This is a genomic window from Streptomyces sp. NBC_01428 (assembly GCF_036231965.1).
Taxonomy (GTDB): Bacteria; Actinomycetota; Actinomycetes; order Streptomycetales; family Streptomycetaceae; genus Streptomyces.
Genome location: NZ_CP109499.1, coordinates 5,491,724 through 5,607,066 on the forward strand (window position 1 = coordinate 5,491,724; position 115,343 = coordinate 5,607,066).

General features: G+C 71.3%; 86 protein-coding genes and 3 rRNA genes. 55 read left to right on the top strand and 34 right to left on the bottom strand.

Features of this window, described 5'->3' with window-relative positions; translation table 11 throughout:
* Window positions 1-432: 432 nt before the first annotated feature.
* A complete protein-coding gene (locus tag OG406_RS23855; RefSeq protein WP_266614315.1) occupies window positions 433-873 on the bottom strand; it encodes a hypothetical protein in 441 nt (146 codons plus the stop codon).
* Window positions 874-1,086: 213 nt separating this feature from the next.
* On the opposite strand from OG406_RS23855, the gene OG406_RS23860 reads away from it, so the two are divergent.
* The 3 genes from OG406_RS23860 (at window position 1,087) to OG406_RS23870 (ending at window position 4,320) form a co-directional block, all read left to right on the top strand.
* Entirely contained in the window at window positions 1,087-2,628 is a 1,542-nt protein-coding gene (locus tag OG406_RS23860; RefSeq protein ID WP_329187660.1) for an aromatic amino acid ammonia-lyase, read from the top strand.
* A complete protein-coding gene (locus OG406_RS23865) occupies window positions 2,625-3,587 on the top strand; it encodes a MurR/RpiR family transcriptional regulator (protein ID WP_266614311.1) in 963 nt (320 codons plus the stop codon). Before OG406_RS23860 ends, OG406_RS23865 begins: the two co-directional genes overlap by 4 nt.
* Before the next feature lie 163 nt (window positions 3,588-3,750).
* Entirely contained in the window at window positions 3,751-4,320 is a 570-nt protein-coding gene (locus OG406_RS23870; protein ID WP_267051020.1) for a hypothetical protein, read from the top strand.
* A 36-nt stretch (window positions 4,321-4,356) separates the two neighbouring features.
* On the opposite strand, the gene OG406_RS23875 is transcribed toward OG406_RS23870, so the two are convergent.
* From OG406_RS23875 to OG406_RS23895, 5 genes are all read right to left on the bottom strand, one after another.
* Window positions 4,357-4,731 (bottom strand): hypothetical protein, encoded by a 375-nt coding sequence (locus tag OG406_RS23875; protein WP_081217684.1) that lies wholly within the window; start codon window positions 4,729-4,731, stop codon window positions 4,357-4,359.
* 16 nt (window positions 4,732-4,747) lie between these two features.
* Window positions 4,748-5,263 (bottom strand): roadblock/LC7 domain-containing protein, encoded by a 516-nt coding sequence (locus OG406_RS23880; RefSeq protein ID WP_081217683.1) that lies wholly within the window; start codon window positions 5,261-5,263, stop codon window positions 4,748-4,750.
* A gap of 64 nt (window positions 5,264-5,327) precedes the next feature.
* Window positions 5,328-6,143, bottom strand: coding sequence for a transcriptional regulator (locus OG406_RS23885; RefSeq protein ID WP_164370901.1), 816 nt, complete (start codon window positions 6,141-6,143; stop codon window positions 5,328-5,330).
* Window positions 6,140-6,547, bottom strand: coding sequence for a hypothetical protein (locus tag OG406_RS23890; RefSeq protein WP_081217681.1), 408 nt, complete (start codon window positions 6,545-6,547; stop codon window positions 6,140-6,142). Before OG406_RS23890 ends, OG406_RS23885 begins: the two co-directional genes overlap by 4 nt.
* 440 nt (window positions 6,548-6,987) lie before the next feature.
* Window positions 6,988-8,640, bottom strand: a complete 1,653-nt coding sequence (locus tag OG406_RS23895; protein WP_329187664.1) for a diaminopimelate decarboxylase — start codon at window positions 8,638-8,640, stop codon at window positions 6,988-6,990.
* 175 nt (window positions 8,641-8,815) lie between these two features.
* On the opposite strand from OG406_RS23895, the gene hutU reads away from it, so the two are divergent.
* The 4 genes from hutU to hutI all read left to right on the top strand — a co-directional run bounded on the left by hutU (window position 8,816) and on the right by hutI (window position 14,350).
* Entirely contained in the window at window positions 8,816-10,489 is a 1,674-nt protein-coding gene (gene hutU, locus OG406_RS23900; protein ID WP_266614300.1) for a urocanate hydratase, read from the top strand.
* Window positions 10,486-11,709 (top strand): allantoate amidohydrolase, encoded by a 1,224-nt coding sequence (locus OG406_RS23905; protein ID WP_164373052.1) that lies wholly within the window; start codon window positions 10,486-10,488, stop codon window positions 11,707-11,709. Before hutU ends, OG406_RS23905 begins: the two co-directional genes overlap by 4 nt.
* A complete protein-coding gene (locus tag OG406_RS23910; RefSeq protein WP_329187667.1) occupies window positions 11,706-13,064 on the top strand; it encodes a formimidoylglutamate deiminase in 1,359 nt (452 codons plus the stop codon). The genes OG406_RS23905 and OG406_RS23910 overlap by 4 nt, the downstream gene beginning before the upstream one ends.
* A gap of 110 nt (window positions 13,065-13,174) precedes the next feature.
* Window positions 13,175-14,350 carry an imidazolonepropionase gene (hutI, locus tag OG406_RS23915; RefSeq protein WP_327409642.1) on the top strand — a complete coding sequence of 392 codons (1,176 nt, stop codon included), beginning with the start codon at window positions 13,175-13,177 and terminating at the stop codon, window positions 14,348-14,350.
* Between the two features lie 123 nt (window positions 14,351-14,473).
* On the opposite strand, the gene OG406_RS23920 is transcribed toward hutI, so the two are convergent.
* Window positions 14,474-15,391, bottom strand: a complete 918-nt coding sequence (locus OG406_RS23920) for an RNA polymerase sigma factor SigF (protein WP_329187671.1) — start codon at window positions 15,389-15,391, stop codon at window positions 14,474-14,476.
* A 250-nt stretch (window positions 15,392-15,641) separates the two neighbouring features.
* Between OG406_RS23920 and OG406_RS23925 the strand changes: the two genes are divergently transcribed.
* The 6 genes from OG406_RS23925 (at window position 15,642) to OG406_RS23950 (ending at window position 21,269) form a co-directional block, all read left to right on the top strand.
* Window positions 15,642-16,010, top strand: coding sequence for an STAS domain-containing protein (locus OG406_RS23925; RefSeq protein ID WP_164373056.1), 369 nt, complete (start codon window positions 15,642-15,644; stop codon window positions 16,008-16,010).
* A 276-nt stretch (window positions 16,011-16,286) separates the two neighbouring features.
* Window positions 16,287-16,850, top strand: a complete 564-nt coding sequence (locus OG406_RS23930) for an ATP-binding protein (protein WP_327409643.1) — start codon at window positions 16,287-16,289, stop codon at window positions 16,848-16,850.
* Window positions 16,851-17,047: 197 nt separating this feature from the next.
* On the top strand, window positions 17,048-17,779 hold the full coding sequence (locus tag OG406_RS23935; protein WP_267051015.1) for an LPXTG cell wall anchor domain-containing protein: 732 nt from the start codon (window positions 17,048-17,050) through the stop codon (window positions 17,777-17,779).
* 30 nt (window positions 17,780-17,809) lie between these two features.
* Window positions 17,810-18,787: a COG1470 family protein gene (locus OG406_RS23940; protein ID WP_329187674.1), complete on the top strand. Its 978-nt coding sequence runs from the start codon at window positions 17,810-17,812 to the stop codon at window positions 18,785-18,787.
* Between the two features lie 17 nt (window positions 18,788-18,804).
* Window positions 18,805-19,914, top strand: a complete 1,110-nt coding sequence (locus OG406_RS23945) for a hypothetical protein (protein ID WP_266849548.1) — start codon at window positions 18,805-18,807, stop codon at window positions 19,912-19,914.
* A gap of 62 nt (window positions 19,915-19,976) precedes the next feature.
* The gene (locus OG406_RS23950) at window positions 19,977-21,269 is read left to right on the top strand and encodes a hypothetical protein (RefSeq protein WP_329190952.1); all 1,293 of its coding nucleotides are present in this window, start codon (window positions 19,977-19,979) and stop codon (window positions 21,267-21,269) included.
* A 119-nt stretch (window positions 21,270-21,388) separates the two neighbouring features.
* Here the strand turns inward: OG406_RS23950 and OG406_RS23955 are convergent, their stop codons facing one another.
* Window positions 21,389-22,885 (bottom strand): oligopeptide:H+ symporter, encoded by a 1,497-nt coding sequence (locus OG406_RS23955; RefSeq protein WP_266848082.1) that lies wholly within the window; start codon window positions 22,883-22,885, stop codon window positions 21,389-21,391.
* A 524-nt stretch (window positions 22,886-23,409) separates the two neighbouring features.
* Here OG406_RS23955 and OG406_RS23960 point away from each other — a divergent pair.
* Together OG406_RS23960 and OG406_RS23965 are read left to right on the top strand one after the other, a co-directional pair.
* Window positions 23,410-24,087: a response regulator transcription factor gene (locus OG406_RS23960; RefSeq protein WP_018566970.1), complete on the top strand. Its 678-nt coding sequence runs from the start codon at window positions 23,410-23,412 to the stop codon at window positions 24,085-24,087.
* Window positions 24,088-24,284: 197 nt separating this feature from the next.
* A complete protein-coding gene (locus tag OG406_RS23965; protein WP_164373063.1) occupies window positions 24,285-25,571 on the top strand; it encodes an ATP-binding protein in 1,287 nt (428 codons plus the stop codon).
* Window positions 25,572-25,647: 76 nt separating this feature from the next.
* Here OG406_RS23965 and OG406_RS23970 read toward each other — a convergent pair whose 3' ends face one another.
* On the bottom strand, window positions 25,648-26,187 hold the full coding sequence (locus OG406_RS23970; protein WP_267051012.1) for a GtrA family protein: 540 nt from the start codon (window positions 26,185-26,187) through the stop codon (window positions 25,648-25,650).
* Window positions 26,188-26,383: 196 nt separating this feature from the next.
* On the opposite strand from OG406_RS23970, the gene OG406_RS23975 reads away from it, so the two are divergent.
* The 4 genes from OG406_RS23975 (at window position 26,384) to OG406_RS23990 (ending at window position 30,625) form a co-directional block, all read left to right on the top strand.
* Complete coding sequence (locus tag OG406_RS23975) at window positions 26,384-27,544, top strand: 5-(carboxyamino)imidazole ribonucleotide synthase (RefSeq protein ID WP_164373065.1); 1,161 nt, start codon at window positions 26,384-26,386, stop codon at window positions 27,542-27,544.
* Window positions 27,541-28,065: a 5-(carboxyamino)imidazole ribonucleotide mutase gene (gene purE / locus OG406_RS23980; RefSeq protein WP_267051011.1), complete on the top strand. Its 525-nt coding sequence runs from the start codon at window positions 27,541-27,543 to the stop codon at window positions 28,063-28,065. The genes OG406_RS23975 and purE overlap by 4 nt, the downstream gene beginning before the upstream one ends.
* A gap of 5 nt (window positions 28,066-28,070) precedes the next feature.
* Complete coding sequence (locus OG406_RS23985; protein ID WP_329187678.1) at window positions 28,071-29,285, top strand: dipeptidase; 1,215 nt, start codon at window positions 28,071-28,073, stop codon at window positions 29,283-29,285.
* A 185-nt stretch (window positions 29,286-29,470) separates the two neighbouring features.
* Entirely contained in the window at window positions 29,471-30,625 is a 1,155-nt protein-coding gene (locus OG406_RS23990; protein WP_329187679.1) for a dipeptidase, read from the top strand.
* 49 nt (window positions 30,626-30,674) lie between these two features.
* Here the strand turns inward: OG406_RS23990 and OG406_RS23995 are convergent, their stop codons facing one another.
* Both OG406_RS23995 and OG406_RS24000 read right to left on the bottom strand, forming a co-directional pair.
* Complete coding sequence (locus OG406_RS23995) at window positions 30,675-31,082, bottom strand: VOC family protein (protein WP_329187681.1); 408 nt, start codon at window positions 31,080-31,082, stop codon at window positions 30,675-30,677.
* A gap of 56 nt (window positions 31,083-31,138) precedes the next feature.
* Window positions 31,139-31,498: a VOC family protein gene (locus tag OG406_RS24000; protein WP_329187683.1), complete on the bottom strand. Its 360-nt coding sequence runs from the start codon at window positions 31,496-31,498 to the stop codon at window positions 31,139-31,141.
* Window positions 31,499-31,592: 94 nt separating this feature from the next.
* Between OG406_RS24000 and OG406_RS24005 the strand changes: the two genes are divergently transcribed.
* The gene (locus OG406_RS24005) at window positions 31,593-32,177 is read left to right on the top strand and encodes a CGNR zinc finger domain-containing protein (protein ID WP_329187684.1); all 585 of its coding nucleotides are present in this window, start codon (window positions 31,593-31,595) and stop codon (window positions 32,175-32,177) included.
* A 126-nt stretch (window positions 32,178-32,303) separates the two neighbouring features.
* Here the strand turns inward: OG406_RS24005 and OG406_RS24010 are convergent, their stop codons facing one another.
* A complete protein-coding gene (locus tag OG406_RS24010) occupies window positions 32,304-33,647 on the bottom strand; it encodes a UDP-glucose dehydrogenase family protein (RefSeq protein WP_329187685.1) in 1,344 nt (447 codons plus the stop codon).
* A 189-nt stretch (window positions 33,648-33,836) separates the two neighbouring features.
* On the opposite strand from OG406_RS24010, the gene OG406_RS24015 reads away from it, so the two are divergent.
* A complete protein-coding gene (locus tag OG406_RS24015) occupies window positions 33,837-35,009 on the top strand; it encodes an acyl-CoA dehydrogenase family protein (RefSeq protein WP_266848093.1) in 1,173 nt (390 codons plus the stop codon).
* A 102-nt stretch (window positions 35,010-35,111) separates the two neighbouring features.
* Here OG406_RS24015 and OG406_RS24020 read toward each other — a convergent pair whose 3' ends face one another.
* The gene (locus OG406_RS24020; protein WP_164373074.1) at window positions 35,112-36,407 is read right to left on the bottom strand and encodes an LCP family protein; all 1,296 of its coding nucleotides are present in this window, start codon (window positions 36,405-36,407) and stop codon (window positions 35,112-35,114) included.
* 119 nt (window positions 36,408-36,526) lie between these two features.
* On the opposite strand from OG406_RS24020, the gene OG406_RS24025 reads away from it, so the two are divergent.
* Window positions 36,527-37,078 carry an acyl-CoA thioesterase gene (locus OG406_RS24025; RefSeq protein WP_164373075.1) on the top strand — a complete coding sequence of 184 codons (552 nt, stop codon included), beginning with the start codon at window positions 36,527-36,529 and terminating at the stop codon, window positions 37,076-37,078.
* Between the two features lie 86 nt (window positions 37,079-37,164).
* Here the strand turns inward: OG406_RS24025 and OG406_RS24030 are convergent, their stop codons facing one another.
* Window positions 37,165-38,667 carry an LCP family protein gene (locus OG406_RS24030; RefSeq protein ID WP_438829419.1) on the bottom strand — a complete coding sequence of 501 codons (1,503 nt, stop codon included), beginning with the start codon at window positions 38,665-38,667 and terminating at the stop codon, window positions 37,165-37,167.
* Window positions 38,668-38,844: 177 nt separating this feature from the next.
* On the opposite strand from OG406_RS24030, the gene OG406_RS24035 reads away from it, so the two are divergent.
* Window positions 38,845-39,909: a glycosyltransferase family 2 protein gene (locus OG406_RS24035; RefSeq protein WP_329187688.1), complete on the top strand. Its 1,065-nt coding sequence runs from the start codon at window positions 38,845-38,847 to the stop codon at window positions 39,907-39,909.
* Window positions 39,910-39,997: 88 nt separating this feature from the next.
* On the opposite strand, the gene OG406_RS24040 is transcribed toward OG406_RS24035, so the two are convergent.
* From OG406_RS24040 to OG406_RS24055, 4 genes are all read right to left on the bottom strand, one after another.
* Window positions 39,998-41,731 (bottom strand): LCP family protein, encoded by a 1,734-nt coding sequence (locus OG406_RS24040; RefSeq protein WP_329187690.1) that lies wholly within the window; start codon window positions 41,729-41,731, stop codon window positions 39,998-40,000.
* Window positions 41,732-41,856: 125 nt separating this feature from the next.
* Window positions 41,857-43,608, bottom strand: a complete 1,752-nt coding sequence (locus tag OG406_RS24045; RefSeq protein ID WP_329187692.1) for an LCP family protein — start codon at window positions 43,606-43,608, stop codon at window positions 41,857-41,859.
* A 245-nt stretch (window positions 43,609-43,853) separates the two neighbouring features.
* Complete coding sequence (locus OG406_RS24050; protein ID WP_164373080.1) at window positions 43,854-45,128, bottom strand: LCP family protein; 1,275 nt, start codon at window positions 45,126-45,128, stop codon at window positions 43,854-43,856.
* A 134-nt stretch (window positions 45,129-45,262) separates the two neighbouring features.
* On the bottom strand, window positions 45,263-46,018 hold the full coding sequence (locus OG406_RS24055; protein ID WP_081217654.1) for a TIGR03089 family protein: 756 nt from the start codon (window positions 46,016-46,018) through the stop codon (window positions 45,263-45,265).
* A 128-nt stretch (window positions 46,019-46,146) separates the two neighbouring features.
* Between OG406_RS24055 and OG406_RS24060 the strand changes: the two genes are divergently transcribed.
* Together OG406_RS24060 and OG406_RS24065 are read left to right on the top strand one after the other, a co-directional pair.
* Entirely contained in the window at window positions 46,147-47,505 is a 1,359-nt protein-coding gene (locus OG406_RS24060) for a peptidoglycan recognition protein family protein (RefSeq protein ID WP_329187695.1), read from the top strand.
* A gap of 187 nt (window positions 47,506-47,692) precedes the next feature.
* On the top strand, window positions 47,693-48,775 hold the full coding sequence (locus tag OG406_RS24065; protein ID WP_164373081.1) for a nucleotidyltransferase family protein: 1,083 nt from the start codon (window positions 47,693-47,695) through the stop codon (window positions 48,773-48,775).
* A 361-nt stretch (window positions 48,776-49,136) separates the two neighbouring features.
* On the opposite strand, the gene OG406_RS24070 is transcribed toward OG406_RS24065, so the two are convergent.
* From OG406_RS24070 to OG406_RS24085, 4 genes are all read right to left on the bottom strand, one after another.
* Window positions 49,137-50,138 (bottom strand): DNA-3-methyladenine glycosylase family protein, encoded by a 1,002-nt coding sequence (locus tag OG406_RS24070; RefSeq protein WP_329187697.1) that lies wholly within the window; start codon window positions 50,136-50,138, stop codon window positions 49,137-49,139.
* 194 nt (window positions 50,139-50,332) lie between these two features.
* Window positions 50,333-51,595, bottom strand: coding sequence for a coenzyme F420-0:L-glutamate ligase (locus OG406_RS24075; RefSeq protein ID WP_443067148.1), 1,263 nt, complete (start codon window positions 51,593-51,595; stop codon window positions 50,333-50,335).
* Between the two features lie 98 nt (window positions 51,596-51,693).
* The gene (gene cofD / locus OG406_RS24080) at window positions 51,694-52,677 is read right to left on the bottom strand and encodes a 2-phospho-L-lactate transferase (protein WP_266848107.1); all 984 of its coding nucleotides are present in this window, start codon (window positions 52,675-52,677) and stop codon (window positions 51,694-51,696) included.
* Between the two features lie 42 nt (window positions 52,678-52,719).
* Complete coding sequence (locus OG406_RS24085) at window positions 52,720-53,244, bottom strand: cysteine dioxygenase (protein WP_266848109.1); 525 nt, start codon at window positions 53,242-53,244, stop codon at window positions 52,720-52,722.
* 733 nt (window positions 53,245-53,977) lie between these two features.
* Between OG406_RS24085 and OG406_RS24090 the strand changes: the two genes are divergently transcribed.
* The 3 genes from OG406_RS24090 (at window position 53,978) to OG406_RS24100 (ending at window position 59,708) form a co-directional block, all read left to right on the top strand.
* A complete protein-coding gene (locus OG406_RS24090) occupies window positions 53,978-54,241 on the top strand; it encodes a WhiB family transcriptional regulator (protein ID WP_003975777.1) in 264 nt (87 codons plus the stop codon).
* A 275-nt stretch (window positions 54,242-54,516) separates the two neighbouring features.
* Window positions 54,517-58,221 (top strand): glycosyltransferase family 2 protein, encoded by a 3,705-nt coding sequence (locus OG406_RS24095; protein WP_329187703.1) that lies wholly within the window; start codon window positions 54,517-54,519, stop codon window positions 58,219-58,221.
* A complete protein-coding gene (locus tag OG406_RS24100) occupies window positions 58,218-59,708 on the top strand; it encodes a DUF5719 family protein (RefSeq protein WP_329187705.1) in 1,491 nt (496 codons plus the stop codon). The genes OG406_RS24095 and OG406_RS24100 overlap by 4 nt, the downstream gene beginning before the upstream one ends.
* Before the next feature lie 69 nt (window positions 59,709-59,777).
* On the opposite strand, the gene OG406_RS24105 is transcribed toward OG406_RS24100, so the two are convergent.
* Window positions 59,778-60,227, bottom strand: a complete 450-nt coding sequence (locus OG406_RS24105) for a metallopeptidase family protein (RefSeq protein ID WP_164373093.1) — start codon at window positions 60,225-60,227, stop codon at window positions 59,778-59,780.
* 270 nt (window positions 60,228-60,497) lie between these two features.
* On the opposite strand from OG406_RS24105, the gene OG406_RS24110 reads away from it, so the two are divergent.
* The 7 genes from OG406_RS24110 to OG406_RS24140 all read left to right on the top strand — a co-directional run bounded on the left by OG406_RS24110 (window position 60,498) and on the right by OG406_RS24140 (window position 68,572).
* Window positions 60,498-60,968: a DUF3499 domain-containing protein gene (locus tag OG406_RS24110; protein WP_164373087.1), complete on the top strand. Its 471-nt coding sequence runs from the start codon at window positions 60,498-60,500 to the stop codon at window positions 60,966-60,968.
* A gap of 268 nt (window positions 60,969-61,236) precedes the next feature.
* Window positions 61,237-62,853 (top strand): L-lactate permease, encoded by a 1,617-nt coding sequence (locus OG406_RS24115; protein ID WP_329187707.1) that lies wholly within the window; start codon window positions 61,237-61,239, stop codon window positions 62,851-62,853.
* A gap of 160 nt (window positions 62,854-63,013) precedes the next feature.
* Window positions 63,014-64,381, top strand: coding sequence for a phosphomannomutase/phosphoglucomutase (locus OG406_RS24120; RefSeq protein WP_266848117.1), 1,368 nt, complete (start codon window positions 63,014-63,016; stop codon window positions 64,379-64,381).
* Window positions 64,382-64,573: 192 nt separating this feature from the next.
* Window positions 64,574-64,744, top strand: a complete 171-nt coding sequence (locus tag OG406_RS24125) for a Trm112 family protein (protein WP_078943765.1) — start codon at window positions 64,574-64,576, stop codon at window positions 64,742-64,744.
* Window positions 64,745-65,043: 299 nt separating this feature from the next.
* Entirely contained in the window at window positions 65,044-66,171 is a 1,128-nt protein-coding gene (locus OG406_RS24130; protein WP_326843044.1) for an SIS domain-containing protein, read from the top strand.
* Between the two features lie 127 nt (window positions 66,172-66,298).
* Window positions 66,299-67,450: a mannose-6-phosphate isomerase, class I gene (manA, locus tag OG406_RS24135; RefSeq protein WP_329187711.1), complete on the top strand. Its 1,152-nt coding sequence runs from the start codon at window positions 66,299-66,301 to the stop codon at window positions 67,448-67,450.
* A gap of 141 nt (window positions 67,451-67,591) precedes the next feature.
* A complete protein-coding gene (locus tag OG406_RS24140) occupies window positions 67,592-68,572 on the top strand; it encodes a cation diffusion facilitator family transporter (RefSeq protein ID WP_164373781.1) in 981 nt (326 codons plus the stop codon).
* An 88-nt stretch (window positions 68,573-68,660) separates the two neighbouring features.
* On the opposite strand, the gene OG406_RS24145 is transcribed toward OG406_RS24140, so the two are convergent.
* On the bottom strand, window positions 68,661-70,790 hold the full coding sequence (locus tag OG406_RS24145; protein WP_329187714.1) for a fructose-specific PTS transporter subunit EIIC: 2,130 nt from the start codon (window positions 70,788-70,790) through the stop codon (window positions 68,661-68,663).
* A gap of 529 nt (window positions 70,791-71,319) precedes the next feature.
* On the opposite strand from OG406_RS24145, the gene ahcY reads away from it, so the two are divergent.
* On the top strand, window positions 71,320-72,777 hold the full coding sequence (ahcY, locus tag OG406_RS24150; protein ID WP_164373777.1) for an adenosylhomocysteinase: 1,458 nt from the start codon (window positions 71,320-71,322) through the stop codon (window positions 72,775-72,777).
* Window positions 72,778-72,877: 100 nt separating this feature from the next.
* Window positions 72,878-73,528, top strand: a complete 651-nt coding sequence (locus tag OG406_RS24155) for a hypothetical protein (RefSeq protein WP_329187717.1) — start codon at window positions 72,878-72,880, stop codon at window positions 73,526-73,528.
* Between the two features lie 101 nt (window positions 73,529-73,629).
* On the opposite strand, the gene OG406_RS24160 is transcribed toward OG406_RS24155, so the two are convergent.
* Entirely contained in the window at window positions 73,630-74,823 is a 1,194-nt protein-coding gene (locus OG406_RS24160) for an RDD family protein (RefSeq protein WP_329187719.1), read from the bottom strand.
* A 130-nt stretch (window positions 74,824-74,953) separates the two neighbouring features.
* Between OG406_RS24160 and OG406_RS24165 the strand changes: the two genes are divergently transcribed.
* The 4 genes from OG406_RS24165 (at window position 74,954) to rrf (ending at window position 81,793) form a co-directional block, all read left to right on the top strand.
* Window positions 74,954-75,961: a stage II sporulation protein M gene (locus OG406_RS24165; RefSeq protein WP_164373772.1), complete on the top strand. Its 1,008-nt coding sequence runs from the start codon at window positions 74,954-74,956 to the stop codon at window positions 75,959-75,961.
* Between the two features lie 668 nt (window positions 75,962-76,629).
* Window positions 76,630-78,155, top strand: a 16S ribosomal RNA gene (locus tag OG406_RS24170).
* Between the two features lie 312 nt (window positions 78,156-78,467).
* Window positions 78,468-81,590: ribosomal RNA gene (locus OG406_RS24175) — 23S ribosomal RNA — on the top strand.
* 86 nt (window positions 81,591-81,676) lie between these two features.
* Window positions 81,677-81,793, top strand: a 5S ribosomal RNA gene (rrf, locus tag OG406_RS24180).
* The 16S, 23S and 5S rRNA genes sit together here, the layout of an rRNA operon.
* Before the next feature lie 128 nt (window positions 81,794-81,921).
* Here rrf and OG406_RS24185 read toward each other — a convergent pair.
* From OG406_RS24185 to OG406_RS24205, 5 genes are all read right to left on the bottom strand, one after another.
* Complete coding sequence (locus tag OG406_RS24185) at window positions 81,922-83,232, bottom strand: DUF58 domain-containing protein (RefSeq protein WP_329187721.1); 1,311 nt, start codon at window positions 83,230-83,232, stop codon at window positions 81,922-81,924.
* The gene (locus OG406_RS24190; RefSeq protein ID WP_382755238.1) at window positions 83,232-84,233 is read right to left on the bottom strand and encodes an AAA family ATPase; all 1,002 of its coding nucleotides are present in this window, start codon (window positions 84,231-84,233) and stop codon (window positions 83,232-83,234) included. The genes OG406_RS24185 and OG406_RS24190 overlap by 1 nt, the downstream gene beginning before the upstream one ends.
* The gene (locus OG406_RS24195) at window positions 84,230-85,426 is read right to left on the bottom strand and encodes a DUF4350 domain-containing protein (protein ID WP_329187724.1); all 1,197 of its coding nucleotides are present in this window, start codon (window positions 85,424-85,426) and stop codon (window positions 84,230-84,232) included. Before OG406_RS24195 ends, OG406_RS24190 begins: the two co-directional genes overlap by 4 nt.
* On the bottom strand, window positions 85,423-86,115 hold the full coding sequence (locus OG406_RS24200) for a DUF4129 domain-containing protein (protein ID WP_267050994.1): 693 nt from the start codon (window positions 86,113-86,115) through the stop codon (window positions 85,423-85,425). Before OG406_RS24200 ends, OG406_RS24195 begins: the two co-directional genes overlap by 4 nt.
* Window positions 86,116-86,182: 67 nt before the next feature.
* Window positions 86,183-87,535, bottom strand: a complete 1,353-nt coding sequence (locus OG406_RS24205) for a DUF7544 domain-containing protein (RefSeq protein ID WP_329187726.1) — start codon at window positions 87,533-87,535, stop codon at window positions 86,183-86,185.
* A gap of 141 nt (window positions 87,536-87,676) precedes the next feature.
* On the opposite strand from OG406_RS24205, the gene mtnA reads away from it, so the two are divergent.
* From mtnA to OG406_RS24240, 7 genes are all read left to right on the top strand, one after another.
* Complete coding sequence (gene mtnA, locus OG406_RS24210) at window positions 87,677-88,822, top strand: S-methyl-5-thioribose-1-phosphate isomerase (RefSeq protein WP_267050992.1); 1,146 nt, start codon at window positions 87,677-87,679, stop codon at window positions 88,820-88,822.
* Window positions 88,823-88,830: 8 nt separating this feature from the next.
* Window positions 88,831-89,520 (top strand): two-component system response regulator MtrA, encoded by a 690-nt coding sequence (gene mtrA / locus OG406_RS24215; RefSeq protein WP_193791570.1) that lies wholly within the window; start codon window positions 88,831-88,833, stop codon window positions 89,518-89,520.
* Window position 89,521: 1 nt separating this feature from the next.
* On the top strand, window positions 89,522-91,627 hold the full coding sequence (gene mtrB / locus OG406_RS24220) for an MtrAB system histidine kinase MtrB (protein ID WP_267050991.1): 2,106 nt from the start codon (window positions 89,522-89,524) through the stop codon (window positions 91,625-91,627).
* A complete protein-coding gene (locus OG406_RS24225) occupies window positions 91,602-93,458 on the top strand; it encodes an LpqB family beta-propeller domain-containing protein (protein ID WP_329187731.1) in 1,857 nt (618 codons plus the stop codon). Before mtrB ends, OG406_RS24225 begins: the two co-directional genes overlap by 26 nt.
* A 239-nt stretch (window positions 93,459-93,697) precedes the next feature.
* Window positions 93,698-94,645 carry a ComF family protein gene (locus OG406_RS24230; protein WP_329187733.1) on the top strand — a complete coding sequence of 316 codons (948 nt, stop codon included), beginning with the start codon at window positions 93,698-93,700 and terminating at the stop codon, window positions 94,643-94,645.
* A gap of 315 nt (window positions 94,646-94,960) precedes the next feature.
* The gene (hpf, locus tag OG406_RS24235; protein WP_382755232.1) at window positions 94,961-95,653 is read left to right on the top strand and encodes a ribosome hibernation-promoting factor, HPF/YfiA family; all 693 of its coding nucleotides are present in this window, start codon (window positions 94,961-94,963) and stop codon (window positions 95,651-95,653) included.
* Window positions 95,654-95,867: 214 nt separating this feature from the next.
* A complete protein-coding gene (locus tag OG406_RS24240) occupies window positions 95,868-96,614 on the top strand; it encodes a response regulator (RefSeq protein WP_164375658.1) in 747 nt (248 codons plus the stop codon).
* Window positions 96,615-96,685: 71 nt separating this feature from the next.
* Here OG406_RS24240 and OG406_RS24245 read toward each other — a convergent pair whose 3' ends face one another.
* Window positions 96,686-97,939 carry a winged helix-turn-helix domain-containing protein gene (locus OG406_RS24245; RefSeq protein ID WP_329187736.1) on the bottom strand — a complete coding sequence of 418 codons (1,254 nt, stop codon included), beginning with the start codon at window positions 97,937-97,939 and terminating at the stop codon, window positions 96,686-96,688.
* A gap of 158 nt (window positions 97,940-98,097) precedes the next feature.
* Entirely contained in the window at window positions 98,098-98,664 is a 567-nt protein-coding gene (locus tag OG406_RS24250) for a GNAT family N-acetyltransferase (RefSeq protein ID WP_164375656.1), read from the bottom strand.
* A 244-nt stretch (window positions 98,665-98,908) separates the two neighbouring features.
* Here OG406_RS24250 and secA point away from each other — a divergent pair, with 244 nt between their 5' ends.
* A complete protein-coding gene (gene secA, locus OG406_RS24255; protein ID WP_267050988.1) occupies window positions 98,909-101,752 on the top strand; it encodes a preprotein translocase subunit SecA in 2,844 nt (947 codons plus the stop codon).
* A gap of 91 nt (window positions 101,753-101,843) precedes the next feature.
* Here secA and OG406_RS24260 read toward each other — a convergent pair whose 3' ends face one another.
* On the bottom strand, window positions 101,844-102,401 hold the full coding sequence (locus OG406_RS24260; RefSeq protein WP_329187737.1) for an Rv3235 family protein: 558 nt from the start codon (window positions 102,399-102,401) through the stop codon (window positions 101,844-101,846).
* Between the two features lie 340 nt (window positions 102,402-102,741).
* Here OG406_RS24260 and OG406_RS24265 point away from each other — a divergent pair, with 340 nt between their 5' ends.
* Both OG406_RS24265 and OG406_RS24270 read left to right on the top strand, forming a co-directional pair.
* A complete protein-coding gene (locus tag OG406_RS24265) occupies window positions 102,742-103,257 on the top strand; it encodes a DUF6912 family protein (protein ID WP_164374080.1) in 516 nt (171 codons plus the stop codon).
* A gap of 48 nt (window positions 103,258-103,305) precedes the next feature.
* Complete coding sequence (locus OG406_RS24270; protein WP_081217620.1) at window positions 103,306-103,971, top strand: HAD family hydrolase; 666 nt, start codon at window positions 103,306-103,308, stop codon at window positions 103,969-103,971.
* 138 nt (window positions 103,972-104,109) lie between these two features.
* Here OG406_RS24270 and OG406_RS24275 read toward each other — a convergent pair whose 3' ends face one another.
* Window positions 104,110-104,676 carry a DJ-1/PfpI family protein gene (locus tag OG406_RS24275; protein ID WP_081217619.1) on the bottom strand — a complete coding sequence of 189 codons (567 nt, stop codon included), beginning with the start codon at window positions 104,674-104,676 and terminating at the stop codon, window positions 104,110-104,112.
* 668 nt (window positions 104,677-105,344) lie between these two features.
* Between OG406_RS24275 and OG406_RS24280 the strand changes: the two genes are divergently transcribed.
* The 4 genes from OG406_RS24280 (at window position 105,345) to OG406_RS24295 (ending at window position 115,224) form a co-directional block, all read left to right on the top strand.
* A complete protein-coding gene (locus OG406_RS24280; RefSeq protein WP_164374082.1) occupies window positions 105,345-110,285 on the top strand; it encodes an NAD-glutamate dehydrogenase in 4,941 nt (1,646 codons plus the stop codon).
* 283 nt (window positions 110,286-110,568) lie between these two features.
* Window positions 110,569-111,072 carry a GtrA family protein gene (locus OG406_RS24285; protein WP_266848147.1) on the top strand — a complete coding sequence of 168 codons (504 nt, stop codon included), beginning with the start codon at window positions 110,569-110,571 and terminating at the stop codon, window positions 111,070-111,072.
* Between the two features lie 37 nt (window positions 111,073-111,109).
* Window positions 111,110-114,076, top strand: a complete 2,967-nt coding sequence (locus OG406_RS24290) for a bifunctional glycosyltransferase/CDP-glycerol:glycerophosphate glycerophosphotransferase (RefSeq protein WP_329187740.1) — start codon at window positions 111,110-111,112, stop codon at window positions 114,074-114,076.
* Complete coding sequence (locus OG406_RS24295; RefSeq protein WP_329187741.1) at window positions 114,073-115,224, top strand: glycosyltransferase; 1,152 nt, start codon at window positions 114,073-114,075, stop codon at window positions 115,222-115,224. The genes OG406_RS24290 and OG406_RS24295 overlap by 4 nt, the downstream gene beginning before the upstream one ends.
* Window positions 115,225-115,343 lie beyond the last annotated feature (119 nt).

Consider the following 115,343-nt stretch of genomic DNA (forward strand, 5'->3'; position numbering starts at 1 on the left):
GTGTCGTGCGTCCGTGCGTTCGGGGGGCCCGTACCGGATCAGCTGACGGATCTTCCCGGCCCGTCCGGGGCGAACTTCGCGGAAGTGGTACGAGCGCGTCACGTCCACGCAGCACCCGCTTAACACGCGTCCGGCACATTGGTGGATGTCGGCAGGGCGGGAGCGGCTCCCCGCCCCGGCCGACGCCAAAACGGCGCCAAGGACCTCCGGAGCGGCTCCCGGACCTCCATGGACGCCAAGGACGCGCACGCCCGGCCCTGACCCGGCACGCGTCCCTCGCGGGGACCGCCGTCGTCCCGCCCCCCGGTAACGGGGGTGCGGCGGTCCCCGCGCTATACGTCACGAGGGCCCGGTACTCGGATCGACCGAGTACCGGGCCCTCACGTGTGTCCGTCGTCCAGAGCCCCGGAGAGTCCCGTGCGGCGTGCGGTCCTAGTCCTCCCAGTCCGAGCCGCCCCGGCCGGACCTGCGGCGGCCGAAGAAGTCCGGGGACAGGCGCGCCGCCTGCACCACGTTCACCCCGACGATGCCGACCCAGGCGACGAGCAGTCCCTTCAGGCCCGCGACCCCGCCGCCGATCCCGGACAGCGGGACGGCGAGCACGAGGGAGACGATCCCGAAGCCGAACCGCTCGCCCCAGGAGTCGGACGACTGGGGCGAACGCGCGCCGCGCGCCGCCACCATCTGCTGCTCGGCGAGCTGACGCCGCACCCGGCGGTCGACCGCTCCGTCGAGGCGCTGCTCGACCTTCTCCAGGAACGAGTCGACGAGCGCGGACTCGTACTCGTCGCCGAGTTCCCTGCGCGCGTGCAGGGTGGCGTCGAGTTCCTTCTTCAGTTCGGCGTCGTCGTGGCGGGCATCCATACCGGTCATGCCTCTCACGTTAGGCAGCCGCGGGCCCCGTGGCACTGGGGTTAGCCCCCCTGTTACGGCGGGGCTGACCCCCCGGGTCCCTTGCCCGCCCTGCATACCGTCATGCAGAGTTCTCCCTGTCTGAATAGGTTGGCAACGGGCCGGCGCCGAGCGCCGGCCGCCGAAGGCCGCCGGGCAGGATCCGACGTCCGGACCGAGGAGGGTGTGCGCGTGATGTCGTCGCAGACTGTGGACACGTCGAGTGCGGTGGCCCGCCCGGCGCACGTCCCGCTCGTGGTCCTGGACGGCCGCGGCACCGGCGTGGACGACGTCGTACGCCTCGCCGACGGGCTCGCCCGGCCGGTTCCCGGCACCGACGGCATGAAGCGCGCCGAGGTCTCCTGGGACGCCGCCCGGCAGATCGCCGCCACCGGCCGCGTCTACGGCCGCTCCACCGGGGTCGGCGCCAACCGCAACGAGGATGTGCCCACCGAGGCGGCCGCCGACCACGGCCTGCGCCTGCTGCGCAGCCACGCCGGAGCCATCGGGGAGGAACTCCCCGCACGCCAGGTCCGCGCCATGCTCGCCGTCCGCGCCAACCAGCTCCTGGCCGGTGGCGCCGGACTGCGCCCCAGCGTCGTGACGGCACTCTGCGAGGCCCTGGAGACCGGCGTCTTCCCGGTCGTCAACGCGTTCGGCTCCGTCGGCACCGGCGACATCGCCGCCCTCGCCCAGCTCGGCCTCGCCCTCGCCGGCGAACACCCCTGGCGGGGTCCCGACGGGGCCACGCCGACCGCCCTGGCCCCGGTACCGCAGCCGCTCGACAACAACGACGCCCTCGCCCTCATCAGCAGCAACGCGCTCACCCTCGGACAGGCCGCGCTCGCACTGCACGAACTGCGCGGGCTGATCGGCGCCACCCAGGTCGTCGCCGCTCTGTCACTGCTGGCCGTCGACGGCTCCCACGAGGCGTACGCGGCCCCCGTGCACGCCGCCCGCCCGCACCGGGGATCGGTGGAAGTGGCCCGCAGGATGCGGGAGTTGATCGGCGCCGCGGACCGTCCCACCCCACCCCTCGGCCGGATCCAGGACCCGTACGGCTTCCGCTGCCTCCCGCAGATACACGGCCCCGCGCAGGACGCGGCGGACGCCCTGGAGGACGTGCTCGCCGTCGAGATCAACGCCGCGGCCGAGAACCCGCTCATCTCCGCCGAGGACATGGCCGCCTACCACCACGGCGGCTTCTACCAGGCCCAACTCGCCCTCGCCCTGGACCACTTCCGGCTCGCCGTCACCCAGGTCGCACGGCTGTCCACCTCGCGCCTGTCCACCCTCAACGAGCCCGCGTACACCCGCCTGCGTCCCTTCCTCGCGGACCAGGAGGCGGCGTCCTCCGGCGTGATGATCCTGGAGTACGCCGCCGGTGCCGCCCTCGGTGACCTGCGGGCGTTCTCCGCGCCCGCCTCGCTCGGCCACGCTGTACTCTCCCGAGGCGTCGAGGAACAGGCGAGTTTCGCCTCGCTCGCCGCACGTCAGACGCTGCGGGCCTGCGACGCGTACCGTCTCGTCGTCGGCTGTGAACTGGTCGCCGCCGTACGGGCGCTGCGCCAGCGCGGCCTGCGGCCCGGCCCGGAGCTGCCGGCCGGACGGGCGCTGGAACTGGCCGAGGCGGCACTCGACGCCGAGCAGGCCGACCGGCCGCTCACGGACGACGTGGCGGCGGCCGCCGCACTGCTCGACCGGTTCACGGACATCTGGAGGGGGAGCACGCCATGAGCGCGGACAAGGCCGCAGGCACGCACACCGGCGAGGACGCGGGCGGGGGCACGCACGGCACCGGGGCCGCGGACGGGGACGCGTCGGTGACCACAGGCTCCGCCGACGACGGCGGGACGCGGGTGAACGACAGCCCCGCCGGACGCCTCCAGGCCCTCTTCGAGGGACGCCGGCTCACCCCCACCCAGCGGCGCATCGCGCACAGCATGGTGCGCAGCGCCGCCGACGTGCCGTTCCTCTCCAGCGTCGAACTCGCCGAACTCGCCGGGGTCAGCCAGCCCTCCGTCACCCGCTTCGCCGTCGCCCTCGGCTTCGACGGCTACCCGGCGCTGCGCCGGCACCTGCGCGAGGTCGCGCCCGCCGAGCCGGCCACCGACACGACCGCCTACAACGAGTACCAGCAGGCCGTCGAGGCCGAGATCGAGAACCTGCGGCACCTCGCCGAGGCCCTCGCCGACCCGCGGCCCGTCGCCCGGGCCGGCCGGCTGCTCGCCGCGTCCCGCCCGCTGCCCGTCCTCGGACTGCGCGCCGCCGCCTCCCAGGCCTACGGCTTCGCCTACTTCGCCGCCAAGGTCCACCCCGACGTCCGGCTGCTGCACGAAGGCGGCACGATGCTCCAGGACCGGATCGACGCGGCCGTCCGGGCCGGGGCCACCGCCCTGCTCTGCTTCGCGCTGCCCCGGCACCCGCGCGAGGTCGTCGACGCCCTCGGCCACGCGAAGGAGGCCGGACTCACCGTCGTCACCGTCGCGGACTCGGCGTTCGCGCCGGTGGCCAAGGTGTCCGACCTGCTGATCCCCGCCGCCGTCGGCACCGGCCTCGCCTTCGACACGGCGTGCGCGCCGATGCTGCTCGGCCGCGTGCTGCTGGAGGCCATGTGCGACGACCTGCCGGACGCGCAGGCGCGACTGGAGCAGTTCGACGCCCGCGCCGCCGCACGGGGGCTGTTCGTGGAGTAGGCGGCGCGATCCCACCCGGGTGGCCGACGGCCGCCGTACGGCCCCCGGGTTCTCAGATTCGTCTCACGTTCCGCCGCTAGCCTGCGCGCCCGAAGAGACAACGGGCGCGGCGCCTGCCGGCGGCACGTCCGTTGCGCGGACGTGCGGGGACAGGAGGCGGAACATGGCGCGCGGAGGACAGGGACTGGCCCGGATGGCCGTCGTGGTGCGGGCCGGAGCCGCACCGCTTTGGTGGTGCGGGGTGTTCGCGGCCGGCATCGGGGTGCTCGTCCCCGGGCTGACCGGACGCAGGATCGGGGTCCTCGCGGGGGCCGCGCTGTTCCTCGTCGCGGTGGTCGTCGTGGCGGCCCGGCGCAGGAAGCGGTACGCCGCCCTGGTCCGGTCCGCCGCCCGCGCCGGCAAACAGGACGTGCTCCAGGACCGCGCCGTGACGGTCCGCAACTGGCGCCGGGGCCACCGCTGGTGGCTGCTGCTCGCCTTCGCCGCCGCGCTCGGCAGCTCCTTCGCGCTGCCCGCCGCGGGCGGCATGCTGCTCGCCGGCGCGGGCGTCGGACTGTGGCTGAAGGCCGGGCGCCTCGGCCGGCTCGAACAGGCCGGGCAGGAGCTGATCTGGGTGCGCGTCGACTGGCTCGGACCGCGCGCCGGCGCCCCCGCGGGCAAGCCGGTCAAGGCCGTACGGACCACCGGCCCGGCAGCGGGCGACGCCGCGCCCGGAGGGGCACGGCGTCGCTGACCCGTCGCGGGGTCCTCGCTCGCCCCGGAGCCGGTCCTAGACCTCCAGATCCGTCTCGATGCGCTTGAGCTGGTGGCGGGCCATCGCCAGGTTGGCCCGCTTCTGGTCGAGCACGAGGTACAGGAACAGTCCGTTCCCGCCGCGCCCCTTCATGAGCCGGATCAGGTGGTACTGGTCGGAGAGCGTGATCAGGATGTCCTCGATCTCGCCCTTCAGACCCAGGTGCTCCATGGTGCGCAGCTTGGCGCGGACCACGTCGGTGTTGCCGGCCGCCGCGACGGTGAGGTCGAAGCTCTTGCTGCCGCCGATCGTGCCCAGCGCCATACCGCTGGTGTAGTCGACGAGCGCCGCTCCGGTCGCGCCCTCGATGGACGCCAGGGCTTCTTTGAGGGCGGTCTCGGTGTTCGTCATGATGTGGTGCTCCTTCTCAACTCTCGGATGTGCTGGGGTGGTTGGTAACAGGTGTGGTCGTGGGCCGGGCGGGTGTCGTGCCGCGCGGAGGGCGGCGCGGCATGCCCGGTGAGGGTTTCGGGGCCTGCTTGGCCGGGGCGGCGGGCGGTTCGCCGCGTGCGGCGGCGGCGTCGACCAGCTCCCCGATCCGGGTGCCGGAGCGCCGCCCCTCCAGATGCAGCCGGCCGACGTTGACGCGGTCCTGGGCGAGAAGCGTCAGCACGGCGGAGCCGCCCGCCGCGTAGGTCGCCACATAGCCGTTCACACCGCGCACGAGCAGCTCGCGCAGGTCGCCCTGGCCGGTGGCGTCCGCCATCCGGATGGCGACCCCGAGGGCCGCCGCGGTGAGCGCGGCCAGACCGTCCGGCTCGACGCCGGGGGTGTCGTGGGCGAGGACGAGACCGTCGGCGCTGGCCGCGAGCGCTCCGGTCAGCTGGGGCACCCGGGCCCGTAACCGGTGCAGCTCGTCGAGGACTTCGGGCTCCGCCGCCATCAGCAGTCTCCTCTCGGCACGCTGTCGCAGCGCGCGGATCACAAGGCCTCCCGCGGGTCGGTACTCACAAGGCCTCCAGCGCGTCTCTGAGACGTCGCAGCAGGGCGACGTCGGGATCGTTGGAGGACTGGGTGAGCACACCGGGCACGGAGGGCGGCCGCGCCGCGGGCGCGGCCGTCACGAGGCCGGCGGCGGCGAGCCGGCGCAGGTCGACCAGCGTGTGGAAGGCGGGCCGGCCGAGCGCCGCGGACACGTCGGCCGCCGTGCGGACGCCGTCCACCCGGCCGAGGACGGCCTCCTGGCGCAGCGGGACCGCGGGCCCCGCGGCGAGGCCGGCGCGGCGCAGCGGGGCGGTGTCGGTCGCCGCGTCGGGCCATATGCGGTGCAGCAGTTCGCGCCGGCGCACCGTCTCGCGCTCCAGGGCGGCGACGGGTACGGGGCGGAGCGTGCCGAACCAGTGCGCGGCACCGTACCGGAAGCGGCTCGGGGTGCTGCTGGGGCCGAGCACGAAGTACGCGGCGTCGTAGAGCGAACCGAGGTGGCACAGCTGTAGCGCGCCCTCCGCTATGCGGCCGCTGTCGATCAGGAACCGGCCCACCCGGCGGCGGGCGCCGGCCAGGGCGACGGCCTCGCGCCAGACCTCGGGGTCCAGCACCCCGCGGGCGGAGAACAGCACGTCGATGCCGGGGGTGAACGGGCTCTCTGCGTGCACCACCTCGCCGTCGGCGAGGTAGAGGGTGCCGCGTTCGCGGATGAGGACGCCGGTGGCCCGCTCGGCGGCGAGCCGGCCGAGCATGGGCGAGACCCCGCCCGCTTCGGTGCTCGGAGCCCTGTCGCGCACCGGGAGCCGGGGCGGGGGAGGGGTTCTGACGGTCGTCATACGAGCACCAGCCGTCCGGCCATCTCGCCGAGCCGGATCCGGGCCAGTGCGAGGTTGCCGTCCGAGCGGCCCAGCCACAGGTGCAGGAACACGCTGCTGTCGAAGCTGGTCCGCACGAACCGGAGGACGTGGTAGCTGTCGCGGTTGCTGATGATCAGGTCCTCGATGGGGGTCTCCTGGTCCGACCACTCGGACCAGTCGGAGCCGTCCTTCGGAGCGAACGACCGGTTCTCGGCGGCGAGTCGGGCCAGCTCGGCCGCCTCCGCCGCGGTCGTCTCGTGGTCGTCGCCCGGCGCGTCGCCGACCGTGCCCAGGGCCAGCCCGCTGGTCCAGTCGACCACCGAGGCACCCCGCGCACCGGGCAGTGTCATGGCTTCCAGCAGGCACTCGTCGATTCCGGGCACCGTGTCTCCCCTCCCGCCAAGGGTTCGGCCGAGTGACGCAGAAGTTACGCACTGTGTGCGCGATGAGTGAGTGATCCGGCATTTTCCTGTGGAACATGCCCCGGATGACTAAGGTGGGTCAACTGACCATATTTTCCGGCGTTCTTGAAACCGCAGGTGGGCGGTTTGTGCGGCCTTGGGGCGCACGACGGGGGCGCTCACGGGCCGAAGAGGGCGCGCGGCCTGCCGTACACGCCGGGAAGGTGCCCGCGCGACGGCGGCGCGACAGGGCGTGCCGCCGGTTCCGGCGGGAGATCCACGCCGGCGGCACGCTCCTCGGACGCGCGGGCCCGCGTTCGGGTTCCCGACGGAGCGGGAGCGGGGGTTCCGGAGGCGCCCCGCCGCGAGAGGGAGCCCTTCGGTGGGGGCCCCGCGCCGCGGCGGGCCTGAGCGAGGGGCTGCTACAGGGCGGTGAGCGACGGGCCGTGCGCGCCGCCCGACTCCGCGACGATCTCCTCCACGGTCTGCGGCTCCCGCACGACGGCGAACCGCACACCGCCGCTGCCGCCTCCGCCGTCCGTCCGGCCGTCGCCTTCCCTGGTGTCGTGTCCCGTGCCGCCGCCGTCCGGCGCGAAGCCGTAGATGCCCGGGCGCGCGAGGGAGTTGTACGCGTAGTGGTGGGCGAAGTAGTACGCGCCGGTGTCCAACGCAGCCGCCAGGTCGCCCTGTTCGAACAGCGGCAGGGCCCGCCCCTCGGCGAGCAGGTCGCCCGCGAAACAGGCGGGACCCGCGATGTCCTGCACCACGTCCGGCCCGGTCTTGGGGCGGCCCTTGGCGTCGTACGCGGCGATCCGCAGCGGCCAGGCACCCGGCGCGTACACCGTGCGGGCCGCCACCTGGACGCCCGCGTGGGTGACGGCGATCGCGCGTCCCCCCGCGCTCTTGGCGTACTCGACCCGCGCCACGACGGTGCCGTGCTTGGCCAGCAGCGACCGGCCGAACTCGGTCACCAGCCCGTACCGCCCGTCGAACAGGCCCGGTACCACTTCGGCGAGCAGCCGGGCGTACTGCGCGTACGTCGGGGCCGTCGCGTCGGAGCCGAAGTTGACCGGCAGTCCGCCGCCGATGTCGATCGTGTCGACCTGCCGCCGCCCGACGTGCCGGTTGATCTCCTCCGCCAGCGCGTACGTCTCCGCCACGCCCTGCGCCATCAGCGAGAGCGGCATGCCCTGCGACCCCGAGTGGGCGTGCAGGCGGGTCAGCCAGGGCCGGTCGGCGTACGCCCGCACGATCCACGCGCGGGCGCCCTCGTCCCGGAGCGCGACGCCGAACTTCGAGGTCGCCGTGGCCGTGGACAGCGCTCCGATGGAACCGCCGCCGACCTGCGGATTGACCCGCAGTCCGATGGGCGAGCCGGTGGGCGCCGAGCGCACCATCGCGTCGATCCGCTCCAGCTCCTGCGGGTTGTCCGCGTTCACCGCGATGCCGAGCGCCAGTGCCTCGCGCAGTTCGGCGGAGGTCTTGGCGGGGGAGTCGAGGACGGTCCGGTCGGGGGACACCCCGGCCGCGCGGGCGAGCGCCAGTTCTCCCGGGCTCGCCACCTCGGCGCCGACGCCCTCGTCGGCCAGCAGCCGCAGGACGGGCACGAGGGGGGCCGCCTTCACGGCGAAGGCGTGCAGCACGGGGGTGCCGGGCGCGGTCACGGTGTCGAAGGCGGCGCGCAGGGCGGCCGCCGAGGCCCGGATGCCCGGCACGTCGAGCAGAGCGACGACGGGCTGTTCCAGGGTGAGGAGGCCCTGCTCCACGGCGGCCCGCACGGCGTCGTCCCGGCGGGCGACGCGCTCGGCGTCCGCGGCCGCCACGGCGGCGGCGCCGACACCGCTCCCGTCGGGGGCGCCGCTTCCGCCCCGGTCCGGCGCCGCGCCGCCCGCCCCGGGGCCGGCCGCCGCGCTCCCGGATCCGCCGAAGTCCGGCTCACCGCTCCCGCCGCGTCCCGGTGGCCGGTTCCCGCCCGGTGTCCCGGCCCGCTCCGGTGTCCCGTTCCCGCCCGGCGTCCCGTTCCCGCTCCCCGTCCTGTCGCCCGAAGACGGTCCGGACGTTCCTGCCGAAGACATCGCAGCCCCACTCACCCTGTCGAACGGCGGATCTCCCGCCCCGTCCATCTCTGCGCCCATGGATCCCAGCCAAACATCAGTGACCGCCAGGAGCCTTCCGTGGAGCTATTGACTAGGCCTATTCAAGGGGCGAGGATGTGAATATCCATAGCAACAGTCCGCTGGGAGGCAGACCATGTCAGGACCCCGCCCCGTCCGAGCACCGCGCGGTACGGAACTGAGCGCCCTGGGATGGCAGCAGGAGGCCGCCCTTCGGATGCTGCAGAACAACCTCGACCCCGAGGTCGCCGAGCACCCCGACAAGCTCGTGGTCTACGGCGGCACCGGCAAGGCCGCCCGCGACTGGCGCTCCTTCGACGCCATGGTCCGCACGCTGCGCACCCTCAAGCAGGACGAGACGATGCTCGTCCAGTCCGGCCGCCCCGTCGGCGTCATGCAGACCCACGAGTGGGCCCCGCGCGTCCTCATCGCCAACTCCAACCTGGTCGGCGACTGGGCGAACTGGGAGGAGTTCCGGCGCCTGGAGGCCCTCGGCCTCACCATGTACGGCCAGATGACCGCCGGTTCCTGGATCTACATCGGCACCCAGGGCATCCTCCAGGGCACCTACGAGACCTTCTCCGCCGTCGCCGCGAAGAAGTTCAACGGCACCCTCGCCGGGACCATCACCCTGACCGCCGGCCTCGGCGGCATGGGCGGCGCCCAGCCCCTCGCCGTGACGATGAACGACGGCGTCGCCATCTGCATCGACGTCGACCCGCGCGCCATCGAGCGCCGCATCGAGCACCGCTACCTGGACGTGAAGGCCGACTCCCTGGAGCACGCGCTCCAGCTCGCCGTCGAGGCCCGCGACCAGCGCAGGCCGCTCTCCATCGGCCTGCTGGGCAACGCCGCGGAGCTGCTGCCGCGCATGCTCGCCGAGGGCGCGCCCATCGACATCGTGACCGACCAGACCTCGGCCCACGACCCGCTCGCCTACCTCCCCGTCGGCATCGACTTCGACGACATGGCCGACGCGGCCGCCAAGGACCCGGCGGGCTTCACCACCCGCGCCCGCGAGTCCATGGCGCGGCACGTCGAGGCCATGGTCGGCTTCATGGACGCCGGCGCCGAGGTCTTCGACTACGGCAACTCGATCCGCGGCGAGGCCCAGCTCGCCGGGTACGACCGGGCGTTCGCCTTCCCCGGCTTCGTCCCCGCCTACATCCGCCCGCTGTTCTCCGAGGGCAAGGGCCCCTTCCGCTGGGCCGCCCTGTCCGGCGAGGCCTCCGACATCCACAAGACGGACAAGGCGATCCTCGACCTCTTCCCGGAGAACGAGTCGCTGCACCGCTGGATCAAGCTGGCCGGTGAGCGCGTCCACTTCCAGGGCCTGCCCGCCCGGATCTGCTGGCTCGGCTACGGCGAGCGCGACAAGGCCGGTGAGCGCTTCAACGACATGGTGGCCTCCGGCGAGCTCGCCGCCCCCCTCGCCATCGGCCGCGACCACCTCGACTGCGGCTCCGTCGCCTCCCCGTACCGCGAGACGGAGGCCATGCTCGACGGCTCCGACGCGATCGCCGACTGGCCGCTGCTGAACGCCATGGTGAACGTCGCCTCCGGCGCCTCCTGGGTCTCCATCCACCACGGCGGCGGCGTCGGCATGGGCCGCTCCATCCACGCGGGCCAGGTCTCCGTCGCCGACGGCACCAAGCTCGCCGGCGAGAAGATCCGCCGCGTCCTGACGAACGACCCCGGCATGGGCGTCATCCGCCACGTCGACGCCGGCTACGACATCGCCGAGACGGTCGCCGACGAGCGCGGTGTGCGCATCCCGATGCGCGAGGGCGACGAAGGCGGCACCGCGTGACCTTCCACAGCATGTGGGCGGAGCTGCTGCCGATCGGCCGCAGCTCCGCCTCCGGCGGCTACCGCCGGTTCGCCTGGACCGGCGCCGACACCGACTGCCGCGCCTGGTTCCGGCAGCAGGCCGAGTCCCGCGGGCTCACCTGCGAACTCGACCGCAACGGCAATCAGTGGGCCTGGCTCGGCGACCCCGCCGAAGGCGACGCCGTGGTCACGGGCTCGCACCTCGACTCCGTCCCCGACGGCGGCGCCTTCGACGGCCCCCTCGGCGTCGTCTCCTCCTTCGCCGCGCTCGACGAACTCCGTGCCCGTGGCGCGCGGTTCACCAAGCCGCTCGCCATCGTCAACTTCGGCGACGAGGAGGGTGCCCGCTTCGGGCTCGCCTGCGTCGGCTCCCGGCTCGCCGCCGGACAGCTCACCGTCGAGCAGGCGCACCGCCTCACCGACGCCGACGGCATCACCCTCCCCCAGGCCATGGAGCGCGCCGGGTACGACCCCGCCGCCATCGGCCCCGACCCCGAACGGCTCGGCCGGATCGGCGCCTTCGTCGAACTCCACGTCGAGCAGGGCCGCGCCCTCGACATCGGCGGCGACCAGGTCGGCATCGCCAGCGCCATCTGGCCGCACGGCCGCTGGCGCTTCGACTTCCGCGGCGAGGCCAACCACGCGGGCACCACCCGCCTCGTGGACCGCCGCGACCCGATGCTGTCGTACGCGGAGACCGTGCTCAGCGCCCGGCAGGAGGCCCGGCTCGCCGGTGCCGTCGCCACGTTCGGCAAGATCGCCGTCGAACCGAACGGCGTCAACGCCATCCCCTCCCTGGTCCGCGGCTGGCTCGACTCCCGCGCCGCCGACCAGGCCACCCTCGACACCGTGGTCACCGGCATCGAGAAGGCGGCCCGCGCCCACGCCGAGGAGCAGGGCGTCGAACTCGACGTCGTCCGCGAGTCGTTCACCCCCGTCGTCGAGTTCGAGCACGCCCTGCGCGACGAACTCGCCCGCATCCTCGGCAAGGAACGCGACGCCGCCCTCGCCGTGCCCGTGCTCGGCACCGGCGCCGGACACGACGCGGGAATCCTCTCCGGCACCGTCCCGACCGCCATGCTGTTCGTACGCAACCCCACCGGTGTCTCGCACTCCCCGGCCGAGTTCGCCGCCGAGGACGACTGCGTGGCCGGGGTGACCGCACTCGCCGACGTACTCGAAGGGCTGGCCTGCAGGTGACGCAGACGTACTGGCTGGAACACGCCTGGCTCGACACCCACGTCGAGCCGGGCGTCACCGTGACCGTGTCCACCGGCGGCTCCGGGGCCGGCCAGGACGGCCGCGTCACCGAGGTCCGCACCGGCGTCGACACCCCGCCGCCCGGCGCCGAGATCCTCCGCGGACTCACCCTCCCCGGCCTCGCCAACGCCCACTCGCACGCCTTCCACCGCGCCCTGCGCGGCACCGTCCAGGTCGGCTCCGGCACCTTCTGGACCTGGCGCGAGATCATGTACTCCTTCGCCGACCGGCTGACCCCGGAGACCTACCACGCCCTGGCCCGCGCGGTGTACGCGGAGATGGCGCTCGCCGGAGTCACCGCCGTCGGAGAGTTCCACTACGTCCACCACGCCCACGGCGGCACCCGCTACGCCGACCCGAACGCCATGGGCGAGGCGCTCGTCGCCGCCGCCGCGGACGCCGGTATCCGCATCACCCTGCTCGACACGGCGTACCTCTCCTCCGGCTTCGGACAGCCGCCCAACCAGCACCAACTCCGCTTCTCCGACGGCACCGCCGAAGCCTGGGCGGAACGCGCCTCACTCCTCAAGGACCAGGATCACGCCCGGATCGGCGCGGCGATCCACTCCGTACGGGCCGTGCCCGCCGGCGAACTGGCCACGGTCGCGCGCTGGGCCGAGGAACGGCGCGCCCCGCTCCACGTGCACCTGTCCGAGCAGACCGCCGAGAACGAGGCGTGCCGCGCCGCCCACGGCCGCACGCCCGCCCAGCTCCTCGCCGACCACGGCGTCCTCGGCCCGCGCACCACCGGGGTCCACAACACGCACCTCACCGACGAGGACGTCGCCCTCCTCGGCGGCTCCGGCACCGGCACCTGCATGTGCCCGACCACCGAACGCGACCTCGCGGACGGCATCGGTTCCGCCGTCGCCCTCCAGCGCGCCGGCTCGCCCCTGTCGCTCGGCTCCGACAGCCACGCCGTCATCGACCTCCTCGAAGAGGCCCGCGCGATGGAGCTGAACGAACGGCTGCGCACCCGCACCCGCGGTCACTGGACCGCCGCCGCCCTGCTGCGCGCCGCCTCCGCCGACGGCCACGCCGCCCTCGGCTGGGACGACGCGGGCAGCATCGAGACCGGCGCGCTCGCCGACTTCACGACGATCGCCCTCGACTCGGTCAGAACGGCGGGACCGCTGCCGCGCCTCGGCGCCGAGACCGCCGTCTTCGCGGCCACCGCGGCCGATGTCCGGCACACGGTCGTCGCGGGCCGCCACATCGTGCGCGACGGCGCGCACACCCTCGTACCGGACGTGCCGACGGCGCTCGCGGGCGCCGTCGAGGCCCTGCGCGCCTGACCCGGAGCGGACGGCGGGGCCCTTCGCCCGACAGGCCCGGTGGCCCCCGGGCGCTCCGGCCCCCCGTTCGCAGTCCCCCCACCCGCAGTCCCGCCACCCCTGAGGACGCCATGAGCAGCACGACCGTCATCACCAACATCGCCAGTCTGGTCACCAACGATCCTTCTCAAGGTGACGGATCCCCGCTCGGTCTCATCCAGGACGCGGCCGTCGTCATCGAGGGCGACCGTGTCGTGTGGACCGGGGAGGCCGGTGAAGCACCCGCCGCCGACCACCGGTTCGACGCCGAAGGCCGCGCGCTGATCCCCGGCTTCGTCGACTCCCACTCGCACCTGGTCTTCGCCGGCGACCGCACCCAGGAGTTCAACGCCCGGATGTCCGGCCGCGCCTACAGCGCCGGCGGCATCCGCACCACCGTCGCCGCCACCCGCGCCGCCTCCGACGAGGAGCTGGAGCGGAACCTCACGCGCTACCTCCACGAGGCGCTCCGCCAGGGCACCACGACCATGGAGACCAAGTCGGGCTACGGCCTGACCGTCCCCGACGAGGCCCGCGCCCTGCGCATCGCCGCCGCGCACACCGACGAGGTCACCTACCTCGGCGCGCACATCGTGTCGCCGGACCTCGCCGACGACCCGGCCGCCTATGTCGCCCTGGTGACCGGCGAGATGCTCGACGCCTGCGCCCCGTACGCCCGTTGGGTGGACGTCTTCTGCGAGAAGGGCGCTTTCGACGGCGACCAGGCGCGCGCGATCCTCACGGCGGGCCGGGCGAAGGGCCTGCACCCGCGCGTCCACGCCAACCAGCTCACCCACGGTCCCGGCGTCCAGCTCGCCGTCGAACTGGACGCGGCGAGCGCCGACCACTGCACCCATCTGACGGACGCGGACGTCGACGCCCTCGCGAGCGGCAACACCGTGGCGACGCTGCTGCCGGGCGCCGAGTTCTCGACCCGTGCCGAGTGGCCGGACGCCCGCAGGCTGATCGACGCGGGCGTCACGGTCGCCCTGTCCACGGACTGCAACCCGGGCTCGTCGTTCACCTCGTCCGTGCCGTTCTGCGTCGCCCTCGCGGTGCGCGACATGGGGATGACGCCGGACGAGGCCGTGTGGTCGGCGACGGCGGGCGGCGCGCGGGCCCTGCGCCGCGACGACGTCGGACGCCTCACGCCCGGCGCGTACGCGGACCTGACCCTGCTGGACGCCCCGAGCCACGTCCACCTCGCCTACCGTCCCGGCGTCCCGCTGGTCAGCGCCGTCTGGCGGCGGGGCGCCCGCGCGGTCTGAGGCGGCCGCCGGACGCGGCCGGGGCGGCGCGCGGGACGGCACAGGAGCGGAAAAGGGAGCGGTCCGGCGCCGATGGCGCCGGACCGCTCCCTTGCGCGCGGCCACACGGGCCGCGAAGCCCTGTCATTCCTCGACGGTCAGTCCCTTCCGGAGTCGCACGAGGGTGCGCGACAGGAGCCGGGAGACATGCATCTGCGAGATGCCGAGTTCGTCGCCGATCTCGGACTGGGTCATGTTCGCCACGAAGCGCAGCGAGAGGATCTGCCGGTCACGCTGGGGGAGTTCCGCGATCAGCGGCTTGAGGGACTCCACGAACTCGATGCCTTCGAGCCCGTTGTCCTCGTAGCCGATGCGGTCCGCGAGCGCGCCCTCGGAGTCGTCCTCCTCGGGCTGGGCGTCCAGCGAGCTGGCCGTGTACGCGTTGGACGCGGCCATGCCTTCGACGACCTCGTCGTTGCTGATGCCGAGGCGTTCCGCCAGCTCTCCCACTGTCGGAGCGCGGTCCAGCTTCTGCGCGAGTTCGTCGCCCGCCTTGGCCAGGTCGAGCCGGAGCTCCTGAAGCCGGCGGGGAACCCGCACCGACCAGGAGGTGTCGCGGAAGAACCGCTTGATCTCGCCGATGATGGTTGGCATGGCGAAGGTGGGGAACTCGACGCCCCGGCTCAGTTCGAACCGGTCGATCGCCTTGATCAGGCCGATGGTGCCGACCTGGATGATGTCCTCCATGGGCTCGCTGCGCGAGCGGAAGCGGGAGGCGGCGAACTTCACGAGCGCGAGGTTGAGTTCGACGAGCGTGTTGCGGACGTACGCGTAGGCGTGCGTGCCCTCTTCGAGGGACTCGAGACGCGCGAAGAGCGTCTTGGACAGGGCCCGTGCGTCCACCGGCCCCACCTCGTCGTACGGGGGGATCTCCGGGAGACCGTCGAGTCCCGCGAGTCCGTCGGCTCCGTCGGGGCCGGGGCCTTCGAGGTGCTCCGGGCCGACCGGAGAGGGTGTCGACGTCGCCGTCTGGGTATGCGATGCGTCGAGCCGGGCTGACATGGGTGTCCTCCATCGTTCTCGGCATATGGCCGCCGATGCCAATACGTGCACTGCGGTGTGCGGCGCCTCCAAAGCCGGCCGGGTCGGATAGGTGTCTCCACTAGCCCTACCCGCTTTTGTGAACTTGTCGCAAGTGCCTTCTGTGTCGAAATGTCCGTTTGCGGGGGGTTGTTCGGGTGTCAGGTGACGTAGAGAAGGCGTAGTGTTCGAGTGCATACATCAGCAGTCGGACGCTCGGGAGAGAGACGGCATGGACCGCGGGACGGTCGGCAGCGCACAGTCTGGCCGGCTTCTTGTCGAGGTGCGGGAAGAGGGCACTAGTGCCGTCGTGACCCCCGCGGGTGAGTTGGATCACCACACGGCCGATCTGTTGCGTGAGCCACTCGAAGGGTGCCTCGAAAAGGGGTACTCACGGCTCGTCGTCGACTGTTCGCGCCTGGAGTTCTGTGACTCCACCGGACTGAACGTGCTGCTCGGTGCCCGGCTGAAGGCCGAGGCCGCGGGCGGCGGCGTCCATCTGGCGGCGATGCAGCCGGTGGTCGCACGGGTCTTCGAGATCACCGGGGCGGAGGCCGTCTTCACCGTGCACGACACGCTCGAAGCGGCTCTCGCCGACTGACCGGGCGGCCCGTCGATCATGTCGCCGTTATGTCCCAGTCGCCCCCGCGTGACCGGCGCGTTACTCGCGTCACAGTTTCCGTGCCGAATAAGTGGGTGTTCGGACGGTTCCGTCGGGCAGGAGACATCCTGGATGCGTCGGCAGCGAGCGGGCCGGCCTCCGGTGCGGCGAAAGTCGTCCGATCCACACGCGGCGAAAGCCGTTGATCCATCCGTACTGAGTACTGCGTACCGAGTCTTGAATTGTGAACCGGTGAATCGGTGAGGTGAAGCGCTGATGAGCACCACCCGGCCTTACCCGCCGGGCGACCGCGGCCCTGAGTCGGGCGACGGCGGCGCTTCCGGGGCGTCCGTGGACGACACGGCGCCCGTGGACGGCGGACCGCCCGGCGACGGAGCCACTCCGGACGGCGCGGTCCTCGCTCCTCCGGGACGCCAGGCCCGCAGACTGAACTTCGAGGGCGAGAGCGGCGTCGTGCCGCTCGCCCGCGACTTCGCCCGCCAGGCGCTGTACGCCTGGGGCTGGCTGCCCGCCGAGGGCGCCGACCGGCGTGCCGCCGCGGAGGACGTCCTGCTGGTCGTCTCCGAGCTGGTCACGAACGCCTGCCTGCACGCCGAGGGCCCGGACGAACTCCGGATCTCCGTCGACAACAAGGTGCTGCGCATCGAGGTGTCGGACCGCGGCGCGGGCCAGCCCGCACCCCGCACCCCGCACCGTGCCGGCCGCCCCGGCGGCCACGGCATGTTCATCGTGCAGCGGCTCTGCCTGGACTGGGGGGTCGTCCGCAGCCCCGGAGTCTCCGGCAAGACCGTGTGGGCCGAGCTGGGCGCACCCGCCTGACGCGGGGAGTCCTCGGCACACACCTCCGCCTCCCACCCCGTACGTCACTCCGCGCGCCGGATCCCCACGGATCCGGCGCGCACTTTGTCTTCCCTCCACAAGTCCCCGGGCGTACCTTGACGGCCGATCTGATGTTCCGTCAGGAAATCTCGCCGCGTGTCCCGTCGGGGACGACGTCAGGAGTGAGGGGCAGGCCCGTGTCGTACCGGACGTACCAGAAACGAACCGCCGCGCTCGCGTGCGCCGCGGCCCTGGCCGGCTCGGCGGTGCTGATGGCCGCCCCGGCAGCCCAGGCCGCCGTCGTCGACGTCAACTACCAGTGCAAGACGCCGATCGGCGACAAGAGCGCCGTGTCGCCCATCGACATCAAGGGCGTCAGGAGCGGCAGCGGCTACAAGCTCACCATGTCCTGGCAGAAGGGCGTCTCCTCCAGCCCGGTCGAACTCGGCAAGGGCGCCATGACGCCCAGCGCCGTCATCAAGGTGGGCGGCGCCGACAGCGGCACCGTCGCGGTCACCGGACCGGCCAACGCGGCCGCCATCCCCGCCAACACGCCCATCAAGATCAGTGACCTGAGCGGCACGTACACACCGAAGAAGTCCGGCAAGGTCACCTTCACCGCGGGCGTCCTCACCATCAAGGCCCTCGGCACCACGACCACCTGCTCGCCCTCGAACAGCCCGAAGCCCTCCCTGACCCTCGACGTGAAGGCCGCGGGCGGGGGTTCGGGCTCCGGCTCGGGCTCGTCCGGCTCCTCGGGGTCCTCGGGTTCGGGGAGCCAGGGCGGCTCGGACTCCGGCGGGCAGCTTCCGCAGACCGGCCCCGCGGACTCCGCGATCGCCCTCGGCACACTCGGCGGCACCGTCCTGCTCGCGGGCGCGGCGGGCGTGCTGTGGCTGACCCGCAGGCATCAGGCGGTACGCCGCTGACCTGCCCGCACGACGACCTGGAGCCGCCGCATGCCCTACGCACTCCCCGCCGCCCGCGTGCTGGGCCTGACGACCCTGGTGCTGCTCGGCGCGGCCCCGGCGGCCCAGGCCGCTCCGGGCTGGTCCGTCGTCCCGGCCGCGGGCGGCGCGGCCGACGGACGGCCCTCCGTGTACGCGGAGGGCGCGCCCGGCACGGTCCTCCAGGACGCCGTGTCCGTGGTCAACCCGGGCGGCAGGCCCCTCACGGTCCGGGTGCGTGGCGCCGACCGCACCGCTGACGGCGCCACCGCGCGCGACCGCGTCATCGGCACGGGCGCGTGGATCGCCTTCGCCGAGCGCTCCGGCGGCCGGCGGACGGCGGTGCGCGCCCTGTCCGTGCGCGTGCCCGCGCACACCCGCGCGGACGTGCCGTTCACCGTCGCCGTCCCGGCGGGCGCGGCGCCCGGCGACCATCCCGGCGCGATCGTCGTGAGCGCGCAAGGCCGCACCGCGGCGGTCCGGGTCCGGCTGCGGGTGGCCGGACCCGCCCTGTCGGCCCTGACGGTCGAACACGTCCGGGTGCACGGCGGCCGGATCTCCTACCAACTGGTCAACCGCGGCACCACCGTCCTCACCCCGCGCCTGGCCGTGCACGCGGACGGCGTCCTCGGCCGTGTACTGGACCGCGCCCCGCGCACCCTGCCCGTCGGCCTCCTCCCCGGCCGCCGCGTCACGCTCCACGAATCCTGGACCGACCCGCCGGTCCTCGACGCGGTCGACGTGCGGCTGACGGTGACCGCGGAGGGCGGGGCGCGCGGCGAGGCGACCGCGTCCGCCCGGTTCGTGCCGTGGTGGGCGCCCGCCGGAGCGGGCGCCGTCCTGGCGGCGGTCGTCGCCCTGATCGCCGTACGACGTCTGGGGCGTCCCGCGCGACCGGGTCCGCGGCGGCACGGGCACCGGAGTCCGGAGGCCGGAGCGGCGATCGAACAGCCCGGCACAGAGGTCGAGTTGACGGGAGCGGTGGCGTGAGGGTCCTGGGCGGCACGATGCGGACGGCAGCGCTGGGCGCGGTCCTGGTCCTTCTCCTCGGCCCGTTGGCGGTGATCACCTCGGCGGGTCCGGCGTCCGCCGCCGCGGGTCCGAGCGTGAAACTGTCCAGATCCCAGGCGGGGGCCGGTGGTTCGGTCACCGTGAGCGGCAGCGGGTGGCGGCCCAAGGCCCTGCTCATGCTGCTCATCTGCGGACAGTCGGTGCCCTCGCGCGGCGTCATCGGCGGCACCAACTCCTGCGCCAACGCCGACGGCCGGGCCGTCACCACCGACGCCAAGGGCGCCTTCACCAGGAAACTGCCGGTCGCCGAACCGCCGAAGCCCTGCCCCTGCGTGGTGCACGTCGCCACCGTCACCGGGGCCGAGGCGCAGGCGGACGCCCTCTTCATGGTGGCCGGGCACTCGGTCGAACCGCTGCCCAAGGAGGCGAGCGGGGCCCGGCTCTCGGTGCTCACGGACACCCGCCTCGACGGGTCGAGCGGCCTGTTGACCTGGTTCGGCTCACCCCCGGCGCGCACCCTCGTCTTCACCGTCGGCAACGTCGGCACCGCCCCCGTGAAGAACCCGGTCTTCCAGGTCGGCACCTCCCACGGGGTGTTCGCCCCGCAGTGGGAGGAGCAGGAGTGGCGCGGCACCGTCGAGCCGGGCCGGAAAGCGCGGATCAAGCTCCCGTTCGAGCTGGCGGCGGGGGCGCACGGCGACTACACGGTCTCCCTCAAGTACGGCGGGAAGGTGCTCGCCGAGCAGCCGTGGGGCGTGGGCCGCCCCTGGGGTGTGACCGTCTTCTGGATCCTGCTCTGCGTGGTCGTCCCGGCCGCGGTGTTCCGTGTCGGCATGGCCCTGGTGGACCGGGTGCGCCCGCACCGGTCGAGCGGACGCGCGGGCCGGCACCGGGTGCTGCGCCTGACCGACCTCGCACAGCGCCTGCCCCGGCCGGCCCCCGCGCCCGCCCCTCCGACCCCGGCGGACGTCCCGGACGCCTCGCCGGCCCCGGCCGCCCTGCCGTGGTTCACCCCGGACAGCGATCCGGGCACCGCGACGAACGGTCAGCTCTCCGCACCGCACGAGAACGGTCCGACGACACAGACGAGAGAGGGACATACGTGAGGACGCTACGGAGAGTGGTACCGGACACCGGACGCAGAGCGGGCGCGGCCGGAGTCGCGCTGATGCTCGGCGGTGCGGGCATCCTGCTGGGCGTGGCCGCCGTACCGGCGCAGGCCGCCGAGGTGTCGTACAAGACGGAGTGCATCCCGCCCGCGATCTCGGGGCTGCCCGCCGTGCAGGGCACCACGAAGGTGGAGATCACCGCGCCCGCGGAGGCGAAGGTGGGTGACGAGGTCACCATCACCTGGAAGTTCGCCCAGGCCGCCTCGAAGAACCCGGACGTCCTCGACCTCGACAAGGACACGGTGAAGCCCTCCGGCACCCTCAAGGCGGGCGGCGCGCAGACCACGAGCATCGCCATGGAGGGGCCGCGCCAGAACCCCGCGATCCCCAAGAACAGCGACATGAAGCTGTCCGACATGACGGGCAAGCTCAAACTGACCGCGGCGGGTGACGTCACGCTGACCCCGGACGCCTACAACATCAACGTCAACAAGCCGATCTCCACCGACACCAAGTGCACGCCCAAGGAGGCGGTGGGCTCCTCCGCGACCATCAAGGTGACGGCCGCGGGCGGCGGTTCGGGCGGCTCCACGCCGACGCCGACGCCGACCCCGACGCCGACTCCGTCCGGTGAGCCGACCGACTCGGCCACCCCGTCGCCAACCGGCAGCGGGACCGGGGGAGCGACCGGTGGCGACGACAGCGGTGGCTCCACCGGCGGCGGTGGGCAGACCGACTTCACCGGCAAGCAGGTCTCCGTCGCCTACGCGTGCAAGACGCCCATCGGGGACAAGAACGCCACCTCGCCCGTGCAGATCAACGCCAAGAAGAGCGGCGGGAGTTACGCCCTGACCGTCAAGTTCGGCACGTCCGTGATGGACAGCCCGGCGGACATCCCGGCCGACTCCGTGAAGCCCTCGATGGAGGTCGCTCTCGGCGGCGCCGACAAGGGCACCGTCCATGTCGAGGGCCCGACCAACTCCGGGCCCATCAAGGCGGGCGACCCGATCGAGGTCCCGGACCTGAAGGGCACGTACAAGCCGGGCGCGACCGGCAAGTCGACGCTGTCCCCGGGTGTCCTGACGGTGATGGCCCTCGGTACGACGACGACCTGCACCCCGGCCACGTCCGAGGTCTCGCTCACCCTGGACACCTCCGAGCAGGCGGGCGGCGCGTCCGGCGGCGGTTCCTCCTCGTCCGGCTCGGGTTCCACGGGCTCGGCGTCCGGCGGCCTCGCGGAGACCGGCTCCGACAGCCACGGCGCCCTCGAGGCCCTGGGTCTGGTCGCCGGCACGGTCATCCTCCTGGGCGGAGCGGTCTTCACGTTCATGCCCCGCGGCAGGACGAGGTGACCGGCCGACCCTTCAAGATCGCCGGGCGGCCGCTGTGACGGCGACCGCCACGCGCCGAAACGGCGGAGGGCCGCCGCACCCGGTGGTGCGGCGGCCCTCCGCCGTTGGTGCGGCCCGCGTCAGCGGACGTCGCCCATCAGCTGCTTGACCTTCTTGCGGTACATCCACACCGCGACACCGGCGATCACGGCGAGCGTGGCCTCCAGGGCCACGATGCCCGTCTTGTTGAGGTCGACGTTGGCGATGGAGAGCAGGCCGGTCGTGGCGTCACCCGCGGTGACGGCCAGGAACCAGACACCCATCATCTGGGAGGCGTACTTCGCCGGGGCCATCTTGGTGGTGACCGAGAGGCCGACCGGGGAGAGCGTCAGCTCACCGACGGTCTGGACGAAGTAGATGGCCACCAGCCACATGGCGGCCGCCTTGTGACCGCCCTCGGCGATCGTCAGCGGGGCCAGGAAGAGGAAGAACGAGGCACCGACCAGGATCAGACCGGAGGCGAACTTGGTGGCCGTGCTCGGCTCCTTGCCGCGCCGGTTGAGCGCCAGCCACAGCCAGGCGAAGACCGGCGCGAGCGCCATGATCATGACCGGGTTGACCGACTGGTACCAGGAGACCGGGAACTCCCAGCCGAAGATGGTGTTCTCGGCGGACGAATCGGCGAAGATCGACATCGTCGAACCGCCCTGGTCGTAGATCATCCAGAAGACGGCCGCGGCGATGAAGAACCAGATGTACGCGGACATCTTCGACTGGTCGGCACGGTCCAGCGACTTGTCCCGCTTGATGCGGCCGATGACCATCACCGGAATGAGCAGGCCGGCGAGCGTGATCGGGACCAGCAGCCAGTTGAGCGTGTAGTGGCCCGAGAAGCCGACGATCGCGTAGAAGACCACGGCGACGGCGGCCCAGAGCGCGGACTTGCGCAGCGTCGAGGCCTTCTCCTCCGGCGACAGGGGCGTGGGGACCTCCTGCGAACGGGGGCTCAGGTGACGGCTGCCGAGCAGGTACTGGGCCAGACCCACGGCCATGCCGAGCGCGGCGATGGCGAAGCCCAGGTGCCAGTTCACGTTCTCGCCGACGGTGCCGATGATCAGCGGCGCTATGAAGGCGCCCAGGTTGATGCCGATGTAGAAGAGCGTGAAGCCACCGTCACGACGCGGGTCGTCCGGACCGTCGTAGAGGTGGCCGACCATCGTGGAGATGTTGGCCTTCAGCAGACCGGAACCTATGGCGACGAGGCCGAGTCCCGCGAAGAAGGTGCCGGAGGTCGGCAGGGCCAGCGTGAGGTGGCCCAGCATGATGATCAGACCCGCGACGGCGACCGTCTTGCGGGGGCCGAGGACACGGTCGGCGAACCAGCCGCCCGGCAGGGCGAGCAGGTACACCAGCGACAGGTACACCGAGTAGATCGCGGTCGCGGTGGCCGCATTCATGTGCAGGCCGCCCGGTGCCACCAGGTACAGCGGGAGCAGTGCCTTCATTCCGTAGTAGGAGAATCGCTCCCACATCTCGGTCATGAAGAGAGTGGCCAGTCCGCGGGGGTGGCCGAAGAAGGTCTTCCCGGACCCGGGGGTACCCGGGTTCACCGAGGCCTTCGTCAGGCTGGACGCCATGGTCGTTCCTTGCTGTCGGGACGCGCTGTGGGGGTCCCCCGGGCCGGACCGGAGTCGAAGGCCTTGAGGAGTCGCGCGCCCAGTGGGGGGCGGCCGGCACCGGCGGTAACGGCGTCCGCCCCCACGCCCACGGGGAGTCCGCTCCGGATGGCGAAGCGGTGGACGGCGACCACCGGGATCCACGCCCGGTGCGCGTCAGCGCGCCTCGGGCCCGGCCACAGGTCATTCCTTTCGAGGCTGGCGAACACCAGCCCGCACACAAAAGAGACCTTCAGCATCAAGCACGCGCCAAAGGTCCCCATGTAGTGCTACAGGCGTCCGGTCACCATACGACATGGCAATGCACCATATGGAAGGACTTGAGAGATGGATCACAGGCGATCATGGAACCGCCGGGAGCCATTCGAAGGTGTTCCTCAGGATGGCATCCCACACCCGCAGGTAAGAAACACCCGGACGGAGGGTGTGAATCACGGAGGCCGATCACTGCCCGAGCCTCGTCCGCGGCGGACTACCATCACCCCATGACCCGTGTACTGCTCGCCGAGGACGACGCGTCCATCTCGGAGCCGCTGGCCCGTGCCCTGCGCCGGGAGGGTTACGAGGTCGAAGTCCGCGAAGACGGACCCACCGCGCTCGACGCCGGAATGCAGGGCGGCGTCGACCTGGTCGTGCTGGACCTCGGGCTGCCCGGTATGGACGGCCTGGAAGTGGCCCGCCGGCTCCGCGCGGAGGGGCACACCGTGCCCATCCTCATCCTCACCGCACGCGCCGACGAGGTGGACACCGTCGTCGGCCTCGACGCCGGCGCCGACGACTACGTCACCAAGCCCTTCCGGCTCGCCGAACTGCTCGCCCGCGTCCGGGCGCTGCTGCGGCGCGGCGCGGCCGAGCCCCAGCAGCCGCCCGCCACCCACGGCGTGCGGATCGACGTCGAGTCGCACCGCGCCTGGATGGGCGACGAGGAACTCCAGCTCACCGCCAAGGAGTTCGACCTGCTGCGGGTGCTGGTGCGCGACGCCGGCCGGGTCGTCACCCGCGACCAGCTGATGCGCGAGGTCTGGGACACCACCTGGTGGTCCTCCACCAAGACCCTCGACATGCACATCTCCTGGCTGCGCAAGAAGCTCGGCGACGACGCGGCGAACCCCCGCTACATCGCGACGGTACGAGGAGTCGGCTTCCGCTTCGAGAAGAGCTGAGGCCCCGCCTCGGGGGCCGGACGGCCGTCCGGCCCCCGAGGCGTTCCGCGTACCGCACCGCAGACGGCCCGCCCGCCGCGGAGCCGTGCCGGAACCGGCGGGCACCGGAAACCCCGTACCCCGGCCCGGCGCCCCGCGGGGACGGCCCGGCGACCGTGCACACTGGTCCACGTACCGCCACCTGCCCGGAGGGCCCCGTGCGTCGCCGTCTCATCCAGTCCACCCTCGCCGTCGTCCTCGTCGTGATCGCCGTGTTCGGTGTCTCCCTCGTCATCGTCGAGACCCGCACGATCAGCAACAGCGCCCAGGAACGCGTGGACTCCGAGGCGCTGCGGCTGGCCAGCATCGTGGACAGCCGCATCCTCGGCGACGAGAACATCTCCAGCGAGACGTTCCGCAACCAGGTCACCGACCAGCGCTACGCCGAGATCAAAATCCCGGGACGGGATCCCATCGAGGTCGGCACCGAGCCCACCGGCGACGTCATCCACTACACCGCCAAGGGCGAGGAGGGCGAGACGGTCACCGTCCAGGAGCCACGCTCCTCGGTGACCCGGGAGGTCGGCCGCACGCTGCTGATCATCGGCGCCGTCGCCCTGCTGGCGATCGTCGCCGCCGTCCTGCTCGCCGTCCGCCAGGCGAACCGTCTCGCCTCCCCGCTCACCGACCTCGCCGAGACGGCGGAACGGCTTGGCTCCGGCGACCCGCGCCCGCGCCACAAGCGCTACGGCGTCCCCGAGCTGGACCGCGTGGCCGACGTCCTGGACGGCAGCGCGGAGCGCATCGCCCGCATGCTCACCGCCGAGCGCCGGCTCGCCGCCGACGCCTCCCACCAGCTGCGCACGCCCCTGACGGCGCTGTCGATGCGCCTGGAGGAGATCACCCTCACCGACGATCCGGACACGGTGAAGGAGGAGGCGACGATCGCGCTGACGCAGGTGGAGCGCCTCACGGACGTGGTCGAGCGGCTGCTCACCAACGCCCGCGACCCGCGGACCGGCTCCGCGGTCACCTTCGACCTCGACGAGGTCATCAAGCAGCAGCTGGAGGAGTGGCGCCCGGCCTACCGCAGCGCGGGCCGCGCGATCGTCAGCTCCGGCAAGCGCCATCTCCAGGCGGTGGGCACCCCGGGCGCGGTCGCCCAGGTCCTCGCGGCGCTGATCGAGAACAGCCTCATGCACGGCGGCGGCACGGTCGCCCTGCGGACGCGGGTCATCGGCAACCAGGCCGTCATCGAGGTCACCGACGAGGGACCCGGTGTGCCCACCGACCTCGGCGCCCGCATCTTCGAGCGCACCATCAGCGGCCGCAACTCCACCGGCATCGGCCTGGCCGTCGCCCGCGACCTCGCGGAGGCCGACGGCGGCCGTCTGGAGATGCTCCAGGCCCAGCCCCCGGTCTTCGGCCTGTTCCTGTCCCGGACCCCCCTGAAGCGAGGCCCGCTGATCGGCGAGGACGACGACGAGGAGCGGACGGTCAGGTAGCGGAGCGGGGAGCAGAGGGAGCGGGAAGCAGAGGGAACGGGGAGCCTACGGTCTCTCCCGGACGGTCCCGCCGGGGTCAGTTCGCGCGTGCCTGGGCCCGCCGGGGCTCCGGCTCCTCGTCCAGGAACGATTCGGCACTGGCCACCGCCTCACGGGCCGGAAGCGTCCGGAACACCCAGGTGCGGTAGGACCAGAAGCGGAAGAGCGTCGCGACGCCGATGCCGAGGAACTTGAAGATGTTGCTCTGGAGCGGGCTGTCCCAGCCGAAGCCGTACGTCGCGGCGTAGAGCACGCCGTTCTCGATGACCAGTCCCACCGCGCTGAACAGCAGGAACAGCGTCAGCTCCTTGGTACGGCCGCCCTTGTCGCGGTCCCGATACGTGAAGTAGCGGAAGCCCACGTAGTTGAAGACGATGGAGACGACCGTCGCGATGACACTGGCCCGCACGACCTGGAGGTCCGTGGTGTGGCGCACCAGGTTGAACACGATCAGGTTGACGAGCAGCCCCGCGCCACCCACCGCGCCGAACTTGGCGACCTCACGCAACAGCAGGTCGAAGCGGCGGCGAACCGCGCTGCGGGGCCCCGCCTGAGGCCCCGAGGAAGCACTGTCCATGGTGTCGCCAGCCCCCGTCGGTGGGTACGTCGTCGATCAAGCGATGGAATACGTCAACCCAGCCATGCTAACCAGCGCCCCCGCGCGGTGCCCGTGCATGTCTTCACAGGTAAGAAAAGACCCGGTCACCAGCACGGAAAATCGGGCGTATCGGTGCCGAAACCAGCCAGCGTGGCGTGGCCGATACTCTTGGAGCGTGACGTTCCCGGTAGTCGGCATGGTCGGCGGCGGCCAGCTCGCTCGTATGACACACGAGGCGGGCATCCCGCTCGGCATCAAATTCAAGCTCCTCAGTGACACTCCACAGGATTCCGCGGCGCAGGTCGTCGGCGACGTCGTCATCGGCGACTATCGCGACCTCGACACGCTGCGCGACTTCGCGCGGGGCTGTGACGTGATCACCTTCGATCACGAACAGGTCCCCACCGAGCACCTGCGGGCCCTGGAGGCGGACGGCATCCCCGTCCGCCCCGGACCCGACGCGCTCGTGCACGCCCAGGACAAGGGCGTGATGCGCGCGAAGCTCGACGCGATCGGCGTGCCCTGCCCGCGGCACCGCATCGTGACCGACGTGGCGGACGTCGCCGCGTTCGCCGCGGAGGGCCTGCCCGACGGCGCGGGCGGTGACGGATTCCCGGTCATCCTGAAGACCGTCCGCGGCGGCTACGACGGCAAGGGGGTCTGGTTCGTCCGCTCCCTGGAGGACGCCGCCGAACCCTTCCGCGCGGGCGTCCCCGTCCTCGCCGAGGAGAAGGTGGACTTCGTGCGGGAGCTGGCGGCCAACGTCGTCCGCTCCCCGCACGGACAGGCCGTCGCGTATCCCGTCGTCGAGTCCCAGCAGGTCGACGGCGTCTGCGACACGGTCATCGCCCCGGCACCCGGCATCGCCGAGGAGCTGGCCCTCCAGGCGGAGGAGCTGGCCCTGCGCATCGCCAAGGAGCTCGGCGTCGTCGGCCACCTGGCCGTCGAGCTGTTCGAGACCCACGACGGACGCATCCTCGTCAACGAACTGGCGATGCGCCCGCACAACTCGGGCCACTGGACCCAGGACGGCGCGATCACCTCCCAGTTCGCCAACCACGTCCGCGCCGTCCTCGACCTCCCGCTCGGCGACCCGCGCCCCCGCGCGAAGTGGACCGTCATGGCCAACGTCCTCGGCGGCGACTACCCGGACATGTACTCCGCGTACCTGCACTGCATGGCCCGCGACCCCCAGCTCAAGATCCACATGTACGGCAAGGACGTGAAGCCCGGCCGCAAGGTCGGCCACGTCAACACCTATGGCGACGACCTGGACGACGTCCTCGATCGCGCCCGGCACGCAGCCGGCTACCTGAGAGGCACGATCACCGAATGAGCCCAGTAGTAGGCATCGTCATGGGTTCGGACTCCGACTGGCCCGTCATGGAGGCCGCGGCCCAGGCCCTCGACGAGTTCGAGATCCCCTACGAGGTGGACGTCGTCTCCGCGCACCGCATGCCGCGCGAGATGATCGCGTACGGCGAGCAGGCCGCCGAGCGCGGACTCAAGGCGATCATCGCCGGCGCCGGCGGCGCGGCCCACCTGCCGGGCATGCTGGCGTCCGTCACCCCGCTGCCCGTCATCGGGGTGCCCGTCCCGCTCAAGTACCTCGACGGCATGGACTCGCTGCTCTCCATCGTGCAGATGCCGGCCGGCGTGCCCGTCGCGACCGTCTCCGTCGGCGGCGCCCGCAACGCCGGTCTGCTGGCCGCCCGGATCCTCGCCGCCCACGACGAGGAACTCCTCGGCCGGATGCGGGAGTTCCAGCAGGAGCTGAACGACCAGGCCACCGAGAAGGGCAAGCGGCTGCGGTCCAAGGTCGAGAGCGGCACCGGCGGCTTCGGCTTCGGGAAGTGACGCGCATGTCCTCCGAGACCCCCCTGCCCGCCGGCTCCTCGGTCCCCTCCCTCGACCGGGCCCGCGCCCTGCTCGCCGAGTTCCCCGTCGTCGACGGGCACAACGACCTCCCCTGGGCGCTGCGCGAACAGGTCCGCTACGACCTCGGCGCGCGGGACATCGCCACCGACCAGAGCGCCCACCTGCACACGGACCTGGCCCGGCTGCGCGCCGGCGGCGTCGGCGCGCAGTACTGGTCGGTGTACGTCCGCTCCGACCTGCCCGGCGCGGTCACCGCGACCCTCGAACAGATCGACTGCGTACGCCAGTTGATCGATCGCCACCCGGCCGACCTGCGGGCCGCGCTGACCGCCGCGGACATGGAGGCGGCGCGCGCCGAGGGCCGTATCGCCTCCCTCATGGGCGCGGAGGGCGGTCACTCGATCGACAACTCCCTCGCCGTCCTGCGCCAGCTGGCCGCCCTCGGCGTCCGCTACATGACGCTCACCCACAACGACAACATCGCGTGGGCCGACTCCGCGACGGACGTGCCCGCCGGCGGCGGCCTGTCCGCCTTCGGCCGTGAGGTCGTCCGTGAGATGAACCGCGAGGGCATGCTCGTGGACCTCTCGCACGTGGCCGCGACCACCATGCGCGACGCGCTCGACACCTCCGTCGCGCCGGTGATCTTCTCGCACTCCTCGGCCCGCGCCGTGTGCGACCACCCGCGCAACATCCCCGACGACGTGCTGGAGCGGCTCGCCGCCAACGGCGGCGTGGCGATGGTGACGTTCGTGCCGAAGTTCGTCCTCCAGGCCGCCGTCGACTGGACGGCCGCCGCCGACGAGAACATGCGCGCGCACGGCCTGCACCACCTCGACACCACCGCCGAGGGCATGAAGGTCCATCGCGTCTTCGAGGAGGCGAACCCGCGCCCCGTCGCCACGGTGTCCACCGTCGCCGACCACCTCGACCACATGCGCGAGGTCGCCGGCATCGACCACCTCGGCATCGGCGGCGACTACGACGGCACGGCGTTCACCCCGGACGGCCTCGACGACGTCTCCGGCTACCCGAACCTGATCGCCGAGCTGCTGGACCGCGGCTGGTCGGCCAACGACGTCGCCAAGCTGACCTGGCGGAACTCCGTACGCGTGCTGGGCGCGGCGGAGGACGTGGCCCGCGACCTCCAGGCCACCCGCGCCCCGTCGAACGCGACCCTGGAGCAACTGGACGGCTGACGTCCCCCGCTCCACCGAAGGCGCCCGTGCCGCCCGGCCGGGCGCCTTCGGCATGCCCGGGCCGGCACCGCCGCACCCGTGGGGCGTACACGTACCCCCGAACGCCCCACCCACATGGAAGCCCTCCGGGCTCCGTGCCACGGTGGCGGTACTGCGATCACCGCCGTCCACCCCCGGAGCCTGTCATGGCAGACCTGCAGGACGAACTGGCCACCGCCGTCGAGGTGGGAGAGCTCGACCCGCCCGCTGCCTGGCCCGCGTCCGAACCGACGGCCCCCGCGGCCCGCACCCTCGCCGGGACCGGCCCCGGAGCCCCCGAGAACGAACCCGGCGCGGACCCGCTCGCGCGCGCCCGCGCGTTCCTGGCCGGCAACCCCGTCGCCGACGGCTACAGCGGCCTGCCCTGGGCGCTGCGCCACCTGCCCTATTTCGATCTGGAGCTGGGCGAGAGCGCCGTCGACACCGACCTGCCCCGGCTGCGCGAAGGGCACGTGGGCGCCCTGTTCTGGTCACTGCACCTGCCCGAGGGCCTCGCCGGGGACCGCGCGGTCGGCGCCACCATGGAGCAGCTCGACCTGGTCAAGACGGTGGTCCAGGCGCACCCCGAGGGGCTCCGCATGGCGCGCGGCGCCGCCGAGATCGCCGATGCCCGCAACTGCGGCCGCATCGCCGTCGTCCTCGGCCCCGCCGGAGCCGCCGCGCTCGGCGACTCCCTGGGCATCCTGCGCGCCCTGCACACCCTCGGCCTGCGCATCCTCACGCTCACGGGTGTCTCCTGGGCGAGCGAGGCGGGCCTCACCCGCTTCGGCGAGGAGGTGCTGCGCGAGATGAACCGGCTCGGCGTCCTCGCGGACCTCTCCGGCACCTCGGACGCCACCGTCCGCCGCGTCCTCGCGGTGACCAAGGCCCCGGTCCTGTTCACCCGCTCCGCCGCCCGCGCCCTGCGCCCCCACCCGGCGAACCTCCCCGACGAGGTCCTCACCGAACTGGGCGCCGCCAAGGGCCTGTGCCTCGTCCCGCTGACCGCCGAGCAGACCGGCCCCTCCGTACGGGACGTCGCCGACCACCTCGACCACGTCCGCGCGCTCGCGGGCGCGGAGTGCGTCGGCCTCTCCGGCACGTACGACTCGGGCGCGGCCCACCCGCAGGACCTCGCCGACGCCTCCTGCTACCCCCACCTCGTCGCGGAGCTGATCTCCCGCGGCTGGTCCACGTCCGACCTCGCCCTGCTCACCTGGGGCAACGTCCAGCGCGTGCTGCGCAGCGCGGAGTTCACGGGCCGGGCCGCCCAGCAGCGCCGCCCGCCGTCCTGCGCGAGGATCGCCGACCTGGACGGCTGAGGCCCCGGCGGCCGCACCCCGGGCGGGGAACCGCCGGCGGAGCGGTGGGTCAGGGCGTCCCGGGGGCGTCGATCATGCACAGGCAGAACGGGTGCCCGGCCGGATCGGCGAACACCCGGAAGTCCTTCTTTCCGTCCTCGTCGTCCAGGTCGAGCGGACGGGCGCCCAGAGCGAGCACCCGCTCCTGCGCCGCGTCGACGGCCTCCCAGGTCGAACCGGCCTCGAAGTCCAGATGGAACTGCTGCGAGTCCCCGGCGGCACTCGGCCAGCGCGGCGGGACGTGCCCCGGCGCCCGCTGGAAGGCCAGCCGGGGCCCGCCCGGGATCCGCAGGACGACCCAGTCGTCGTCCTCCGCCTGCGGCACACCGCCCGCCACGGCCGCGTAGAAGGCGGCGAGCGCACGGGGATCAGGACAGTCGAGGACGACGTTGCGCAGACGGGCGACGGGCTGTTCCATGACGTGCTCCTCCAGAGGTGAACTCCGCGGGGGCCGGGGCGGCGAGGCAGCCGTGCTCAGCAGGCGCAGAGGCAGAACGGGTGCCCGGCGGGGTCCGCGTACACACGGAACGAGCGGGACCGGTCCTCGGTGTCCAGCGGCCGGGCACCGAGCGCCAGCACGCCCTTCTCCGCGGCGTCCAGGTCCTCGACGGCCAGATCCAGATGGAACTGCTGCGCCCCGTCGGAGCCGGGCCACCGCGGCGCCGTGTACGCGGGCGCGGCCTGGAACGCCAGCCTGCGGCCGCCGGGCAGGTCGAGGTCGACCCAGTCGCCCTCGTTGCGGACCGTGCCGCCGAGCACCTCGGCGTAGAACCCGGCCAGCGCGCGCGGGTCGGGACAGTCCAGGACGACGACGTCGAGCGTGGCGAGAGCCATGACTTCCTCCGTGAGAGTACTGACGGTTACTGGTACATCGACTCAAGAGGTAACGGTTACCCCATACTCCCGCACAGGAGGTAACGTCGCAAGCATGAACGACCGAGCGCCCGCACCCGGCGGCCTCGCCCTGGTCCAGACCCTGGTGAACACCCTGGACCTCGCATCGGGCGCCGACTCCCTGGACACCGCCGACGGTCTCGCCCGCCTCGGCCTCACGCCGGACGAGGTGCCCGGCGCACGCGAACTGCGCGAGTCGCTGCGGGCGGTGTGCCTGGCCCACGCGGGACACCCGGCCCACGCCGCGGTCACCCAGCTCGGCGAACTCCTCGCCCGGGCCCCGCTGCGGCTGACCGTCGACGAGCACGACGGCGGCGCCCGCCTGACCCCCGCCGGGAACGCCGACACCTCCACCGACCCGAACTCCCGGAACTCCCCGGGCTCTTCAGGCTCTTCAGGCTCTTCGGGCTCGTCGGCCGCCCAGGTGCCCCTGCCCTCCCGGATCGCCGTCGCGGTCGCCGAGTCGCTCGTCGAAGGCACCTGGCCGCGGCTCAAGGCCTGCGAGGCCCCGGACTGCCACTGGGCCTACTACGACCGCTCACCGGCGGGACGCGGCCGCTGGTGCTCGATGTCGGTGTGCGGGGCGCGCGCCAAGATGCGCCGCTACCGCGCCAAGTAGCCCCCGGGCAGGGGCCCGAGGGGAGTCGGGCGACCGCCGTCCACCGCACGGCGAAGTGGTGCAGAATGCAACGGACGCCGGTCCGGCCGACTGAGCCTCGGCCGGACCGGCGTCGCCTCGACACCCTCAGGCGGTGGGCCGCCCCATCGCCCGGTACGTCCAGCCGGCCCGGCGCCACACCTCGGGGTCCAGCGCGTTCCGTCCGTCCAGCAGCACCCGGGACGTGACCGCCTCGCCCAGCACCGCCGGGTCCAGCTCGCGGAACTCCCGCCACTCCGTCAGGTGCAGGACCACATCGGCGCCCCGCACGGCCTGCGTCGCGGTGTCGGCGTACCCCAGCGTGGGGAAGAGACGGCGCGCGTTCGCCATGCCCTTCGGGTCGTAGACGGTGACCTGGCCGCCCTGGAGGTGGATCTGCCCGGCGACGTTCAGCGCCGGGGAGTCCCGCACGTCGTCCGAGTCCGGCTTGAAGGTCGCGCCCAGCACGGCGACCCGCTTGCCGAGGAACGAGCCGCCGCCGAGCGCCTCACGCGCCATCTCCACCATCTGACCGCGCCGCCGCATGTTGATGGTGTCGACCTCGCGCAGGAACGTCAGCGCCTGGTCGGCTCCCAGCTCGCCGGCGCGCGCCATGAACGCGCGGATGTCCTTGGGCAGACAGCCGCCCCCGAAGCCGATCCCGGCCCGCAGGAACTTCTTCCCGATCCGGTCGTCGTGCCCTATGGCCTCGGCCAGCTTGGCCACGTCACCGTCGGCGGCCTCGCACACCTCGGCCATCGCGTTGATGAACGAGATCTTCGTGGCGAGGAAGGAGTTCGCGGACGTCTTCACCAGCTCGGCGGTCGGGAAGTCGGTCACCACGAACGGCGACCCCTCGGCAACCGGCGTGACATAGACCTCGCGCAGCAGCTTCTCGGCGCGCTCGCTGCGCACACCCACCACGATCCGGTCGGGGTGCAGGGTGTCGTTCACCGCGAAGCCCTCACGCAGGAACTCGGGGTTCCAGGCGAGCTCGGCGTCCTCCCCGGCGGGCGCCAGCTCCGTGAGCCGCTCCGCCAGCCGCGCCGCCGAACCCACCGGCACGGTGGACTTGCCGACGACCAGCGCGGGACCGTGCAGGTGCGGCGCGAGCGACTCGAAGGCGGAGTCGACGTACGACATGTCGCACGCGTACTCGCCGTGCTTCTGCGGGGTGTTCACGCAGACGAAGTGGATGTCACCGAAGGCCCCGGCCTCGGCCCAGTCCATCGTGAAGCGCAGCCGGCCCGTCGAGCCCTCGATCCCGGCCACGTGCTTGCGCAGCAGCTCCTCCAGACCGGGCTCGTACATCGGGACCTCGCCCCGCTGGAGCATCTCGATCTTCTCGGGCACCACGTCGAGCCCGAGCACCTCGAAGCCGAGCTCGGCCATGGCCGCGGCGTGCGTGGCGCCGAGGTAGCCGGTGCCGATCACGGTGATCTTGAGGGCCATGGGTGCTCCTGGGGTGTGCGGCGTCGGTGCGCGCCCGAGCATAGTCGGGGCTTGGGGGAGCGCTTTCACGGGCAGTTTCCCCCTTGTCGCCAAGCTCACGTATCCCTTGCGTGGGCGGGCCCCTAAAATTTGGGTTACTTAACAGTAGTTAGCGTCGCTGTCACAGCATTCCTTGGAGCGTGAGAGACCTTGGCCGGATCGGCTGATTTCGACCTGTACCGCCCGTCCGAGGAGCACGACATGCTCCGGGACGCGATCCGTTCGCTGGCCGAGGCGAAGATCGCGCCGTTCGCCGCGGCCGTGGACGAGGAGGCCCGCTTCCCGCAGGAGGCGCTGGACGCCCTCGTCGCCAACGACCTGCACGCCGTGCACGTCCCCGAGGAGTACGGCGGCGCGGGCGCCGACGCCCTCGCCACGGTCATCGTGATCGAGGAGGTGGCCCGCGTCTGCGCGTCCTCCTCGCTGATCCCCGCCGTGAACAAGCTCGGCTCGCTGCCGGTGATCCTCTCCGGCTCCGAGGACCTGAAGAAGAAGTACCTGGGCCCGCTCGCCAAGGGCGACGGCATGTTCTCGTACTGCCTCTCCGAGCCGGACGCCGGTTCGGACGCGGCCGGCATGAAGACGAAGGCCGTCCGGGACGGCGACTTCTGGGTCCTCAACGGCGTCAAGCGCTGGATCACCAACGCGGGCGTCTCCGAGTACTACACGGTGATGGCCGTCACCGACCCGACGAAGCGCTCCAAGGGCATCTCCGCCTTCGTGGTGGAGAAGTCCGACGAGGGCGTCTCCTTCGGTGCCCCGGAGCGCAAGCTCGGCATCAAGGGCAGCCCGACCCGCGAGGTCTACCTCGACAACGTGCGCATCCCGGCCGACCGCATGATCGGCGAGGAGGGCACCGGCTTCGCGACCGCCATGAAGACGCTGGACCACACCCGCATCACCATCGCGGCCCAGGCCCTCGGCATCGCCCAGGGCGCCCTCGACTACGCCAAGGGCTACGTCCAGGAGCGCAAGCAGTTCGGCAAGCCGATCGCCGACTTCCAGGGCATCCAGTTCATGCTCGCCGACATGGCCATGAAGATCGAGGCCGCCCGCCAGCTCACGTACGCGGCGGCCGCCACGTCGGAGCGGGTCGCCGCCGGAGGTGGAGAAAGGGGCCTCACCTTCCAGGGCGCGGCGGCCAAGTGCTTCGCCTCGGACGTCGCCATGGAGGTCACCACGGACGCCGTCCAGCTCCTCGGCGGCTACGGCTACACCCGCGACTACCCGGTCGAGCGCATGATGCGCGACGCGAAGATCACGCAGATCTACGAAGGCACGAACCAGGTCCAGCGGATCGTCATGGCCCGCAACCTGCCGTAGTCGGGGAGCGGTCGGCGACGGCCGGCCGACGCGAAAGGTGGGAGGCACCCCCCGAGGGGGCCTCCCACCTTTTCGTTCTGCGTCAGCCGGTCCGGCGCGGGCTCAGTTGCCGGTGACCGTCACCTTGTCGTCGTTCTTGAGCTGGGTCACCAGCTCCTTCACCTTCGTCTTGTCCCAGACGAGGTTGCCGCCCGTGGAGCCGGAGATCGGCATGTTCATCGACTTGCCCTCGCCGCCGGTGACGCCCTTCATGGCCCAGAACATGTCGGCCAGGTCCCACAGGCTCATGTCCTTGTCGACGACCAGGCTGTCGAGGCCGGCGCCCATGGTCGGGTAGAGCTTGAACGGGTTCAGCACCGTCGACGGGGTCGCCACCTGGTGGGCCAGGGCGGCCAGGAACTTCTGCTGGTTCTTGGTGCGCTCCAGGTCGGAGGCGGCGAACGCGTGCCGGGTCCGGACGAACGCCAGGGCCTGCTCGCCGTTCAGCGTCTGCTTGCCCGCCTTGAAGTCGGCGCCCGAGTACTTGTCCTTGAAGCCCTTGTCGAGGTTCATCTCGACACCGCCGACCGCGTCGACGATCTTCGCGAAGCCGCCGAAGCCGATCTCCGTGTAGTGGTCGATGCGCAGGCCGGTGTTGAACTCGACGGTGCGCACGAGCAGTTCGGGGCCGTCCTCGGCGTAGGCCGCGTTCAGCTTCACGTGCCGGCCGGTGCCCTGGTACGTCTTGCCGGAGTCGGAGCCCTTGAACGTGGGGATCTCGACGTCGGAGTCACGCGGCAGCGAGACCAGCGTCGACCCGTTGCTCCCGGTGTGCAGGATCATCATCGAGTCGGTGCGCTTGCCCGCGGCCGAGCCGGTGTGCAGCTTCTTCTTGTCCTCCGCGGACATGCCGGCGCGGCTGTCGGAACCGACGATCAGGTAGTTCGTGCCCTCGCCGGCCTCCGGCCGGTCGATGACCTTGGAGAGATCCACGTCGCGGTGCAGCTTGGAGTCGGCCCAGAAGTACGTGCCGACGGAGACGACGACCAGCAGCGTGACCAGCGTGATCGCCGTCCACTTGATCCGGCGCCGCCAGTTCGGTGCCTGACGCGGACGGCCGGGACCCGGGCCGGGACCCTGCGGACCGCCGGGGCCGCCCGGGGCGCCGTACACGTGCCCCGTGTTGTAGCCGGAGTCGTACCCGTTGTCGTAGCCGTCGTCGTAGCCCTGCCCGTCGACGTACTGAGGCTGCCGGGGCACCCCGCCGCCGTACGGCGGTGCGTCCGGGCCCGGAGCGGGTGCCGACGGTCCACGGCGGACCTGGCGCATGACGCGGGCACCCTCAGGCTGCGAGCCTGCGCTGCCGCGTCCGTAGCGGTTGCCGCCGTTGCCGCGGCTGTCGTCGGGCCAATCGTTCATGCCGACCAGTGTGCAGGGCTCCACCATGTCTCTTACAAGAGAGCCGGGAGATCTGGGTCACGCCTGTTGCAGAGCTGATGCAAAACGACCGTGTGTGCCCCCGGCATAAGGTGGACGTCATGACAGACCTGGCCCCCAACCCGGAATCCGATATTCCGGGCAAGCCGACCTCCGCGTCCCGGACCACCCTGAGCCACATCATGACCCACAACGACACCAACCTCCTGGGCACGGTGCACGGTGGCGTGATCATGAAGCTCGTCGACGACGCGGCGGGCGCGGTGGCCGGGCGGCACTCCGGCGGGCCGGCCGTCACCGCCTCGATGGACGAGATGGCCTTCCTCGAACCGGTCCGCGTGGGCGACCTCGTCCATGTGAAGGCGCAGGTCAACTGGACGGGCCGGACCTCGATGGAGGTGGGCGTCCGGGTCCTCGCCGAGCGCTGGAACGAGTCGACGCCCGCCCAGCAGGTCGGCTCGGCCTACCTGGTCTTCGCCGCCGTCGACGCCGACGGCAAGCCGCGCCGGGTCCCGCAGGTCCTCCCCGAGACCGAGCGCGACGAGCGCCGCTACCAGGAGGCCCAGATCCGCCGCACCCACCGCCTGGCCCGCCGCCGCGCGATCATGGAACTGCGCGAGAAGCGCGCGGCGGAGGGTCTCGACACCCTCTGACATCCCGTGACGGGTGCCACCGGCCTCAGGCCGGGCGACGGACCCGCCGCCCGGCCCTCCGCCCGCTCGTCACGGGCACACCGCTGTCACGGGCACACCACCTGGTCGCCCGTCACCGCGCCGAACTCGCCCTGGGCCGGGTCGTCCGCGCGGACCCGCGTGACCTTCTTGAAGTCCGAGCCGGCGATCACCTTCAGCAGCGGACCCTGTCCGGGGACCGCGCGCAGTTCGGAGCCGGGCAGCGCCGTCGAGAGCGACTTCGCCGAGCGGTCCCAGCGCGGGTCGTACGCGACGACGGTGCGCTGCACGGTCCGGTCCTGGGCGGTGGCGGGCTGGTGCGTGGTACGGAATCCGGTGGCGGCCAGCGCGCTGTCGACCTGCTTGCCGAGGCCCGCCGTGGCGGTCCCGTTCTCCACCTGGACGCGGATCTGCTGGGGGGCCACGTCGACCCGGACCGCCTGCTGTCGCGGGGCCTTGTGCTCCGTGAGCGGCTTGTCCTCGCGCAGCGCCTCGAAGAGCTTCCGCGACTTCTCGGGGTCCCACTTCAGGGTCGAGCCGATGCCCTTGACGACGTACCCCATCTGTCCGATCGGCACGGTCGTGAACTCCGACGAGGACGGCGAGAAGTTCCGCATCGCCCGGCCGAGGTCCAGCAGCTCGTCCGTCCCGAACCCCTTGTCGGCCCGCACCGAGCCCAGCACGGCCCGCGTCACGTCGCGGAACTTCATCGGGTTCAGCAGCACCCCGGACGAGGTGGCCTGGTCGACGAGGGCCGCGAGGAAGCGCTGCTGGCGCTGCATCCGGCCGAGGTCGGAGGAGCCGTCGGCGTGCCGGGACCGGACGAACTGCAGGGCCTGGCCACCGCCCAGCACGTGCGAGCCCGGCGCCAGGTCGAGGCCGGTGTAGCTGTCCTTCAGGGGCTGCACGGTGCAGATCTTCACCCCGCCGAGCACGTCCACCGTCTTCATGAAGCTGGTGAAGTCGACCTCCAGATAGTGGTCGACCTTCACGTGGGTCATGTTCTCGACGGTCCGCACGGTCAGGGTCGGGCCGCCCTCCGCGTACGCCGCGTTCAGCTTGATGGGGTGCGGCTCGTGCCGCTTGCCGGAGACGGCGTCGGTGTGCGCGGGCGTCTCGGCGTACGAGTCGCGCGGCAGGCTGACGACACTGGCGCGCTCCCGGTCCTCCGAGATGTGCACGATCATGATCGTGTCGGTGCAGTGGCAGGGCGCGCCGCCGAGCCGGTACTTCCGCCGCTCCGCCTCGGTGATCTTGTCCCGGCCGTCGGTGCCGACGAGGAGCACGTTCATGCCGTTCCCGGCCTCGGGCCGGTTCTTCATGTCCTTGAAGGGGTCGACCCGGGCGATGTCCGCGTCCAGGCTGGTCACCACCGCGTGCCCGATGCCCGCCGACGCGAGGACCACCACGGAGACGGTCGTCACCGCCCGCATGGCCCAGCGTGGCTTCTTGCGCCGTACGGGGCGCACGGGGCGTGTGGGGCGGCCGTCGGACCGGGCTGCCGGTCGGCGTGCGGGAGACGGCTGCGAGGGGCGCTGAGGGCGTGCGGGGGAGCGGGGCGGCGTGGGCAAGGGGGGACACCTCCGCGAGGCTGGACGGGGGAGGGACGCGTTCCGCGAGGCCGGACGGGGCCGCGTACCGCTGGGCGTGGGGATCCGTGTGAACGGTAGGCCCATACGATCTGCGGCCCGGTCCCTGGGCCGGGCGGCGCGCGCCCGTGTCCCCCGTTCGCGGTAACGTGACGCCCGATGAGCGAGAAGTCTGACGTGCGGTCTCCCGCCGTTTCTGTGATCATGCCCGTCCTCGACGAGGAGCGGCATCTGCGCGGGGCCGTCCAGGCGATCCTGGCGCAGCGGTACGACGGCGAGATGGAGGTCGTGATCGCCCTCGGTCCCTCGACGGACCGGACGGACGAGATCGCGGCCGGCCTCGTGCGTGAGGACCCGAGGGTGCACACCGTGCCGAACCCGACCGGGCGCACGCCCGCGGCGCTGAACGCCGCGATCAAGGCGTCCCGGCATCCCGTCGTCGTGCGGGTCGACGGCCACGGCATCCTCTCCCCGAACTACATCGCCACCGCCGTACGCCTCCTGGAGGAGACCGGCGCGCAGAACGTCGGCGGCGTCATGCACGCCGAGGGCGAGAACGACTGGGAGCACGCCGTCGCCGCGGCCATGACGTCGAAGATCGGGGTGGGCAACGCCGCCTTCCACACGGGCGGCGACGCGGCTCCGGCCGAGACCGTGTACCTCGGGGTGTTCCGGCGCGAGGCGCTGGAGCAACAGGGCGGTTACAACGAGGAGTTCATCCGCGCCCAGGACTGGGAGCTGAACTTCCGCATCCGGGAGGCGGGCGGCCTGATCTGGTTCTCGCCCGAGCTGCGGGTGTCGTACCGGCCGCGGCCGAGCGTGAGGGCGCTGGCCAAGCAGTACAAGGACTACGGCCGCTGGCGGCACGTCGTCGCCCGCTACCACGAGGGCTCCATCAACCTGCGCTACCTCGCCCCGCCGACCGCGGTGTGCGCGATCGCGGCGGGCGTCGTCGTCGGAGCGGCGCTGACCCCGTGGGGCTTCGTCGTCCCGGCCGGCTACCTCGCGGCCATCGCGCTCGGTTCGCTGCCCGCGGGCAAGGGGCTCCCGGTGAAGGCCCGCCTGCAGATCCCCGTCGCCCTGGCGACGATGCACATGTCGTGGGGCTGGGGCTTCCTCACCAGCCCGAAGGCGCTGGCCCGGAAGGTCGTCGCGTCCCGGCGTCCGGCGGTGCTCGGCGGTGCGGCCGAGCCCTCGACGGCGCCGGCCACCAGCTCCGACTGACCTGTCCCGCACACGCGTCGGGCCCCTCTCTGCATGGAGAGGGGCCCGACGCGTGTCGTGCGGCCGCCGGCTGGGTCCGGCGCCGCTCCTACCAGGTGTAGTCCGGGTCGACGTGCATGCACGCGCCGGTGTCCGAGCCCTTGTCGAGCTTGGCCGAGGACGGTGTCGAGTCGTCGTCCTTCGGGGCCTTGTACTTCGTGCCGTCCCGCCAGTCCGCCCCGACGACCAGGGTGACCCCGGAGACGTCGGCGGACTTCTCCACCGCGCTCGACGGAACGCCGAGGGCCTTGGCGACGCGCAGGGCGTCACCCTCCAGGTCGGCGCTCGGGTAGCGGATCAGCGTGGTGTCCTCGGCGGTCGCCGTCGTCTGGTCGGCGGTGGTCCGCGTGAAACCCTTGCCCGTGAGCAGCGCGCTCACCGTGCTGGCCCGCCCGCCGACCGGCGCCAGCGTGTCGGTACGGGTGCCGTTCTGCACCTGCACGGCGATCTGGTCGTCCGCCGCGGCCGGGTCCTTCGACGTGCGCTCCTTGGCCTTCTTCTTCCCGACGCCGTCCAGCGCGATGTCCTCGCGCAGCAGCCGCCAGACCTTGTCGGCGTCGGTCGGCTTGGGGAGCACGCGGTTGCCGTCGGAGGAGTACACCCACGGCATCGTGGTCATGTTGATGCGGTCCGTCGGGACCTTCTTCAGTTCTTTGCTGAGGTCGTAGAGCTTGGTGACCGAACCGAGCCCGTCGTCGACGGTCAGGGCGTCGGTGGCGGTCTCGGCGAGGTTCTTCAGCTTGCCCGGGTTGCTCAGCGTGGCGTTGTCCCGCAGCTGGCGCACCATCGAGTTCATGTACTGGTGCTGGGCCTTGGTGCGGCCTATGTCGCTGCCGTCCTCGAAGCCGTAGCGGGTGCGCAGCCACTCCAGGGCCTGCTTGCCCTGGACGGACGTCGTGCCCTTCTCGAGCTTCAGGCCGGAGCCGTGGCCGTTGGAGGTGTGGGAGTAGATGTTGGCGTCCACGCACACCGGGACGCCGCCGATGGCGTCGGCCATCGACACCACTCCGGCGAAGTCGACCATGATGAAGTGGTCGATGTGGATGTCGGTGAGCTTCTCCCATGTGGCGACCGTGCACCCGGGGCCCCCGCGGCCCAGAGAGTCGTTCGTCATGGTGAGTGATGTGCTCGCGGCGTACGTCTTGTCGGTGTGGGGGTCGGTGCACTCGGGGATCTGGAGCAGCGTGTCCCGGGGCATGCTCACGACCGACATGTTGGTGCGGTCCGCCGACAGGTGCAGCAGCATCTGGACGTCGGCGCGCGGCGCCGAGTTGAAGGTGTCCTTCGCGCCGCCGAGCTTCTGGTCCTCTTTGGAGTTGCGGCCGTCGGAACCGATCAGAAGGATGTTCAGCGGCGTCTGACCCGCGGCGTTCGGCTTCGGCGCCGGTGCCCGGTTCTTGTCGTCGCCGATGTTCAGGTCGTCCTTCTTGATGTTGGCGTTCAGATGCCGGTAGTAGAGATAGCCCGCGCCGGCGGTGCCGAGTATCAGCAGCGCCAGGACCATCGCCGACCAGCGGAGTATGCGGCGTCTGCGCCGGGGGCGTCCGCCGCCGCCGTGCCGTCGTCCGCCCCGGCCCCCGCCGCCGCGGTCCTGTTTCCGCGGTGCGGCCGACGTGTCGTCGTCGGCCTGCCCGGACGTGTCCCCCGCGGCCGGCCCGCGGTCGGAGCCGGCCGTACGAACGGGCTCGCCGCCCTCCTCGTACAGGTTCTCGTCCCAGCCCAGTTCGCCGGTCCGCCGGACACGTGGTCGTGCACTCTCCCCACGCACACTGCTCTGCGCCATCTCCCCAGCCCCTCCCACCCCTGCGCCTGACAAACGGATCCGTCGCGCGTCCGGCCGGACGCGTAGAACGTCCGGCCGGCCGGTCTCTCGCGTCCTGTAGGACGCTTCTCGGACCCGTTAGGTCATCACTTGGCGCACACCGTCTTGTCCGCCGTGGACTTGTCCACGTCAGGCGCCTTCGTGGAAGCCGTCAGCGGCACCCCGGCGCCCTTGAAGTCCTTGCCCAGGGTCAGCACGATCGCCGGCAGCCCCTGAGCGTTCTTCTCGCTCTTGCCCGGCTTCATCGCCGAAGCGGGCAGCCCCATGAGGTCCGCCAGCTTGCGTGCCTGGTCGGCCTGGTCGGGAGAGTACTCCAGGCTCGTCTTGTCGAGTGTTTCGTCGGCGTTTCCGAGCTGGCTGGACTTGAGCACGCCCTCAGTGTTCTGCAGCCAGTTGAGAGTTTCCTGTGCGGAGCCGGCCTCGGCGCCGCCGTTGTAGATGTCGACGCGGATGTCGGAGGCGGACGAGCGGGAGCCCTTGAGGCGGGCGGCGACCTCCGCCTTCTCCTTCTTCGCCTTCTGCTTCACGGCGGTGAAGGAGACGTCGTTCTTGATGGCGTCGAAGACCGGCTGGGACGTCGTCGGGTTGACGATCACGGTCTTGTGGATCACGCCGTCGGCGGGGTTGTCGATCACCGGCACCGTCGTGAAGGTGATGTTCTTCGGCGGCACCTTCTTCAGCTCCAGGGCCATGTCCTTGAGCGTGGTGACCTTGGCGATGCCGGTGTCCACGGTGAGCGCCTTGGTGGCCGCCTCGGCCAGATCGATGAGCTTCTTCGGATTGGTGAGGGTGTTGCTCGAACTCATCTTGCGCATCAGCGAGGCCATGAACTGCTGCTGCACCTTGATGCGGTCGAGGTCGCCCTGGTTGCCGAAGCTGTGCCGGGTGCGCACGAACGCGAGGGCCTGCTCGCCCTCGATGGTGTGCTTGCCGGCGGAGAGCTTGAGGTGCGAGTCCGGGTCGTCGACGTCCTTGGCGAGACAGACCTCCACACCGCCCACCGCGCTGGTGAGGGTCTTCACCGCGTTGAAGTCGACCATCGCGAAGTGGTCCACGGAGATGCCGGTGACGGCCTTCACCGTGTCCATCGTGCAGCCGGGGTTGCGGTCCTCCTGCCCGAGGCTCGTGTTGAAGCGGACGTTCCGAGTCGGCTGGATGACCTTCTCGGTGCCGTCGTCCAGCTTCGTCCTGCACTCGGGGATGTCGACGATGAGGTCGCGCGGGATGCTCATCGCGGTCGCGTTCGTCCGGTCCTTGGAGACGTGCAACAGGATGTTCGTGTCCGCGTGCCCGACGCTGTTCTTGTCGCCGTAGCCCTCGTTGCCCTTACCGGTCCGCTTGTCGGTGCCGATGATGAGGATGTTGAAGGCCTCGTCCTTGCTGAAGCCGTCCTTGCCGGAGTCGCCGATGTCCGTCGAGTTGACGTTGCCCTCGAGGTGCTTGAGGTAGGCGTACGCGGCTCCGGAGGCGGCGATCAGCACGAAGGCCATCGTGCCGCCGGTCCACAGCAGGACCTTCTTCGCCTTCGACTTCTTCTTCGGCTTGGTGCGTCCGCGCCGTCGCCCCGGCTCGGGCTCCGGCGGTTCGCCACGGCGTCGCCGCGGCCCGGGCACGTCGGTGCCCGGCGCCTCACGTTCCCGACCCGGCGCCGCGCGGTCCCGGCCCGGTTCGGTCCGGGTGCGTGCCTGCGAAGGGGGCGTACCCCTGCGCGGGCGCGGCACTCCCGACTGCGCTCCGGAAGGGGTCAGTCGCAGTTCGTATTCGCCGGTGTTCGGGTTGAGCACCCACTGGTCTGCGGGATCGATGTTGTCCGCCCGCCCACGGCCTTGCGCGTCCACGGTTGTCTGAATCCTCCGTCGGGGCCACGCGGCGCCTTTCCCCCTCAAAAGGCGCTCGGGTCTCGGTCAGCGATGCGCGACCCACGAGGATGAACCTCGTGGCCGGGTGCACCGGGTCGCTCACACTATCCGCCCAGTTCAGCGTCGAGCCACGACCGTGACAAATTCAACGTCCCTACAACCGGGCAATCCGCCCTATTTCTCAGAGAGTTCTTAGCTCAGCTGTTCCCGCCTTGGCGCACGCTTTACCCGCAGGCGTCCTCGGCCGCAGTGTTACCCCGGAAAGTCGGCGCAGGATCAGGCGTTCCTGTAAGGGCACCGGGAAGCAACAGCATCGACCTACCGTCGCTGTTCGACTGCGCCGGGTGACGGGAGAGGGAGTTCTCGTACGGAGTTGCGGAATGCGGGGGCGGCCCCTCGGAGGCCTTCTCGGCGGACTCCTTCGTGACCGTCACGGGCTCGTCCGTGCGCAGCCGTTCGAAGAGCTGGGTCGCCTCGGGCTCCACGAGCTGGTCGCGGTTGGCGTTCAGGGCGTACGCCGTCCGCGGCACCGTCAGGAACTGCACGCTCTGCGTGGGGATGTTCCGCATGCCGCGCACCAGGTCGTACAGGCCGCGCAGGCTCGCGAGGCCCGGGTCGGTGGTGAGCGACGAGGTGGCCGCGTCCAGGACCGGATACAGCTTGGCCGGGTTCAGCAGGACGTCGTTGCTGCGCACCTTGTTGACGAGCGCGCCGAGGAACCGCTGCTGGCGGTCCATGCGGTCGGTGTCGCTGCCGTCGCCGATGGTCTTGCGGGCGCGGACGTAGCCCAGCGCCTGCTCGCCGTCGAGCACGACCTTGCCCGCGGGCAGCCGCAGCTTCGCGGCCTTGTCGTCGATGGGCTCCTTCAGGCACACCTCGACGCCGTCCACCGCGTCGACCATGTCCTTGAAGCCGTGGAAGTCCACCACCATGTGATGGTCGACGCGGATGTTCGTGAGTTTCTCGACGGTCCGGATCGTGCACGCCGAACCACCCACCTGGAACGCGTAGTTGAACATCGCGAACATGGGCTCGGTACGGGTGCCGTCCGGGCGCCGGCAGCCCGGCACGTCCACCATCAGGTCGCGGGGCAGGGACATGGCGGTCGCGGTGCGCCGGTCGGCCGCGAGGTGCAGCAGGATCGTGGTGTCGGACCGCTCCGTCCCCGAGTCGCGGCCGTACTTCTTGTTGCCGGCGCCCGACCGCGAGTCCGAGCCGATCATGAGGATGTTCTGCGCGCCGCGCACCAGCGCGGTGGGCCGTTCCTTCTCGTACCGGGCGAGCTCGGCCGCCGCGTCGTCGTCGGCCGTGATGTTCCCGTTCAGCTTCTCGTAGACGACCCAGCCGGCTATCCCCGCGCCGAGCACCACCACGGCCACGCCGATCGCGGTGTAGCGCAGCCAGCGCCTGCGCCGGCGGGTCAGCCCGGCCCCGGTGGGCGACGCTCCCGGCACCGGCCCCTCCGGACGTCCGGAGGGAGTGCCTTCGGAGTCGGTCACGTCGGAATCCACCACCCCTCCTGGTGTACGAGCGCGTCTTGCTCCTACGACCATGTCCTGAAGTGGCTGGTGAGGGGGGCCGGTGATGGGCCGAACGGGCTACGGCCCCGGGTCCCCGGGGCCGTGCGCACCGGTCAGCGGGCCGTCGCCGTGACGCGCTCGCTCTCGATCCGCTGTGCGAGGCGGTCGTCCCCCAGCTGGTCGAGGTGGCGGCACAGCACCACCGAGCCGCCGGTGGCGAGCGGCGCGTAGAGGCCCGCGGACAGCCCCTCCCAGGTGTCGTACGGGAGCGCCGACAGGATCCGTGAGCCGGGTCCCGTCAGATCCAGTCCGGGAGCGTCGGAGCGGGCCTGCTCGACGACCTCCGCGCCCGTCCAGGCGGCTCCCGCGACGATCAGCGCCGGCTCCTCGGGGTCCACCGGCGCGTACGGCGCGAACCGGTCGCCCTGGCTCGGGACCTCCACCGCGTAGTCGGCGTACCCCGCGGGCGGGGCCGGGAAGCGGCGGCCGAGCGGGGCGAGGGACAGCGCGATCCGCTCGCCGGAGCAGGCGAGGCCGTCCTCGAACCGGCCCGGTCCGGCGACGACGTGGTCCGCCGCGGCCGGGTCGCCCCCGAGGTCCGCGACGACACCCACCGACGAGCAGGCGAGCAGCCACACGGCCGTCTGCCAGTGCGCGGGCAGCAGCAGCGCGACGCGCTCGCCGGGTTCGGCGGACAGTTCGCCCTGCAGCAGGTTGGCCGTCTTGGCCACCCAATTGGCGAAGGTGGCCACGGACAATTCGACGCGTTCGCCCGTCGCGTCGTCGTAGAAGGTCACCAGGGGGCGCGCCGGATCCGTGGAGAGCGCGGATCGCAGCAGGTCGGCGGGGGTGCGGTCGGTGGCGTTCACGCGGGCAAGCGTACGCGGGGACGCCACGCGGCAGCGGCGGCGCGAGCCACCGGTTCGGCGGAGCGCGTCCGACGGTCCGTCAATTCCGGGATGGACAGATATGTATGACTATGTCCAAGATCAGGGGCATGCGTGGATTCCTTGCTTCCTCGGTCGGCGTCACCTGCGCGGCCGCTCTCGCCCTTCCGCTCGCCCTGCCCGCCCCGGCACAGGCGGGGCCGTCGGCGCTGACGTCCGAGACCTCCGTCCCCGGCAGCACCCAGTCCCTGCCCCTCGTCCCCCTCTCCGGCGACCGCGCCCTCGGGGCCGCCGCACCCGAACAGGGCCTCGGCCGCCGGGACGCCCAGCCCTTCTCCCTGGTCGGCGTCATCTGGGACGATCCGAGCAGTGAGCTGCGCGGCCGTGTCCAGGTCCGCACCCGGGCCGCCGGCACCGGCCACTGGTCGGGCTGGCAGGCCGTCGACACCCACAACCACGAGCACGGCGCCGACCCCGACACCGCCGAGGGCGCCTCGCGGCGCGTGCGCGGCGCCACCGCTCCCCTGTGGGTCGGCGCCTCGGACGGCGTCGAGGTCCGCGTCGACGCGGACCGGACGACACCCGGGGACGAAGAGGGGGGCGAGCGTGCGGTCTCGGACACCCCGCTCCCCAGAGGCCTGCACCTCGAACTGATCGACCCCGGCGGACCCCCGGGGCGCGCGGACGCCCGCACGGCCGGCCGGGCAGGGGGCGCGCATCCCGCCACGCGCGCCGGAAGCGTACGCGCGGGCGCCTCGGACGGGGTCCCGGCTGCCGACGACACCGAGATCGGCGCGCTCACCCAGGCGGAGACGGAGCGCGAGTACCTCTCCGCGGACTCCGCCGTACAGCGCGTGAAGCCGTACATCGGCGCACGCCCGCGCATCATCACCCGCAAGGGCTGGGGCGCGAACGAGAAGCTGCGCGAGCGCGGCTTCGTCTACACGAAGAAGGTCAAGGCGGCCTTCGTGCACCACACCGCGTCGGGCAACAACTACAGCTGCTCCCAGGTGCCTTCGGTCATCCGCAGTATCTACCGCTACCACGTGGTGAGCAGCGGCTGGCGTGACATCGGCTACAACTTCCTCGTCGACAAGTGCGGAAACATCTACGAAGGCCGGGCCGGGGGCGTCGCCAAGGCGGTCCTCGGCGCCCACACCCTCGGGTTCAACAGCAACAGCATGGGGATCGCCGTCCTCGGCACCTTCCAGAACACGAAGCCGACCGACGCCTCGCTCAAGGCCATCGCCCGTCTGACCGCGTGGAAGCTGGGCCTCTACGGTGGCAATCCGCGTGGCAAGACATACCTGAAGTCGGGCGGTGGCAATCTCTACCGAAAGGGAAAGAACGTACGACTGAATGTGATCTCCGGCCATCGGGACGGGTTCGCCACGGAGTGCCCCGGACGGCTGCTCTACGGCAAGCTCGGCTCGGCACGGAAGACGGCGGCCCGCTACCAGGGCCGGTAGGCAGGGCCCGGAACCGGCAGCGCCGGCACCGCCCGGCCGGCCGGGGCCGGGCGGGGATCACCTGACGTCACGAGCACGGCCCCTCGACGGAGACCGCACGGCCATCGAAGGCGCCATCGAACAGTCTGCATACACTGGCCGGCCGGAACACAGTTCGGCCGGTCCCGGCAGGAAGCAGAGACGACAGGTGACAGAAGCGATCCTCCTGGTCGGCGGCAGAGGCACCCGGCTGCGCCCCCTCACGGTGCACACGCCCAAGCCGATGGTGCCCGCGGCCGGAGTCCCCTTCCTGACGCACCAGCTGGCGCGGGCCCGCGCGGCGGGCGTCGAGCACATCGTGCTGGCGACGTCCTACCTCGCCGAGGTCTTCGAGCCGTACTTCGGCGACGGCTCCTCGCTGGGCCTCCACCTCGAGTACGTCACGGAGGAGGAGCCGCTCGGCACCGGCGGCGCCATCCGCAACGTGGCGTCCCGGCTCCACTCCGGCCCCGACGAACCCGTCCTGATCTTCAACGGCGACATCCTCACCGGGCTGGACATCCCGGCCCTGGTCTCGACCCACGAGACGACCGGCGCGGACGTGTCCCTGCACCTCACCCGGGTCGAGGACCCGCGCGCGTTCGGGCTCGTCCCCACGGACTCCACCGGCCGCGTCACCGCGTTCCTCGAGAAGCCGCAGACACCCGAGGAGATCGTCACCGACCAGATCAACGCGGGGGCGTACGTCTTCCGCCGCTCGGTCATCGACACCATCCCCGAGGGCCGTCCCGTCTCGGTCGAGCGCGAGACCTTCCCGGAGCTCCTGGCCACCGGCGCCCACCTCCAGGGCATGGTGGACTCCACGTACTGGCTGGACCTGGGCACCCCGCAGGCCTTCGTCCGCGGCTCCGCCGACCTCGTCCTCGGCCGCGCGCCCTCCCCGGCGGTCCCCGGCCGCTGCGGCGACCGTCTGGTCCTGCCCACGGCCACGGTCGCGCCCGACGCCAAGCTCACCGGCGGCACGGTCGTCTGCGAGGGCGCCCGGATCGGTGAGGGCGCCCGGATCTCCGGCAGCACGATCCTCGCCGGAGCGGTCGTCGAGCCGGGCGCGGTCGTCACCGACTCCCTCGTCGGCCTCGGCGCCCGCATCGGCGAACGCACGATCCTCACGGGCGCGGTCATCGGCGACGGCGCGACCGTCGGCCCCGACAACGAACTCCGCGACGGAGTCCGCATCTGGTGCGACGCCCACATCCCGGCGGGAGCGCTCCGCTTCTCGTCGGACCAGTAGCCGACCGACCACACCGCCCGGAGGGGCCCACCAGCCCCTCCGGCGGTCACTGTTCGAGCCCCTCCGGCGGGAGAATCCAGCCCCTCCGGCGGTCACTGCTGAGCTTCTCCGGCGGGAAAATCCAGTCGCTCCAGCGGTCACTGTTCGAGCCCCTCGGGAGGAAAAATCCAGCCCCTCCGGCGTTTGAGGAGCGGGGTCCGGGGCGGAGCCCCGGGTACGGGACGGGCAGGGGCGGAGGGGGCGACATCCCGCTGTACCCGAGGCACGCAGGGGACCCCGGCCCATCGGAAGCGAGAGGAAGGCCGGCGGAACCCGGGGACACCAGGGAAGCCGGGCGGACGAAGCCGAAGGCGAGCCCCGCCTAGAGCTTCCCGATGTCACCCCGGGGCATCTTGGGCACGCGCCGCGCAGGCGTCCGCCCCGACAACAGGATCAGCCGAGCCGCCCGATGCCGCTGCCCGGCATACGGCTCCAGCAACTCCAGCATCACCGCGTCGTCCGCGTCCCGGTCCCCCGCGAGCGCGTACCCGACGATCCCGGGGAGATGAAGATCCCCCACGGTCACGGAATCGGCCGCACCGTGACTGCGCTGCACGACCTCCGCGGAGGTCCAGGGCCCGATCCCGGACACCAGCTCCAGCCGCTCCCGCGCCCGCACGGGATCGAGCCGCACGGCCTCCTCCAGCCGGGGAGCGACCCGTACGGCCCGCAGGATCGTGGACGCCCGCTTGTCGTCGACACCGGCGCGGTGCCACTCCCAGGAGGGGATCAGCGCCCAGGTCCGGGGCGCCGGCATGACGTACATGCGCTCGGGCGCGGGTCCCGGCGCGGGCTCGCCGAACTTCCGGACGAGCAGCCGCCACGCCCGGTACGCCTCGTCGGTGGTGACCTTCTGCTCCAGGACGGACGGGATCAGCGACTCCATGACGAGTCCGGTCCGCACCAGCCGCAGTCCCGGGCGCCGGTGCCGGGTGACCGCGAGGAGGCGGTGCCGGGGTTCGAAGGCGTCGGGGTCGTCGGCCGCGCCGAGCAACTCCGGGAGCCGGTCGAGCAGCCAGTCGGCGCCGGGTCCCCAGGCCTCGCCCCGGGCCGTTCCGTCCCGCAGCGTCACGCGCAGAGTGCCGGGCCCGGCGGGGGTGCGGCAGACCCGCCACACCGAGCCGTCGGGTGTCGTACGGAACGTCGGATCGCCGGGGCCGCGGCGGAGCGGCCCGAGCACCAGCCCGAGGTCGAGCGGCCCCGCGGGGTCCCAGCTACGGACGCGGGCGGGTTCGGCGGCCTGCCGCGGCACTCCGCCGGGCACCACGACATGTCCGCCGCGCACGGTCGTACGCGTCGGCCGGGGAGCGAAACGTCCAGCCACGGATGAGGTCCTAGGGGTGCTCGGGGTGCCCTACGAGGGTAGGCGCTCGCCCGGCCGAAAACGCACCGTTCGCGGCACCGTGCGGTCCGCCCCTCCGCGAACCCCCTCACCGCACGGTCCACGGCCCGACCGGCCGCGGTGCGGTCCACGGGGCCTGACCGGGCCCCGGGCGGTCCGCCCCCTTCGCGCCCCCCTCACCGCACCTCGACGAACGCCTCCGCGTCCCGTGCCGGACGGTCCCGGGGTTCCTCCGCCGCGTGGCCCACGGCCACCGCGCCCATCGGGTCCCAGTTCGCCGGCAGGTCCAGCGCCGCGCGGACGACGTCACGGCAGAACATCGTCGACGACACCCAGGCGGAGCCGAGCCGTTCCCCGGCCAGGGCGACCAGGAAGTTCTGCACGCCCGCGCCCGTGGCGACCACGAACATCTCGCGCTCGGCGCCGTCCCGCCGGGCGTCGCCGTAGGTGTGGGAGCCGTCCATGACCAGACACGGCACCACCAGATACGGCGCGTTGCGCAGCACGTCGCCGCGGCGGACCCGCTTGGCGACGGACTCCTCGCTCTTCCCGTCGGCCCGCAGGTCGGCGCGCCAGGCGTCCCGCATGGCGTCGAGTAGCCGTGTCCGTGACTCCTGCGACTCCAGGAGCACGAACCGCCAGGGAGTGGTGTGGTGCGGCGCGGGGGCGGTCACGGCCGCGGCGACCGCCCGGCGCACGGCACCGGGGTCGACGGGTTCGTCCGTGAAGGCCCGGACCGTGCGCCGCTGGGTGACCGCTTCCCGGACGGCCTCCGAGGTGCCGAGCCGGAACATGTCGTCGCGGGCGTCCCGGACGATGGCCCGTGCCCCCTCGCCGTCGCCGTCGGCCACCAGGTGGGCGAGTCCGCGCACGACGGCGACGGGGAGCCCGGAGGCCTTGCCCTTCACGAGGTCACCGGCGGCGGCGAGTTCGTCGGCCGTGGCGACGACGGTCGCGCTGAGCGGATTGCCGTGCGCGTCGGTGCCGCCGCGCAGGTCGTCGAGCACCTGGACGCCCGCCGCGCCGATGGCGACGTCGGTGAGCCCGGTGCGCCAAGGGCGCCCGAAGGTGTCCGTGACGACGACGCCGACGTCGACTCCGAGGGTGTCCCGCAGCCCGTCGCGAATCGCCCGCGCGGACGCGTCGGGGTCCTCTGGCAGCAGGAGCACGGTCCCGGCGGGCGTGTTGGAGGCGTCGACCCCGGCGGCGGCCATCACGAGCCCCTGCCGGTTCTCGACGATCCGCAGCGCGCCGCGGCGCGCCACGACCCGGACGGTCTCGGCGTCGATGGCCGCCTCGCGGTCCACGGCCTCGACGATCCGGCCCTCCGCCTTGGAGACGATCTTGGAGGTGACGAGGAGCACGTCCCCGTCGGCCAGGCCGGGCCCGGCGGCCGCGATGAGTTTCGCGAGGTCGTCGCCCGGCCGCACCTCGGGCAGTCCGGTCGGCGCCCAGACCCGGTAGCCGGGCGCGACCTGCTCCGCCGGCTCTTCCCGGCCCGAGGGCCACGGCGTGTCCGCCGCATGGTTCCTGGTGGTCACGGAGTCCGTACCTCCTCCGCCAGGGTGAGCGCCTCGCGGGCCATCCGCGCCGTCGCGTCGAGGTCGGTCATCATCAGCGGGACGGCCCGGCAGCGGATGCCGGCGCTCTCGACGCGCTCCACCACGGAGGCGTCCACGGTGTCGACGAGCCAGCCGTCCAGGAGTCCCGAGCCGTAGTGCTCGGCCACGGCGGCGGCGGTGGACTCGACGCCGACGGCGGCGAGCACCTTGTCGGCCATGCCGCGCACGGGCGCGTCGCCGACGATGGGGGAGAGGCCGACCACGGGCACGCCCGCCTCGGCGATCGCCTCGCGGATGCCGGGCACGGCGAGGATGGTGCCGACGGAGACGACGGGGTTGGACGGCGGGAAGAGGATGACGTCGGCCTCGCCGATGGCTTCGAGGACCCCGGGGGCCGGCTTGGCCTGCTCGGCACCCACCGGCACGATCGCCTCGGCGGGCACGGAGGCCCGCAGGCGCACCCAGTACTCCTGGAAGTGGATCACCTTGCGCTCGCCGGCGCCTCCGGCCGCGTCGCCGTCCGGCAGCGTGACGGCGACGTGCGTCTCGACGCGGTCGTCCGACATGGGGATGAGCCGCACGCCCGGCTTCCACCGGTCGCAGAGCGCCTCGGTGACGGCGCTGAGCGGATAGCCCGCGCCGAGCATCTGCGTGCGCACGATGTGCGTCGCGAAGTCGCGGTCGCCGAGTCCGAACCACTCCGGTCCGACCCCGTACGCCGCGAGCTCCTCCTTCAGATGGAAGGTCTCCTCGGCACGGCCCCAGCCCTGCTCCTCGTTGATGCCGCCGCCGAGCGTGTACATCACCGTGTCGAGGTCCGGGCAGACCTTCAGCCCGAAGAGGTGGATGTCGTCGCCGGTGTTGCCGATGACCGTGATGTCCGCGTCCGGGACGGCCCGCTGGAGACCACGCAGGAACCGTGCACCACCGATACCGCCTGCCAGAACCACAATGCGCATGGGGTTCAGTCTTGCAGGCGGCGACGACGGCGTGTCAGCCGGTCACGCGACCTCGGCCCCCGCGGGCGCGCCGTCCGGCTCCACGCTCCCGGCGACCGCGCAACGCGCCGCGTGCATCGGCATCTCCGTGAGACCCGGGTAGTAGACGTGCAGACTCACGGCCCCTTCGAGCGAGTCGTTGACGACCTCGTGGGCGTAGCCGGGTGCGAACACCCGCTGCGCGCCGGAGCTCAGGGCGCGTGTGCCGCGCTCCGTGCGCTCGGTCAGCGCGCCGTCGAGGACGGTCAGTACGCCGGAGGAGCCGCCGTGGTCGTGCAGTCCGCTGCCCTGGCCGGGCACCCAGGAGAGCAGCCAGACCTCGTAGCCGGGGCCGGTGCGCAGCCGGTGGTACCAGCGTGAGGTGGCGTCGTACTCGACGAGGTGCTCCCACTGGGAGCGGTCGGCGGCGATGGAGCGTGCCATGCCGACGAAGTCGGCCACGGTGACGGGGTGTTCGCGCGGCGGCTGGAGCAGGTGCGGTACTTCGAGGATGTCGCCGGCGATCTGGAGGTCGCTGTCGCTGTTCATGGGTGCGGTGGTTCCTCGGCAGAAGAGTGCTGGGGTGTCGCTGGCCGTTTCCGCCCGGGTCGCGAGCGGGGGTTCACGCCCGGGTGGCGGGCGGGAGGGGAGTGCCCTGGTGCGGGCGGTCGCCCGGAGGGGGCGGGAGGTTCGCCTCAGTGGCGGCGAGGCAGCCGGAGCGCGGTAGGGCTCAACAGCTGGAACAGCAACAACAGCTGCGGCGGACGTGGGCAGCACCGTGGGACCCGGCGGTGCGGGTCGAGGTGGATGCCAAGTTCGCGAGCATGCCCATAAGGTCACCGGTTCACACCCCTAATGTCAACTTCATGTCCGTTATGTGGGGGATGTTTCACCTCATCCGGTTCATCTGGCAGGCGAAAGGTTTGTTCACCCGCCTCCCCGGACACATGGCGCACAACCGGGCGCACAAACCTCAGCGCGAGCCCGTGATCCCCATGTGATCAGGTTCGCTTCGAGGTCGGCGTCGGAACGCGATCGAACTCCTGGCCGTCTTCCCCCGTAACGGGAGTGGACGTCCGGTCGGACCCCTTGGGCTGTCAGGGTTTATGCCGATTTGAACACTTTCCGCATAGCCTTGGTTCCGCAGAGTGAATAAGGGGCCCAATAGCAGATCTCGGCTTGACTGGCCCGGATCGGCACACTTGTAATTTCACTCGTGTCGTTCAGCCGAAATCGGTAACGGCAGCATCACGGGGACGCGAAAGACAGACGAGGGGCGCACATGACCGAGCTGGTGCAGCAACTGCTGGTCGACGACGCGGACGAGGAACTCGGCTGGCAGGAGCGCGCGCTGTGCGCCCAGACCGACCCCGAGTCCTTCTTCCCCGAGAAGGGCGGCTCCACCCGCGAGGCCAAGAAGGTCTGCCTCGCCTGTGAGGTCCGCTCCGAGTGCCTCGAATACGCGCTCGCCAACGACGAGCGGTTCGGCATCTGGGGCGGTCTGTCGGAGCGGGAGCGGCGCCGTCTCAAGAAGGCCGCCGTCTGAACGACCGCCTGACGGGCGCTCGCACGAAGAAGGACGCTGTCCGAAAACAGTCGCACGGAAATGCGGACGGAAAACAGCCGCACGCACGCGTGGGAGCCGCTGACCAATCGGCACACACGCTCACGTAACGAACGGCCCGTCGCACGTGGGTTATCCACAGGCGGCGGGCCGTCGTCCTGCCCAGCCGTTAGTGTGGGCCCTCGTCCGAGACGTCCCGCTGTCCCCGCCGGACACAGACGTCCACCGCAGTCCATCGAACCGGGGCCCGTACCTCGATGTCCGTGCACAGCCATTCGGCAGCCCGTCACGACGCAGCTGCCGCACCTGAGTTCCCGCGCCACGTCGTGACCGCGGTGCTCGTCTCCCACGACGGCGCCCGCTGGCTCCCCGAGGCGCTCGCCGGGCTGCTCGGCCAGGAGCGCCCCGTGCAGAACGCGGTGGCGGCCGACACCGGCAGCGCGGACGACTCCGCCCAGCTGCTCACCGACGCCCTCGGTGCCGACCACGTCCTGCACCTCGCCCGCCGCACGGGATTCGGCCAGGCCGTCGAGGAGGCGACCCGCACCGCCGGTCTGCTGACCCCGGACGACCTGCCCTACCTGAAGCGGCCGAGCGGCTGGGACCCCGTCACCCGCAGCTGGCGCGACGACGCCTACGACATGCCGGACCTTCCGTACGGCGAGCCCGAGCAGTGGCTCTGGCTGCTGCACGACGACAGCGCCCCGGAACCCGACGCCCTCGCCCACCTGCTGCGCGTCGTGGAGAACGAACGCGAGCTGGGCCACGAGGTCGCCGTCGTCGGCCCCAAGCTCCGCGGCTGGTACGACCGCCGCCAGCTCCTCGAGGTCGGCGTCACCATCGCCAACTCCGGCCGCCGCTGGACCGGACTCGACCGCCGCGAGCAGGACCAGGGACAGCACGACCACGTCCACCCGGTCCTCTCCGTCTCCACCGCCGGCATGCTCGTCCGCCGCGACGTCTTCGAGGAGCTCGGCGGCTTCGACCGCCGACTGCCCCTGATGCGCGACGACGTCGACCTGTGCTGGCGCGCCCAGGCTGCCGGCCACCGCGTCCTCGTCGCCCCGGAAGCGGTCGTACGGCACGCCGAGGCCGCCTCCCGCGAGCGCCGCACCGTCGACTGCGTGGGCCGCACCTCCGCGTCCCCGCACAAGGTCGACAAGGCGGGCGCCGCCTACACCCTCCTCGTCAACGCCCGCACGGCGCAGCTCCCCTGGATCCTGGTCCGCCTCGTCCTCGGCACCCTGCTGCGCACCGTCGCCTACCTCGTGGGCAAGGTCCCCGGCCAGGCCGTCGACGAGATCCGCGGCCTGCTCGGCACCCTGCTGCGTCCGGAGCGGATCATCGCCGGCCGCCGCAGGCGCGGCCGGCCCCAGGTCGACAAGGGCGAACTGCGCCCGCTGTTCCCGCCGCCCGGCGCGACCGTGCGGGCCACCGTCGAGCAGGTCGCCGGCAATCTGGTGGGCCGCTCCGACGCCGAACTGACCACGGGCGCCGGCCGGCACGGCGGCGCCGTCGAGTCCGGACCCGGCGGCGACGACGGCGACTTCCTGGAGATCGAGCAGTTCGCCCGGCTCAAGCGCATCGCGCGCAACCCCGGTCCGATGGTCTTCCTGGTCCTCCTGTTCGTCTCGCTCCTCGCCTGCCGGGCCCTGCTCGGCGGCGGAGCCCTCGCGGGCGGCTCACTGCTGCCCGCACCGTCGGACGCCTCCGAGCTCTGGGCCCGCTATGCCGACGGCTGGCATCCGGTCGGCGCGGGCGACACCCAGGCCGCCCCGCCCTACCTCGCGCTCGTCGCGCTGCTGGCCTCCCTCCTCCTCGGCTCCACCGGACTCGCGGTCACCGTGCTCCTCGTGGCGTCCGTGCCGCTGGCCGGCTTCGCCGCCTACTTCGCCTCGCGCCCGCTGGTCGAGTCCCGCCTGCTGCGCGCCTGGGCCTCCGTCGCCTACGCCTTCCTGCCCGCCGCCACCGGCGCGCTGGCCGGCGGCCGCATCGGCACGGCCGTCCTCGCGATCCTGCTGCCGCTCCTCGCGCGCGCGGGCGTCGCGGCGAGCGGTCTCGCGCACTCCTCGGGAGCCCGCGGCAGCTGGCGCGCCACCTGGGCCTACGCCCTGCTGCTGACGTTCACCACGGCGTTCACCCCGATCGTCTGGCCCCTCGCGCTGATCCTCGGCCTCGCGCTCCTCGCGGTGCGCCGCAGGGAACTGTCCGCGTACGGACCGCGGTTCCTCGCCCAGCTCGGCACCCCGCTCCTGGTCCTCGCCCCCTGGTCGCTCACGCTGCTGCCGTTCGGCTTCTTCAAGGAAGCCGGCCTGGAGTACGGAGCGAGCGCGGCCTCCGCGCTCGACCTGCTCGGCGCGAGCCCCGGCGGCCCGGGCACGGTCAGCGGCCTGATGCTCTTCGGTGTCGTGCTCGCCGCGCTCGCGGCCCTGCTGCGCACCGACCGCCAGGCGGGGATCAGGACCGCCTGGATCGTCGCCCTGGTGGCACTCGTCCTCGCGGTCCTGTCCAACGGCTCCACCTGGGCCGGCCCCGCCACCCTCGTCTACGGCCTCGCGCTGCTCTCCGCCGCGGCCGTCGGAGCCGACGGAGCCCGCGCGCGGGTGGCCGAGCAGAGCTTCGGCTGGCGTCAGCCGGTCGCCGCGCTCGTCGCGTTCGCCTGCGCCGCGGGACCCCTGCTCATCGCCGCCGGATGGATCATCGGCGGCGCCGACGGACCCGTGGAGCGCCGCGACCCGGTGCAGGTGCCCGCGTTCGTCGCCGAGGAGAGCGGCACCCGCGACCAGGCCCGCACCCTCGTCCTCGACAGCCGGTCCGCCGCCCAGGTCCGCTACACCCTCGTCCGCGGCTCCGGCGCCCGCCTCGGCGACGCCGAACTGGCCTCGGCGGGCGGCGAGAACAAGAAGCTCGACAAGGTCGTCGCCAACCTCGTCGCGGGCTCCGGCGCCGACCAGGCCGACGAACTCGGCGGCTTCGCCGTGCGGTACGTCCTGGTCCGCAAGGGCGCGCCCCGCGAGGTGAGCCGCGTCCTGGACGCCACCCCCGGCCTGACCCGGCTCAGCCAGCAGGACGGCAGCGCCCTGTGGCGCGTCAACCGGCAGGTCTCGCGCGCCGCGATCGTCCCCGCCTCCGGTGAACCCCAGTCCATCGCCGCCGGACCGGTCGAGGTGCACACCACCGTCCCGACCGGCGCCGACGGCCGCGTCCTGCGGCTCGCCGACAGCGCCGACCCGGGCTGGACGGCCACCCTGGACGGCAAGCCCCTCACGCGCACCACGGTCGACGGCTGGGCCCAGGGCTTCGAACTGCCCACGGGCGGCGGACGGCTGGACGTCACCTTCGACGCCCCGCTGAGCCACACCGCCTGGCTGTGGGCCCAGGGCGCGCTCGCCCTCGTCCTCGTGGTGCTCGCCCTGCCGGGCCGCCGCCGCGACGTCGACGACGACCTCCCCGAGGAGCGGGCCGTGCCCGCCCAGGACACCACGGGGGACGGCCGCCGCGCCCGCCGCCTGCGCGCCCAGGCGGAGGCCGAGGCCGAAGGATCCGACGAGGACCTCGACAGCGTCTCCGCCGTGGACGAGGAAGTCCCGGCCGGCACCGTCCCGCACCAGCAGACCTACGGCGAGTGGGACACCCCGAGCTACGCGGGCGCCGAATACGGCACGTACGGCGCCGAGCAGTACGACGGCACCGGTGAGTACGCGACGGGCGGCTACCAGCAGCCGTACCAGGCGGACCCCTACCAGGGCGGCCAGTACGACCCGTACGCCTACGGCGGGACGCCCTACGACCCGGCGTACGGCCAGGGCTACGACGCGAACGGCCGGCCGTACGACGCCCAGGGCCAGGGCCAGGGCCAGGGCTACGGCACGGGCGAGCAGGGCTACGACCCGGCGTACGACCCCACGCAGCCCCCGCCGCACGGCACCGACAGTGAGCGCCCCGACGGGAGCCAGCAGTGAACCGCACCACCCTGTCCCTGATCGCCGGCGCGACCGCGCTCGCCGCCGTCACCGGATTCGCCACGCTCCAGTCCCCGGACGCCTCGGGGGACGACACGGCACGGGCGGCCGCGCGACTGCCCGTGGAGCGCACCAGCCTGCTCTGCCCGCAGCCGAGCACCTCCGACATCGCCGACACCGCGTACACGTCGTTCACCCCCGTCGCGGACGGCGCGGGCGCGGGCGGCAAGGCCGAACTGACGGCGGCCACCGAGGAGTCGGACGGCGGCAAGAAGAGCGGCGGCAAGGCGACCGAGCCCGTCGTGCGGGTCAAGGAGCCGGGCAAGCCCGCGACCGGTGACGCCTCGGGATCCCAGGCGCCCGCGCTCGTCGGCACCGCGGAGGGCAGGTTCGCGCCCGGCTGGACGGTCCAGGAGACCACCGACGTCGCCGTGGGCACCGGACGCGGCCTGCTCGGCACCAACTGCACCGCTCCGGACACCGAGTTCTGGTTCCCGGGCGCGAGCACGGCCGACGACCGCACCGACTATGTGCACTTGACCAACCCGGACGACTCCGCGGCCGTCGTCGACATCGACCTGTACGGCAAGGACGGCACCCTCAAGTCCACGGTGGCCGACGGGATCACGGTCCAGCCGCACGCCAGCGAGCCGATCCTGCTGAACACATTGGCCGGCGACCCGCAGACCAACCTCACGGTGCACGTGACGGTCCGCAGCGGCCGTGTCGGTGCCGCCGTGCAGGCGCTGGACGACAAGATCGGCGGCGACTGGCTGGCCGCCTCCGCCGACCCGGCCGGCAGCCTCGTCCTGCCGGGCATCCCCAAGGACGCGACCTCCGTGCGCCTGGTCGCCTTCGCGCCCGGCGACACGGACGCCGACCTGAAGGTCCGCCTCGCCTCGCCCTCGGGCCTGATCACCCCGGCGGGCCACGAGACGCTGCACGTGAAGGCCGGCATGACCTCCGCCGTCGACCTCGGCGACGTCACCCGCGGCGAGGCCGGCTCCCTGGTGCTCACGCCCAGCGACGCCTCCGTCCCGGTCGTCGCCGCCCTGCGGGTGGTGCGCGGCAAGGGCGACCGGCAGGAGACCGCGTTCATCCCGGCGACCGCCCCCGTCGGCACGCGTGCGACGGCGGCGGACAACAGCGCCAAGGGGTCCACTCTCGCGGTCACCGCCCCGGGCAAGGGGGCCACGGTCAAGGTCACCGCTTCCGCGGGCAGCGGCGGCGGCACGGCGGTCTCGAAGACGTTCACGATCAAGGCCGGCACCACACAGAACGTCGAGGCACCGGTCCCGAGCGGCCTCAAGGGCACCTACGCCCTCACCGTCGAGCCGGTCTCCGGAGGCCCGGTCTACGCCTCCCGGATGCTCGCCGCGCCCCAGGACGGCGTTCCCGCGTTCACCGTCCAGACCCTCCCGGACGACCGGGGCACGGTCTCGGTGCCGGAGGCGGACCAGGACCTCTCGGTGCTGCTCGGGAAGTGAGCCGGGGCGGCCGACCACGTACGGGTGATCCCCGGCCGATGACGCGGCCGGGGCGATCCCGCCCTCGGCTCAGTCCTCGCCGTACCGGGGATCGACCGTCTCCGGGGTCAGCCCCAGCAGCTCCGCGACCTGCTCCACGACGATCTCGTGCACCAGGGCGGCGCGCTCGTCGCGGCCCTTGGTGCGGATCTCGACCGGCCGGCGGTAGACCACCACGCGTGCGGGACGGCCCTCGCGTGCGGCGATCGTGCCCCCCAGGGGCACCGCCTCGTCGCTCCAGCCGTCGCCCGAGCCCTCCAGGCGGGGCACTTCGAGGACCATGAAGTCGATGTCGGCGAGCTGCGGCCAGCGCCGCTCCAGCCGCTCCACGGAGTCCTGCACCAGGTCCGCGAACACTTCGGCGCGGCTCGCCGCGAGAGGCACCTGGGGCGGCGCCACGGGGCCGCGCATGCCGCGGCCATGGCGGTCACGACGGCGGGGACCGGCTGGTGCGGCGGGGGGCGGTACGGGGTTGTCCATCACTGACGAAGAGTAGTCCCCGCCCGGCCCGGCCGCCCGGCCCCACGCTGCGCCGGATCACCGCCCTCCCGGCCGACGCCCGGTGATCCGGCTTCTGTTCCGGATGTCGCCCGATGACCATTCCGGCCAAGGTTGGGCTCGATTCCGTATCTCTCCAGGACCGTCGCTGACATGGCAATTGACCCGATGTGTACCAAGTGGTGATCGGACGCAGGCCTGTTCGGTCCTGCCAGCGGTGATGTCCCCCCAGGTCAGGGGGTGATGATCGCGATGCGGTGTGGGCCGTCTCACAGAACGACACGGTGGGGTGACCTGGGGGAGAGTCGTCGCGGCCCGCTCAAGAGTGCGGTACCGTCCAACGTCGTGAGCCCTGTACGTCGCTGTTCGCGCACCGCTTGCGGCCGTCCCGCCGTCGCGACGCTGACGTACGTCTACGCCGACTCGACCGCGGTCCTCGGCCCGCTCGCCACCTACGCCGAACCCCACTGCTACGACCTGTGCGCCGAGCACTCCGAGCGCCTCACCGCGCCGCGCGGCTGGGAGGTCGTCCGGCTCGCCGACTCCTCGGGTCCCGCCCGCCCGAGCGGTGACGACCTGGAGGCGCTGGCGAACGCGGTGCGCGAGGCGGCCCGCCCGCAGCGGCGCACGGCCGAGGCCGGTGGCGGCAGCGCCCGCTCGGCCGACCCGATGGAGGTCGCACGCCGCGGCCACCTGCGGGTCCTCCGCTCACCGGACAACTGAGCACCCCCGCAGCCCGCCTCGCGCGGCCGGACCGATGGCCCCGGCACCGCTTTCACGCGCCGAGCGTCGACGTCTCCTGGCGGCCCCCCAGGTCCACCCGCTCCGCGCGGCTCCTGGCGCCCGTTCCGGACGCCGTGCCCGCCGAGCGCGGGGCCTCGTCGATCGCATCGGGCCGCGCACACCCATTGACGTGAAGTTGTCGCGGACACGACGATTCCGTCTGCCGTGAGAAACCGCTTTCGCATCACGGAATCCCGGGGAGGCACCCGTGTACGTCCAGGAGCTGGAACCCGTCGCCGACTCGCTCGGCCTGTCCGCCCTCGTGGCCGCCCTGCCCCTCGTCGTCGTGCTGGTCCTGCTCGGCGGTGTCCGCATGCAAGCCCACCTGGCGGGCCTGGCCGGCCTTCTGACGGCCGCACTGGTCGCCTGCCTCGCCTACGGCATGCCGGTCGGTCAGACGCTCTCCAGCGCCGCCCAGGGCGCCGCGTTCGGCCTCTTCCCCATCCTGTGGATCGTCGTCAACGCCCTGTGGGTGTACCGGATGACCGTCCGCACCCGGCACTTCGACATCCTGCGCCGCTCCTTCGGGCGGCTCTCGGACGATCCGCGCATCCAGGCACTCGTCGTCGCGTTCTGCTTCGGCGCGCTCCTCGAAGCCCTCGCCGGTTTCGGCGCACCCGTCGCGATCTGCTCGGTCATGCTGGTCGCCCTCGGCTTCGACCCCGTCCGCGCGGCGGTCGTCGCCCTCGTCGCCAACACCGCCCCGGTCGCCTTCGGCGCGATGGGCACACCGGTCGTGACTCTCGCCCAAGTCACCGGCCTGCCCCTGGACTCGGTCGCCTCCGTGGTGGGCCGGCAGACCCCACTGCTCGCGCTGGTCGTCCCCCTGGTGCTGGTCGGGCTGGTCGACGGCAGACGCGGACTCCGGGAGACCTGGGTGCCCGCCCTGGTGTGCGGAGTCGCCTTCGCCGCCGCCCAGTTCGCCGTCTCCAACTACCTCTCCGCGCAACTCGCCGACATCGCCGCCTCCTTGGCCGGCGCCGCGGCCCTGGTCGCCGTGCCGCGCACCCGCGTGCCCGCCACCGAGTCCGTACGGGCGTCGGTCCTCACCGGCACCCGCAGCGAGGACCTCGACGAGCCGGACCCGCGCCGCGAAGTCCTGCGCGCCTACGCCCCGTACGCCCTGATCGTCGTGGTCTTCTCGGTCGCGCAGATCCCGGTCGTGAAGGACTGGCTCGCGGGGGCGACCCGGACGTACGACTGGCCCTTCCTGGACGTCGTCGGACCGGGCGGCAAGCCGGTGGGCGGGAACGTCTTCACCTGGCCGATCGTGGCGACCGGCGGCACCCTCGTCCTGATCGCCGGGCTGTGCACCGCCGTCGTGCTCGGGGTGCACGCGCGCGTGGCGGTACGGGAATGGCTCGCGACCGTCCACGAGTTGAGGTTCGCGATCCTCACCGTGACGTCCGTGCTGGCGCTGGCCTACGTCATGAACCTCTCCGGACAGGCCGCCACCATCGGCCAGTTCGTGGCGGCCGTCGGAGCCGGGCTCGCCTTCCTGTCACCCGTCCTGGGCTGGTTCGGCGTGGCCGTGTCCGGCTCCGACACCTCGGCGAACGCCCTCTTCGGCGCCCTCCAGGTGAGCGCCGCGAAGGAGTCGGGACTGTCGCCCGAACTCCTCGCCGCCGCCAACAGTTCGGGCGGTGTCCTCGGCAAGATGATCTCGCCGCAGAACCTGACGATCGCCTGCGCGTCGGTCGGGCTCGCGGGCCGGGAGGGCGACCTCCTGCGCAAGGTGCTGCCCTGGAGCCTCGGACTCCTGCTCGTGATGTGTCTCATCGTGGTCGGACAGAGTTCGCCGGTGCTGTCCTGGATGCTGCCCTGAGCCGCGCACCGACCCCTCCCGGGGCCGATGCGTCCCCGCCCGCCCGGGAAGGGACGGTTCCGCAGGTCGCGGTTGTGCTCCACCGCGGCTCGGTACGGCGCCCGGCCGGCGCGGAAGGGTAGTTTGGGCCGACCGAAGTGGACTTCTGGAGGGTTGGCCCGTGACTGCTGATCTGTCGCAGCTCGTGAAGGCGTACGACGTGCGCGGGGTGGTCCCGGACCAGTGGGACGAGCCGCTGGCCGAGCTGTTCGGTGCCGCGTTCGTCCAGGTGACCGGAGCCGACGCCATCGTGATCGGGCACGACATGCGGCCCTCCTCGCCCGGACTGTCCCGGGCCTTCGCGCGCGGAGCGGCCGCCCGCGGCGTCGACGTCACCGAGATCGGCCTCTGCTCGACGGACCAGCTCTACTACGCCTCGGGCGCGTTCACCCTCCCCGGCGCGATGTTCACCGCCTCGCACAACCCCGCCCGGTACAACGGCATCAAGATGTGCCGGGCGGGCGCGGCCCCCGTCGGCCAGGACACCGGCCTGTCCGAGATCCGCCGGCTCGCCGAGTCCTGGCTCGACTCCGGCGCCCCGGCTCCGGCGCCGGACGCGAAGCCCGGCACGATCACGAGCCGCGACACGCTGGAGGACTACGCGGCCTACCTCCGCTCGCTCGTCGACCTGACGTCCGTCCGCCCGCTGAAGGTCGTCGTCGACGCGGGCAACGGCATGGGCGGACACACCGTCCCGACCGTCTTCGCCGGGCTGCCGCTGGAGCTGGTCCCGATGTACTTCGAGCTGGACGGCACCTTCCCCAACCACGAGGCCAACCCGCTCGACCCGGCGAACATCGTGGACCTCCAGAAGCGTGTCCGCGAGGAGGGCGCCGACCTCGGCATCGCCTTCGACGGCGACGCCGACCGCTGCTTCGTCGTGGACGAGCGCGGCGAGCCGGTCTCCCCGTCCGCGATCACCGCGCTGGTGGCCGCCCGCGAACTCGCCAAGCACGGCGGCGGCACCGTCATCCACAACCTCATCACCTCCTGGTCGGTCCCCGAGGTCGTCCGCGAGCACGGCGGCACCCCGGTCCGTACCCGCGTCGGCCACTCCTTCATCAAGGCCGAGATGGCCACGTCCGGCGCGATCTTCGGCGGCGAGCACTCCGCCCACTACTACTTCCGCGACTTCTGGAACGCCGACACGGGCATGCTGGCCGCCCTCCACGTCCTCGCCGCGCTCGGCGGACAGGACGGCCCGCTCTCCGGACTCGTCGCGGAGTACGACCGCTACGCGGGCTCCGGCGAGATCAACTCCACCGTCGACGACCAGGCCGCCCGCCTCGCCGCCGTCCGGGCCGCCTACGAGGGACGCGAGGGCGTCACCATCGACGAACTCGACGGCCTGACGGTCACCACCGAGGACGCCTGGTTCAACGTCCGCCCCTCCAACACCGAACCCCTCCTCCGCCTCAACGCCGAGGCCCGCGACGAGACGACGATGACGAAGGTCCGCGACGAGGTGCTGGCCATCATCCGCGGCTGAGCCCTCCCGCCCGGCGTGCCACGGGCGCGCCGGGCCCTCGCGGACCCGGGACGCGTACACGCCGGAACGGCCGGACACGCCCTGCCGCGCCCGGGCCCGCGCGCCCGACGAACAGGCCCCCGCGCCCCCGCGCCGGGGTTCCCGCAGCGGTACCCTGACCAGGCCGCATCCACCGTTTCGGAAGGACACCCCATGCCGCTCGAAGCCGGCCTCCTGGAGATCCTCGCCTGCCCGGCCTGCCACGCCCCGCTCAAGGAGCAGGAGACCGAGCTGATCTGCACGGGAGCGGACTGCGGCCTCGCCTACCCGGTCCGCGACGGCATCCCCGTCCTCCTGGTCGACGAGGCCCGCCGCCCCGCCTGAGCCGCACCGCCGCCGCCCGCAGGACAGGCCCCCGCGGCGCCGCCCCGGTCCGCACGGCGGGCCGACGGCGCGGCAACCGGCAGCTCCCCTGACCAGCGACGACACGCAACGACAAGCGACCGCGCCGCCGTCGTCCGCACGGGACACCGGCGACGTCCGTCCCGCACGGCGACCGGCGCCGCACCCGGCCGGTCCCCGGTCCGACCCAGCGCCGCTCGGCACCTCACGCGAGCGACCCCGTGCACGCACCGGCGGCCGGCGCGCAGACGCCGCCCCGGCGATCGGAGGCTCCCGACCCCATGCTCGACGAATCGCTGCTCGACGACCCCGACGCACTCGCCCGGGCCGACCGGCGGGCCCTGCTCCGCGGCGCGGCCGAGGCCGGCGCCCGGGTGCGCACCGCGGTCCGGCACGCCGCCGAGGCCGGGATCTCCGAGCTCAAGCCGGACGGCCGCCCCCGCGCCGTCCTGATCGCCGGCCCAGGCATGGCCGCCACCGGCGTCGCCGAGTTCCTCGGCACCCTCGCCGGCGCGAGCTGCCCCGTCACACGGCTCACCCCCCAGGGCGTCGCCCCCGCCGCGGGCGCCCTGCGCTGGGAACTGCCCGGCTGGGCCGGCCCCGTCGACCTCCTGCTGATCGCCACCCCCGACGGCAGCGAACCCGGCCTGGACCTCCTCATCGAGCAGGCCTACCGGCGCGGCTGCACCGTCGCCGCCGTGGCCCCCGCCGGCTCCCCCCTCTCCGGCTGGGTGGCGGGCATCCACGGCCTCTTCGTCCCGATGGCGACCGCCCCGTACGAACCGGAGGAACCGATCGCGGCCTCCGCGCCCGGCGTCCTGTGGGCGCTCCTCACCCCGCTGCTCGCGCTCCTCGACCGCACCGGCCTGGTCTCCGCCCCGCCGGAGGCCCTGCAGAAGGTCGCCGACCGTCTCGACCGCGTCGCCGAACGCTGCGGCCCCGCGATCGCCGCGTACAGCAACCCCGCCAAGACCCTCGCCGTCGAACTGGCCGAGGCCCTCCCGGTCATCTGGACGGAAGGCACCTCGGCCGGACCGGCCGGCCGCCGTTTCACCGCCGCGCTCGCCGAACTCGCGGGCCGCCCCGCGCTGGCCGCCGAACTCCCCGAGGCCCTCGCCTCGCACAGCGTGCTCCTCGCTGGAGCCCTCGCCGCGGGCGCCGACCCCGACGACTTCTTCCGCGACCGCGTCGAGGAGGCCCAGGCGCTGCACGCGCGCGTGGTGCTGCTCCGCGACCGCCCCATCGGCGGGATCAGCGCCGCCCCCGCCGCCCGCGAACTCGCCCTCACCCACGACACCGCGATCAGCGAGCTCGAACCCGAGGAGGGCGGCGAACTGGAGACCCTCGCCGAGCTGATCGCCACCACGGATTTCGCCGCCGTTTACCTGGCGCTCGCCTCGGGGGCCTGACCTGGGGCCGGGGCCCCGCGACCGGCGCCCCGGCCGCGGGTCACCCGACCGCAACCCGCCGCCACGCCTCCCCACCCGGCCCGCACGGAGCGGGCCGCGCAGCGCACGTATGGAGAAGAAGACACCGATGGACCGCCTCGACAACACCGTCCGCCCCTACGCCTGGGGCTCCACCACCGCCATCCCGCACCTGCTCGGCGTGGAACCGACCGGCGAGCCGCAGGCGGAGATGTGGATGGGCGCCCACCCGGGCGCACCTTCGCGCACGGAGCGCGGTCCGCTCGACGAGGTCGTCGCCGAGGACCCGGAGAAGGAACTCGGCCGCGCGGCCGTCGCCAGGTTCGGCCCCCGCCTGCCGTTCCTCCTCAAACTCCTCGCCGCCGGCGCCCCCCTCTCCCTCCAGGTCCACCCCGACCTCGAACAGGCCCGCGAGGGCTACGAGGACGAGGAGAGCCGCGGTGTCCCGATCGACGCCCCGCACCGCAACTACAAGGACGCCAACCACAAGCCCGAACTGATCTGCGCCCTCACCGAGTTCGACGGACTGTGCGGCTTCCGCGCCCCCGAGGAGGCGGCCGACTTCCTCGCCGCCCTCGACGTCGACGCCCTCAAGCCGTACGTCGACCTGCTGCGCGCCCACCCCGAGGAAGCCGCCCTGCGCGAGGTCCTCACGGCCGTCCTCGGCGCCGACCCCGACGAGATGGCCCGCACGGTCACCGAGACCACGGCCGCCTGCGCCCGCCTCGGCGGCGACCACGCCCCGTACGCCGACCTCGCCCACCACTACCCGGGCGACCCCGGGGTCATCGCCGCGATGCTCCTGAACCACGTCCGGCTCCAGCCCGGCGAGGCCCTGTTCCTCGGCGCCGGCATCCCGCACGCGTACCTGAACGGCCTCGGCGTCGAGATCATGGCCAACAGCGACAACGTCCTGCGCTGCGGCCTGACCCCCAAGCACGTCGACGTCCCCGAACTCCTGCGCGTGGTCCGCTTCGAGGCGAGCGACCCCGGCGTCCTGCGCCCCGAGGCGTCCGCCGACGGCGAGGAGCTCTACGCGACCCCCATCGACGAGTTCCGCCTGTCCCGTTACTCCCTCGCCGGGGGCGCCGCCCCCCGCGACCTCACCCGCGACACCCCGCAGATCCTGCTGTGCACAGCGGGCTCCGCGCGCGCCGACGGCATCGACCTGACGCCCGGCCACTCGGTGTTCGTACCGGCCGGCGAAAAGGCCGAAGTGTCCGGGTCCGGCACGATCTTCCGTGCGACAGTGGTGGCCTGACGGGACGACAGCGCAGGCCTGAGGCGCCGCTGCCGGCCCGGGCTGCAAGAATGGCCCACCGCAAAGGGCGGGCAAAGCCCGGACCGGGGTACGAGGGTACGAACGGGGTCCGGACGGCGTACGAAGGGACAGCAGGAGCAGATGAGCGCTTCAGGCGGCACCAAGGCGATCGTGGCGGCACTCGGCGCCAACCTCGCGATCGCGGTAGCGAAGTTCGTGGCGTTCGCGTTCAGCGGGTCCTCCTCGATGCTCGCGGAGGGCGTCCACTCGCTCGCCGACTCAGGCAACCAGGCACTCCTGCTGATCGGCGGCAAGAAGGCCCAGCGTGAGGCCACCCCGGAGCACCCCTTCGGCTACGGCCGCGAGCGCTACATCTACGCGTTCCTCGTCTCGATCGTCCTGTTCTCGGTCGGCGGCATGTTCGCCGTCTACGAGGGCTACGAGAAGATCAAGCACCCGCACGCGATCGAGCACTGGTACTGGCCGGTGGGCGTCCTGGTCTTCGCGATCATCGCCGAGGGCTTCTCGTTCCGTACGGCGATCAAGGAGTCCAACCAGATCCGCGGGACGCACTCCTGGTCCCAGTTCATCCGCCGCGCCAAGGCCCCCGAGCTGCCCGTCGTCCTCCTGGAGGACTTCGGCGCGCTCATCGGTCTGGTCCTGGCCCTGTGCGGTGTCGGCATCGCCCTGCTCACCGGCGACGGCACCTGGGACGGCATCGGCACGGTCTGCATCGGTGTCCTGCTCATCCTGATCGCCCTGGTCCTCGCCGCCGAGACCAAGTCGCTGCTGCTCGGCGAGTCGGCGGGCCCGGAGAACACCACGAAGATCGAGGCCGCGATGGTCGACGGCGACACGGTCACCCGCATCATCCACATGCGCACGCTCCACCTCGGCCCCGAGGAACTCCTCGTCGCCGCGAAGATCGCCGTCCGGCACGACGACACGGCCACCGAGGTCGCCTCCGCGATCAACGCGGCCGAGGCCCGTATCCGCGAGGCCGTCCCGATCGCCCGGGTGATCTACCTGGAGCCGGACATCTACAGCGAGGCGGAGGCCGCCAAGGGCGCCGACCGCGACGCCACCCCCGGCGGACCGGCCCAGTCGCCGTCCGACCACTGACCTCTCGTCCGTACGACGTCGGGGCCCGCCTGAGATCTCAGGCGGGCCCCGACGTCGTCCAGCGGCCGGGCGGTCGCGGAACCGCCGACTACTCGATCTCGCTCAGCACCGCGAGGACCGCCCGCGCGTCCGCCGCGGCCGTCAGCCGCTCCCGGAAGGCGGGGTCCATCAGCTTGCGCGACAGCAGCGCCAGGATCCTCAGGTGCTCGTCGCCCGCGGCGGCCTCCGGCACGGAGATCATGAACACCAACCGGGCCCTGGTCCCGTCCAGCGAACCCCATTCGATGCCCGCGTCGGAGCGCGCGAACGCGACGACCGGGGCGCTCACGGCGTCCGTCTTGGCGTGCGGGATCGCGATCTCCTCGCCGAGGCCCGTGGTGCCCTGCTCCTCACGGCGCAGCGCCGTCCGCACCAGCTCCTCGACGTCCCGCACCTTGCCGGTGGCGGCGAGCAGTCCGGCCATCTCGCGGATCGCGGACTCCTTGTCCTCGGCCGCGAGCCGGACCTTGACGGTCTCCTCCGTGACATATCCGGAGAGCACCTCGGTCTCGTCGGCGACAGCGGTGGCCGTCGATCCCCCGCCCGGGGCGGCGGATTCGCCGGACACGGGCGACACTGGTGCCTCGGCGGTCGGGCCGTTCTCCTTCGCGAGGCCGGCGCGCACCGGTCCCGTGGCGCCGCCGGTCCCGGGGACGGCGACCGCGGCGGCGAGCGCCGGCTCGGGCGTCCGCGCCGAGGGGATCAGCACCTCGCCCCGCCGCCTGCGCTCACTGACGTCGACCAGCGTGACGGTCGTCAGCGCCGTCACCGCGGTACCGACGGCGACGGCCACGAAGAACATCGGCACGCCGCCCACGGCGCCCAGCACCGCCACGATCGGCCCGCCGTGCGGGACGGCGTCGCTGACCCCGGCGAGTCCGGCGACCGCACCGGCCACGGCACCGCCGAGCATGTTCGCCGGAATGACCTGCGCGGGCCGCGCCGCGGCGAACGGGATGGCGCCCTCGGAGATGCCGAAGCAGCCCATGAACAGCGAGGCCAGTCCCGTCTCCCGCTCCTGCTCGGTGTAGAGGCGCCTGCGGATCAGGGTGGCCACGCCCTGGCCGAGCGGCATCACGGGAATCGCGGCGGCGCACATGCCCATCACGGTCTGGTTGCCGGTCGCGATGAGCCCGGAGCCGAAGAGGAAGGCCGTCTTGTTGACCGGCCCGCCCATGTCGAACGCGATCATCAGGCCGAGGATCGCGCCGAGCAGCACCGCGCTGGTGCCGGTCATCCCGCTGAGCCAGCTGGTCAGATGCTCGAAGACCCACGAGATCGGCTTCCCGATGACGTAGATGAAGAAGAGGCCGAGAGCCGTCGTCGCGACGATGGGGATCACGATGATCGGCATGATCGGCTGGGCGAACTTCGGGACCTTGACCTTCTTGATCCACAGGACCAGATAGCCCGCGAGGAAGCCGGTCACGATCGCCCCGATGAACCCGGCACCCGACTTGGAGTCGTACAGCGCGCCGGTGTTGGCGATCCACCCGCCGATCATGCCGGGCACGAGCGCGGGCCGGTCGCCGATCGCGTAGGCGATGTAGCCGGACAGGATCGGCACCATCAGCGTGAAGCCGATGACACCGATGTTGTTCACGTCCATCCAGAAGGAGTCCTTCGGGATGACCAGGCCGCCCGAGGGGTCGGTGTGGCCGCCGAGCGAGAGCGATATCGCGATCAGCAGCCCGCCGACCACGACGAACGGGATCATGTAACTGACCCCGTTCATCAGCGCCTTGTACGGCAGGCTCCGCTCCTTGCCGCCGCCGCTGCCGCCCTTCCCGGAGGTCGGCGCGGGGCCGTCGGCGGTGTGCACGGGCGCCGACCGGACCTGCTCGATCAGCCGCTCCGGGTGGTGGATCCCCTCGGCCACCCCGACGGTGATCACCCGCTTGCCCGCGAATCTGCCGAGGTCCACATCCTTGTCGGCCGCGACGATGATCCCGTCGGCAGTTCTGACATCGTTGTCATCGAGGACGTTCTCAGCCCCGATGGATCCCTGCGTCTCCACCTTCATGTCGATCCCGAGCCGCTCCGCAGCCTGCGAGAGCTTCTCGGCCGCCATGTACGTGTGCGCGATGCCGGTCGGGCACGCGGTCACCGCCAGCAGCTTCAACCGCTGCGGCTCGTCACCGCCGTCGCCCGTGGGGGGAGGGCCGGCCGGACTGGTCACGTCGATCTCCTAACGCCTGCGGCGCCCTGAACGCCGCGTTCACACGGCACGCCTCGCGGACGCCCGCGGAAGCACTGACATGTTTCCGATGCCCTGGCACCCCTGCCCACGATCGAAGACGCCGAACATCACCCGGTCCCCAGGCCGGGAGCCCACCCGGTCCCCAGGCCCGGAGGCCCCACATCCGCAGGTCCGGAGCCCACGACCCCGGCCGCCGCGGCCCCTCGCGCAGCGCCACCGGGACACCTCGGCCCCCGTCCCCGGACACCGGCCCTTCCGGAGGCGGACTGGGGACGGGCGGGCTCACCGGTGTAGCTTGGGTGACTGAGCCAGACGTCGCTGCTGATGGCGGTCGGGCGGTCCCCCCGCGGACCGGCCGAGGGAGAGAGGGCCTCCGACGGACTGCGCTGCGCGCACCGGGCACCCCTGTGTCCTGCCGGGTCACGTCCGTGCCCCTCTCGGGCATCCGTATGTGTCCACCGCCGCGCAGAACAGCCCAACTCGCCCCGAACCCGAGGAGCAGCTCGTCATGACGACTGTCGACAGCCGACTGGACTTCAAGGTCGCCGATCTCTCGCTGGCCGACTTCGGCCGCAAGGAGATCACCCTCGCCGAGCACGAGATGCCCGGCCTGATGTCGATCCGCAAGGAGTACGCCGCGGCGCAGCCCCTGGCCGGCGCCCGCGTCACCGGATCCCTGCACATGACGGTCCAGACCGCCGTCCTCATCGAGACCCTCGTCGCCCTCGGCGCCGAGGTCCGCTGGGCCTCCTGCAACATCTTCTCCACCCAGGACCACGCGGCGGCCGCCATCGCCGTCGGCCCGAACGGCACGCCCGACAACCCCCAGGGTGTCCCGGTCTTCGCCTGGAAGGGCGAGACCCTGGAGGAGTACTGGTGGTGCACGGAGCAGGCGCTGACCTGGCCGAACACCCCCACCGGCGGCCCGAACATGATCCTGGACGACGGCGGTGACGCCACCCTCCTCGTCCACAACGGCGTGAAGTACGAGAAGGACGGCAAGGTCCCCTCGGCCGACACCGCCGAGAACGAGGAGCACCGCGTCGTCCTCGAACTCCTCAACCGCACCATCAGCGAGGGTTCGCAGAAGTGGACCCAGCTCGCCTCGGAGATCCGCGGCGTGACCGAGGAGACCACCACCGGCGTCCACCGTCTGTACGAGATGCACCGTGACGGCACCCTGCTCTTCCCGGCGATCAACGTGAACGACGCCGTCACCAAGTCGAAGTTCGACAACAAGTACGGCTGCCGCCACTCCCTGATCGACGGCATCAACCGCGCCACCGACACCCTCATCGGCGGCAAGACCGCCGTCATCTGCGGCTACGGCGACGTGGGCAAGGGCTGCGCGGAGTCCCTGCGCGGTCAGGGCGCCCGCGTGATCATCACCGAGATCGACCCGATCTGCGCCCTGCAGGCGGCGATGGACGGCTACCAGGTCACGACCCTCGACGAGGTCGTCGACAAGGCGGACATCTTCGTCACCACGACGGGCAACAAGGACATCATCATGGCCGCGGACATGGCCAAGATGAAGCACCAGGCGATCGTCGGCAACATCGGCCACTTCGACAACGAGATCGACATGGCCGGCCTCGCCAAGATCCCCGGCATCGTCAAGGACGAGGTCAAGCCGCAGGTCCACACCTGGAAGTTCCCCGACGGCAAGGTCATCATCCTGCTGTCCGAGGGCCGCCTGCTGAACCTGGGCAACGCGACCGGACACCCGTCCTTCGTGATGTCCAACTCGTTCGCGGACCAGACCCTGGCCCAGATCGAGCTGTTCACCAAGCCCGAGGAGTACCCGACCGACGTCTACGTGCTGCCCAAGCACCTCGACGAGAAGGTCGCCCGTCTCCACCTGGACGCGCTCGGCGTGAAGCTGACGACGCTCCGCCCCGAGCAGGCCTCGTACATCGGTGTCGAGGTCGACGGCCCGTACAAGTCGGACCACTACCGCTACTGAGCACACCCGCCGAGCAGCGGTACCCCCGCTCGGCGTCCGGATGTCAGCAGGCCCTCGCCCTCCCGGCGGGGGCCTGTCCCCGATGAGGACCTGAACGCCCATGCCCCGCGGCCGTTATTCGCTCCATGATCCGCACGATCACACCCCCCTCGGTGAAGAACACTTCCACTGTGCGCCCGGCCCCTCCGGCTGGCGCTACGTCGCCCAACTCACCACCCCCTCCGCGACGGGACCCGACGGCCTCCCCGGGGAGAACACCGTCACCGGCTCCGTCGACCTCGCCGTCGACGAACTCGGCCGGCCCATCCGGCTCGAACTCCACTCCGCGAACTGGCAGGTGCGCGGCGCCGCCATCGACGGCGTGACCTGGGTCCGCACCGACCCCGCCGGCACCGAGGCGACCGAAGGAAACGTGGCCGCCCACGCCTTCACCGGCACCTCTCCCGCGTTCCTCGTCGCCACCGCCCGCCTCCTGCGCCTCACCCCTTCCGCCGGCACCGCGGCAACCCGCGTACGCCTCGTCTCCTTCACCGGCCCGGTCCTCGCCCCGCGCACCCTCGACCAGTCCTGGGCCTTGATCGAAAGCGAAACACACAGCACTGACAACGGCCCCCTGACCGTGGACGAATACCAGGTCACAGCCCTGGACACGGGGGAACAGCACGCCGTCCACATCGCGGGGGACGTGGTGCTCGCGGCCCCCGGCATCGAGCTGGAGGACCTGGAGTCGCCTCCGTCGGTGTTCACCTGACGGCACCGCACGACGCGAGGCCCAAGGCGATGCCCGGCGTGAGACGTGAAGGGCGAGACCCGACCGTCCGGAAAGGGACCCGCTCGCAACGGCTAGAACGGCTACGCGGGCGGCGCGAAGCCCGTCGCCGGCCGCTCGCCCTGCCCCGGCCCACCCGCGGGCCGACCCGGGTCGTCCGAACGATCCCGACCGTCCTGGGACGGATCGGGCTGCGGACCAGCGGGAGGCCTCGCCGCGACGGGATGCGCGGCAGGCGTCGGTCGTCCGGCATCCCCACCGGCCTCCGGCGGATAGCCACCGGGAGCCGCGGCGGAGGCGTGTCCGCCGTGACCACCCTGCGGGGTGTCGCCGCCGTGACTTCCCTGAGCGGGATAGCCGGCCGGCGCAGGGGGTGGGGCATAGCCGGTGTTGGTGGGCGGCGGGGGATAACCGCCGTGCCCCATCGGCTGGGGGTATCCGCCGGGCCCCTGCGCGAAGGGATATCCGCCAGAACCTTGCGGATAGGGGTATCCGCCAGGAACGGGCTGGGGCATTCCGGCAGCCGCGCCGCCTCCGAACACCCGACGGGCCTCACGGGCCTGCCGCTCCTGCACCACGGCCGCGAGATACGCCCCCGCGGGCACACCCTGCGGCGGCGGCGTTCCCGTACGCGTCGCGAGGTCCATCGCGAGCCGTTCCGCCATCGCCCCGCCCACCCGCGGATCCAACTGCCCCATCCGCGTCAGGTACTGGCGGACGGCCAGCCACAGCCCGTCCGGCACCGCGGACAGGTCGAGCTCGGCGAAGCGTCCCGCGAGCCAGGGAGGCGGCGGCGGCACATGAGGCATACGCCCTACCGGAATCCGCTCACGCACCACGAGGGTCCCGGCGAACACGTCCCCGAGCCGACGACCGCGCTCCGACACCAGCGAGGCGATGCACGCGACGATGCCGAACGTCATGAGGATCTCGACGACCCCCACCGCCCCGCGCACCAGCGCATGCCGGAACCGGATCGGCCCGCCGTCGTCCCGCACCACCCGCAGCCCGCACGCCAGCTTCCCCAGCGACCGGCCATGGCTGAGCGTCTCCACCGCGATGGGCACGCCGACCAGGACGAGAAGGAAGCTCGCGATCGACAGCGCGACCTGCGCCGCGTCGTCCAACGCGGCGGTCGCGGCGACGAGCCCGATCGTCACGACGAGGTAGACCACCATCGCCGCGGCGAGGTCGAGCACGACGGCCAGCGCCCGGCTCGGCAGTTTCGCGGGGCGCAGCTCCAGCGCCACCGCCTCGCCCGTCACTAGCTCACTCACACGTGCCGCCCTTCCCCTGACCTGCCCCGAGAACCGCCAGTCTGCCAAGCTGAGCGCACTTCGCGCCGCAGTAAGACAAGCTGACATCGACCAAGAGCCGCCGACGAGCAGCCGAGGAGCAGGCAAACCGATGGACCTCGACGTCTTCGTCTCCGCCCACCGTGCCGAATGGGACAGACTCGACGCCCTGCTGCGCCGTCAGCGCCGCCTCGACGGAGCCGAGGCGGACGAACTCGTCACCCTGTACCAGCGAACCGCCACCCATCTCTCGCTGATCCAGTCCAGCGCGCCCGACCCGCAGCTCACCGGCCGGCTCAGCCAACTCGTGGCACGCGCGCGGAGCGCCGTGACCGGCACCCGCCGAGCCTCCTGGCGCGACGTCACCGGCTTCCTGACCCGCGGTTTCCCCGCGGCGGTCTACCGCTCCCGTCACTGGTGGGTGCCCACGGCGCTGCTGTCCACCGCGGTGGCGGCGCTGCTGGGCTGGTGGATCGCCGCACACCCGGAGGTCCAGGCCTCGATCGCCGCGCCCAGCCAGCTCCGCGACCTCACCCGTCCCGGTGGCGAGTACGAGACCTACTACTCCAGCCACCCGGCCGCGTCGTTCGCGGCCCAGGTGTGGACGAACAACGCCCAGGCCGCGGCCATGTGCCTGGTCCTCGGCATCTTCCTGGGTCTCCCGGTGCTCTGGATCCTCTTCCAGAACATGCTCAATGTCGGTGTCGGCATCGGCCTGATGTCATCGGCCGGCCGCCTCGACACCTTCCTGGGACTGATCCTTCCGCACGGCCTGCTCGAACTGACCGCCGTATTCGTCGCCGCGGGCACCGGCCTGCGACTGGGCTGGACGGTCATCGACCCGGGCCCGCGTTCCCGCCGCACGGCGCTCGCCGAAGAAGGACGCGCCGCACTGGGAATGGCTGTCGGCCTGGCGCTGGTGCTCTTCGTCTCGGGCGCCATCGAAGGCTTCGTCACACCGTCCGGCCTCCCCACCTGGGCGCGCATCGCCATCGGTATCGCGGCCGAACTGGCCTTCCTCTTGTACGTCTACGTGCTCGGCGGCCGCGCGGTCCGCTCGGGCGCCACAGGCGACGTCGACGCCCCCGAGCGCAGCGCCACTCTCCCTACGGCCGCCTGATGTGCGTGGGCCTCCGCTGAGCTGCTAGTCTCCTCTTCGCCCCAGGGAACCCGTTGACACGGGTTACTCGGGGAGGTAGATTAGAACAGTTGCCTAGAACTGGACACGTCCAGCGGCAGCGGTTAGAGTCTGCGAGCTTCTCCAAGCAATCGATACGTCGATTCGAAGAAGCCCCCCTCCTGATGATTCAGAAACGGTCGCCGGTAAATCCGGCCCACACCTTCTGATAAAGTCGGAGTCGCTGAAAAGGAAAGCGCGAAAAGCGCGGAACTTGAAAGCGCCGAGGAAATCGGGCCCGAAAGGATCTGATAGAGTCGGACTCGCCGGAAAGGGAAACGCGAAAGCGAAAACCTGGAAAGCACCGAGGAAATCGGATACGGAAACGGTCTGATAGAGTCGGAAACGCAAGACCGAAGGGAAGCGCCCGGAGGAAAGCCCGAGAGGGTGAGTACAAAGGAAGCGTCCGTTCCTTGAGAACTCAACAGCGTGCCAAAAATCAACGCCAGATTTGTTGATACCCCGTCTCCGGCCGATCGGCTGGGACGAGGTTCCTTTGAAAAAAGTCCTGCCCCCTTGGGGTAGGCGCACAGCGAGGACGCTGTGAACGACCGGTCCTATTCCGACCGGTTGTTCCGCTCTCGTGGTGTCGTCCCGATTACGGGAAAACATTCACGGAGAGTTTGATCCTGGCTCAGGACGAACGCTGGCGGCGTGCTTAACACATGCAAGTCGAACGATGAAGCCCTTCGGGGTGGATTAGTGGCGAACGGGTGAGTAACACGTGGGCAATCTGCCCTTCACTCTGGGACAAGCCCTGGAAACGGGGTCTAATACCGGATAACACTCCTGCCTGCATGGGTGGGGGTTAAAAGCTCCGGCGGTGAAGGATGAGCCCGCGGCCTATCAGCTTGTTGGTGAGGTAGTGGCTCACCAAGGCGACGACGGGTAGCCGGCCTGAGAGGGCGACCGGCCACACTGGGACTGAGACACGGCCCAGACTCCTACGGGAGGCAGCAGTGGGGAATATTGCACAATGGGCGAAAGCCTGATGCAGCGACGCCGCGTGAGGGATGACGGCCTTCGGGTTGTAAACCTCTTTCAGCAGGGAAGAAGCGAAAGTGACGGTACCTGCAGAAGAAGCGCCGGCTAACTACGTGCCAGCAGCCGCGGTAATACGTAGGGCGCAAGCGTTGTCCGGAATTATTGGGCGTAAAGAGCTCGTAGGCGGCTTGTCACGTCGGTTGTGAAAGCCCGGGGCTTAACCCCGGGTCTGCAGTCGATACGGGCAGGCTAGAGTGTGGTAGGGGAGATCGGAATTCCTGGTGTAGCGGTGAAATGCGCAGATATCAGGAGGAACACCGGTGGCGAAGGCGGATCTCTGGGCCATTACTGACGCTGAGGAGCGAAAGCGTGGGGAGCGAACAGGATTAGATACCCTGGTAGTCCACGCCGTAAACGGTGGGAACTAGGTGTTGGCGACATTCCACGTCGTCGGTGCCGCAGCTAACGCATTAAGTTCCCCGCCTGGGGAGTACGGCCGCAAGGCTAAAACTCAAAGGAATTGACGGGGGCCCGCACAAGCAGCGGAGCATGTGGCTTAATTCGACGCAACGCGAAGAACCTTACCAAGGCTTGACATACACCGGAAAGCATTAGAGATAGTGCCCCCCTTGTGGTCGGTGTACAGGTGGTGCATGGCTGTCGTCAGCTCGTGTCGTGAGATGTTGGGTTAAGTCCCGCAACGAGCGCAACCCTTGTTCTGTGTTGCCAGCATGCCCTTCGGGGTGATGGGGACTCACAGGAGACTGCCGGGGTCAACTCGGAGGAAGGTGGGGACGACGTCAAGTCATCATGCCCCTTATGTCTTGGGCTGCACACGTGCTACAATGGCAGGTACAAAGAGCTGCGAAGCCGCGAGGCGGAGCGAATCTCAAAAAGCCTGTCTCAGTTCGGATTGGGGTCTGCAACTCGACCCCATGAAGTCGGAGTTGCTAGTAATCGCAGATCAGCATTGCTGCGGTGAATACGTTCCCGGGCCTTGTACACACCGCCCGTCACGTCACGAAAGTCGGTAACACCCGAAGCCGGTGGCCCAACCCCTTGTGGGAGGGAGCTGTCGAAGGTGGGACTGGCGATTGGGACGAAGTCGTAACAAGGTAGCCGTACCGGAAGGTGCGGCTGGATCACCTCCTTTCTAAGGAGCATCTAGGCCGCCAAGCTTGCTTGGTGGTCCAGGGCCATTACGTCGGCATACGTTCGACGGTGGTTGCTCATGGGTGGAACGTTGATTATTCGGCACTCAAGTCATCTCGGGCTGCAAGTACTGTTCTTCGGAGCGTGGAAAGCTGATCACGAGTGGTGAGGGTGTCGGGCACGCTGTTGGGTGTCTGAAGGTACGGCCGAAAGGCTGCCTTCAGTGCCGGCCCCAGTGCACTCGAACTACTGGTTCGGGGTGATGGGTGGTTGGTCGTTGTTTGAGAACTGCACAGTGGACGCGAGCATCTGTGGCCAAGTTTTTAAGGGCGCACGGTGGATGCCTTGGCACCAGGAACCGATGAAGGACGTGGGAGGCCACGATAGTCCCCGGGGAGCCGTCAACCAGGCTTTGATCCGGGGGTTTCCGAATGGGGAAACCCGGCAGTCGTCATGGGCTGTCACCCACTGCTGAACACATAGGCAGTGTGGAGGGAACGCGGGGAAGTGAAACATCTCAGTACCCGCAGGAAGAGAAAACAACCGTGATTCCGGGAGTAGTGGCGAGCGAAACCGGATGAGGCCAAACCTTGTATGTGTGAGACCCGGCAGGGGTTGCATGCAAGGGGTTGTGGGATCTCTCTTTCACAGTCTGCCGGCTGTGAGGCGAGTCAGAAACCGTTGATGTAGACGAAGGACATGCGAAAGGTCCGGCGTAGAGGGTAAGACCCCCGTAGTCGAAACATCAACGGCTCGTTTGAGAGACACCCAAGTAGCACGGGGCCCGAGAAATCCCGTGTGAATCTGGCGGGACCACCCGCTAAGCCTAAATATTCCCTGGTGACCGATAGCGGATAGTACCGTGAGGGAATGGTGAAAAGTACCGCGGGAGCGGAGTGAAATAGTACCTGAAACCGTGTGCCTACAAGCCGTGGGAGCGTCGCGCATCGAGTTTACTCGGTGCGTCGTGACTGCGTGCCTTTTGAAGAATGAGCCTGCGAGTTTGCGGTGTGTTGCGAGGTTAACCCGTGTGGGGAAGCCGTAGCGAAAGCGAGTCCGAATAGGGCGATTTAGTAGCGCGCTCAAGACCCGAAGCGGAGTGATCTAGCCATGGGCAGGTTGAAGCGGCTGTAAGAGGTCGTGGAGGACCGAACCCACCAGGGTTGAAAACCTGGGGGATGACCTGTGGTTAGGGGTGAAAGGCCAATCAAACTCCGTGATAGCTGGTTCTCCCCGAAATGCATTTAGGTGCAGCGTCGTGTGTTTCTTGCCGGAGGTAGAGCACTGGATAGGCGATGGGCCCTACCGGGTTACTGACCTTAGCCAAACTCCGAATGCCGGTAAGTGAGAGCACGGCAGTGAGACTGTGGGGGATAAGCTCCATGGTCGAGAGGGAAACAGCCCAGAGCATCGACTAAGGCCCCTAAGCGTACGCTAAGTGGGAAAGGATGTGGAGTCGCACAGACAACCAGGAGGTTGGCTTAGAAGCAGCCACCCTTGAAAGAGTGCGTAATAGCTCACTGGTCTAGTGATTCCGCGCCGACAATGTAGCGGGGCTCAAGCGTACCGCCGAAGTCGTGTCATTGCAGCAATAGGGCCAACGCCCGCTGTGATGGGTAGGGGAGCGTCGTGTGCCGGGTGAAGCCGCGCCGGAAGGCAGTGGTGGACGGTTCACGAGTGAGAATGCAGGCATGAGTAGCGATACACACGTGAGAAACGTGTGCGCCGATTGACTAAGGGTTCCTGGGTCAAGCTGATCTGCCCAGGGTAAGTCGGGACCTAAGGCGAGGCCGACAGGCGTAGTCGATGGATAACCGGTTGATATTCCGGTACCCGCTGTGAAGCGTCAAACATCGAGCCCATTAATGCTAAGGCCGTGAAGCCGCCCTGATCTCTTCGGAGTTGAGGGGAGTGGTGGAGCCGCCGGCCCAAGGTGGTAGTAGGTGAGTGATGGGGTGACGCAGGAAGGTAGTCCATCCCGGGCGGTGGTTGTCCCGGGGTAAGGGTGTAGGCCGTGTGATAGGTAAATCCGTCACACATCAAGGCTGAGACCTGATGCCGAGCCGATTGTGGTGAAGTGGATGATCCTATGCTGTCGAGAAAAGCCTCTAGCGAGTTTCATGGCGGCCCGTACCCTAAACCGACTCAGGTGGTCAGGTAGAGAATACCGAGGCGTTCGGGTGAACTATGGTTAAGGAACTCGGCAAAATGCCCCCGTAACTTCGGGAGAAGGGGGCCATCACTGGTGATCCGATTTACTCGGTGAGCTGGGGGTGGCCGCAGAGACCAGCGAGAAGCGACTGTTTACTAAAAACACAGGTCCGTGCGAAGCCGTAAGGCGATGTATACGGACTGACGCCTGCCCGGTGCTGGAACGTTAAGGGGACCGGTTAGTCACTCTTCGGGGTGGCGAAGCTGAGAACTTAAGCGCCAGTAAACGGCGGTGGTAACTATAACCATCCTAAGGTAGCGAAATTCCTTGTCGGGTAAGTTCCGACCTGCACGAATGGCGTAACGACTTCTCGACTGTCTCAACCATAGGCCCGGTGAAATTGCACTACGAGTAAAGATGCTCGTTTCGCGCAGCAGGACGGAAAGACCCCGGGACCTTTACTACAGTTTGATATTGGTGTTCGGTTCGGCTTGTGTAGGATAGCTGGGAGACTTTGAAGTCATGGCGCCAGCCATGGTGGAGTCGTCGTTGAAATACCAGTCTGGTCGTGCTGGATGTCTAACCTGGGTCCGTGATCCGGATCAGGGACAGTGTCTGATGGGTAGTTTAACTGGGGCGGTTGCCTCCTAAAGAGTAACGGAGGCGCCCAAAGGTTCCCTCAGCCTGGTTGGTAATCAGGTGTTGAGTGTAAGTGCACAAGGGAGCTTGACTGTGAGACCGACGGGTCGAGCAGGGACGAAAGTCGGGACTAGTGATCCGGCGGTGGCTTGTGGAAGCGCCGTCGCTCAACGGATAAAAGGTACCCCGGGGATAACAGGCTGATCTTCCCCAAGAGTCCATATCGACGGGATGGTTTGGCACCTCGATGTCGGCTCGTCGCATCCTGGGGCTGGAGTCGGTCCCAAGGGTTGGGCTGTTCGCCCATTAAAGCGGTACGCGAGCTGGGTTTAGAACGTCGTGAGACAGTTCGGTCCCTATCCGCTGTGCGCGTAGGAATATTGAGAAGGGCTGTCCCTAGTACGAGAGGACCGGGACGGACGAACCTCTGGTGTGCCAGTTGTCCTGCCAAGGGCATGGCTGGTTGGCTACGTTCGGGAGGGATAACCGCTGAAAGCATCTAAGCGGGAAGCCTGCTTCGAGATGAGTATTCCCACCCCCTTGAGGGGTTAAGGCTCCCAGTAGACGACTGGGTTGATAGGCCAGATCTGGAAGGCGGGTAACCGCTGGAGGTGACTGGTACTAATAGGCCGAGGGCTTGTCCTCAGTTGCTCGCGTCCACTGTGTTGGTTCTGAAACCACGAACAACCGTCGTAGCTATGCCACGGCTCCGGTTGACAGTTTCATAGTGTTTCGGTGGTCATAGCGTGAGGGAAACGCCCGGTTACATTCCGAACCCGGAAGCTAAGCCTCACAGCGCCGATGGTACTGCAGGGGGGACCCTGTGGGAGAGTAGGACGCCGCCGAACAAGTTTTGAGAAAACCCCCGTGCCGGGGATACCGGTACGGGGGTTTTCTGCGTTCGGACGATATCTATCAAGGGGCGGTCTCCCCAAGGAGACCGCCCCTTTTTTTGATGTCCGGATGAGGCCGGCTTTTACAGTCGGCCCGCGGCCTTCAGGGCCAGGTAGGCGTCCGCCAGAGCCGGGGCCAGATCGTCCGGGATCGCGTCGACGACGGTCACGCCACGGCGCCTCAACTGCTCCGCCGTGCGCTGACGTTCCGTCTGTGCCTGAGCTGCCGCCGCCGCTTCGTACACCGCTTCGGCGTCACCCCGGGCCTTCGCCATACGGGCGATGTACGGATCGGCGACCGATGCCACCAGGACCGTATGGCGCTGGGTGAGACCGGAGAGCACGGGGAGCAGGCCCTCCTCGACGGGCGCCGCGTCGAGGCTCGTCAGGAGCACGATCAAGGAACGGCGGGGAGCCGTGCGGAGCGCGATCGCGGCCAGGCCGCGGGCGTCCGTTTCGACCAACTCCGGTTCGACGCCCGCCATCGCGTTGACCAGCGACGGGAGGACGTCGCCCGCCGCGCGGCCCTGCACGAGGGCGCGGACGCGGCGGTCGTAGGCGAGGAGGTCGACGCGGTCGCCGGCGCGGGAGGCCAGGGCGGCGAGCAGCAGGGCCGCGTCCATTGAGGCGTCCAGACGGGGGGCGTCACCGACGCGGCCCGCCGAGGTGCGGCCCGTGTCGAGGACCAGGAGGATGTGCCGGTCGCGCTCGGGGCGCCAGGTGCGTACGGCGACCGTGGTCCGGCGGGCTGTCGCGCGCCAGTCGATGGAACGGGTGTCGTCGCCCGGAACGTACTCGCGCAGGCTGTCGAACTCGGTTCCCTCACCGCGTGTCAGCACGCTGGTGCGGCCGTCCAGTTCGCGGAGCCGGGCCAGCTTGGAGGGGAGGTGCTTCCGGCTGGTGAAGGGGGGCAGCACACGTACGGACCAGGGGACCTTGTGGTTGCCCTGGCGGGCGAAGAGGCCCAGGGGGCCGTACGAGCGGATCGTGACACGGTCCGCCTGGCGGTCGCCGCGGCGGGTCGGGCGCAGACGGGTCGTCACACGGCGGCGTTCGCCGGCGGGTACGGACACGTGGTGTCGGGAGGACGCGACCTCGGTGCCCGACTCCCAACTGCTCGGCGGCCAGGCGTCCCTCAGGTGTGCGCGCAGCGGGCGACCCGAGGGGTTGGTGACGGTGAGGGTGACGTCCGCGGTGTCGCCGAGGCGTACGGACGTGTCGCCGGAGCGGGTCAGGCCGAGGCGCCGTACGGGCGCCGCGAGGGCGGCGTCGCAGGCGCAGGCCAGGGCCAGCGGGGCGTTCACCGCGAGGATGCCCGTCCAGCTCGGCTCCCAGATACCGACGGGGAGTGCGCCGAGAGCCGCGAGGAGAGCGGCACGCCCGGTGAACGCCATCAGCGGGGGACGGGGACGTGGGTGAGGATCGCGTTGATGACGGAGTCGGCCGTCACACCCTCCATCTCGGCTTCGGGGCGGAGTTGGACGCGGTGGCGGAGGGTGGGGAGGGCGAGGGCCTTCACGTCGTCGGGGATGACGTAGTCACGGCCGGTCAGCCAGGCCCAGGCGCGGGCGGTGGCGAGGAGGGCGGTCGCGCCGCGCGGTGAGACGCCGAGCGAGAGGGACGGCGACTCGCGGGTGGCGCGGCAGATGTCGACGACGTAGCCGGTGATCTCCGGGGAGACCGCCGTCTTGGCGACGGCGGCGCGGGCGGCTTCGAGGTCGGCGGGACCCGCGACGGGGCGCAGGCCGGCGGCGCGCAGGTCGCGGGGGTTGAAGCCGTCGGTGTGCCGGGTGAGGACGGCAATCTCGTCCTGCCGGGTGGGCAGCGGGATCGTCAGCTTCAGGAGGAAGCGGTCCAGTTGGGCTTCGGGCAGGGGATACGTGCCCTCGTACTCGACGGGGTTCTGGGTCGCGGCGACGAGGAAGGGCTCGGGGAGCGGCCGGGGGGTGCCGTCGACGGTGACCTGGCGTTCCTCCATGGCTTCCAGCAGGGACGCCTGGGTCTTCGGGGGCGTGCGGTTGATCTCGTCGGCCAGCAGCAGGTTGGTGAAGACCGGGCCGGGCTGGAAGGAGAACTCGGCCGTGCGGGCGTCGTAGACCAGGGAGCCGGTGATGTCGCTCGGCATCAGGTCAGGGGTGAACTGGACGCGTTTGGTGTCGAGTTCGAGCGCGGATGCCAGAGCTCGGACGAGCAGCGTCTTGGCTACTCCGGGGACGCCTTCGAGGAGGACGTGTCCACGGCACAGGAGGGCGACGACGAGGCCGGTCACGGCGGGGTCCTGGCCGACCACGGCTTTGGCGATCTCGGCGCGCAGGGACTCCAGGGAGGCGCGGGCGGTACTCGCGTCCCCGGAATGTCCGGCGTATCCCGCATTGTCAGTGGTCGGGTCCATCATGAATGGCGTACCTCTCTTGCGAGGGCGTCGAGTTGGTCGGCGAGGGAGATGAGGGCTGCGTCGTCGTGCGGCGGCGGGCCGAAGAGGAGCTGGTGCAGGGCCTGGCCGTCGCCGTCGAGGTGGGCGGACAGGGCGGGGAGCAGGGCCTCGGGCGCGTGTGCCTGGGCCGGGGGGACGCCGACGAGGGGGGCGAGGCGGGTGCGGGTGGTGGAGCGCAGAGCGGTGCCCGCCCGGTCGCGGGCGTTGGCCTTGCGGTAGAGGCGGGCGCGGCCTTCGACGGTTTCGGAGGCCCGGATCGCCACGGGGAGCCGTTCGGATACGAGGGGGCCCAGTCGGCGTGCGCGCCACAGGGCGGCGAGGGCTGCCGCGACGAAGAGCTGCAGCGTGCCCCAGAGCCAGCCCGAGGGGAGCAGGTCGAAGAAGCTCCGGTCGCTCGCGTCGGCGGCCGAGGTGTCGGAGAGCGAGGGGAGGTACCAGACCAGGTGGGAGCGGGAGCCGAGGAGTTGGAGGGCGAGCGAGGCGTTGCCCTGCTCGTCGAGACGTTCGTTGGAGAGGACGTCTGGGGCGCCGAGGACGACGGTGTCGCCGTTTCCCGAGCGGGCGGGGAGGCGCAGCAGCGTGGGCCGGCCGTCGCTGGGGTAGCAGGCGTCGGCGTCCGGCGCGGTGGTGGTGTAGCGGACGCCGCCGGTGTCGGCGCTGCCCGCTCGCCGGGCGGCGGGAAGCGTGCAGTCGGGGGAGAGCGTCGAGTCGAAGCTGACGGCCGGGTCGGCGGACACGCCGGGGGCGAGGGTGCCGACGGAGGGCCGGCCGGGGGCGACCAGGACGGTCCGGCCGTCGGAGTTCGCCGTCGCCGTGTGCAGAAGGGTCTGCTGACGCTTGGTCAGGAGGTCCGGGGCGGCGATCAGCAGGGTGGTGTCGGGGCCGGCGGCGGCGCGGGCCTGGCCGAGGGTGGTGACCACACGGGTGGAGACGCCCTGGTCGGCGAGGAGTTCGGCGACGGCCCGGCTGCCGAGCGGGTCGGCGGAGCGCGGGTCGAGGCGGCCGTGCCGGGCGTCCGAGCGGACCACGGCGATCACGACGGCGGCCACCAGGAGGACGACGAGGGCGAGGACGACTCCGCGCGTGCGGGTCCACACCTGCCGGGCCGTGGGCGAGGCCGAGGTGGAGGCGGGGGTGAGCGTGGCCTGGGTCATGAGGCGGCGCCCCGGCGGGTGGTGGCCGAGGTGTTCTGGCCGCTGTGGGCGCTGTTCGTGAGCATCGGCCTGGTGCGCTCCAGGTCGCGGTCCAGTTCGGTGAGGTGCTGGTACGCGCGCCGGTCGCCGGTGCGGCCGCCGTACGTGACGTCGTCGAAGTCCCGCGCCGCCGAGCGCAGTCGGTCCGTGTGGTCCGGCAGCGTCCGGCTCGCCTCCGCGGCCGCCTCGTCGGCGGTGCGGCCGGGGCGCGGGTCGAGCAGGGCGCGTTCCTCCAGGGAGCGGACGACGGCGCGCATCCGTTCCTGGACGGCCTGGTTCCAGTGGCCCTGGGCCGCGTGGGCCTCGGCCGCGGCACGGTGTTCCGCCGCGCTTCTCGGGCGGTCGTCGAACAGGGTGGCGGACGGGACGGGAGTGCGGTGCGGGGTTCCCAGGCGCCACCAGAGGGCGCCCAGGACCGCCAGGACGGCGAGGACGATCACGACGAGGCCGAGTGCCCCGCCGGGTGTCGCGGTGGAGGCGGCGCCGAACAGCTTGTCGACCCAGTCCCAGAAGGCGTTCAGGGCGCGCTGGATCAGGCCCGGGTCGTTCTCGTGGTACATCCGCTTGGACAGCTCGCGTCTGGCCGCCTCCCGCGCGGGGTCGCGCGGTGTCGTCACCGGTGGCGCGTCCCCGCGCGCCAGTGCGAGCACGGCCGTGGCACCGGTGTGCGGTCCTGCGAGTACTGCTGTGAAGGCTCCCCCCGCCCCGTTCACCGCATCAGCTCCCCGGTGTGACGCCGGAGGGCTCGGTGCCGTAGTCCGGCACGCCGGCGGCGCGGGCCAGGTCGAGGTCGAGGGCCTCGCGGCGGATGCGCTGGTCGATGTACAGGAGGACGGTGACGCCCGCGCTGATCGGGAGGGTGAGCATGGAGCCGATCACCGAGCCGATGCCGCTGATGATCAGGAACGTCCAGCCGATGTCGCCGCCGCTGCTGTCGAGCAGGCCGCTGAAGCCGTCGCCGCTCAGGGCCGCGGCGAGGAGGGCGAAGGGGATGACGACGATCGACGCCACGATGTTGGCGATGATCGTGGCCAGCAGCTGGATGCCGAAGACCCGCCACCAGGAGCCGCGCACGAGCTTTACGGAGCGGCTCATCGACTTCACGATGCCCTGCTTCTCCAGCATCAGGGCCGGCGAGGAGAGCGAGAAGCGGACCATCAGCCAGATGGCGACGACGGCTCCGGCGAGACCGCCGAGGACGGCGAGCGCGGCGCCGGCGTCACCCGAGCCGGCCACGCCGACGAGTACGCCGGGCAGTGTTCCGACGCCGACGATCAGGAGGGCGATGACGGGCAGCAGCAGGGTGAGGCCGGACAGGCGCAGCAGCTGGGGTCGGGCGTCCCGCCAGGCCTCGCCGGTGGTGACCGGCTTGCCGAGCACCGCGCGGCTGGTGACCGAGGTGAGCAGGGCCGTGGCGACGATGGTGCCGAGCAGGGTGATGAGCAGGACGACACCGGAGCTGAGCATCGTGTCGCCGAGGGCCCGGGTCAGCTCGCCGACGGTGGCGCTCGGGTCGCTGAGGGCGTCGGAGCCCTCGGTGTCGTTCAGGAAGAAGCCCTGGAGCAGGATGACCGCGATCTCCGTGATCACGGCGACCGTCAGCGAGATGCCCAGCACCGTGCGCCAGTAGGTGCGCATGGTGGAGACGGCGCCGTCGAGGATCTCGCCGACACCGAGGGGGCGCAGCGGGATCACGCCGGGCTTGGCGGCGGGCGGCGGACCGCCCCAGTTGCCGCCCCAGCCGGCCGGGCCGCCGGGGCCGCCGTAGCCCTGACCGGGTGCTCCCCAGCCGCCGGGTGCTCCGGGGCCGGGCTGACCGCCGGGGTACTGGCCGCCCCAGCCCGGGCCGGGCTGGGGCGGTGGCGGGGTCTGGGCGGGTACCTGCGGGCCGGGGGCCGACCACTGGGCGGGCGGGGGCTGCTCCTTGGACCACTTCGGAGGCTGCTGGGGCTGGGTCGCACCGGCCGGGTCCGTGGGCTGCTCCGTGGGCTGCGGGGTGCCGGTGGAGTCCGGCTCCTGTCCGTCGGAGGGGGCGGATCCGGGCGACGCCCAGCCCGGAGTGTCGTTCATCGTCGCTCCTTCACGGTGCCCGTTCCGCGGTCGCGGCGGCAGGTTGGCAGCCATCGTGCCACGGCCCGCCCGGCAGGTGACCGGCCCCTGTATGAGCTGGACACCTTCAATTGTCCGCCGGGTACGGGGCAGACTGGGCGGATGGCTGATCACTACGCGCAATCCCGCGAGGACAGCGGGCCGACGGAGATACCCGCGATCCGCTGGCACGAGCCTCCCGAAGGACCTGTCGTGGTCCTTCTCGACCAGACCAGGCTGCCGGCCGAAGAGGTCGAGCTGGTGTGCACGGACGCCCCCGCGCTGGTGGAGGCGATCCGGACGCTCGCCGTGCGCGGGGCGCCCCTGCTGGGGATCGCCGGCGCGTACGGGGTCGCGCTCGCCGCCGTGCGCGGCTTCGACGTGGGCGACGCGGCCCGGGACCTCGCCGGTGCCCGGCCCACCGCGGTGAACCTCTCGGCCGGTGTCCGCAGGGCGCAGGCCGCTCACCAGGCCGCGCTGGCCGACGGCGGTGACCAGGAGGCGGCCGCCGCGGCGGCGCTCGCCGCGGCGCGGGCGCTGCACCGGGAGGACGCCGAGGCCAGCGCGCGGATGGCCGGGCACGGTCTGGCGCTGCTCGACGAGCTGCTGCCGGGCGGCGGACACCGGGTGCTCACGCACTGCAACACCGGTGCGCTGGTGTCGGGCGGCGAGGGCACCGCCTTCGCGGTGGCGCTCGCCGCGCACCGGGCCGGGCAGTTGCGGCGGCTCTGGGTCGACGAGACGCGGCCGCTGCTGCAGGGCGCGCGCCTGACGGCGTACGAGGCGGCACGTAACGGCATGGCGTACACACTGCTGACGGACAGCGCGGCCGGCTCGCTGTTCGCGTCCGGAGAGGTGGACGCGGTGCTGATCGGGGCCGACCGGATCGCGGCCGACGGTTCGGTGGCGAACAAGGTGGGGAGCTATCCGCTCGCTGTGCTGGCCAAGTACCACCACGTGCCGTTCATCGTGGTGGCGCCGGTGACGTCGATCGACCCGGACACGCCGGACGGGGCGTCCATCGAGGTCGAGCAGCGACCCAGTCATGAAGTGACGGAGATCACAGCTCCGCAGGTGCCGATGGCGGGCGCGGAGCCGGGAGGCGGTATACCTGTGGCACCCCTGGGGACCCAGGCGTACAACCCGGCGTTCGACGTGACGCCGCCGGAGTTGATCACGGCGATCGTCACCGAAGAGGGCGTTGTGTCGCCCGTGACGGCTGAGGCTCTCGCCGAGCTGTGTGACTTGTCACGCCAGGTAACGATTTAGTTAATGGGATGATGTCGTTTATGAAGGGACGAGTCCTTGTCGTCGATGACGACACCGCACTGGCCGAGATGCTCGGCATCGTGTTGCGTGGTGAAGGTTTTGAGCCGTCTTTCGTAGCCGACGGCGACAAGGCGCTGGCCGCTTTCCGCGAGACCAAGCCCGATCTGGTGCTCCTGGACCTGATGCTGCCCGGACGGGACGGCATCGAGGTGTGCCGCCTGATCAGGGCGGAGTCCGGGGTGCCGATCGTGATGCTCACGGCGAAGAGCGACACCGTCGATGTCGTGGTCGGCCTCGAGTCCGGCGCCGACGACTACATCGTGAAGCCGTTCAAGCCAAAGGAGCTGGTGGCACGGATCAGGGCGCGGCTGCGCCGTTCGGAGGAGCCGGCACCCGAACAGCTCTCCATCGGTGATCTCGTCATCGACGTCGCCGGTCACTCCGTGAAACGGGAGGGCCTGTCGATCGCGCTGACGCCGCTGGAGTTCGACCTGCTGGTCGCACTGGCCCGCAAGCCGTGGCAGGTGTTCACGCGTGAGGTCCTGCTGGAGCAGGTGTGGGGATACCGGCACGCGGCGGACACCCGGCTGGTCAACGTCCATGTCCAGCGGCTGCGCTCCAAGGTCGAGAAGGACCCGGAGCGGCCCGAGATCGTCGTGACCGTCCGTGGCGTCGGTTACAAGGCAGGACCGAGCTGACATGACCCGTGACAGTGCCGCTTCGGCGCCCGCTGAGCAGGGGGAACGTACGGGGCGGCCTGTCGGCCGGAAGATGACGGGCTTCCGCTGGGGACGCCTGTTCGAGGGCGGGCTGCTCCAGGGCGGAGTCCAGGGCAGCCCGGTCCTCCGGCTCCTGATGCGCTGGGTGCGCCGTCCGCTGCTGCCCGTGATGCGGCTGTGGCGGCGCAACATCCAGCTCAAGATCGTCGTGACGACACTGCTGATGTCGCTCGGCGTCGTGCTGCTGCTCGGGTTCGTCGTGATCGGTCAGGTCCGCAACGGCCTGCTCGACGCCAAGGTGAAGGCCTCGCAGAGCCAGGCCACCGGCGGTTTCGCCGCGGCCAAGCGCGGCGCCGACTCGACGGTGACGGCGAACGGCGACGACGGTGTGGCCGCGACCGGCCCTTCGTCGAAGAACGTCACGCAGTGGATGACCGATCTCGTCGTGTCCCTGTCCAGCGGTGGCCAGGGCGCGTTCGACGTCGTCACCCTCAACTCCACGCCCTCGGGCTCGGGCCACAGCGGTGCGGGTCTCGCCCCGCGCGGCTCCGGGCGGGTCGACTCCACGGTGAGTGTGCCGGAGAACCTGCGCGCCCGGATCGACAGCAGCAGCGCCGCCCAGCAGAGCTACACGCGGGTCGTCTACAAGGACGGCCGCGCGTCGCAGCCCGCCCTGGTCATCGGCAAACAGCTCACCGACCCCAACGGCGACGCGTACCAGCTGTACTACCTCTTCCCGCTGACGCAGGAGGAGAAGTCGCTGAGCCTGGTCAAGGGAACTCTGGCGACGGCCGGACTGTTCGTCGTGGTGCTCCTCGGTGCCATCGCCTGGCTCGTGGTGCGCCAGGTCGTCACACCGGTGCGGATGGCGGCCGGCATCGCCGAGCGGCTCTCCGCCGGACGCCTCCAGGAACGGATGAAGGTCACCGGCGAGGACGACATCGCGCGGCTCGGCGAGGCCTTCAACAAGATGGCGCAGAACCTCCAGCTGAAGATCCAGCAGCTGGAGGACCTGTCGCGGATGCAGCGGCGGTTCGTCTCCGACGTGTCGCACGAGCTGCGCACGCCGCTGACGACCGTCCGGATGGCGGCCGACGTCATCCACGACGCCCGCGAGGACTTCGACCCGATGACCGCGCGGTCGGCCGAACTGCTCGCCGACCAGCTGGACCGCTTCGAGACGCTGCTCGCCGACCTGCTGGAGATCAGCCGGTTCGACGCGGGCGCGGCCGCCCTGGAGGCCGACGCGATCGACCTCAGGGACGTCGTACGACGGGTGGTGGGCGGAGCCGAGCCGCTCGCCGAGCGCAAGGGCACGCACATACGGGTCGTCGGCGACCAGCAGCCGCTGATAGCGGAGGCGGACGCCCGGCGCGTCGAGCGCGTGCTGCGCAACCTCGTCGTCAACGCCGTCGAACACGGCGAGGGCAAGGACGTGGTCGTCAAGCTCGCGGCGGCGGGCGGAGCGGTGGCGATCGCCGTCCGTGACTACGGCGTCGGGCTCAAGCCCGGCGAGGCGACCCGGGTGTTCAGCCGCTTCTGGCGGGCCGACCCGGCCCGCGCGCGGACCACCGGCGGCACCGGCCTCGGGCTGTCGATCGCCCTGGAGGACGCGCGGCTGCACGGCGGCTGGCTGCAGGCCTGGGGCGAGCCGGGCGGCGGTTCGCAGTTCCGGCTGACCCTGCCGCGGACGGCCGACGAACCCCTGCGGGGATCGCCGATACCGCTGGAGCCCAAGGACTCGCGGCGCAACCGCGGACTCGACGACGCGGGCCTGCCGCACGCCGGCGGAGCCAAGCTGGCCACGGTGCCCGTACAGCAGCCGGTGGGTGGGGCCACGCAGCAGCGGGGGCCCATAGCGCCCCGCACGGCCGGGTCGGCGACGGCCGACCCGACGGCGCTGCCGGGCAACGGCTCGCGCGTGGTGCCCCGGCCCACCGGGTCCGTGCGCCGTCAGGAAGAGACCGCCGGCCGTGAACGGACCGGCTCGGAGCAGGGCAGCCGGAAACAGGGCGGGCCGGAGCCGGGGCGGGACGGCGGGACGTCGGAGGAGCTCGGACATGGGGAGGTATTCCGTGGGCGCTGACCGCGGGGGGAGCGGCGTCCGCGGACGGCGCTCGGTGCGCGTCATGGCGTACGCGAGCTGTGGGGCACTGTTGCTGGCGGGGTGCGCGTCGATGCCGGACAGCGGGGATCTGCGGCAGGTGGAGTCCACGCCGCGCCAGGACTCGCAGGTGCGGGTCTACGCGATCCCGCCGCGTCCCGGCGCCTCGGCGGACGAGATCGTCCGGGGTTTCCTGGAGGCACTCACGAGCGACGACGCGAACTACGAGACGGCCGGCAAGTACCTCACGGACGGCGCCCGCAAGACGTGGGACCCGTACGACTCCACCACCGTGCTCGACGACGCGCCGGAGCCGGTGACGGTGCCGACGGACACGAAGGACGGCACGCGCGACGTCCGGTTCCGGCTGAACGGCAGCAAGATCGCCGGCGTGGACGAGCGGCACGCCTACGAACCGGCGGCCGGCACGTACAACGAGTCGGTGCGCCTGACCAAACTGAAGAACAAGCAATGGCGCATCGACGCCCTGCCGCAGGGCGTCGTCATGGGCTCGTCCGACTTCCAGCGCAACTACGTCTCCGTCAACAAGTACTACTACGCGTCGAACGGCATCTCCGGGGCCGGGCGTCCGCTGGCGACGGTCGCCGACCCCGTCTACGTGCGCGCGCAGGTGGACCCGATGACACAGATCGTGCGGGCGCTGCTGCGGGGGCCCACGAAGTGGCTGGACCCGGAGGTCACGTCGAGCTTCCCCACGGGCACGGACCTGAAGAGCGCCGACACCTCCCTGTCGACCGACGACCGCAACAGGGTCACGGTGCCGCTGAACGGCCAGGCCGACCACGTCGGGAACGCGGTGTGCGAACGGATGGCGGCCCAGGTTCTGCTCACGCTGACGAACCTGACGCCGACCGGCGTCGACGAGGTGGAGCTGCAGAGGTCGGACGGCTCGCAGCTGTGCGTGCAGACGAAGGGACAGGCCGCGGGAGTCGCCTCGCACGGTACGGGCCGGCAGTCGGAGGACCAGTACTTCATCGACCACGAGCAGCGGCTTGTACGGATGGACGGCGGCGACCGCGACAAGAAGCCCGAACCGGTGCCCGGGGCGCTCGGTGAGGGCGTCAAGAAGCTGCGGGCGGCCGCGGTGTCACGGGACGAGACCACCGCGGCCGGGGTGTCCGCCGACGGCCGGAACCTGTACGTCGGGACGCTGGTGTCCGGCGGTTCACTCGGCGAACCGGTGCTGCGCAGCCAGGGCAGCACACCGGCCGACCGGCTGACGACGCCCAGCTGGGACGCGCGCGGCGACCTGTGGGTGGCCGACCGCGACCCGAAGAAGCCTCGCCTTCTGTTGCTGAACAAGGGCGCGGGCGACCCCGTGGTCGTGCAGACGCCGCTGGTCGACGGGCGCATCGAGGCGGTACGGGTGGCCGCCGACGGGGTGCGGATCGCGCTGATCGTGGAGAAGGACGGCAAGAGCTCGCTGCAGATCGGGCGCATCGACCGGTCCGCCGGGGACGAACCGGCCGGCGCCGACGTCGTCAACACGCGCGTCGTGGCCCCCCGGCTGGAGGAGGTCACGGCCATGTCCTGGGCCGGGGACAGTCGGCTCGTGGTGGTCGGCAGCGAGAAGGGCGGAGTGCAGCAGATGCGCTACGTCCAGGTCGACGGCTCCACCCCGCCGGCCACCGCGCCGTCCGCGCTCGCCAACGTCAAGGAGATCGCCGCGTCCGAGGACGAGACCCTGCCGTTGGTGGCGCAGTCCGAGACGGACGGGATCGTGCGCCTGTCGGCGGGGGAGCAGTGGCAGAAGATCGTCCAGGACGGAACGGCACCGGTCTATCCCGGCTAGCCGGGAAGGTTCTCGGCCGTGGGCCCGTCCGGTACTCCGGGCGGGCCCAACGTCGTTCGGGGGCCGTCCGACGGTGTTCCCGTGGCGGTCCGCCGACGTCTCCGGGGCTGTCCGCCGAACGGCCACGAGTCCCGCCGGCTCCCGTCGCCGTCGCCTTGCACGCACCGGCCGCGGAGTTGTCCACAGGCAGTTGTCCACAGGGGTGGCCGAGTGGGCCGGGCGTTGGCACAGTGGTGGCCATGCGGGGGTGGTGGCGGGACCTCACGGATCTGGTGCTGCCGGCCGAGTGCGGAGGCTGTGGAAGGCCTCGCGCGGTGCTCTGTCCCGAGTGCCGTGCCGTCCTGAGCGGGGCCGCGCCGAGCCGGGTGCGACCGGTGCCGGAACCGGCCGGGCTGCCGGCGGTGCACGCGGCCGCTCCCTATACGGACGAGGTGAGGGCGGTGCTGCTCGCTCACAAGGAGCGCGGTGCGCTGGCCCTGGCGGCACCACTGGGCGCGGCCCTGGCCGGGGCCGTGCGGGCCGCTCTGGAGACGGCGCGACGTCCTGCTCCGGCCGGGCGGCCCGTGGCTTCGCAGGGGCGGCTGAGACGCGGGAGAGGGCAAGCGGGGTGCGAGCGGGAGTGGCCGGAAGGCGATGGCGAAGGGGTCCGCGGCGCGGGGCCGGGAGACAGGGCCGTCCTGCTGGTGCCCGTGCCGTCGGCACGGCGGGCTGTCCGGGCCCGTGGACACGATCCGGCGCGGCGGATCGCGCTCGCGGCGGCCGGTGAGCTGCGGCGCACGGGGACACCCGCGCGCGTGCTCGGTGTCCTGCGGCAACGCCGGGCGGTGGCCGACCAGTCGGGGCTGAACTCCCGGCAGCGGTCGGACAATCTGGCCGGTGCGCTGGAGGTGGTGGGCGGCGGAGCCCGGCTGCTGGCCGGGGGAGGCCGGGTGGTGCTGGTGGACGACCTGATGACGACGGGTGCCTCGTTGACGGAGGCGGCGCGCGCAGTGCGCGAGGCGCAGGCCGCGGCGGAGGGTGCGGCGGGGGGTGCGTGCGCGGCGCGGGAGAGACCGGAACGAGCGGAACTACCGGAAGTGGACGGGCGAATCGTGGGTAGAGGGCAGGCCAGAGGGACGCGCGGTGACACGGTCTGCTCGGCCGTGGTCGCCGCACCACCGGACGCTTTCGAAATAAACCGGAACTGACCGAGAACTTGCATCGTTGCAGGTAATGACCGGGTCAATTCACCTGAACGGAGGTACGCCGCAGTAGAGGGTGACGACATCCGTCCGGGCGAGATATGTTCGGTTGTGAGGCAATGGCGCAGGCCGGGCCTCGCGCACTCGAATGCACTGCCGCGGGTTTTTGCGAATCACCCGCATCGGTGGGGTGGAGATCTTGTCCTCGGGGGAGGAGGAGGTGAACGTCACCGAGTCCGAGGTTCCGGTGCTCACCGGGACCTGGTGCAAAAGGGAGATGCTCCGCCAGTGGAGCGGGGCTATCCGGGAACGGAGTTCTGCGTGGACATCGTCGTCAAGGGCCGCAAGACCGAGGTGCCCGAGCGGTTCCGCAAGCACGTGGCCGAGAAGCTGAAGCTGGAGAAGATCCAGAAGCTCGATGGCAAGGTGATCAGCCTCGACGTCGAGGTGTCCAAGGAGCCCAACCCCCGACAGGCCGACCGCTGTGACCGGGTGGAGATCACGCTCCACTCCCGCGGACCGGTGATCCGGGCGGAGGCAGCGGCGAGCGACGCGTATGCAGCACTCGACCTGGCCGCGGACAAGCTTGAGGCCCGGCTGCGCAAGCAGCACGACAAGCGCTACACCCGACGTGGCAACGGCAGGATCCCGGCAGCCGAGGTCGCCGACCACGTCCCGGGTGCCGCGACCCTGAACGGCAACGGCAGCGTCGTCCACGAAGGGGACCAGGACGCCGTGCCGACCAAGAAGATCGGTTCCCTCGAGATCATGGGTGAAGGCCCCTGTGTCGTCCGCGAGAAGACCCACGTGGCCGCCCCGATGACACTCGACCAGGCGCTCTACGAAATGGAGCTGGTCGGGCACGACTTCTACCTCTTCGTCGACTCCGAGACGAAGGAGCCCAGTGTCGTCTACCGGCGGCACGCCTACGACTACGGCGTCATCCACCTCAGCACGGACCCGATGGTCACCCAGGGCGAAGCGGACGCGCCGGGCGGTGCGCTCGGCGGCTGACCCCGCCCGATGGCAGCAGATCGGCCGATCCGATGCCCCTGGAAGCGTGTGTGCGCCCCCAGGGGCATCGGTGTGCGACCCCTTCGCGCCCCGCTCCGACACCGGATTGCCGTCCCGGCATGGAATCATGGCCGCACCGGCCCAACCGGTGGGCCGGTGCCTTGGGTTGGCGATGGCACGGAAACACAGGCCACGGCCTTCAGGGGGAGGAACGATGGCGGACAGCTTCGGACCGATGCGTGACCGGGACGCCGACCACGGCGTGGTCGCCCCGGGCGCGGACGTGGGCGCCCCACGCAAGGAACCGATCAGGGTCCTCGTCGTGGACGACCACGCCCTCTTCCGCCGCGGTCTGGAGATCGTGCTCGCGGCCGAGGAGGACATCCAGGTCGTCGGCGAGGCGGGCGACGGGGCGGAGGCGGTCGACAAGGCCGCCGACCTGCTGCCCGACATCGTGCTGATGGACGTACGGATGCCCAAGCGCGGCGGTATCGAGGCGTGCACCTCCATCAAGGAGGTGGCCCCCAGCGCGAAGATCATCATGTTGACGATCAGCGACGAGGAGGCCGATCTCTACGACGCGATCAAGGCGGGCGCGACCGGATATCTCCTCAAGGAGATCTCCACGGACGAGGTGGCCACGGCCATTCGCGCGGTGGCGGACGGGCAGTCGCAGATCAGCCCTTCCATGGCGTCGAAACTCCTGACCGAGTTCAAGTCGATGATCCAGCGGACCGACGAGCGCCGACTGGTGCCCGCGCCCCGGCTCACCGAGCGGGAGCTGGAAGTCCTCAAGCTCGTGGCCACGGGAATGAACAACCGCGACATCGCCAAGCAGTTGTTCATCTCCGAGAACACCGTGAAGAACCACGTCCGCAACATCCTGGAGAAACTGCAGCTGCACTCCAGGATGGAGGCCGTGGTGTACGCGATGCGCGAGAAGATCCTCGAAATTCGCTGACGCCCTCCCGGGGGCGGACAGGCCGGCCCCGGAGCTTCGCGCCGGGCGCCGGCGGAGCACCCCGCCGGGCGTCAGCCGAGCAGCCCGGCGATCTCCGTGTCGAGGGCGTCGCGGAGCTGCGGCGCGTCCACCCGCTCGACCCGCACGTCCGTGCAGCCCACCCAGCTCGCGGCCTCCACCAGCGCCTGCGCCACCGCGGGCACCGCCCGGACACCGTCCACCGTGACCTGTTTGGCGACCAGGGTGCTGCCCTCCCGCGCCGGGTCCACCCGCCCGACCAGCCGGCCGCCCGCGAGGACCGGCATGGCGAAGTAGCCGTGGATCCGCTTCTGCTTGGGCGTGTACGCCTCCAGCCGGTGCGTGAAGTCGAAGATGCGCTCCGTGCGCGCCCGCTCCCAGATGAGGGAGTCGAAGGGCGACAGCAGCGTCGTGCGGTGGCGGCCGCGCGGGACCGTCGCCAGCGCCACCGGGTCCGCCCACGCGTCCGCGGCAGGCCGTGCGCCGAGTCCCTTGGCGCCGCCCTTCACCGCCGCGGGCCTGCCCCAGCCCTCGACCGTCACCGGGACGAGGCCGGAGTCCGCGATCACCGCGTCGACCTGCTCGCCGCGGAGCCGGTGGTAGTCGGCGATGTCCGCGCGGGTGCCGACGCCGAGCGCCTGGCCCGCCAGCCGGACGAGACGGCGCAGGCACTCCGTGTCGTCCAGGTCGTCATGGAGGAGGGACGCCGGGACGGCGCGCTCCGCGAGGTCGTACACCCGCTTCCAGCCGCGCCGCTCCACGCACACCACCTCGCCGTACATCAGCGCGCGCTCGACGGCGACCTTGGTGCCCGACCAGTCCCACCATTCGCTGGTCTTCTTCGCGCCGCCCAAGTCCGTGGCCGTCAGGGGGCCTTCGGCGCGGAGCTGCTTGACGACCTGGTCGTACGTGCCGTCCGGCAGGTCGTGGTTCCAGTGCGGGCGGGCGCGGTAGGCGCGGCGGCGGAAGGCGAAGTGCGGCCATTCCTCGACGGGCAGGATGCAGGCCGCGTGCGACCAGTACTCGAAGGCGTGCGGTGCCGGGGGCGCGTCGGCGGAACCGGACGACGACCAGTACGCCTCCTCGACGGTCTTGCGGCCGACGGCGCCGAGCCGGGCGTACGGCACGAGTTCGTGCGAGCGGGCGAGGACGGAGATGGTGTCGAGCTGCACCGCGCCGAGGTGCCGCAGGACCCCGCGGACGCCCGCCCTGCGGTCCGGGGCGCCCAGAAAGCCCTGGGCCCGCAGCACGATGCGGCGGGCTTCGTCCGCGGAGAGTTCGGTGAGGGGACGCGGGAGACTCGTCATGCCCTCACGGTAGGCCGTGCCACTGACAATCGGCCCCGCTCCGGTGAGCGTGCCGCCGTGGTCCGGGGCGGCTCCGTACGACCGGCCGGACCGGCCCGGGCGGCGGGACGCGTGCGGGTGGGCGGACGGGGGCGGTTCTCGTCCGGACCGCGCGGACGTCAGCGCGCCGGCAGGTACGGGGCCGTCGACGGCAGGCCCAGGTCGGAGGGGAGCAGGGAGCCGACCCAGCAGTCCCTGCGGACGCCCTTGTTGTTGATCGCGGACCGGAGGGTGCCCTCGATGGTGAAGCCGGCCTTCTCCGCGACCGCGCGGGAGCCGCTGTTGCCGACCTCGGCACGCCATTCGACGCGGTCGACGGACACGTCCGTGAAGACCCAGCGGGACACGGCGACGGAGGCCTCGGTGACATAGCCGTTGCCCCGGTGCTCCTTGGTCGCCCAGAAACCGATCTCGCCGACCCCCAGGGACCGCATGGTGATGGCGACCATGGCCACCAGCTCCCCGGAGGGCAGGAAGACCCCGAAGGTGAAGGCGGAGCCGTCCGCCCAGCCCTCGGGCACCATCTGGTCCGTGAAGCCCGTCGCGTGCTCGCGCAGATACGGGGACGGGATGGTGGTCCACCGCTGGATGTCGGGGTCCTGGACGGCGTCGAAGACGGCGTCGGTGTCCTCCACCCCCACGGCGCGCAGGACGAGACGGTCGGTGGTCAGGGTGACGGGGTCCATCGGCCGATTCTGCTCGGGGAGCCGTAAGGACGCCATTCCTTTGCGGTGAGTGAGCAGTTCGTTACTTTTCGCTGCGGGAACGCGGCACCTTCGGCAGCACCTGTCCGTTGTCCTAGTGGCTGTCGCAGGCAGACCTCCCGACGCGGTGTGGTCCTCGCTTACGATGGCCGTTGCTCAAGCTGTGATTTGAATCTGTCATTGAAACCGACCGTCCCAGGCCCGACCGGCAAGGAGACAAACCCCCGTGTCCGTCCTCTCGAAGATCATGCGTGCAGGCGAAGGCAAGATCCTGCGCAAGCTGCACCGCATCGCGGACCAGGTCAACTCCATCGAAGAGGACTTCGTCGACCTCTCCGACGCCGAGCTGAGGGCCCTCACCGATGAGTACAAGCAGCGGTACGCCGACGGCGAAAGCCTCGACGACCTGCTGCCCGAGGCGTTCGCCACCGTCCGTGAGGCGGCCAAGCGCGTCCTTGGCCAGCGTCACTACGACGTGCAGATGATGGGCGGCGCCGCGCTGCACCTCGGCTATGTCGCGGAGATGAAGACCGGTGAGGGCAAGACGCTCGTCGGCACCCTGCCCGCGTATCTGAACGCCCTTTCCGGCAAGGGCGTCCACCTCATCACGGTCAACGACTACCTGGCCGAGCGCGACTCCGAAATGATGGGCCGCGTCCACAAGTTCCTCGGGCTGGAGGTCGGCTGCATCCTCGCCAACATGACCCCGGCCCAGCGCCGTGAGCAGTACGCGTGCGACATCACGTACGGCACGAACAACGAGTTCGGCTTCGACTACCTGCGCGACAACATGGCGTGGGCCCAGGACGAACTCGTCCAGCGCGGCCACAACTTCGCGATCGTCGACGAGGTCGACTCCATCCTCGTCGACGAGGCCCGGACGCCGCTGATCATCTCCGGCCCGGCCGACCAGGCGACCAAGTGGTACGGCGACTTCGCCAAGCTGGTCACTCGCCTCAAGAAGGGCGAGCCCGGCAACCCCCTCAAGGGCATCGAGGAGACGGGGGACTACGAGGTCGACGAGAAGAAGCGCACCGTCGCCATCCACGAGCCCGGTGTCGCCAAGGTCGAGGACTGGCTGGGCATCGACAACCTCTACGAGTCGGTGAACACCCCCCTCGTCGGTTACCTGAACAACGCCATCAAGGCCAAGGAACTGTTCAAGAAGGACAAGGACTACGTCGTCATCGACGGCGAAGTCATGATCGTCGACGAGCACACCGGCCGTATCCTCGCCGGCCGCCGCTACAACGAGGGCATGCACCAGGCGATCGAGGCGAAGGAAGGGGTGGACATCAAGGACGAGAACCAGACCCTCGCCACGATCACCCTGCAGAACTTCTTCCGCCTCTACAAGCGCCACGACCAGCAGGAGAAGGAAATGCCGGGCCTGTCCGGCATGACCGGTACGGCGATGACCGAGGCCGCCGAGTTCCACCAGATCTACAAGCTGGGCGTCGTGCCGATCCCGACCAACCGGCCGATGGTCCGCATGGACCAGTCCGACCTGATCTACCGCACCGAGGTCGCGAAGTTCGAGGCGGTCGTCGACGACATCGTCGAGAAGCACGAGAAGGGCCAGCCGATCCTCGTCGGTACGACGTCGGTCGAGAAGTCCGAGTACCTCTCGCAGCAGCTCTCCAAGCGCGGTGTCCAGCACGAGGTGCTGAACGCCAAGCAGCACGACCGTGAGGCGCCGATCATCGCGCAGGCGGGCCGCAAGGGCGCCGTCACCGTCGCCACGAACATGGCGGGCCGCGGTACGGACATCAAGCTCGGCGGCAACCCGGACGACCTCGCCGAGGCGGACCTGCGGCAGCGCGGTCTCGACCCCGAGGAGCACATCGAGGAGTGGGCGGCCGCCCTCCCCGCCGCCCTGGAGAAGGCCGAGCAGGCGGTCAAGGCCGAGTTCGAAGAGGTCAAGGACCTCGGCGGCCTGTACGTCCTCGGCACCGAGCGCCACGAGTCGCGCCGTATCGACAACCAGCTGCGCGGTCGTTCCGGCCGTCAGGGCGACCCGGGCGAGTCCCGGTTCTACCTCTCCCTGGGCGACGACCTGATGCGTCTGTTCAAGGCGCAGATGGTCGAGCGCGTCATGTCGATGGCGAACGTCCCGGACGACGTGCCGATCGAGAACAAGATGGTCACGCGCGCGATCGCGTCGGCCCAGTCGCAGGTCGAGCAGCAGAACTTCGAGACGCGCAAGAACGTCCTGAAGTACGACGAGGTGCTCAACCGGCAGCGCGAGGTCATCTACGGCGAGCGCCGTCGCGTCCTGGAGGGCGAGGACCTGCAGGAGCAGATCCAGCACTTCATGGACGACACGATCGACGCGTACATCGCGGCCGAGACCGCCGACGGCTTCGCCGAGGAGTGGGACCTCGACCGGCTGTGGGGCGCCTTCCGGCAGCTCTACCCGGTGAAGGTCACCGTGGACGAGCTGGAGGACACCGCCGGTGACCGCTCCGGTCTGACCGCGGAGTTCATCTCCGAGTCCATCAAGGACGACATCCACGACCAGTACGCGGCCCGCGAGGAGCAGCTCGGCTCCGAGATCATGCGTGAGCTGGAGCGCCGGGTCGTCCTGTCGGTCCTGGACCGCAAGTGGCGCGAGCACCTCTACGAGATGGACTACCTCCAGGAGGGCATCGGCCTGCGCGCGATGGCCCAGAAGGACCCGCTCGTGGAGTACCAGCGCGAGGGCTTCGACATGTTCAGCGCCATGATGGACGGCATCAAGGAGGAGTCCGTCGGCTACCTGTTCAACCTGGAGGTCCAGGTCGAGCAGCAGGTCGAGGAGGTCGAGGTCCAGGACTCGGCTCCGTCCCTGGACAAGCAGGACGCCGTTCCCGCGGGCGCCGTGCGGCCCGAGATCCGCGCCAAGGGGCTCGACGCCCCGCAGCGGCCGGACCGCCTGCACTTCTCCGCGCCGAGCGTCGACGGCGAGGGCGGTGTCATCGAGGGCGACTTCACCCACGACGACGAGCCCGTGCGCTCCGAGGCGGACGGCCTCACGCGCGCGGAGCGCCGCAAGCAGCAGAAGGGCGGCGCGCGTCGCCGCAAGAAGTGAGCGAGGTCGCGCGGAACCGGTGACAGCCGGAGCGCGCGACTGACGGAAGGCCGGAAGGGCCGGGCACCCAGGTGCCCGGCCCTTCCGGCGTTCAGCCGTCGCCGTGGGGCATGCGGGGGCCGCCCACTTCGATCGCCGTGCAGCGCCAGCGCAGGTCGGGACCCTGCTCCAGACGGAAGGCCATGGCGCGGAGCCGGTCGCCTGCACCGATGCGGGCGAAGGCCTCCACGGCGCCGGGGCGGGCGACGTAGTACCCGATGTCCCGGATGACCGGGCGGGTGCCGCGGGCGCGCAGGGCGCCGCGCTCGGCGAGCCAGACCAGTTCGTCGTAGGCGCGGCCCGCGGTGTGCCGCAGCATGCAGTGGACCGGACGCGTGCCGCTCAGCACGGCCAGCAGCCGCTCGGCGAAGACGTCGGTGGGCCGGGGCCGCGCCGCGGGCCGGGCCCCGCCGTGCGGCGCCTCGGGGGCGCGTACGGCGGACGGCGGGGCCGAGGGGACCGGGCCAGGCGGCGGGCTGCCGCCCGGCGGCCTGGCGGGCGTTCCGGCGCCCGGTGTGCGCGGCGGGGTGCTCCCGGGACGGCGCGAGTCCTGGCGGCCCGGCGGCCGGCCGCCGGGATGGCGCCTGGTCCTGGTCATCACCTTGTTCATGTGCCGTCCCCGTTCCTCCGGACCGGTTCATACCGGTCGGTAACCTGCCGTTGGGGATCTTGTACGAGGCGGGGGAGGCCCCTCGCAAGGAAGGAGGGCGCGCGTCGGAGCCCTCGGCGAGTTCACCTATCAGGGTTGCCGGGCGGTCGGGAATCCCCGCGCGCCAAGGGGGGTACCGGGTGAATCGCGGGACCCGGGTGGACGCCCGCGAGGAGGCGACCGGGGACTCGAAAGGGGACGCCCGCACGTATCCTGAAGGCCCTCCCCGGAGGTGCGGAACCGCCCTCCCCGGAGCTCGCGGACCGCGAATCCCCGGAGCCCGACTACGAAAGCGGCCACCATGCGCGTCTACGTCCCCCTGACCCTCTCCGGTCTCGCCGAGGCGTACAGGACGGGAGAGCTGGAGGCGGGACCGTTCGTCGCGTACGCCGTCACCCCCGCGCTGCGCGAGTGGTACCTCTCGGACGACATCGAGGAGCTGGAGTACGCGGCGCTCAGCCGTGCCGCGCTGGCCTCGCTGCGGCTCGTGGCCGTGGACCCGGGGGCGGTGCGGCGCCGGGTCGTCGTCGCCGTGGACGTGCCCGACCGTGCGGCGGCCGTCGATCCCGACCGGGGGCTGGACCCCGCCGGGCTCGGCGAGGTGCGCGTCGCGCAGGCGGTGCCGCTGTCCAAGGCCGCGGCCGTCCACGTCGACGCCCCCGACGCCGAGAAGGACGTCACCGCGGCCGCTCAGGCCCTCGGAGCCGCGGACATGGGGGACGACGACGCGCAGTTCGTCGTCGACGGGGCCGAGGACCACGAACTGCTGTGGTTCGCCCGGCAGGAGATCCCCAGCCTCCTGGGGCAGGGCGAGTAGCCACAGCGGGGTGTGGCGTTGTCGGTGGGGACGGGTACGTTTCTGTGTATGGGGAAGCCAGAAAACGCGCACATCGTCTGGGACTGGAACGGCACGCTGTTCCACGACAATGACGCGATCATCGGGGCGACGAACGCCGCGTTCGCCGAGCTGGGGCTCGAGCCGATCACGCTGGAGCGGTACCGGGCGATGTACTGCGTGCCCGTGCCGAAGTTCTACGAGCGGCTGATGGGGCGGCTGCCCACGGACGCCGAGTGGCAGATCATGGACGACACCTTCCACCGGTACTACGCGGAGCACCGCGTGGCCTGCGGACTGACCGACGGGGTGCCCTCGCTGCTCGCCGGCTGGGGAGCGGCGGGCCGCAGCCAGTCGCTGCTGAGCATGTACGTGCACGAGGAACTGGTCCCGCTGGTGCGGGGCTTCGGGATCGAGCCGCACTTCGTCCGGGTGGACGGCCGCACCGGGCCCTCCGGTGGCAGCAAGGCGGAGCACATGGTGCGCCACCTCACGGCCCTCACCGGCGTCGACCCGTCCCGTGTGGTGGTGATCGGAGACGCCGCCGACGACGCGGTCGCCGCCCGGCACGTGGGAGCCGGAGCGGTGCTCTACACCGGCGGCTCGCACAGCCGCGCCAGCCTGGAGCTGGTCGGCGTCCCGGTCGTGGACAGCCTGGAGGAAGCCGTCGAGGAGGCGCAGCGCCTCGCGGCCTGAGCGGGCGGCCGACGGTCCTGCGGGTGCTCCGCACGGGCCGGGGGCGCCGGAGGGGCGGAGCGACCCGGGGGCCGGCCGGTGTGCGATGCCCGGGCGCGAGCCGCCGCACCCGGGGTCGTCAGGACAGGTCCGGGCAGGTCAGGTGACCGGCGCCTTCGCCCGCAGCACGGTCAGGAACTCGCGCATCCAGGCCGAGTGGTCCGGCCAGGCACGAGCGGAGACGAGCGTGCCGTCGACGACGGCCTCCGCGTCCTGGAAGGTCGCGCCCGCCGCCTGCATGTCGAGCTCCAGCGCGGGGTACGCCGTGACGCGGCGGCCGCGCAGGCTGTCGACGGCCGCGGTCAGCAGGGGACCGTGGCAGATCTGGGCCACCGGCTTGTCCGCGTCGAAGAACGACTTGAGGATCTTCCGGAGCTCGGGGTCGTTGCGCAGGTACTCCGGGGCGCGTCCACCGGGGATGACGAGCGCGACGTACGCCCCCGGGTCGACGTCCGCGAACGCGAGGTCGGCCGGCCAGGTGTAACCGGGCTTCTCCGTGTAGGTGTCGAAGCCGGGCTCGAAGTCGTGGACCACGAACCGGAGCTTCTTCTGCTCGGGCGCCGCGATGTGGACCTCGTAGCCCTCCTCGCGCAGCCGCTGGTAGGGGTACAGGACCTCCAGTGACTCCGCCGCGTCGCCGGTGACAATCAGGATCTTCGCTGCCATGGTGCTGCGCTCCCGTCGGCCGTGCTCGGGTGTTCCGTTCGGTCGTCCCGGTCAACCTGCCTCCGCGGGAGGGACGTGCCAAGGGGGCGCGGGCCCTCTGGAGCGCCGCCCCGGGGTCCGGCCGCCGCGGAACACCGTGCGTAGGACGACGGTAGCGCGCAGTCGGCCCGCACTGCATGTCCTCGCCCTATTCGTCCCTGTGCATACTGTCAAAGTTCCCCCCCTGGTTTTGTACACATACGGCTCATGACGACCCCCGGGTGGAGGGGGATAGCCTGGTGGCGTGATCAGCGCGATATCTCGCGGGGGCCTCGTCGCCCCTGCCCCGCGCCCGGAGCGCACGGACGACATCCGTGACCGGGCGTCAGTCGCTGATCTTCGTGAGCGGGACGGGATGACGGCGAACGCCGTGTGCGCGAGCGGGAGAGCCGCCAGCGCCGACGGCACCGCACTCCGTACGTCGAGGGCACCCGCGAGACGGACGTCGCCGAGAGTAGCGTCACAGTCGTCGAGGGCGCCGAGAATGGCCGATAACCCCCCGCTCATCTCACCTTGCGGCATAGCGTCGAAGCAGACCGGACACCCCGCGTCACGGCGTTGCGTCGGAAGCGACGAGACCGTACTTCCTTCAACGTCACGCAACGGCGCGCGACAGGAGCCAGAGGACAATGCAGACCAAGCTGGACGAAGCCAAGGCCGAGCTGCTCGAACGGGCCGCCCGGGTAGCTGAGAACAGCCCGGTCGGGGGGCACCTACCGACCGGGACGACGGACGAGGGCACCCCCGACCGGGACACCGTGCTCGCGTTCCTCCAGCGCTACTACCTGCACACGGCCCCGGAGGACCTCAGCGACCGTGACCCGGTCGACGTCTTCGGAGCGGCCTTCTCCCACTACCGACTGGCCGAGAACCGCCCTCAGGGCACGGCCAACGTGCGCGTGCACACCCCCACCGTCGAGGAGAACGGCTGGACCTGCAGCCACTCCGTCGTCGAGGTGGTGACGGACGACATGCCGTTCCTCGTCGACTCGGTGACCAACGAGCTGTCGCGTCAGAGCCGCGGCATCCATGTCGTGATCCACCCGCAGTTCGTCGTACGGCGCGACCTGACCGGCAAGCTCATCGAGGTGCTGCCCACGCGGCCCTCCGCCGAGGACCTGCCGCACGACGCGCACGTCGAGTCGTGGATCCACGTCGAGATCGACCGCGAGACCGACCGCGCCGATCTGAAGCAGATCACCGCCGACCTGCTCCGTGTCCTGTCCGACGTCCGTGAGGCCGTCGAGGACTGGGAGAAGATGCGCGACGCGGCGCTGCGGATCGCCGACGAGCTGCCCGCCGAGCCCGCCGCCGACGACCTGCGCGAGCAGGAGGTCGAGGAGGCCCGCGAGCTGCTGCGCTGGCTGTCCGGCGACCACTTCACCTTCCTCGGGTACCGCGAGTACCAGCTGCGCGACGACGACTCGCTGACGGCCGTCCCCGGCACCGGGCTCGGCATCCTGCGCTCCGACCCGCAGCACGGCGACGAGGACAGCCACCCCGTCAGCCCGTCCTTCGAGCGGCTGCCCGCCGACGCCCGCGCCAAGGCGCGCGAGCACAAGCTGCTCGTCCTGACCAAGGCGAACAGCCGCGCCACCGTGCACCGGCCGTCGTACCTGGACTACGTCGGGGTCAAGAAGTTCGACGAGAACGGCGAGGTCGTCGGCGAGCGCCGCTTCCTCGGCCTCTTCTCGTCCGCCGCGTACACCGAGTCCGTGCGCCGCGTGCCCGTCGTGCGCCGCAAGGTCGAGGAGGTCCTGCGCGGGGCCGGGTTCTCGCCCAACAGCCACGACGGCCGCGACCTGCTCCAGATCCTGGAGACGTACCCGCGCGACGAGCTGTTCCAGACGCCCGCCGACGAGCTCCGGGCGATCGTCACCTCCGTCCTGTACCTCCAGGAGCGCCGCCGGCTGCGGCTCTACCTGCGCCAGGACGAGTACGGCCGCTACTACTCGGCCCTCGTCTACCTGCCGCGCGACCGCTACACCACCGGCGTGCGCCTGCGGATCATCGACATCCTCAAGGAAGAACTCAACGGCACCAGCGTCGACTTCACGGCCTGGAACACCGAGTCGATCCTGTCCCGGCTGCACTTCGTGGTCCGCGTCGAGCCCGGCACCGAGCTGGCGCAGCTCTCCGACGCCGACAAGGACCGGATCGAGGCGCGTCTCGTCGAGGCCGCCCGCTCGTGGGCCGACGGCTTCGGCGAGGCACTGACCGCCGAGTGCGGTGAGGAGCGCGCCGCCGAACTGCTGCGCCACTACGGCAACGCGTTCCCCGAGGGCTACAAGGCCGACCACTCGCCGCGTTCCGCGGTCGCCGACCTGGTGCACCTCCAGACGCTCGGCCAGGAGCAGAGCAAGGACTTCGCGCTCAGCCTCTACGAGCCGGTCGGCGCGGCCCCCGGCGAGCGCCGGTTCAAGATCTACCGCACCGGCGAGCAGGTCTCCCTCTCCGCGGTGCTGCCCGCCCTGAACCGGATGGGCGTCGAGGTCACCGACGAGCGCCCGTACGAACTGCGCTGCTCGGACCGTACGACGGCGTGGATCTACGACTTCGGGCTCCGGCTGCCGAAGTCCCCGAACGGCAACGGCGACTACCTCGGCGACGACGGCCGCGAGCGGTTCCAGGAGGCCTTCGCCGCCACCTGGACCGGCCAGGCCGAGAACGACGGGTTCAACGCCCTCGTGCTGAGCGCCGGCCTCAACTGGCGCCAGTCGATGGTGCTGCGGGCGTACGCGAAGTACCTGCGCCAGGCCGGCTCCACGTTCAGCCAGGACTACATGGAGGACACCCTCCGCAACAACGTCCACACCACGCGGCTGCTCGTCTCGCTCTTCGAGGCGCGGATGTCGCCGGAGCGCCAGCGCGCCGGCGTCGAGCTGACCGACGCGCTGCTGGAGGAGCTCGACGCGGCGCTCGACCAGGTCGCCTCCCTGGACGAGGACCGGATCCTGCGGTCCTTCCTGCACCTCATCAAGGCGACCCTGCGCACGAACTTCTTCCAGAAGACGGCGGAGGGCACCCCCCACGCCTACGTCTCCATGAAGTTCGACCCGACGGCGATCCCCGACCTCCCGGCGCCGCGCCCGGCGTTCGAGATCTGGGTGTACTCGCCGCGCGTCGAGGGCGTGCACCTGCGCTTCGGCAAGGTCGCGCGCGGTGGTCTGCGCTGGTCCGACCGGCGCGAGGACTTCCGCACGGAGATCCTCGGCCTGGTCAAGGCCCAGATGGTGAAGAACACCGTCATCGTGCCCGTCGGCGCCAAGGGCGGCTTCGTCGCCAAGCAGCTCCCCGACCCGTCCGCCGACCGTGACGCGTGGCTGGCCGAGGGCATCCGCAGCTACCGGACCTTCATCTCGGCGCTGCTCGACATCACCGACAACCTGGTCGCCGGTGAGATCGTGCCGCCCGCCGACGTCGTGCGGCACGACGAGGACGACACGTACCTCGTGGTCGCGGCCGACAAGGGCACGGCGACGTTCTCGGACATCGCCAACGAGGTCGCCGAGAGCTACGACTTCTGGCTCGGCGACGCCTTCGCCTCCGGCGGCTCCGCCGGCTACGACCACAAGAAGATGGGCATCACCGCCCGCGGCGCCTGGGAGTCCGTCAAGCGGCACTTCCGGGAGCTGGGCGTCGACACCCAGTCGCAGGACTTCACCGTGGTCGGTGTCGGCGACATGTCCGGTGACGTGTTCGGCAACGGCATGCTGCTCTCCGAGCACATCCGCCTGGTCGCCGCGTTCGACCACCGGCACATCTTCATCGACCCGGACCCGGTCGCGGAGACCTCGTACGCCGAGCGCCGCCGGCTGTTCGAACTGCCGCGCTCCTCGTGGGCGGACTACGACACCGGCCTCATCTCGGCCGGCGGCGGGGTCTTCCCGCGCAGCGCCAAGGCCATCCCGGTCAACGCGCACATCCGCGAGGCCCTCGGCATCGAGTCGAAGGTCGCGAAGATGACGCCGGCCGACCTGATGCGGGCGATCCTCCAGGCACCCGTCGACCTGCTGTGGAACGGCGGCATCGGCACGTACGTGAAGTCGTCCGCCGAAACGAACGCCGAGGTCGGCGACAAGGCGAACGACGCGATCCGTGTCGACGGCGCCGAACTGCGCGTCAAGGTCGTCGGCGAGGGCGGCAACCTGGGCCTGACCCAGCTCGGCCGCATCGAGTTCGCGCAGACCGGCGGCAAGATCAACACCGACGCCATCGACAACAGCGCGGGCGTGGACACCTCGGACCACGAGGTGAACATCAAGATCCTGCTCAACGCGGTGGTGGCCAACGGCGATCTGACCGTCAAGCAGCGCAACAAGCTGCTCGCCGAGATGACCGACGAGGTCGGCGCCCTGGTGCTGCGCAACAACTACGCGCAGAACACGGCGATCGCCAACGCGCTGGCCCAGTCCCCGAGCATGCTCCACGCCCAGCAGCGCTTCATGCGCCACCTGGTCCGCGAGGGGCACCTCGACCGGGCCCTGGAGTTCCTGCCCAGCGAGCGGCAGATCCGTGAGCGGCTCACCGCGGGCCAGGGTCTGACCGGTCCGGAGACGGCCGTCCTCCTCGCGTACACGAAGATCACGGTCTCCACGGACCTGCTCGCCACCTCGCTGCCCGACGACCCGTACCTGCAGAGCCTGCTGCACGCGTACTTCCCGACGGCGCTGCGCGACCGGTTCCGCGAGCAGATCGAGGGCCACGCGCTGAGCCGCGAGATCGTGACGACCGTCCTGGTCAACGACACGGTCAACACGGGCGGCACGAGCTTCCTGCACCGGCTGCGCGAGGAGACGGGTGCCTCGCTGGAGGAGATCGTCCGGGCGCAGACCGCGGCCCGCGCGATCTTCAACTCCAGCGCGGTGTGGGACGCGGTGGAGGCGCTCGACAATGTCGTCGCCGCCGACGTCCAGACCCGGATCAGGCTGCACTCGCGCCGGCTCGTGGAGCGCGGCACCCGCTGGCTGCTCAACAACCGGCCGCAGCCGCTCCAGCTCGCCGAGACGATCACGTTCTTCAGCGCGGGTGTCGAGCAGGTGTGGTCGGAGCTGCCCAAGCTGCTGCGCGGCGCGGACCTGGAGTGGTACCAGCAGATCTGCGACGAGCTGACGAACGCGGGGGTGCCGGACGAACTCGCCACGCGGGTGGCCGGGTTCTCCTCCGCCTTCCCGGCGCTCGACATCGTCTCGGTGGCCGACCGCACGGGCAAGGACCCGATGGCCGTCGCCGAGGTCTACTACGACCTCGCCGACCGGCTCGGCATCACGCAGCTCATGGACCGCATCATCGAGCTGCCGCGCGCCGACCGCTGGCAGTCCATGGCCCGCGCGTCGATCCGCGAGGACCTCTACGCGGCCCACGCGGCACTCACCGCGGACGTGCTCGCGGTGGGCGACGGCACCTCCACGCCGGAGCAGCGCTTCGAGGCCTGGCAGGAGAAGAACGCGCCGATCCTCGGACGCGCCCGCGCCACGCTGGAGGAGATCCGGGGTTCGGACTCGTTCGACCTCGCGAACCTGTCGGTGGCGATGCGGACGATGCGGACGCTGCTGCGCGCGCACTCCTAGGCGGTACGCCGACGGGGGCGTCCCGGGCCTTCAGGGTCCGGGGCGCCCCCGTCGGCATGAGGCGTGACGCGTCGCGAGGTGCGTCGCCCCGGGCGCGGTGCCCCGGTCCTCCCGGACCGGGGCACCGCGCCTTTCCCTTGCCCGCCTCCGGTCGTTCTCCTGCGAAACCCCGGCTCGCAATTTACCTATACCTGGTAAATAAGACATTTGACTTAAGGTTGGCTCGATCGACCGCTCGACCACCAGCTCGACCGACGGACAGACGCGTGGAGGACCCGGACCCGTGACAGTGCACCTCTCCGAGAGGCGGGCCCCCACCGCGGCCGCGCCCGTCATCCGCCCCCGGCGTCCCGGGGTCGTCGCGAAGGCCCCCCGGGTCCGCCGGCTGGCCATGGAACTGGCCCGCTTCTCGGTCGTCGGCGGCAGTGGCGTCGCCGTCAACGTCCTCTTCTTCAACCTGGCGCTCCACGGGCTGGGCTGGGCGCCGATGACCGCCACCGTGATCGCCAGCTGTGTCGCCATGGGCACGAACTACCTCGGCTTCCGCTTCTTCGCGTACCGGGACCGGGCCTCACGCACCCGCGGCCAGATCGCCCTCTTCTTCGCGTTCAGCGGGCTCGGCGTCCTCATGGAGAGCGCGCTGTTCTATCTCGGCTACCACGGCCTCGGGATGAGCGGCTCGCTCGGGTCGAACATCGCCAAGGTGCTGTCCATCGTGCTGGCCTCGGCGTTCCGGTTCGTCGTCTACCGCACCTGGGTCTTCCAACACTCGAAGAGCGGACGATAACGACCCATAACGCGCAAAGGTACCTACGATCAGTAGGATGAACGTGGAACAGCAGCGCCCGTCCGCCGCGCACGCGACCGAGCCGGCCGGACCCGGTGACGCGTCCGACGCGCCCCTTCCCGCGGCCGCCGGGCAGTGGGCAGCGTCCGGGCGGACCGCACCGGCCGTCTCCGTGGTCGTCATCGTCTACAACGACGCCGGCCGGCTGCCCACGGCGGTCCGCTCCGTACTGGACCAGACGCTGCGCGCCGTCGAGGTCGTCATCGTCGACGACCGGAGCACCGACGACTCGTACGACGTGGCGCGCGGACTGGCCGCAGCCCACCCCGGCCGGGTCCGCGCCTGCCGGCTGCCCGAGAACAGCGGCGGCTGCGGCGCCCCCCGCAACCGCGGCATCACCGAGGCCCGCGGCGACTTCGTGGTCTTCCTCGACAGCGACGACGTCCTGGAGCGCAACGCCTGCCGCAACATGCTGGAGGCCGCCGAGACCACCGGCGCCGACCTCGTCTCGGGGCTGTGCGTGCGCGTGCACGTCGACTCGCGCACGGGCAAGGAGGTCAAGTGGTACCCCTGGCTGTACGAGCGCACCCGCACGCTGGAGTCGATCTCCGAGCTGCCCGACCTGATGGTCTTCGACACCCTGTCGACGAACAAGTGCTACCGCCGGCGCTTCCTGCTCGACGAGGGACTGCGCTTCCCCGTCGGCATCCACTACGAGGACCTGCTCTTCTCCGCCCAGGCGTACGCCTCGGCCCGCCGCATCACCCTCATCCCCAACCGGGTGTACGACTGGCGAGTCGCGGACAAGGCGGCGGCGAAGTCCATCAGCAACCGGCGTGACGAGATCGCCAACTTCGCGCACCGCATGGAGATCCACCGGCGCGTCGACCGGCTGCTCGCCGACAAGGGCCTGCTGGAGCTGAAGTTCGCCAAGGACGTCAAGTTCCTCAAGCACGACCTCGTGCTGCACCTGCGCGAACTGCCCTTCCGGGACGCGGCCTACCGCGAGGAGTTCGCCGCCATCGCCCGGCAGTACCTGGAGTCGATCGACCGCGCCGCCTTCGACGAGGCCGAACCCATCCACGCCGTCTGCGCGTACCTCCTCCAGGTCAGCGACTGGGACAACCTGCTGCCCGCCGTGGACACCCTCGCCAACCGCGACAAGATCTCCTCGCCGCTCGTCGAACGCGACGGCCGCGTGTACTGGTGCGCCGAGCACCTCGACGACCCCTTCGGCCGCCACGTCCTGGACGTCACCGACCTCGGGTACCACGCCCGGCCCGTCGAGAAGATGTTCCTGCGCGACGAACTGACCTCCTACGAGCAGGGTCCCGGCGGTACCGTCCGGCTCGCCGGGCGCGTGACCAACCCGCTCGGGGTCGTTCCGCCGGACGCCCGGCTCACCGCCGAGCTGGAGTTCTACGCCCGGCGGCGCGGTGTGCGCTTTTGGACGTTCCGCTTCCCCGTGGCCCGGGTGTGGCACGCCGGCACCACCATCGCCTGGGAGGGCTCGGCGGACCTCACGGCCGTGCGCCCGCTCGGCGTCGTGGACACCGTCTGGGACGTACGGCTGCACCTCGACGTCGACGGAGTGCGCACCACCACACGCCTCACCGCCGCCGAACCCGGCCTGATCGCCGGCCGGTCGCCCGTCCGGCCCCGGCTCACCCGGCTCGTCGCCGACCGGTTCGAGCCGGTCGTCTCCACACGCGGACACCTGTCCTACCGGCTGGTCCCGGACAAGAGGGCGAACGCCCTCGTGCAGCGCGGTGTGCACGGCCGTCCCGGGGCGCTCGCCAAGTCGGGCTACCGCAGGGCGCGTTCGCTGCGCAAGGACCTCACCTCCGGACCGGCCAAGATCCGCCTCTACCACGAGGTGTTCAGCCGGCTGCCCGTCCGCCGCCGCCTCGTCGTCTTCGAGAGCCACCTGGGCCGCCAGTACAGCGACAGCCCCCGCGCCCTCTACGAGGAGATGCGCCGCCAGGGCCTGGAGTTCGACGCGGTCTGGTCCTACGCGGGCCGGCCCGACGGATTCCCGGACGACGCCACCCTCGTGCACCGCTGGTCGCTGCCCTACCTGCGGGCGCTCGCGCGGGCCGAGTTCTGGGTCGACAACCAGAGCTATCCGCTCAAGCTCACCAAGCGGCCCGCGACCACCTACCTCCAGACCTGGCACGGGTCCGCCCTCAAGCGGATGGGCTTCGACGAACCGGAGTGGAAGCTCAAGTCGCGGACGGCGCAGGACGTGCAGCAGCGCACCCTGGACCGCTTCGACCGGTTCCTGATCCGCTCCGAGCACGACGTACGCACCCTCGCGCGGGCCTTCCGGCTCCAGGAGCGGACCCTGCTGCGGGTCGGCTATCCGCGCAACGACGAACTCGTGCGGGCGCGGACGGCGGAGCAGGCGGGCGGAACGCGGGAACGCGGTCCGCTGGCAGCGGAGTTGGGCATCCCCGAGGACAAGCAGATCCTGCTGTACGCCCCGACGTTCCGGAACCGGGGCAGCGGGCAGAAGCGGTTCGAGCTGCCCTTCGACGTGGAACGCTTCGCCGACACCTTCGGCGACCGCTACGTCCTGCTGGTCCGCTCCCACTACCTCAACCACGTCGTGCTGCCGCCGTCCGTGCGCGGGCGCGTCATCGACGTCAGCGCGCGGCACGACATGACCCCGCTCCTCGCGCTGGCCGACGGACTGATCACCGACTACTCGTCGGTGATGTTCGACTACGCCCTCCTCGACCGGCCGATGTTCTTCTTCGTCCACGACTACGAGGAGTACGTGCACGAGGGCCGCGGCACCTACTTCGACCTGCTGGAGCGCGCTCCCGGACCCGTCGTGCGCACCGAGGACGAACTCCACGTCGTCCTCGGCTCGCTGGAGGAACAGAGCGTCAAGTACGCCCCGAAGCGCGAGCAGTTCACGGCCGAGTTCGGCGAGTACGACCAGGGGACCGCGTCCCGCGACATCGTCGAGCAGTTCTTCGCGCACTGGAGGCGTGGATGACCGACCACCCGCAGCGGGACATCTTCTTCGTCTCCAACAGCGTCGACGAACTCGGCGGGGTGACCAGCTGGTCGCACCAGATGGCCCGCCTCTTCACGGAACGCGGGCACCGCGTGCACGTCATCGGGATCACCGACCCCGACGTCCCCCAGGAGCTGGGCGAACTCCCGTATCCGACCACGACGTTGTACGACGTCCGGCCGCCGCGGGTGCGGTCGGCGCGCGGGCTGCGCGGGCGGATCGACGTCGTCGAGCACCGGCGGCGCGCCGAGCGGGCGGCCGGGATGCGGGAACAGGCGGACCGGCTGACCGGGCTGCTGCGGGCGGCGCGGCCCGGCGGCGTCGTCATCGTCACCCAGGTGTGGGCCATGGAGTGGGTGGAACTCGCCGACACCGACGGCCTGACCGTCATCGGCATGAGCCACGAGTCCTTCGCCTACTCCCGGTCGACCTCGCGCTTCCGGCGGGTCCTGAAGCACTACGAGGACGTCGACCGGATGCTCGCGCTCACCCGGGAGGACGCCGACCTGTGGATCAGGCAGGGCCTGAACAACGCGTCCTTCATGCCGAACCCGCTGCCGTTCATGCCCGAGGTGCCCTCGCCGCGCACCGAGAACGTCGTCGTCAGCATCGGCCGCCTGCACGACCAGAAGGGCATCGACATGCTGCTCGACGCCTGGTCGGAGACGGCACCGCTGCACCCGGACTGGCGGCTGCGGATCTACGGTTCGGGGGAGGACGAGGAGATCCTCAAGAAGCAGTGCACGGCCCTCGGGCTGGACGACTCGGTCGACTGGATGGGCCGGACGAACGACGTGCCCGGCGCGCTGCGCGGCGGCTCGGTGTTCGTGCTCTCCTCGCGGGGCGAGGGGTTCCCGCTCGCCGTCATGGAGGCGATGGCCGCCGGTGTCCCGTGTGCCGCCTTCGACTGCGCGCCCGGCGTCCACGAGATCATCCGGGACGGCGAGGACGGCCTCCTCGCGGCCCTCGGCAACACCGGCGAACTGGCCCGCCGTCTGGACACGTTGATGTCCGACAAGGCCCTGCGGGACGCTATGGGCGAGGCCGCGCGCGTGAACGTCCAGCGCTTCACGACCGATGCGGTCGTCCGTGGCTGGGAGGAACTGTTCGCGTTCCTGGAGCGCTGAGCACCGAATCCGGAACGCACTGCGCCGGACACCGCATGCTGGCCGCCGAGGGGCGGGTCGCCGGACGACGGACGGGACGCGGGGCTTCGACAGCCCGCGTCCCGTCCGGTTCGGGTCCC

Excerpts from the sequence above, each read along its gene's own strand:
- OG406_RS23855 (WP_266614315.1), bottom strand. The coding sequence starts at position 873 with ATGACCGGTATGGATGCCCGCCACGACGACGCCGAACTGAAGAAGGAA.
- OG406_RS23860 (WP_329187660.1), top strand. The coding sequence starts at position 1,087 with ATGTCGTCGCAGACTGTGGACACGTCGAGTGCGGTGGCCCGCCCGGCG.
- OG406_RS23865 (WP_266614311.1), top strand. The coding sequence starts at position 2,625 with ATGAGCGCGGACAAGGCCGCAGGCACGCACACCGGCGAGGACGCGGGC.
- OG406_RS23870 (WP_267051020.1), top strand. The coding sequence starts at position 3,751 with ATGGCGCGCGGAGGACAGGGACTGGCCCGGATGGCCGTCGTGGTGCGG.
- OG406_RS23875 (WP_081217684.1), bottom strand. The coding sequence starts at position 4,731 with ATGACGAACACCGAGACCGCCCTCAAAGAAGCCCTGGCGTCCATCGAG.
- OG406_RS23880 (WP_081217683.1), bottom strand. The coding sequence starts at position 5,263 with ATGGCGGCGGAGCCCGAAGTCCTCGACGAGCTGCACCGGTTACGGGCC.
- OG406_RS23885 (WP_164370901.1), bottom strand. The coding sequence starts at position 6,143 with ATGACGACCGTCAGAACCCCTCCCCCGCCCCGGCTCCCGGTGCGCGAC.
- OG406_RS23895 (WP_329187664.1), bottom strand. The coding sequence starts at position 8,640 with ATGTCTTCGGCAGGAACGTCCGGACCGTCTTCGGGCGACAGGACGGGG.
- hutU (WP_266614300.1), top strand. The coding sequence starts at position 8,816 with ATGTCAGGACCCCGCCCCGTCCGAGCACCGCGCGGTACGGAACTGAGC.
- hutI (WP_327409642.1), top strand. The coding sequence starts at position 13,175 with ATGAGCAGCACGACCGTCATCACCAACATCGCCAGTCTGGTCACCAAC.
- OG406_RS23920 (WP_329187671.1), bottom strand. The coding sequence starts at position 15,391 with ATGTCAGCCCGGCTCGACGCATCGCATACCCAGACGGCGACGTCGACA.
- OG406_RS23925 (WP_164373056.1), top strand. The coding sequence starts at position 15,642 with ATGGACCGCGGGACGGTCGGCAGCGCACAGTCTGGCCGGCTTCTTGTC.
- OG406_RS23930 (WP_327409643.1), top strand. The coding sequence starts at position 16,287 with ATGAGCACCACCCGGCCTTACCCGCCGGGCGACCGCGGCCCTGAGTCG.
- OG406_RS23940 (WP_329187674.1), top strand. The coding sequence starts at position 17,810 with ATGCCCTACGCACTCCCCGCCGCCCGCGTGCTGGGCCTGACGACCCTG.
- OG406_RS23945 (WP_266849548.1), top strand. The coding sequence starts at position 18,805 with ATGCGGACGGCAGCGCTGGGCGCGGTCCTGGTCCTTCTCCTCGGCCCG.
- OG406_RS23950 (WP_329190952.1), top strand. The coding sequence starts at position 19,977 with ATGCTCGGCGGTGCGGGCATCCTGCTGGGCGTGGCCGCCGTACCGGCG.
- OG406_RS23955 (WP_266848082.1), bottom strand. The coding sequence starts at position 22,885 with ATGGCGTCCAGCCTGACGAAGGCCTCGGTGAACCCGGGTACCCCCGGG.
- OG406_RS23960 (WP_018566970.1), top strand. The coding sequence starts at position 23,410 with ATGACCCGTGTACTGCTCGCCGAGGACGACGCGTCCATCTCGGAGCCG.
- OG406_RS23970 (WP_267051012.1), bottom strand. The coding sequence starts at position 26,187 with ATGGACAGTGCTTCCTCGGGGCCTCAGGCGGGGCCCCGCAGCGCGGTT.
- purE (WP_267051011.1), top strand. The coding sequence starts at position 27,541 with ATGAGCCCAGTAGTAGGCATCGTCATGGGTTCGGACTCCGACTGGCCC.
- OG406_RS23985 (WP_329187678.1), top strand. The coding sequence starts at position 28,071 with ATGTCCTCCGAGACCCCCCTGCCCGCCGGCTCCTCGGTCCCCTCCCTC.
- OG406_RS23990 (WP_329187679.1), top strand. The coding sequence starts at position 29,471 with ATGGCAGACCTGCAGGACGAACTGGCCACCGCCGTCGAGGTGGGAGAG.
- OG406_RS23995 (WP_329187681.1), bottom strand. The coding sequence starts at position 31,082 with ATGGAACAGCCCGTCGCCCGTCTGCGCAACGTCGTCCTCGACTGTCCT.
- OG406_RS24000 (WP_329187683.1), bottom strand. The coding sequence starts at position 31,498 with ATGGCTCTCGCCACGCTCGACGTCGTCGTCCTGGACTGTCCCGACCCG.
- OG406_RS24005 (WP_329187684.1), top strand. The coding sequence starts at position 31,593 with ATGAACGACCGAGCGCCCGCACCCGGCGGCCTCGCCCTGGTCCAGACC.
- OG406_RS24010 (WP_329187685.1), bottom strand. The coding sequence starts at position 33,647 with ATGGCCCTCAAGATCACCGTGATCGGCACCGGCTACCTCGGCGCCACG.
- OG406_RS24020 (WP_164373074.1), bottom strand. The coding sequence starts at position 36,407 with ATGAACGATTGGCCCGACGACAGCCGCGGCAACGGCGGCAACCGCTAC.
- OG406_RS24025 (WP_164373075.1), top strand. The coding sequence starts at position 36,527 with ATGACAGACCTGGCCCCCAACCCGGAATCCGATATTCCGGGCAAGCCG.
- OG406_RS24035 (WP_329187688.1), top strand. The coding sequence starts at position 38,845 with ATGAGCGAGAAGTCTGACGTGCGGTCTCCCGCCGTTTCTGTGATCATG.
- OG406_RS24040 (WP_329187690.1), bottom strand. The coding sequence starts at position 41,731 with ATGGCGCAGAGCAGTGTGCGTGGGGAGAGTGCACGACCACGTGTCCGG.
- OG406_RS24060 (WP_329187695.1), top strand. The coding sequence starts at position 46,147 with ATGCGTGGATTCCTTGCTTCCTCGGTCGGCGTCACCTGCGCGGCCGCT.
- cofD (WP_266848107.1), bottom strand. The coding sequence starts at position 52,677 with ATGCGCATTGTGGTTCTGGCAGGCGGTATCGGTGGTGCACGGTTCCTG.
- OG406_RS24085 (WP_266848109.1), bottom strand. The coding sequence starts at position 53,244 with ATGAACAGCGACAGCGACCTCCAGATCGCCGGCGACATCCTCGAAGTA.
- OG406_RS24090 (WP_003975777.1), top strand. The coding sequence starts at position 53,978 with ATGACCGAGCTGGTGCAGCAACTGCTGGTCGACGACGCGGACGAGGAA.
- OG406_RS24095 (WP_329187703.1), top strand. The coding sequence starts at position 54,517 with ATGTCCGTGCACAGCCATTCGGCAGCCCGTCACGACGCAGCTGCCGCA.
- OG406_RS24105 (WP_164373093.1), bottom strand. The coding sequence starts at position 60,227 with ATGGACAACCCCGTACCGCCCCCCGCCGCACCAGCCGGTCCCCGCCGT.
- OG406_RS24110 (WP_164373087.1), top strand. The coding sequence starts at position 60,498 with ATGCGGTGTGGGCCGTCTCACAGAACGACACGGTGGGGTGACCTGGGG.
- OG406_RS24125 (WP_078943765.1), top strand. The coding sequence starts at position 64,574 with ATGCCGCTCGAAGCCGGCCTCCTGGAGATCCTCGCCTGCCCGGCCTGC.
- OG406_RS24130 (WP_326843044.1), top strand. The coding sequence starts at position 65,044 with ATGCTCGACGAATCGCTGCTCGACGACCCCGACGCACTCGCCCGGGCC.
- manA (WP_329187711.1), top strand. The coding sequence starts at position 66,299 with ATGGACCGCCTCGACAACACCGTCCGCCCCTACGCCTGGGGCTCCACC.
- OG406_RS24140 (WP_164373781.1), top strand. The coding sequence starts at position 67,592 with ATGAGCGCTTCAGGCGGCACCAAGGCGATCGTGGCGGCACTCGGCGCC.
- ahcY (WP_164373777.1), top strand. The coding sequence starts at position 71,320 with ATGACGACTGTCGACAGCCGACTGGACTTCAAGGTCGCCGATCTCTCG.
- OG406_RS24155 (WP_329187717.1), top strand. The coding sequence starts at position 72,878 with ATGCCCCGCGGCCGTTATTCGCTCCATGATCCGCACGATCACACCCCC.
- OG406_RS24165 (WP_164373772.1), top strand. The coding sequence starts at position 74,954 with ATGGACCTCGACGTCTTCGTCTCCGCCCACCGTGCCGAATGGGACAGA.
- OG406_RS24185 (WP_329187721.1), bottom strand. The coding sequence starts at position 83,232 with ATGGCGTTCACCGGGCGTGCCGCTCTCCTCGCGGCTCTCGGCGCACTC.
- OG406_RS24190 (WP_382755238.1), bottom strand. The coding sequence starts at position 84,233 with ATGATGGACCCGACCACTGACAATGCGGGATACGCCGGACATTCCGGG.
- OG406_RS24195 (WP_329187724.1), bottom strand. The coding sequence starts at position 85,426 with ATGACCCAGGCCACGCTCACCCCCGCCTCCACCTCGGCCTCGCCCACG.
- OG406_RS24205 (WP_329187726.1), bottom strand. The coding sequence starts at position 87,535 with ATGAACGACACTCCGGGCTGGGCGTCGCCCGGATCCGCCCCCTCCGAC.
- mtnA (WP_267050992.1), top strand. The coding sequence starts at position 87,677 with ATGGCTGATCACTACGCGCAATCCCGCGAGGACAGCGGGCCGACGGAG.
- mtrA (WP_193791570.1), top strand. The coding sequence starts at position 88,831 with ATGATGTCGTTTATGAAGGGACGAGTCCTTGTCGTCGATGACGACACC.
- mtrB (WP_267050991.1), top strand. The coding sequence starts at position 89,522 with ATGACCCGTGACAGTGCCGCTTCGGCGCCCGCTGAGCAGGGGGAACGT.
- OG406_RS24225 (WP_329187731.1), top strand. The coding sequence starts at position 91,602 with ATGGGGAGGTATTCCGTGGGCGCTGACCGCGGGGGGAGCGGCGTCCGC.
- OG406_RS24230 (WP_329187733.1), top strand. The coding sequence starts at position 93,698 with ATGCGGGGGTGGTGGCGGGACCTCACGGATCTGGTGCTGCCGGCCGAG.
- OG406_RS24240 (WP_164375658.1), top strand. The coding sequence starts at position 95,868 with ATGGCGGACAGCTTCGGACCGATGCGTGACCGGGACGCCGACCACGGC.
- OG406_RS24245 (WP_329187736.1), bottom strand. The coding sequence starts at position 97,939 with ATGACGAGTCTCCCGCGTCCCCTCACCGAACTCTCCGCGGACGAAGCC.
- OG406_RS24250 (WP_164375656.1), bottom strand. The coding sequence starts at position 98,664 with ATGGACCCCGTCACCCTGACCACCGACCGTCTCGTCCTGCGCGCCGTG.
- OG406_RS24260 (WP_329187737.1), bottom strand. The coding sequence starts at position 102,401 with ATGAACAAGGTGATGACCAGGACCAGGCGCCATCCCGGCGGCCGGCCG.
- OG406_RS24265 (WP_164374080.1), top strand. The coding sequence starts at position 102,742 with ATGCGCGTCTACGTCCCCCTGACCCTCTCCGGTCTCGCCGAGGCGTAC.
- OG406_RS24270 (WP_081217620.1), top strand. The coding sequence starts at position 103,306 with ATGGGGAAGCCAGAAAACGCGCACATCGTCTGGGACTGGAACGGCACG.
- OG406_RS24275 (WP_081217619.1), bottom strand. The coding sequence starts at position 104,676 with ATGGCAGCGAAGATCCTGATTGTCACCGGCGACGCGGCGGAGTCACTG.
- OG406_RS24280 (WP_164374082.1), top strand. The coding sequence starts at position 105,345 with ATGCAGACCAAGCTGGACGAAGCCAAGGCCGAGCTGCTCGAACGGGCC.
- OG406_RS24290 (WP_329187740.1), top strand. The coding sequence starts at position 111,110 with ATGAACGTGGAACAGCAGCGCCCGTCCGCCGCGCACGCGACCGAGCCG.
- OG406_RS24295 (WP_329187741.1), top strand. The coding sequence starts at position 114,073 with ATGACCGACCACCCGCAGCGGGACATCTTCTTCGTCTCCAACAGCGTC.